The organism is Streptomyces sp. NPDC020681 (genome assembly GCF_044334895.1).
In the GTDB taxonomy this organism is placed as follows: Bacteria; Actinomycetota; Actinomycetes; order Streptomycetales; family Streptomycetaceae; genus Streptomyces.
In genome coordinates, this window is the sequence record NZ_JBIRTX010000001.1 from 626377 (window position 1) to 738051 (window position 111675).

Annotated in this window: 102 protein-coding genes, 2 pseudogenes and 1 riboswitch (2 of these 105 cut by a window edge); of the genes and pseudogenes, 57 read left to right on the forward strand and 47 right to left on the reverse strand. The window is 70.7% G+C overall.

Annotation, left to right across the window (positions count from 1 at the left end; all coding sequences use genetic code 11):
* The 7 genes from ACH4YL_RS02560 to ACH4YL_RS02590 form a co-directional block, all read right to left on the reverse strand.
* Positions 1-809: the 5' portion of a DMT family transporter gene (locus ACH4YL_RS02560; protein WP_398504029.1), read on the reverse strand. The gene continues 97 nt to the left of window position 1, outside the view; only the first 809 of its 906 coding nucleotides appear in the window; its start codon is at positions 807-809; the stop codon falls past the left edge of the window.
* A gap of 3 nt (positions 810-812) precedes the next feature.
* The gene (locus tag ACH4YL_RS02565) at positions 813-1604 is read right to left on the reverse strand and encodes a methyltransferase domain-containing protein (RefSeq protein ID WP_398504031.1); all 792 of its coding nucleotides are present in this window, start codon (positions 1602-1604) and stop codon (positions 813-815) included.
* Positions 1601-3217, reverse strand: coding sequence for a condensation protein (locus ACH4YL_RS02570; protein ID WP_398504032.1), 1617 nt, complete (start codon positions 3215-3217; stop codon positions 1601-1603). The genes ACH4YL_RS02565 and ACH4YL_RS02570 overlap by 4 nt, the downstream gene beginning before the upstream one ends.
* Positions 3214-7518 (reverse strand): alpha-(1->3)-arabinofuranosyltransferase family protein, encoded by a 4305-nt coding sequence (locus ACH4YL_RS02575; RefSeq protein ID WP_398504034.1) that lies wholly within the window; start codon positions 7516-7518, stop codon positions 3214-3216. The genes ACH4YL_RS02570 and ACH4YL_RS02575 overlap by 4 nt, the downstream gene beginning before the upstream one ends.
* 22 nt (positions 7519-7540) lie before the next feature.
* Complete coding sequence (locus tag ACH4YL_RS02580) at positions 7541-8218, reverse strand: class I SAM-dependent methyltransferase (RefSeq protein WP_398504377.1); 678 nt, start codon at positions 8216-8218, stop codon at positions 7541-7543.
* A 78-nt stretch (positions 8219-8296) separates the two neighbouring features.
* On the reverse strand, positions 8297-9505 hold the full coding sequence (locus ACH4YL_RS02585; protein ID WP_398504036.1) for a glycosyltransferase family 4 protein: 1209 nt from the start codon (positions 9503-9505) through the stop codon (positions 8297-8299).
* A gap of 302 nt (positions 9506-9807) precedes the next feature.
* A complete protein-coding gene (locus tag ACH4YL_RS02590) occupies positions 9808-10761 on the reverse strand; it encodes a DUF3068 domain-containing protein (protein WP_398504037.1) in 954 nt (317 codons plus the stop codon).
* Between the two features lie 240 nt (positions 10762-11001).
* On the opposite strand from ACH4YL_RS02590, the gene ACH4YL_RS02595 reads away from it, so the two are divergent.
* From ACH4YL_RS02595 to ACH4YL_RS02605, 3 genes are all read left to right on the forward strand, one after another.
* On the forward strand, positions 11002-11184 hold the full coding sequence (locus ACH4YL_RS02595) for a hypothetical protein (protein ID WP_398504038.1): 183 nt from the start codon (positions 11002-11004) through the stop codon (positions 11182-11184).
* 93 nt (positions 11185-11277) lie between these two features.
* Complete coding sequence (locus ACH4YL_RS02600; protein WP_398504040.1) at positions 11278-12465, forward strand: PucR family transcriptional regulator; 1188 nt, start codon at positions 11278-11280, stop codon at positions 12463-12465.
* A gap of 968 nt (positions 12466-13433) precedes the next feature.
* Positions 13434-14618 carry a type III polyketide synthase gene (locus ACH4YL_RS02605; protein ID WP_398504042.1) on the forward strand — a complete coding sequence of 395 codons (1185 nt, stop codon included), beginning with the start codon at positions 13434-13436 and terminating at the stop codon, positions 14616-14618.
* A gap of 164 nt (positions 14619-14782) precedes the next feature.
* Here the strand turns inward: ACH4YL_RS02605 and ACH4YL_RS02610 are convergent, their stop codons facing one another.
* The 3 genes from ACH4YL_RS02610 to ACH4YL_RS02620 all read right to left on the reverse strand — a co-directional run bounded on the left by ACH4YL_RS02610 (position 14783) and on the right by ACH4YL_RS02620 (position 18626).
* The gene (locus tag ACH4YL_RS02610; protein WP_398504043.1) at positions 14783-16951 is read right to left on the reverse strand and encodes a SpoIIE family protein phosphatase; all 2169 of its coding nucleotides are present in this window, start codon (positions 16949-16951) and stop codon (positions 14783-14785) included.
* A gap of 272 nt (positions 16952-17223) precedes the next feature.
* On the reverse strand, positions 17224-17646 hold the full coding sequence (locus tag ACH4YL_RS02615; protein ID WP_398504045.1) for a secondary thiamine-phosphate synthase enzyme YjbQ: 423 nt from the start codon (positions 17644-17646) through the stop codon (positions 17224-17226).
* A gap of 80 nt (positions 17647-17726) precedes the next feature.
* Positions 17727-18626 (reverse strand): LysR family transcriptional regulator, encoded by a 900-nt coding sequence (locus ACH4YL_RS02620; protein ID WP_398504046.1) that lies wholly within the window; start codon positions 18624-18626, stop codon positions 17727-17729.
* 98 nt (positions 18627-18724) lie between these two features.
* Here ACH4YL_RS02620 and ACH4YL_RS02625 point away from each other — a divergent pair, with 98 nt between their 5' ends.
* The 4 genes from ACH4YL_RS02625 to ACH4YL_RS02640 all read left to right on the forward strand — a co-directional run bounded on the left by ACH4YL_RS02625 (position 18725) and on the right by ACH4YL_RS02640 (position 24038).
* A complete protein-coding gene (locus tag ACH4YL_RS02625) occupies positions 18725-19915 on the forward strand; it encodes an NAD(P)/FAD-dependent oxidoreductase (protein WP_398504378.1) in 1191 nt (396 codons plus the stop codon).
* A 60-nt stretch (positions 19916-19975) separates the two neighbouring features.
* Entirely contained in the window at positions 19976-21316 is a 1341-nt protein-coding gene (locus ACH4YL_RS02630; protein WP_398504048.1) for a 2-oxoadipate dioxygenase/decarboxylase family protein, read from the forward strand.
* The gene (locus tag ACH4YL_RS02635; RefSeq protein ID WP_398504050.1) at positions 21313-22857 is read left to right on the forward strand and encodes an aldehyde dehydrogenase family protein; all 1545 of its coding nucleotides are present in this window, start codon (positions 21313-21315) and stop codon (positions 22855-22857) included. Before ACH4YL_RS02630 ends, ACH4YL_RS02635 begins: the two co-directional genes overlap by 4 nt.
* Before the next feature lie 98 nt (positions 22858-22955).
* Positions 22956-24038: an NAD(P)-binding domain-containing protein gene (locus ACH4YL_RS02640; protein WP_398504052.1), complete on the forward strand. Its 1083-nt coding sequence runs from the start codon at positions 22956-22958 to the stop codon at positions 24036-24038.
* A 49-nt stretch (positions 24039-24087) separates the two neighbouring features.
* On the opposite strand, the gene mltG is transcribed toward ACH4YL_RS02640, so the two are convergent.
* The 3 genes from mltG to ACH4YL_RS02655 all read right to left on the reverse strand — a co-directional run bounded on the left by mltG (position 24088) and on the right by ACH4YL_RS02655 (position 27469).
* The gene (mltG, locus tag ACH4YL_RS02645) at positions 24088-24927 is read right to left on the reverse strand and encodes an endolytic transglycosylase MltG (protein WP_398504054.1); all 840 of its coding nucleotides are present in this window, start codon (positions 24925-24927) and stop codon (positions 24088-24090) included.
* A gap of 97 nt (positions 24928-25024) precedes the next feature.
* On the reverse strand, positions 25025-25618 hold the full coding sequence (locus ACH4YL_RS02650; RefSeq protein WP_398504056.1) for a hypothetical protein: 594 nt from the start codon (positions 25616-25618) through the stop codon (positions 25025-25027).
* A 39-nt stretch (positions 25619-25657) separates the two neighbouring features.
* Positions 25658-27469 carry an ABC transporter ATP-binding protein gene (locus tag ACH4YL_RS02655; RefSeq protein WP_398504058.1) on the reverse strand — a complete coding sequence of 604 codons (1812 nt, stop codon included), beginning with the start codon at positions 27467-27469 and terminating at the stop codon, positions 25658-25660.
* Between the two features lie 95 nt (positions 27470-27564).
* Here ACH4YL_RS02655 and ACH4YL_RS02660 point away from each other — a divergent pair, with 95 nt between their 5' ends.
* Together ACH4YL_RS02660 and ACH4YL_RS02665 are read left to right on the forward strand one after the other, a co-directional pair.
* Positions 27565-28026: a MarR family winged helix-turn-helix transcriptional regulator gene (locus tag ACH4YL_RS02660; protein ID WP_398504059.1), complete on the forward strand. Its 462-nt coding sequence runs from the start codon at positions 27565-27567 to the stop codon at positions 28024-28026.
* Positions 28027-28230: 204 nt separating this feature from the next.
* Entirely contained in the window at positions 28231-29778 is a 1548-nt protein-coding gene (locus ACH4YL_RS02665) for a Gfo/Idh/MocA family protein (protein WP_398504379.1), read from the forward strand.
* Here ACH4YL_RS02665 and ACH4YL_RS02670 read toward each other — a convergent pair.
* Positions 29718-31316: a peptide-N4-asparagine amidase gene (locus ACH4YL_RS02670; protein ID WP_398504061.1), complete on the reverse strand. Its 1599-nt coding sequence runs from the start codon at positions 31314-31316 to the stop codon at positions 29718-29720. The two genes, ACH4YL_RS02665 and ACH4YL_RS02670, sit on opposite strands and share 61 nt — an antisense overlap.
* A gap of 157 nt (positions 31317-31473) precedes the next feature.
* Between ACH4YL_RS02670 and ACH4YL_RS02675 the strand changes: the two genes are divergently transcribed.
* Together ACH4YL_RS02675 and ACH4YL_RS02680 are read left to right on the forward strand one after the other, a co-directional pair.
* Positions 31474-33282, forward strand: a complete 1809-nt coding sequence (locus ACH4YL_RS02675) for an ABC transporter transmembrane domain-containing protein (RefSeq protein ID WP_398504063.1) — start codon at positions 31474-31476, stop codon at positions 33280-33282.
* On the forward strand, positions 33279-35060 hold the full coding sequence (locus tag ACH4YL_RS02680; RefSeq protein WP_398504065.1) for an ABC transporter ATP-binding protein: 1782 nt from the start codon (positions 33279-33281) through the stop codon (positions 35058-35060). The genes ACH4YL_RS02675 and ACH4YL_RS02680 overlap by 4 nt, the downstream gene beginning before the upstream one ends.
* A gap of 54 nt (positions 35061-35114) precedes the next feature.
* On the opposite strand, the gene ACH4YL_RS02685 is transcribed toward ACH4YL_RS02680, so the two are convergent.
* Positions 35115-35633, reverse strand: a complete 519-nt coding sequence (locus ACH4YL_RS02685) for a hypothetical protein (protein ID WP_398504066.1) — start codon at positions 35631-35633, stop codon at positions 35115-35117.
* Positions 35634-35713: 80 nt separating this feature from the next.
* On the opposite strand from ACH4YL_RS02685, the gene ACH4YL_RS02690 reads away from it, so the two are divergent.
* Together ACH4YL_RS02690 and ACH4YL_RS02695 are read left to right on the forward strand one after the other, a co-directional pair.
* The gene (locus tag ACH4YL_RS02690; protein WP_398504381.1) at positions 35714-36334 is read left to right on the forward strand and encodes an RNA polymerase sigma factor; all 621 of its coding nucleotides are present in this window, start codon (positions 35714-35716) and stop codon (positions 36332-36334) included.
* Positions 36327-36977 (forward strand): hypothetical protein, encoded by a 651-nt coding sequence (locus ACH4YL_RS02695; protein ID WP_398504068.1) that lies wholly within the window; start codon positions 36327-36329, stop codon positions 36975-36977. Before ACH4YL_RS02690 ends, ACH4YL_RS02695 begins: the two co-directional genes overlap by 8 nt.
* Before the next feature lie 70 nt (positions 36978-37047).
* Here ACH4YL_RS02695 and ACH4YL_RS02700 read toward each other — a convergent pair whose 3' ends face one another.
* On the reverse strand, positions 37048-37839 hold the full coding sequence (locus ACH4YL_RS02700) for a metal-dependent hydrolase (protein WP_398504070.1): 792 nt from the start codon (positions 37837-37839) through the stop codon (positions 37048-37050).
* 120 nt (positions 37840-37959) lie between these two features.
* Between ACH4YL_RS02700 and ACH4YL_RS02705 the strand changes: the two genes are divergently transcribed.
* Genes ACH4YL_RS02705 through ACH4YL_RS02715 form a run of 3 tightly spaced genes read left to right on the forward strand, consistent with a single transcriptional unit; the run spans position 37960 to position 41874 of the window.
* The gene (locus tag ACH4YL_RS02705; RefSeq protein WP_398504071.1) at positions 37960-40473 is read left to right on the forward strand and encodes a DEAD/DEAH box helicase; all 2514 of its coding nucleotides are present in this window, start codon (positions 37960-37962) and stop codon (positions 40471-40473) included.
* A 13-nt stretch (positions 40474-40486) separates the two neighbouring features.
* Positions 40487-41359, forward strand: coding sequence for an acyl-CoA thioesterase (locus ACH4YL_RS02710; protein WP_398504073.1), 873 nt, complete (start codon positions 40487-40489; stop codon positions 41357-41359).
* Positions 41360-41388: 29 nt separating this feature from the next.
* Positions 41389-41874: a glutathione peroxidase gene (locus ACH4YL_RS02715; RefSeq protein ID WP_398504074.1), complete on the forward strand. Its 486-nt coding sequence runs from the start codon at positions 41389-41391 to the stop codon at positions 41872-41874.
* A gap of 98 nt (positions 41875-41972) precedes the next feature.
* On the opposite strand, the gene ACH4YL_RS02720 is transcribed toward ACH4YL_RS02715, so the two are convergent.
* Complete coding sequence (locus ACH4YL_RS02720; RefSeq protein WP_398504075.1) at positions 41973-43199, reverse strand: acyl-CoA dehydrogenase family protein; 1227 nt, start codon at positions 43197-43199, stop codon at positions 41973-41975.
* A 169-nt stretch (positions 43200-43368) separates the two neighbouring features.
* Between ACH4YL_RS02720 and ACH4YL_RS02725 the strand changes: the two genes are divergently transcribed.
* A complete protein-coding gene (locus ACH4YL_RS02725) occupies positions 43369-44016 on the forward strand; it encodes a TetR family transcriptional regulator (protein WP_398504076.1) in 648 nt (215 codons plus the stop codon).
* A gap of 4 nt (positions 44017-44020) precedes the next feature.
* Here the strand turns inward: ACH4YL_RS02725 and def are convergent, their stop codons facing one another.
* Entirely contained in the window at positions 44021-44557 is a 537-nt protein-coding gene (def, locus tag ACH4YL_RS02730) for a peptide deformylase (RefSeq protein WP_398504077.1), read from the reverse strand.
* 113 nt (positions 44558-44670) lie between these two features.
* Between def and ACH4YL_RS02735 the strand changes: the two genes are divergently transcribed.
* The 5 genes from ACH4YL_RS02735 (at position 44671) to ACH4YL_RS02755 (ending at position 49160) form a co-directional block, all read left to right on the forward strand.
* Positions 44671-45909, forward strand: a complete 1239-nt coding sequence (locus ACH4YL_RS02735; RefSeq protein ID WP_398504078.1) for a MurT ligase domain-containing protein — start codon at positions 44671-44673, stop codon at positions 45907-45909.
* A 28-nt stretch (positions 45910-45937) separates the two neighbouring features.
* On the forward strand, positions 45938-46666 hold the full coding sequence (locus ACH4YL_RS02740) for a type 1 glutamine amidotransferase (RefSeq protein ID WP_398504080.1): 729 nt from the start codon (positions 45938-45940) through the stop codon (positions 46664-46666).
* Between the two features lie 158 nt (positions 46667-46824).
* Positions 46825-47850 carry a 6-phosphofructokinase gene (locus tag ACH4YL_RS02745; protein ID WP_398504082.1) on the forward strand — a complete coding sequence of 342 codons (1026 nt, stop codon included), beginning with the start codon at positions 46825-46827 and terminating at the stop codon, positions 47848-47850.
* 109 nt (positions 47851-47959) lie between these two features.
* Complete coding sequence (locus ACH4YL_RS02750; RefSeq protein WP_398504084.1) at positions 47960-48913, forward strand: cytochrome c oxidase assembly protein; 954 nt, start codon at positions 47960-47962, stop codon at positions 48911-48913.
* An 85-nt stretch (positions 48914-48998) separates the two neighbouring features.
* On the forward strand, positions 48999-49160 hold the full coding sequence (locus ACH4YL_RS02755; protein ID WP_398504086.1) for a hypothetical protein: 162 nt from the start codon (positions 48999-49001) through the stop codon (positions 49158-49160).
* 15 nt (positions 49161-49175) lie between these two features.
* On the opposite strand, the gene ACH4YL_RS02760 is transcribed toward ACH4YL_RS02755, so the two are convergent.
* Together ACH4YL_RS02760 and ACH4YL_RS02765 are read right to left on the reverse strand one after the other, a co-directional pair.
* Positions 49176-49568, reverse strand: coding sequence for an SSI family serine proteinase inhibitor (locus tag ACH4YL_RS02760; RefSeq protein WP_398504088.1), 393 nt, complete (start codon positions 49566-49568; stop codon positions 49176-49178).
* Between the two features lie 153 nt (positions 49569-49721).
* Positions 49722-50249: an ATP-binding protein gene (locus ACH4YL_RS02765; protein WP_398504090.1), complete on the reverse strand. Its 528-nt coding sequence runs from the start codon at positions 50247-50249 to the stop codon at positions 49722-49724.
* A gap of 270 nt (positions 50250-50519) precedes the next feature.
* On the opposite strand from ACH4YL_RS02765, the gene ACH4YL_RS02770 reads away from it, so the two are divergent.
* Positions 50520-51236, forward strand: coding sequence for a lysophospholipid acyltransferase family protein (locus ACH4YL_RS02770; RefSeq protein WP_398504092.1), 717 nt, complete (start codon positions 50520-50522; stop codon positions 51234-51236).
* Between the two features lie 21 nt (positions 51237-51257).
* On the forward strand, positions 51258-51758 hold the full coding sequence (locus ACH4YL_RS02775) for a YbaK/EbsC family protein (protein WP_398504094.1): 501 nt from the start codon (positions 51258-51260) through the stop codon (positions 51756-51758).
* 75 nt (positions 51759-51833) lie between these two features.
* Here ACH4YL_RS02775 and ACH4YL_RS02780 read toward each other — a convergent pair whose 3' ends face one another.
* From ACH4YL_RS02780 to ACH4YL_RS02815, 8 genes and pseudogenes are all read right to left on the reverse strand, one after another.
* Positions 51834-53411: an alpha/beta hydrolase gene (locus tag ACH4YL_RS02780; protein ID WP_398504096.1), complete on the reverse strand. Its 1578-nt coding sequence runs from the start codon at positions 53409-53411 to the stop codon at positions 51834-51836.
* 156 nt (positions 53412-53567) lie between these two features.
* Positions 53568-54308, reverse strand: coding sequence for an urease accessory protein UreD (locus tag ACH4YL_RS02785; RefSeq protein WP_398504098.1), 741 nt, complete (start codon positions 54306-54308; stop codon positions 53568-53570).
* Positions 54305-54982: an urease accessory protein UreG gene (gene ureG, locus ACH4YL_RS02790; protein WP_398504100.1), complete on the reverse strand. Its 678-nt coding sequence runs from the start codon at positions 54980-54982 to the stop codon at positions 54305-54307. Before ureG ends, ACH4YL_RS02785 begins: the two co-directional genes overlap by 4 nt.
* A 19-nt stretch (positions 54983-55001) precedes the next feature.
* Positions 55002-55706 (reverse strand): urease accessory protein UreF, encoded by a 705-nt coding sequence (locus ACH4YL_RS02795; protein ID WP_398504102.1) that lies wholly within the window; start codon positions 55704-55706, stop codon positions 55002-55004.
* A 2-nt stretch (positions 55707-55708) separates the two neighbouring features.
* Positions 55709-57430, reverse strand: coding sequence for an urease subunit alpha (locus ACH4YL_RS02800; protein WP_398504104.1), 1722 nt, complete (start codon positions 57428-57430; stop codon positions 55709-55711).
* 118 nt (positions 57431-57548) lie between these two features.
* A pseudogene (locus ACH4YL_RS02805) lies at positions 57549-57854 on the reverse strand (urease subunit beta); the annotation flags it as partial.
* Between the two features lie 15 nt (positions 57855-57869).
* The gene (locus tag ACH4YL_RS02810; RefSeq protein ID WP_398504106.1) at positions 57870-58172 is read right to left on the reverse strand and encodes an urease subunit gamma; all 303 of its coding nucleotides are present in this window, start codon (positions 58170-58172) and stop codon (positions 57870-57872) included.
* A gap of 134 nt (positions 58173-58306) precedes the next feature.
* The gene (locus tag ACH4YL_RS02815; protein ID WP_398504108.1) at positions 58307-58930 is read right to left on the reverse strand and encodes a TetR/AcrR family transcriptional regulator; all 624 of its coding nucleotides are present in this window, start codon (positions 58928-58930) and stop codon (positions 58307-58309) included.
* A gap of 108 nt (positions 58931-59038) precedes the next feature.
* Here ACH4YL_RS02815 and ACH4YL_RS02820 point away from each other — a divergent pair, with 108 nt between their 5' ends.
* Positions 59039-60028, forward strand: a complete 990-nt coding sequence (locus ACH4YL_RS02820; protein ID WP_398504109.1) for an ABC transporter permease — start codon at positions 59039-59041, stop codon at positions 60026-60028.
* Positions 60029-60161: 133 nt separating this feature from the next.
* Here ACH4YL_RS02820 and ACH4YL_RS02825 read toward each other — a convergent pair whose 3' ends face one another.
* Positions 60162-60443: a type II toxin-antitoxin system Phd/YefM family antitoxin gene (locus ACH4YL_RS02825; RefSeq protein ID WP_398504110.1), complete on the reverse strand. Its 282-nt coding sequence runs from the start codon at positions 60441-60443 to the stop codon at positions 60162-60164.
* A gap of 70 nt (positions 60444-60513) precedes the next feature.
* On the opposite strand from ACH4YL_RS02825, the gene ACH4YL_RS02830 reads away from it, so the two are divergent.
* The 3 genes from ACH4YL_RS02830 to ACH4YL_RS02840 all read left to right on the forward strand — a co-directional run bounded on the left by ACH4YL_RS02830 (position 60514) and on the right by ACH4YL_RS02840 (position 62445).
* Entirely contained in the window at positions 60514-61149 is a 636-nt protein-coding gene (locus tag ACH4YL_RS02830) for an ATP-dependent Clp protease proteolytic subunit (protein WP_398504111.1), read from the forward strand.
* 7 nt (positions 61150-61156) lie between these two features.
* Entirely contained in the window at positions 61157-61465 is a 309-nt protein-coding gene (locus ACH4YL_RS02835; protein WP_398504112.1) for a hypothetical protein, read from the forward strand.
* 346 nt (positions 61466-61811) lie between these two features.
* Positions 61812-61968, forward strand: a riboswitch (cyclic di-AMP (ydaO/yuaA leader).
* 3 nt (positions 61969-61971) lie between these two features.
* On the forward strand, positions 61972-62445 hold the full coding sequence (locus ACH4YL_RS02840) for a C40 family peptidase (RefSeq protein ID WP_398504113.1): 474 nt from the start codon (positions 61972-61974) through the stop codon (positions 62443-62445).
* A 74-nt stretch (positions 62446-62519) separates the two neighbouring features.
* On the opposite strand, the gene ACH4YL_RS02845 is transcribed toward ACH4YL_RS02840, so the two are convergent.
* Positions 62520-63149 (reverse strand): LysE family translocator, encoded by a 630-nt coding sequence (locus tag ACH4YL_RS02845; RefSeq protein WP_398504115.1) that lies wholly within the window; start codon positions 63147-63149, stop codon positions 62520-62522.
* Between the two features lie 82 nt (positions 63150-63231).
* Between ACH4YL_RS02845 and ACH4YL_RS02850 the strand changes: the two genes are divergently transcribed.
* Positions 63232-64158: a LysR family transcriptional regulator gene (locus tag ACH4YL_RS02850; RefSeq protein ID WP_398504116.1), complete on the forward strand. Its 927-nt coding sequence runs from the start codon at positions 63232-63234 to the stop codon at positions 64156-64158.
* On the opposite strand, the gene ACH4YL_RS02855 is transcribed toward ACH4YL_RS02850, so the two are convergent.
* The gene (locus tag ACH4YL_RS02855) at positions 64159-64590 is read right to left on the reverse strand and encodes an ATP-binding protein (protein ID WP_398504117.1); all 432 of its coding nucleotides are present in this window, start codon (positions 64588-64590) and stop codon (positions 64159-64161) included.
* A gap of 252 nt (positions 64591-64842) precedes the next feature.
* Between ACH4YL_RS02855 and ACH4YL_RS02860 the strand changes: the two genes are divergently transcribed.
* Both ACH4YL_RS02860 and ACH4YL_RS02865 read left to right on the forward strand, forming a co-directional pair.
* Positions 64843-65745, forward strand: coding sequence for a helix-turn-helix domain-containing protein (locus ACH4YL_RS02860; RefSeq protein WP_398504119.1), 903 nt, complete (start codon positions 64843-64845; stop codon positions 65743-65745).
* A 41-nt stretch (positions 65746-65786) separates the two neighbouring features.
* Positions 65787-65921, forward strand: a complete 135-nt coding sequence (locus ACH4YL_RS02865; protein WP_398504121.1) for a DUF397 domain-containing protein — start codon at positions 65787-65789, stop codon at positions 65919-65921.
* 10 nt (positions 65922-65931) lie between these two features.
* Here ACH4YL_RS02865 and ACH4YL_RS02870 read toward each other — a convergent pair whose 3' ends face one another.
* On the reverse strand, positions 65932-67077 hold the full coding sequence (locus tag ACH4YL_RS02870) for an 8-amino-7-oxononanoate synthase (RefSeq protein WP_398504123.1): 1146 nt from the start codon (positions 67075-67077) through the stop codon (positions 65932-65934).
* A gap of 145 nt (positions 67078-67222) precedes the next feature.
* On the opposite strand from ACH4YL_RS02870, the gene bioB reads away from it, so the two are divergent.
* The 4 genes from bioB (at position 67223) to ACH4YL_RS02890 (ending at position 71246) form a co-directional block, all read left to right on the forward strand.
* Complete coding sequence (bioB, locus tag ACH4YL_RS02875; protein ID WP_398504125.1) at positions 67223-68404, forward strand: biotin synthase BioB; 1182 nt, start codon at positions 67223-67225, stop codon at positions 68402-68404.
* Positions 68397-69689 (forward strand): adenosylmethionine--8-amino-7-oxononanoate transaminase, encoded by a 1293-nt coding sequence (locus ACH4YL_RS02880; RefSeq protein ID WP_398504127.1) that lies wholly within the window; start codon positions 68397-68399, stop codon positions 69687-69689. The genes bioB and ACH4YL_RS02880 overlap by 8 nt, the downstream gene beginning before the upstream one ends.
* 87 nt (positions 69690-69776) lie before the next feature.
* Positions 69777-70490, forward strand: a complete 714-nt coding sequence (bioD, locus tag ACH4YL_RS02885) for a dethiobiotin synthase (protein WP_398504129.1) — start codon at positions 69777-69779, stop codon at positions 70488-70490.
* A gap of 69 nt (positions 70491-70559) precedes the next feature.
* The gene (locus tag ACH4YL_RS02890) at positions 70560-71246 is read left to right on the forward strand and encodes a class I SAM-dependent methyltransferase (RefSeq protein WP_398504131.1); all 687 of its coding nucleotides are present in this window, start codon (positions 70560-70562) and stop codon (positions 71244-71246) included.
* A 16-nt stretch (positions 71247-71262) separates the two neighbouring features.
* Here the strand turns inward: ACH4YL_RS02890 and ACH4YL_RS02895 are convergent, their stop codons facing one another.
* Both ACH4YL_RS02895 and ACH4YL_RS02900 read right to left on the reverse strand, forming a co-directional pair.
* The gene (locus tag ACH4YL_RS02895) at positions 71263-71634 is read right to left on the reverse strand and encodes a fic family toxin-antitoxin system, toxin component (RefSeq protein WP_398504133.1); all 372 of its coding nucleotides are present in this window, start codon (positions 71632-71634) and stop codon (positions 71263-71265) included.
* Positions 71631-71924, reverse strand: coding sequence for an antitoxin (locus ACH4YL_RS02900; protein ID WP_398504135.1), 294 nt, complete (start codon positions 71922-71924; stop codon positions 71631-71633). Before ACH4YL_RS02900 ends, ACH4YL_RS02895 begins: the two co-directional genes overlap by 4 nt.
* 168 nt (positions 71925-72092) lie before the next feature.
* Between ACH4YL_RS02900 and ACH4YL_RS02905 the strand changes: the two genes are divergently transcribed.
* The 6 genes from ACH4YL_RS02905 (at position 72093) to ACH4YL_RS02930 (ending at position 79409) form a co-directional block, all read left to right on the forward strand.
* Positions 72093-72905 (forward strand): ABC transporter ATP-binding protein, encoded by an 813-nt coding sequence (locus ACH4YL_RS02905; RefSeq protein ID WP_398504383.1) that lies wholly within the window; start codon positions 72093-72095, stop codon positions 72903-72905.
* Between the two features lie 7 nt (positions 72906-72912).
* Entirely contained in the window at positions 72913-75477 is a 2565-nt protein-coding gene (locus ACH4YL_RS02910) for an ABC transporter permease (protein ID WP_398504137.1), read from the forward strand.
* 45 nt (positions 75478-75522) lie between these two features.
* Positions 75523-76401 carry an LLM class F420-dependent oxidoreductase gene (locus ACH4YL_RS02915; RefSeq protein ID WP_398504139.1) on the forward strand — a complete coding sequence of 293 codons (879 nt, stop codon included), beginning with the start codon at positions 75523-75525 and terminating at the stop codon, positions 76399-76401.
* A gap of 81 nt (positions 76402-76482) precedes the next feature.
* On the forward strand, positions 76483-76923 hold the full coding sequence (locus ACH4YL_RS02920; protein WP_398504141.1) for a GNAT family N-acetyltransferase: 441 nt from the start codon (positions 76483-76485) through the stop codon (positions 76921-76923).
* Positions 76924-77061: 138 nt separating this feature from the next.
* Positions 77062-78399 carry a hemolysin family protein gene (locus tag ACH4YL_RS02925; protein WP_398504143.1) on the forward strand — a complete coding sequence of 446 codons (1338 nt, stop codon included), beginning with the start codon at positions 77062-77064 and terminating at the stop codon, positions 78397-78399.
* Positions 78396-79409 (forward strand): hemolysin family protein, encoded by a 1014-nt coding sequence (locus ACH4YL_RS02930; RefSeq protein WP_398504145.1) that lies wholly within the window; start codon positions 78396-78398, stop codon positions 79407-79409. The genes ACH4YL_RS02925 and ACH4YL_RS02930 overlap by 4 nt, the downstream gene beginning before the upstream one ends.
* A 40-nt stretch (positions 79410-79449) precedes the next feature.
* Here the strand turns inward: ACH4YL_RS02930 and ACH4YL_RS02935 are convergent, their stop codons facing one another.
* Together ACH4YL_RS02935 and ACH4YL_RS02940 are read right to left on the reverse strand one after the other, a co-directional pair.
* A complete protein-coding gene (locus ACH4YL_RS02935; RefSeq protein WP_398504147.1) occupies positions 79450-79713 on the reverse strand; it encodes a holin in 264 nt (87 codons plus the stop codon).
* A 71-nt stretch (positions 79714-79784) separates the two neighbouring features.
* Positions 79785-80789, reverse strand: coding sequence for a maleylpyruvate isomerase family mycothiol-dependent enzyme (locus ACH4YL_RS02940; protein WP_398504149.1), 1005 nt, complete (start codon positions 80787-80789; stop codon positions 79785-79787).
* Between the two features lie 58 nt (positions 80790-80847).
* Between ACH4YL_RS02940 and ACH4YL_RS02945 the strand changes: the two genes are divergently transcribed.
* From ACH4YL_RS02945 to mug, 3 genes are all read left to right on the forward strand, one after another.
* A complete protein-coding gene (locus ACH4YL_RS02945; RefSeq protein WP_398504151.1) occupies positions 80848-81627 on the forward strand; it encodes an SGNH/GDSL hydrolase family protein in 780 nt (259 codons plus the stop codon).
* A gap of 104 nt (positions 81628-81731) precedes the next feature.
* A complete protein-coding gene (gene purB, locus ACH4YL_RS02950; RefSeq protein ID WP_398504385.1) occupies positions 81732-83165 on the forward strand; it encodes an adenylosuccinate lyase in 1434 nt (477 codons plus the stop codon).
* Complete coding sequence (gene mug / locus ACH4YL_RS02955; RefSeq protein WP_398504387.1) at positions 83162-83707, forward strand: G/U mismatch-specific DNA glycosylase; 546 nt, start codon at positions 83162-83164, stop codon at positions 83705-83707. The genes purB and mug overlap by 4 nt, the downstream gene beginning before the upstream one ends.
* Here mug and ACH4YL_RS02960 read toward each other — a convergent pair.
* The 3 genes from ACH4YL_RS02960 to ACH4YL_RS02970 are packed head-to-tail and all read right to left on the reverse strand — an operon-like array spanning position 83704 to position 85853.
* Positions 83704-84129: a hypothetical protein gene (locus ACH4YL_RS02960; RefSeq protein ID WP_398504153.1), complete on the reverse strand. Its 426-nt coding sequence runs from the start codon at positions 84127-84129 to the stop codon at positions 83704-83706. The two genes, mug and ACH4YL_RS02960, sit on opposite strands and share 4 nt — an antisense overlap.
* Positions 84130-84170: 41 nt before the next feature.
* Positions 84171-84917 (reverse strand): ABC transporter permease, encoded by a 747-nt coding sequence (locus ACH4YL_RS02965; protein WP_398504155.1) that lies wholly within the window; start codon positions 84915-84917, stop codon positions 84171-84173.
* 3 nt (positions 84918-84920) lie between these two features.
* Positions 84921-85853, reverse strand: coding sequence for an ABC transporter ATP-binding protein (locus ACH4YL_RS02970; RefSeq protein WP_398504157.1), 933 nt, complete (start codon positions 85851-85853; stop codon positions 84921-84923).
* A gap of 107 nt (positions 85854-85960) precedes the next feature.
* Here ACH4YL_RS02970 and ACH4YL_RS02975 point away from each other — a divergent pair, with 107 nt between their 5' ends.
* The 3 genes from ACH4YL_RS02975 to ACH4YL_RS02985 all read left to right on the forward strand — a co-directional run bounded on the left by ACH4YL_RS02975 (position 85961) and on the right by ACH4YL_RS02985 (position 89036).
* A complete protein-coding gene (locus tag ACH4YL_RS02975) occupies positions 85961-87136 on the forward strand; it encodes a sensor histidine kinase (RefSeq protein ID WP_398504159.1) in 1176 nt (391 codons plus the stop codon).
* 4 nt (positions 87137-87140) lie between these two features.
* On the forward strand, positions 87141-87791 hold the full coding sequence (locus tag ACH4YL_RS02980; RefSeq protein WP_398504161.1) for a response regulator: 651 nt from the start codon (positions 87141-87143) through the stop codon (positions 87789-87791).
* Between the two features lie 87 nt (positions 87792-87878).
* A complete protein-coding gene (locus tag ACH4YL_RS02985; protein ID WP_398504163.1) occupies positions 87879-89036 on the forward strand; it encodes an ROK family transcriptional regulator in 1158 nt (385 codons plus the stop codon).
* 55 nt (positions 89037-89091) lie between these two features.
* On the opposite strand, the gene ACH4YL_RS02990 is transcribed toward ACH4YL_RS02985, so the two are convergent.
* A complete protein-coding gene (locus tag ACH4YL_RS02990) occupies positions 89092-89853 on the reverse strand; it encodes a GntR family transcriptional regulator (protein ID WP_398504165.1) in 762 nt (253 codons plus the stop codon).
* Positions 89854-90101: 248 nt separating this feature from the next.
* Positions 90102-90986 carry an RNA polymerase sigma-70 factor gene (locus ACH4YL_RS02995; RefSeq protein ID WP_398504167.1) on the reverse strand — a complete coding sequence of 295 codons (885 nt, stop codon included), beginning with the start codon at positions 90984-90986 and terminating at the stop codon, positions 90102-90104.
* Between the two features lie 174 nt (positions 90987-91160).
* Here ACH4YL_RS02995 and ACH4YL_RS03000 point away from each other — a divergent pair, with 174 nt between their 5' ends.
* Positions 91161-91991: an alpha/beta fold hydrolase gene (locus tag ACH4YL_RS03000; protein ID WP_398504169.1), complete on the forward strand. Its 831-nt coding sequence runs from the start codon at positions 91161-91163 to the stop codon at positions 91989-91991.
* A 36-nt stretch (positions 91992-92027) separates the two neighbouring features.
* On the opposite strand, the pseudogene ACH4YL_RS03005 reads toward ACH4YL_RS03000, so the two are convergent.
* Positions 92028-92876, reverse strand: a pseudogene (locus ACH4YL_RS03005) (DMT family transporter); the annotation flags it as partial.
* Positions 92877-92923: 47 nt separating this feature from the next.
* Here ACH4YL_RS03005 and ACH4YL_RS03010 point away from each other — a divergent pair.
* The 5 genes from ACH4YL_RS03010 to ACH4YL_RS03030 all read left to right on the forward strand — a co-directional run bounded on the left by ACH4YL_RS03010 (position 92924) and on the right by ACH4YL_RS03030 (position 101844).
* Complete coding sequence (locus ACH4YL_RS03010) at positions 92924-94363, forward strand: PLP-dependent aminotransferase family protein (RefSeq protein ID WP_398504171.1); 1440 nt, start codon at positions 92924-92926, stop codon at positions 94361-94363.
* A 123-nt stretch (positions 94364-94486) separates the two neighbouring features.
* Positions 94487-96064 (forward strand): alkaline phosphatase D family protein, encoded by a 1578-nt coding sequence (locus ACH4YL_RS03015; protein ID WP_398504173.1) that lies wholly within the window; start codon positions 94487-94489, stop codon positions 96062-96064.
* A gap of 110 nt (positions 96065-96174) precedes the next feature.
* Complete coding sequence (locus tag ACH4YL_RS03020; protein WP_398504175.1) at positions 96175-97608, forward strand: SWIM zinc finger family protein; 1434 nt, start codon at positions 96175-96177, stop codon at positions 97606-97608.
* Positions 97605-100349, forward strand: a complete 2745-nt coding sequence (locus tag ACH4YL_RS03025) for a DUF6493 family protein (RefSeq protein ID WP_398504177.1) — start codon at positions 97605-97607, stop codon at positions 100347-100349. Before ACH4YL_RS03020 ends, ACH4YL_RS03025 begins: the two co-directional genes overlap by 4 nt.
* A gap of 118 nt (positions 100350-100467) precedes the next feature.
* Complete coding sequence (locus ACH4YL_RS03030) at positions 100468-101844, forward strand: GNAT family N-acetyltransferase (RefSeq protein WP_398504179.1); 1377 nt, start codon at positions 100468-100470, stop codon at positions 101842-101844.
* Here ACH4YL_RS03030 and ACH4YL_RS03035 read toward each other — a convergent pair.
* Positions 101780-102979 carry a trans-sulfuration enzyme family protein gene (locus ACH4YL_RS03035; protein ID WP_398504181.1) on the reverse strand — a complete coding sequence of 400 codons (1200 nt, stop codon included), beginning with the start codon at positions 102977-102979 and terminating at the stop codon, positions 101780-101782. The genes ACH4YL_RS03030 and ACH4YL_RS03035 overlap by 65 nt on opposite strands.
* A gap of 59 nt (positions 102980-103038) precedes the next feature.
* Between ACH4YL_RS03035 and ACH4YL_RS03040 the strand changes: the two genes are divergently transcribed.
* A complete protein-coding gene (locus tag ACH4YL_RS03040) occupies positions 103039-103521 on the forward strand; it encodes an Lrp/AsnC family transcriptional regulator (protein ID WP_398504183.1) in 483 nt (160 codons plus the stop codon).
* Positions 103522-103644: 123 nt separating this feature from the next.
* Positions 103645-105327 carry a DUF885 domain-containing protein gene (locus tag ACH4YL_RS03045; RefSeq protein ID WP_398504185.1) on the forward strand — a complete coding sequence of 561 codons (1683 nt, stop codon included), beginning with the start codon at positions 103645-103647 and terminating at the stop codon, positions 105325-105327.
* Between the two features lie 99 nt (positions 105328-105426).
* Here the strand turns inward: ACH4YL_RS03045 and ACH4YL_RS03050 are convergent, their stop codons facing one another.
* A complete protein-coding gene (locus ACH4YL_RS03050; RefSeq protein WP_398504187.1) occupies positions 105427-105912 on the reverse strand; it encodes a rhodanese-like domain-containing protein in 486 nt (161 codons plus the stop codon).
* A 94-nt stretch (positions 105913-106006) separates the two neighbouring features.
* On the opposite strand from ACH4YL_RS03050, the gene ACH4YL_RS03055 reads away from it, so the two are divergent.
* Positions 106007-106453 (forward strand): Lrp/AsnC family transcriptional regulator, encoded by a 447-nt coding sequence (locus ACH4YL_RS03055; RefSeq protein WP_398504189.1) that lies wholly within the window; start codon positions 106007-106009, stop codon positions 106451-106453.
* Here the strand turns inward: ACH4YL_RS03055 and ACH4YL_RS03060 are convergent.
* The 3 genes from ACH4YL_RS03060 to ACH4YL_RS03070 are packed head-to-tail and all read right to left on the reverse strand — an operon-like array spanning position 106443 to position 111307.
* On the reverse strand, positions 106443-109475 hold the full coding sequence (locus tag ACH4YL_RS03060; protein ID WP_398504191.1) for an AAA family ATPase: 3033 nt from the start codon (positions 109473-109475) through the stop codon (positions 106443-106445). The genes ACH4YL_RS03055 and ACH4YL_RS03060 overlap by 11 nt on opposite strands.
* On the reverse strand, positions 109472-110638 hold the full coding sequence (locus ACH4YL_RS03065; RefSeq protein WP_398504193.1) for an exonuclease SbcCD subunit D: 1167 nt from the start codon (positions 110636-110638) through the stop codon (positions 109472-109474). The genes ACH4YL_RS03060 and ACH4YL_RS03065 overlap by 4 nt, the downstream gene beginning before the upstream one ends.
* 42 nt (positions 110639-110680) lie before the next feature.
* Positions 110681-111307 (reverse strand): YigZ family protein, encoded by a 627-nt coding sequence (locus ACH4YL_RS03070; RefSeq protein WP_398504194.1) that lies wholly within the window; start codon positions 111305-111307, stop codon positions 110681-110683.
* 62 nt (positions 111308-111369) lie between these two features.
* Here ACH4YL_RS03070 and ACH4YL_RS03075 point away from each other — a divergent pair, with 62 nt between their 5' ends.
* On the forward strand, positions 111370-111675 hold the 5' portion of the coding sequence (locus ACH4YL_RS03075) for a CoA-binding protein (RefSeq protein WP_398504196.1). It continues 102 nt past the right edge of the window; the window shows 306 of its 408 coding nt (coding positions 1-306); its start codon is at positions 111370-111372; its stop codon lies off the right edge, out of view.

Sequence of the window (111675 nt, forward strand, 5' to 3'; positions counted from 1 at the left end):
AGCAGCCGCAGCGGGTCCTCGGGCAGTGGCTCGTCGAACGCGATCGTGCCGCTGACGATGGTGAACACGCAGGTCACCGTCGAGCAGACCGGGACGATCAGCGACGCGCGGCAGCGCTGCAGGGCGGTCTGGGACAGCACCAGTCCGCTGATCCCGGTGAACAGCAGAAGGTACGGGTAGGGAGAGGCGAGCAAGGCCGGCACGGAGCCTTGGAGGTCCGAGGTGCCCAAGTGCCCGGAGATGCCCTTGATGGCGAGCGAGCTGACCCCGTACAGCAGACCGACCGCCACCGCGTAGGCCACTCCGGTGGTCGGCTGCCGGTGACGCCGGCGGGCTCGCCGTTCCGCGGCCGCGTACAGCAGCAGTCCGGCCGCGAGTGTCGGCAAGCACAGTGCCAGCAGGAGACCCGCGGGCGCGCTGCGGCTGATCTCCTCGCTGCTCTCGTACAGCGAGGACACCACCATGACCAGTGCCAGCCCGATGACGGCCACCGCGCGCCGCTCACGGCCGGAGGGGCGCTCACCGAGCACCACCGACGAGAGCACCAGCAGGAGAACCAGCCCGGACAGGAACAGACCCTGGGCGGCGGCGATCGGCAGTGTGCGGTAGACGGCCAGTTGGGCGGCGAATCCCAGGGCGAGCGCCGCGGCGCCGCAGATCCACAAGGGCCTGCCGGCCAGCAGGAGCAGGGCCCGGCCCGGCTGTGCGGCGCTGAGCGGCGGCATGCCGGCCAGAGCCCGCTTCTCCAGGACGAAGCCGGTGCTGTACAGGACGTTCGCCGCCAGTGCGGCGGCCACTCCCCACACCACGGGCTACACCTTCCTCGCGTGCACCAGGAGGATGGAGGAGAGGGACGGCAGTCGGCAGGCCAAGCGGTCCAGCGGGCGGAGCGGGCGCGGCACTCCGTGGAACGGCGCACCGGCGACCGTCACCACCTCGAACCCGGACGCCGCCACGAACTCGCGCAGCGCGCGCGCCGTGTAGAGCCGCAGATGGCCCACCACCTGGCTGCCAGGCCTGCCGTGGATGCGGCGCAGACTCACCTCGGAGAACACCGGTTGGACTCCGGCGAGCAGCAGCCCGCGGTTGTACCAGGCGGCAAGGTTCGGCGTGGAGAGCATCAGATGCCCCCCGGGTCGCAGCACCCGGTGCAGTTCGTCGAGGGCGCTGTCGGGGTCGACGAGGTGCTCGACGACCTCGCTGAACAGCACGGCATCGGCGCTGCCGGAGGCGAACGGCAGCCCACCGCCGGTCAGCTCGCCGCGGACGACCTGGCTCAGACGCGGCGCCGCCCGGCGCAGCGCGTCCTGCGACCAGTCGACTCCGACGATGCGGTGCCCCTTCAGTACGCGGGCCGCGGTCGCGGCCGCCGAGCCGTCACCGCAGCCCACGTCGAGCACGGTCGCGGCCGGGCGGCCGGGCCCGGCGGGCCCGAGCGCATCGGCCAGCATCTGGGCCTGGCGCAGACTACGGGCCTCGCCGGAGGCGACGGGGACGGTGGGGTCCTCGTAGAAATCCCGCAGCCCGGGGACGGGCCGGGTCGGCGAATGCACCGGTGCCTCGGGCGAGTTCCCGGCGGCGGAGCCGTTGGATGAGGGGGTCATGACGCCTTCCCACGGTTCTCCCGGGCGGAGCAGGCTCCACCCGGTGTCGGGTCCGGACGCAATGCGTCGCGGTCGTACGGCCCGCCGGGTCGGCATGCCTTGTCCCGAACTCCGGGCGTCCCGGGGTCCGGAGCGGTGGCGTCCGCCTCCGGAATGTCGGCTTCCGGCCCCACACCCCAAGCGTCCGACCCGGCCCTGGTCACCTGTGACGTCGTCGAAAGCGACTGCTCGAACAAGCCCGCCAGGTGCGCGCCCGCCGCGTCACCGAGCAGCGCCCGCGACCAGCGCAGCGTCACATGCAGTCGCCCGTCGGTGGAAGCCGCCGCCACGCTCAGCCCGCGCGGCATCCGCGCCGGTGCGGAGAACCACACGGCTCTCGCCCGGCCGGCGTCACCGAAGTCCAGCGAGTACGGAACGCGCCCGATATTCGTGACCAGCGCCGTCGACGTCCAGGGCGCGGCCGCCCGCCGCGCGCCACGGGTGAGCGCGCCCCGGATTCCGACCGGCAGCAGCCGCGCGGTCAACAGGCTCGCCCCGGAACCCAGCGGCGCACCCTGGGCCGACTTCAGCGCGCGGGTGCGCCGAGCGGTGGTGCCCAGCAACCGGGCCACGGCCGCCAGGTCCGGCCGCTCACCGAGCAGCAGGTCCGTGTCGCGCGGGTCCTCGGAGGTCATGGCCACCTCGACGATCCGGGTTCCGTTCCCCATCGGCATCTCTCTGCCGCGCGGACGGTCGTCGACGGGCATGGTGATCCGCACCGGACCGGCCGGCCTGCCCTGCGAGACGTTCCAGCGGCCCACCATCAGTGACGCCGCGACCAGCAGTTGGTCATTGACGGTCCACGGCGCGGGCCCGCCGGTCCGACCCACACGCGGCGGAACGGGCAGCTCCGCCTGCAGCATGCCGTTGCCCGCAGCGCGGGCGCGCACCGGCTCGGGGCGGGAGTCCGGCGCGACTCGCACGGGCCGCGCGCAGACCGCGCGGGCCGTTCCGTCGGTCGCGGCCGGGGCCGGCCCCGAGGGGTCCGGCCGAACCGGCCCGGGGACAGGGAGAGCGGCCGAGCCGCCGTACCGTTCCGCGGTCGTGGCGAGCACCCGCAGCCCGGACCCTGCGTCGAGGGCCGTGTGATGCATCGTCAGCAGCAGCACGGTCCGGGTCGCCTCCGGCACGCCCGCCTCCGGCGGCTCACCGGCGGTCGTTCCCTCGTCCACCTCGATGACTTCCAGGCGCATCGGCGGCGACAGGGCCAGCGACGGACATTCCGTCAGGGCTCGCGCGCGGGCGCGGTCCAACGCGTCGGGTCCCGGCCGCGCGAAGCTCACCGGGTCGCTGTCCGGTTCGCCGGTCAGCTCCCACGCGAAGGACTGCCGGTGCCGGCGGCCGGGCACTTCCCGCATCAGCACCCGGGGGTGCGTCAGCAGCGCCCGCCGGAACGCGGTCCGCAACCGTGCCGGGTCCAGCCGTCCGGGCAGATGGACCTCGATGTGTACGGTCTCCGGCTCGTCGTCACTGAGGCAGTGCCGCGACACCTCATCGATGGTCGGAAAGGGAATCCGGACCCCGCCGGGAGGGGTTGAGGTCCCCCGTCCGGCGGCGGTCCGCGACGAGGTCATGACGGGCCACCGCCTCCTGGATGCCGAGGGAGCGGCTCAGTCCGGTCGTCCCCGGCGCTCGTGCTTCCCTGCCGGGCCGTGACCACCGGTCCGGCTACGGGCGCGTCGTCACCGCCGTCGCTTTCCGGCGCGTCGGCACCGCCGTCGCAGTTCCGACCGGCGGCCGCGGACGCCGGGCTTACCGCCGTCACCAAGGCGGCGGACAGGGCCACCAGTGCCAGTACCTGGGCGAAGGCGCTGAACGCGCCTTGCCCGGCGGCAGCCGGCTCCCCGGCTCCGACGGCCGCGGCGATGCCCGCTCCGGTCATCGCCACCGCGGCGGTCGGCACCAGGACGGCCGGCCTGAACCGGGCCGCCACGGCGAGTACGGGCACCACCAGAGCCAGCGGACCCGCCGCCACCGCGACGACGGCGGTCAGCGCCAGCGTCCCGAGCAGCATCCCGGGGGCCGCCGGTTCGGGCAGCTCCTCGTCGGTTTCATCAGCGCGCCTGCGGCCCACGAAGGCCAGTGCGGTCAGCGCGACGAGCGCGATCACACCGCCGATCAGGGCGGCCCGGTACGGCTTGGAGGGCTCGAACTCCAGGTTCACCGTGCCGGACGCCCCGGCCGGGACCACCCAGGCCTGCTGCCAGCCGTCGAGCCGCACCGACTCCAGCTCCGTGCCGTCCAGGGTGGCCTTCCAGCCGTCGTTGGCGTTCTCGTAGGTCTGCAGGTACGTGGCCTCGCCGGAGCCGGCCGACACCGACACGGTCCGGCTGTCGTCGGTCCACTTGGTGACGGTGGCCTCGCGGCCCGCGGCTCCCGCGATCTCCTGCGGGGTGCCCTGGGTCAGAGTGACGTCGGTGATCGCCAGCGGACCCGCGTCGCCCGCCTCCACCTCGTGCTCTCCGGCCGGAAGGTCCAGGGTGCCGTCCTTTTCCTCTCCCGCGCAGAGTTCGACGGTGACGGGACGCCGCTCGGTGAGGTCCCGGACGGATCCGGAGGCCTTCGTCTTGTGCAGGACACCGCCGATGGCAAGGTCCGGGCCCTCACCGCACGGCAGCGAGAAGCGCGCGGACGGCTTCGGAGGCGGCACCCGCAGGTCGGCCAGCGCGGGAACGTGGACCTCACTGAGCCCGACCGGCAGCTGCAACTGCGCGTCCGCCACCGGATTGTGGACGGTGAGCGGGGCGACCCTGCTGACGGTGATGTCGAGCCGGTTCGTCTCGATCTCCGGGAAGCGCACCCGCCCGTTCTCGTCCACATCAGCCGTGGCGGAGCCGTGCGGCGAGCTGATCAGCACCTGCTCGGGCCGGGTGGACACCCCGCCCGCCGGCGCGAGGATGATCTCGTCGACCTTCTCCTTCTTGGGCCAGCTCAGGTGGACGACCGGCCGGTCGCCTGCGATCCAGGCGGTCGTCAGATCACCGTCGACCAGGTTGCGGGCGCTGAGTGACATGCCGTTGCGGCTGGTGGAGTCCGCGGAGGCCGTCACCCGGTTCTTCGGTCCCGGAGCCGAACGGTCCAGCAGTTCGTCCAACGGGCCGCCGGGCACGGCGACGGCTCGCGCCGACACCTTGTACTCGCCCGCTTCCTGGGTGCTGAACTGCCGGTGCAGTCCCACCTCGGCCGATACGGGCGACAGGCCGCCCGCGTCGGTGCCGCGGTGCAGGGAGTAGACGGTCGACGCCGCGTCGGTGCGCTTCGCGTCGGCGGGCAGCGCCAGCATGCGCGTCACCTGCACATCCGGGATCGACACCTCGGAGAAGCCGGCCCCGGACAGCCCCGGCCGCGCCTGCTGCGCGGCAAGGACGGTGATCTTCATCCAGGAGGCCTCGCCGACGGGCGCCTTGACGCTCTGCGGCTGGCCATTCGTCTGCAGCGGGCTTTCGGCCGAACCGCGGTCGGTCTCGATCCGCACCCGCGTGGGCGCGGCGCGCATGCTGTCGCCCGGGAGGGGCCTCAGCTGGATGGAGGCCGGGATGTCGGTCGGCCCGGAGAAGTCCACCTTGAGCCACTGACCGGCCGGCTTGCCCGGGCTGCCCTCGGCCCACGCGGTGTCCGGGTTGCCGTCGAAGGCGTTCACCGGGTCGTACTGCGGCAGGTGGAACAGCCAGTTGCCACTGCTGGAGGCCGTCACGGACGTCGCGCCGCGCAGGTCGGCCGTCGTCTGGTGATCGGTGCCCTCCGACGGCAGGATCTGCTTGGGCTTCTCGCCCGGGTTCTGCAGGCTGCCGGAGTGATTGCGCTCGTCCGCGGTGTACGTGTACGAGGTGTTGTTGTTGACCAGGCCGAACCGGGTGTCGGCTCGGCGCAGCCCGTCCGCGACGGCCTTCACCGGTGCGGTGACGCCCTGGGGAAGACTGTCCCCGGCCAGTACGGCCGGCCGGTCGGCCATCGAGGGATCGGCCGACAGCTGGAGCAGCGACTCGGGTCCGCCACTGACCACGGCCGTGTCGGCCGCGGCCGACACACCGACCCTGTCGGGACGCCTGTCGCGGTCCTGCGGCTGATAGATCTCCACGGACTGGAGCCGCGGATACAGCCCCTGCACCTGTAGCGGGGTGTCGGCGGCGATGCGCCCGCCGGTCACGAGCGGGCCGAACCCGGCGACCTTCTTGTAGCCGGACGATTCCAGGGTCCGCTTCACCGTCTGCGGCGGGACATAACCGATCTGGTCGGGGTCGAGATCATTGCGCACGACCACTTCGTGCATGCCGGCCCGTGCCAGGTATGCCTGAAGGCCCGGAACCTCGGTGCCGGACAGCAGCGCCTGCTCGACGGCGTCCGTCGCCCGGCGTGAGCCGGGTGTACCGAAGGGCACGAAGTCACGCTGCGCCCAGGGCGTTTCGGCCAGCACGTCGAACGGCTGGTCGATGGGCGAACCCCAGGTGTAGATGCCGTGCGCCGTCGCCGGTACGACCATGGCCCGGCTGTTCGGGGCGTTGTCCTTGAGCCAGCCGGCAGCCTTCTCCCAGTGGGTGGGCAGCTTGGTGAAGGCGCCGGGCTGCAGGATCGAGCCATTGAGGTACGGCAGGGCCAGGCCGGGCAGTACCAGCACCGCCACCACCGCGGGCGCCCAGCGGCGACCGGGAAGTGCGCGAGCACTTGTGCTCACGGAGAGCACAGCCGTCAGGTGGGCCAGGCCGAGGGCGAGCGCGAGGGCCAGTCCCGGCTGGAACTTGTAGATGTTGCGGAAGGGCTTCAGCGACCCGTTCAACCACTCCTGCACGACACCGTGGAACGGACCGCCGAAGGCGCCGCCGTACCCGGCCAGCGTGATCAGGACGACGGCCAGGACGGTCAGCAGCAGCCAGCGGCGCTCCGGCAGGTCCCGGCGGGCCAGGCCCGCCAGCCCCAGTGCCGCGGCGAACGCCGAACCCAGGACGGTGATGACGGACGCCGCGACGGTCCAGCCGGCCGGCAGCCATGCCTCACCGAAGTTGAGATACGCCACCCAGTTGCCGGCGCCGCGCAGCAGCTCGGTCGCGGACATGGTGGCGGTGGTGGTGTCGGCCTGCTCGACGTACGGCATGAAGTTCTCGCCGTGGACGGCGAGCAGGAGCAGCGGCACCACCCACCACACGGTGGCCAGCACGACGCCCGGTATCCACCAGCCCAGCAGCGCGCGCCGGCGCCGGCCGGCCGGGCGGCTGAGCAGGTACAGACCCACGGGCAGCAGCGAGGCCAGCGTCGAGGCGGCGTTCACACCACCCATGAAGGGGATCAGCATGGCCGAACGTGCGGCGGCCATACGGGGGCTCAGCGCCGCGGAGGTCAGCGGCAGCAGCACCCAGGGCAGCAGGGCACCGGGCAGCGCGGCGGCGGAGGTCGAGCCGATGACGATCGTGAAGGTGGGCCACAGCGCGTACACCACCGCACCGAGCAGCCGTGTCGCGGGCGTGCCCACGCGCAGCCGTTCGGCGAGCCTGAGCGCACCCCAGAAGGCGGCGGTCACGATGATCGACAGCCAGAGCCGCTCGGCCAGCCACACCGGCACCTGCAGCAGGTCCATGAACCCGTAGTAAGGGAGCGCCGGGAAGGCGTAGCCGATGTACTGGTTGGCCATGCCGCCGAGGCCCACGTTGCCGTTCCACAGCGAACCGAGGTCGCCGAGGAAGCGCCAGGGGTCGAGGGCGACGCCGAGCTTGGTCTCGAACGTCATCTTCCCCGGTGACACCGCGAGGAAGGACACCAGCACGACGGCCCAGAAGCCGAAAAGCAGACGTCGTCCGCGCGGCGCCCCGGACGCCCCGGACGCCTCGGACGGCGTCGGGCCGGGCTGCGGCGCCCGGGTGGGCGCCTGGACCGTAGTGGTCATGACCGTTCCTCGCTTCGCTTGCTCATGGGCTTCGCCTGAGAATCAGCAGCAGATTCCAGGTGGCGATCTCGCGGAGTCCCGGCACCCGGGTGATCGTGCTCGCGAAGAACGGCCAGTAACGGGACCGCGCCGTGACGACTTGCACGTCGTCGCGGCCGCGGACGTGCCGCAGGGTGGGACCGATGTGGACGGGGAACAGGTTTTCGCCGACCGTGTGCTTCGCCTCGCGTCCGGTGCGCCGTTCGTAGCGTTTACGGGCCCGGTCGGCCCCGAGGTAGTGCCACGGCGCTGTCTCGTGACCTCCCCACGGGGAGAGCCAGTTGGTGAACGACAGGTAGATCAGTCCGCCGGGGCGGGTGACCCGCACCATCTCGCTGATGAACGTCTGCGGGTCCGACACGTGCTCCAGCACATTGGACGAGAAGCACACGTCCGCCGCGCCTTCGGCGAGCGGCAGCAGATAGCCGTCGGCGAGCACCGCGTCCTCGGTCACCGGGCCGCGTGCGCTCAGCTCCCGCAGGTCGGGCTCGAAGAGGTAGCTTCGCGCGCCGCGGCGGCGGAACTCCTCGGTGAAGTGGCCGCTGCCGCCGCCGATGTCGACGACGATCTTGCCGGGCAGGTCGATGTGACGTGCCACTTGTGCGACCGAGTCACGGGCCAGCAGGGTGTAGCACCGCTCGGGGTCGCTCTGTTCGCGCATGAACGCCCGGAAGAGGGTGGCCGATCGCCGCAACGACGGATCCTTGAACGCGCGTTCGGTGACATCGAAAATGGCCGCTCACCTCCCGCGTCCCGGCGCGGCGGCGAGCGCTGCGGCCTCGGCTGCGACCGCCTGGAACTGACGGACCGTCGATCTCCAGCGGAAGCGCTCGGCGCGACGCGCGGCGGCACGTCCCATGGCTGCGCGCCGGTGGGCACTGAGCGACAGAGCGCACCACGCGGCGGCGAACGAACTCTCACCCCGGGCCAGCACCCCGGTCTCCCCGTCCTCGATGGAGTCGCACAGGCCCGGTATGTCGAAACCGACTGCGGGAGTGGCCCGGGCGGCGGCCTCGGTGACGACCAGCCCCCAGCCCTCGACGAGGGAGGGATGCAACAGCAGCCAGGCCTCGCACATCAGCCGGTGCTTCTCGGCCTCCGACACCCGGCCGGCGAACGTCACACCGGGGCCGGCCATGGCTTCCAGCCGCTCGCGTTCGGGGCCGTCACCGACGATGACGAGCCGACCGCCGGTGACCGGACGGACCCGCTCCCACAGCCGCAGGAGCAGATCGATGCGCTTGTACTCCACCAGCCGGCCGACGGCCAGGAACAGCGGTTCCTTCGCCTCGGGCAGCAGCGCGCCGGGGTCTTCGACACCGTTGTTGACGATCCGGATGCGGTCCGCGGCCACGCCGATGCCGCGCAGCTCGGCGGCGGTCGACTCGGAAACGGCCACCATCAGGTTTGCGCGGTGGGTGCCTGCCAGCGCCCAGTGCTCCAGCCTGCGGCCGAGCCGGGCCGCCGGGCCCGGGTAACGCATCTGCCAAAGATCGGTGTGCACATGGTTGACCAGGCACAACGTCGGTCCGCGGTGCCACAGCGGCGCCAGGTACGGCATGCCGTTGCACACCTCGACCAGCAGGTCGCAGTCGCCGACCTCGCGGGCGACGGTCTTCCTGGCGCGCAGGAAGTGTCCTGCGTCACCGCCCGCAGAGACCACGCGGTACTCGCGTTCTGCGGCTGGGCCGCCACACACGAGCGTGACCTCGTGGCCGCCGGCGGTCAGACCGCCGGCTATCCGGTCGATGAGCAATTCCGAGCCGCCGGCGGCCTGGTTGCCCAGGTCACGGCGGGCGAGGAAGGTGATCCGGCGCGGCAGAGGTTCCGCGACGGGTGCGATGTGCGGGTCATCGGCGAGCGAGTTGGTGACTGCGCTGCCGGTGCGGGCTTGAGCGGGGACGGAGTCCTCCTGGCCGGAGGCCAGAGCGGACGCGTGCTGGGGCATAGTGGTGCTCCAACTCGACTGCTGCGGGGGCAGGCGGGTGAGGGATTGCCGGGCTTCCGGGGGTGAAGCGCTGGGCTGGCTCGGTGTGCGGGGTACCGGCCGGTACTGCCGGGACCGTGCCGACCGGCATGTGCGGTCGGCACCGTTGAGCATCCGGCCGGTGGCGGACTCCTGAGGGTGAGAGCCTGGCACCTACCGGAATCACTGGTTCCTACTGCGGGGTAACCCAAGTGTTCGTTCGAGTCATTCGTTCCACTACTCACGCGGGTGACAAGTTTGGGCCGGCCGGCGGCCCACTTTCATCACTCGCTTGAGTGTTCTGTCTGCCGACGGCCACGTATCAGCATCAGCACGCCGGCGGCGGCGAGCAGACCGCCCGCGATCCCGCCCGCAACGGGCACAGTCTCGCCGAGCAGCTTCAGCCGATTGCCGTCGTCCGCGGCCAGCGTCACCTGCTCGCGCCGGGTCGCCTCGGTGAACTCCAGCCGCTTGCTGGACAGCAGGGTGACCGCGTCCTTCTTCGAACCCGGGGCCCGGAGCGTCTTCGTCGGCGCGATCACCGCGTTCATGATCCGGCCCGTGCGCTGGTCCACCGTCAGCTCAATCCCCGCGTTGGAGTACCACTCCTCGGCGAGGACCTGGCCCTGCGGGCGGCCCACCAGCACGCCGGGCACCTGACGGCCGCCGGTGCGGGTGGCCGCGACGGTGCCGACGAAGACGTAGCCCCGGTGGCCGTGGATCTTGGTGGTGCCCTTGAACTCCAGCGGCACGGTGGCACCCAGGGTGCTGTCCCACCAGGTGTAAGCGCGCTTCTCGACATCGAACGGGAACTTCAGGTAGGCCTCGCCCTCGAACTTGGGCTTCTCCTCGCAGCAGCGCACCGGCAGGTTCGTGCGGCGGTCGGTGACCCAGCGTTCGGTGGTCCATTGCAGGGATTTCCGCGGGTCGGCCAGCGGCAGCGTCTTCGGGGTGTCGATCTGTGTCGACACGTCCCAGATCGCGTTTCCGCTGCGCTCGCTGCCGGCGACGTCGCCCAGCACCCGGCGGGTGATCGTTATCGTCTGGCCGTCCACCGTGGAGACGGATCCGGTGTCGAAATAACTACCCTCACCAGTGAAGACCGTCGTGGAGTTCACGTCGGTGGGCGTGCGCTTGGCACGCGGCTCCACGTACCAGGCGAGCAGCTGAGTGAGTACCAGCAGAAAAACGCCAGTACCCAGCAGAATCAGGGACAAACGCGACGTTGAACGGCGCATGCGGGTACTCCAATGCGGGCGGGATATGCGGGGCGTTTCACGGACCGTGCGGGAAGGGGTCACACGCACGGATCTCAGCCTGTCCGGGCCGAGGAGTGGCGTACCCGGGAGTAACAGCGCTGTGACCGGCGAAATTAGGCGGAGCTTGACCACCTGTCAATGCGACTCGCATACTGATCGCGCCGGACCGGGCCGGCGCGCTGGGTGACAACCTCATCGATAGAGAGGCCAATCACCCTCATGCCCAGACTGCTCGCCGCCTTCCTGACCTGCGTCGCCTCCGCCGTCCTGGCCACAGTCGCCGCCTTCGGAATCGTCGCCGCCCTCAATGTCACGCCCGAGCAGCAGAATGTGCCGCTCGTCACGTTCCCCGACCCTCCCGCCAACGGGACGTCCAGCACACCGAGCCCGAGCGCGGGCTAGGTTGTGAAGATCCAGGCCCGCTGATCGAGCGGCGTGCGGACCGGACGTCCGGGAGAAGGTGCTGCTGTGGCAGCGTCGTCAGCGTGGCACGACGTGCCACGAGAACAGATTCAGCGGTTCGCCGACCGAGCCTTGGAGCAGGTCCCCGAGCTTGCACAGGACATCCTCGCCGAGATCCGACGGGAATATCCGGGTCTGGCGTTCATCGCCGACGAGTCCGGAGAGCCGAAGGCCCTGGTGGCGATCCGGCACGCGCTGGAGCTCTTCGTGGAGCAGATGACCACGGGGTCGGACCGGCCGCGCGCCCTTCCGGAGATGTTCCAGGACTTCGGGCGCGGTGAAGTCACGCAGGGGCGCAGCCTGGACTCCTTGCAGGGCATCTACCGGCTGGGCGTACGCCTTTCCTGGCGGCGTATGGCGGAGATCGGCCAGCAGGTCGACATCCCGCCCGCAGCCATGTACGAACTCGCCGAGTCCGCGTTCGAGTACCTCGACGTCATGGTGGCGCAGTCGGTACGCGGCTACGCCGAGGCCGTCGCCCGCCAGGCCGGGGAGCGGCTGCGCCTGCAACGACAACTCGTCGAGCTCCTGCTCGCCGAGCACCGCACGGATCCGTCCGCCTTCCTCGCCGACCGCGCGGCCGGCATCGGCTGGCAACTGCCCGAAAAGGTGGCGGTGGCCGTGCTGCTCCGCCCCGCCCAAGAGGCCGTCGCCCCCGCCGTGGGCGTCGAGGTGCTGCTCGACATGGAGGGCGAGCACCCGCGCATGGTGGTGCCGGACCCGGAGGCCCCCGGGCGCGCGGAGTTGCTGCACCGGGCGATGGCCAACTGGTCCGGCGCGATCGGCCCGTCGGTTCCCCTGACGGAGGCCGCCACGTCGCTGCGCTGGGCGGAGACCGCCGTCGGGATGATCGAGCAGGGCCTGCTGCCGCAAGGGCGGCTCCTGCACTGCGGCGAGCATGTCGAAGCCCTGGTGCTGCTGCCCGCAGGGGAGTTGATCGACGAGCTGGCGCGGCGGCGGCTCACCCAGTTGGACGAGTCCGGCGGCCCGGCGCACGCCCACCGTCTCGCCGAGACCCTGCTGGCCTGGCTGGAAACGCGGGGTGGCACGCCGGAGGTGGCCGCCCGGCTCGGAGTCCACCCGCAGACCGTGCGCTACCGGCTGAGACAGCTCCGTGAGTTGTGGGGCGAGGACCTGGACGACCCGGACCGCCGCTTCGAACTGGAGCTGGTGCTTCGCGCTCGGCGGCTGCGCGGTGATCTCGTCCCACCGCCTGACTGACCCGGGGGCGACGCTGACGGACTGTCGGATGCCTCGCGCCTGACAGCCCGTCAGGGTGTTTGAAGCGGGGGTCAGTTACATCCCTGCCGGTGCCGAAGCCCGCCGTGTTGCGGCAGTGCACCCGATCTTGATCAACCCAGGAAACTCAGCGCACCTGACGCTCCACGTTGTCCTGGTTGGCATCCGCGAGACTCCGTCAGGGCAACCCTCAGCATGGACGCGCACTGGCCCGGCGAGAGAGCCACAGACCAACCGGGCGGGCGAGACACGGCCCACGGCTTCTTCAGAAATCTGGGAGAGGAGATCCTGGCCGGAGTTCTCCCAACGGTTACTCGCTGGGCCGCTCAGAGTGACGCGGCCGAGGACCTGCACGTTCGCGAATCCGGGGCCGCAACTGACCGCGACCGCCACGCAAGAGCAGCAGGCCGGGCTCGCGGTCGGTGAGCAGGCCGATCACCGCGGTCGTGCAGGTGTGTGCGGTGCAGACGGAGATGCCGAAGCCGGCCGCGATATGCGCGAGTTTGTCGTGCCGGGCAGGTACACCACCCCGACCAGAGCGCTCTGGTGCGGCAGGACAAAAAACCAACGATGCTCCTGTGCCGATGGGTTGAGACGACGCACACTTCCCTCAACGCACGGGAGCCCGTGCGTTGCGGCCCGTGCCGCCAGGGTGGCGCCCCGCTCCGCGGCTGTGGCCAGGCAGCCGTCCCGGTTGACGGTAGGTCAAGTAAGGCTTGCGGAACCGCACTGAGCGCCCCTGTTTCAGCGGTGTGTGCCGTGTCACGTATTTCAGGGCTGGCCAAGTTGTCTACATCACAGCGGAAATGTCCTTTTATCGTCCATGCTCGAGTCGGTTACCGACTCCCGAAGTGGAGTCCATCGGCAACGTCTTGGGCGCGGAATCCCAAAGTGACCCATGACACAGCACTCGTGACATTCCTGCTTGTTCTCATGGAAGGTGCACCATTATGGCCGCTTACCTCTGTCCTCCTGCCGTGATACACGGCGAGCACGACGTCAAGACCAGCCAGATCGTGGCGGAAGTGCGCGGCCGGCATCCGCACGCGGCGTGGGCGACGCGGATCGACAGCATCGCGGCCAGCACGGGCATTGAGACCCGCGGGTGGATGCTGCCGCTGGAGACCGCCGTCGCGCCTGGCAACGGCGGCAGTCTAGGGGCTGTCGGCATCGGGGCGGCCCAAGAGGCGTTGGCGCTCGACGGGTTCACCCAGCAGGACGTGGACCGCGTGATCGCCGCACTTGAGGCGATACCCGCACCACAGACCGTCCAGGAGCGCACCGCGCCGGCTTGGGAGGCCGTGCAGTCCTACGGGGAGCGTGCGGCGCGGGGGGCCCTGCAGATCGCCGGGCTGGACGCCGCAGACATCGACTGCCTGATCACCAGTCACTCCACGACCCCGGCGCTGCCGGGTCTGGACATCGCCCTGGCCAACAAGCTTGCGCTCCGCAACGACGTGATGCTACTGCCGACCACGCAGTGGGCCTGTATCGCGGGGACCCGCTCCCTGGCACTGGCGGCGGATCTCGTGGCCGCGGACCCCGACAGGGTGGTCCTGGTCGTGATCGCGGAGGCGCTGAGCACGACCTACCAGCCTGCGGACGACACTCTCGAATCCCTGATCGTCCGGTTGCTGTTTGCGGACACCGCGGTCGCCATGGTGGTCACGGGCCGCCCGAGGGGCGAGTCGGTACTGCGGCTGGACGCCGCCTGGCACCACACCCTGCCCGGCACCCAAAATCTGCACCGCCTGGATACGCGGTCGGACGGCAACCACTTCGTGATGGACCGGCGCGGGCCGCGCGCCGTTCAGGAGACGGTCACCGCGATGTGGGAGTGGCTGCGCGTCCGTTACCAGGACAACCCCGACTCCTGGCACCCCGACGTGCTGCTCGCGCACCCCGGCGGGACCCGGGTGCTGGAGTACATGGAGCAGACGATGCCCGACGCGTGGCCGTCGGGGCTGCTGGACTACAGCCGGGACAGCTACACCAGCGGCAACCGCGGAGGCGCCGCCGTGTTCGACATCATGCGGCGCGCGCACGACGCCGGGCAGAAGTCAGGCAATCGCGCCGTCCTGTACGCGGCGGCACCGGGCCTCACCGCCACCGCCCTGGAAGGCGAGTGGCTGTAGTGCGATCCCACGCCATGCACCAGCAAACGGGCGCCCGCATCACCGGTCACGACACCGGTACCGCCGAGGGCACCGCCCGTAGGGTCGGTAGGGTCGGCTGACGCACGCCGACCGTACCTTCGCCGCACTCCCATACGCCGGCCGAGCCCCGCGCCGCAGCCGCGTCACCTCTCGACTTCCGCCCAGACCACCTTGCCGGAGTCCGTCCACCGGACCCCCCACCGGGTGGTGAGCCTGTGCACGACTTGCAGGCCACGGCCGCCGTCGTCGAGGAGGCTGCCCCGGCTCAGACATGGCCTGCCGTTGCCGGTGTCACCCACCTCGCACAGCAGGCCGTGACCGGCCCTGATCAGCCGTACCGTGATGGGACCGGCGGCGAAGCGCACCGCGTTCGTGACCAGCTCGCTGACCAGCAGCAGCACGTTGTCCCGGGTGTCGTCCCTGGTGCGCCATTTTTGCAGCAGCGCGGACACCTGCGAGCGGGCACGGGCGGGGGCGTCGTCGCGGGCGGGCAGTCGCCAGGTCGCGGTGTCCCCCTTGCGGTAGCCGATCATCCGCGCGAGCAACAGGGTCACATCGTCGCGCTGGCGCGCAGGTGCCAGCTCGGAGACGACGTGCCGTGCGGCCTGCTGCAGGGAATCCCAGGGGTGCACCCTGGACACGGCGTCCGCCAGCCTGACGATGCCCTCGTCGATCGACACGGCCGGATCCTCCACCAGGCCGTCGGTGAAGAGAGCGAGCAGGGATCCCGGGGGTGCGCCGAACGTGTGCACGTCGAACGGCTCCCGCAGCGCGAACTCGGCGCCCAGGCCGGGGTGAGGGCGGACCGCGAGCAGGCGCGCGTGCCCGTCCGGGGAGACCAGGACCGGGGGAAGGTGGCCGGCGCTGGACAGCGCCAAATGGTGGCTGACCGGGTCGTAGAGGGCGATGCAGCAAGTCGACCCGAGGGCGCTGTAGCCGGCCGCCAGGCCGGACTCCGCGTCGTCCAGCAGCGTCACGGTCTTGTCCAGGTGCTCCAGTACCTCGTCGGGCGCGAGCCCCGCGGACAGCAGCGCGCGGGCCTCCATGCTCAGTTGCCCCATGGTTGCCGCAGCGCCCAGGCCGTGCCCGACGACATCACCGACCACCAGCGCGGTACGGCCGTCCGGCAGCGGAAAGCTGTTCACCCAGTCGCCGCCGACGCCCGCGCTGTCGGGCGTGGTGGGCTGGTAGACGCTGGCGATCTCAATGGTGTCGCCGCCGGTCCGGGGAAGCAGCCGCCGCTGCAACGCCAGCACCTGCGTGTGCTCGCGCTGGTGCTGACGGGCCAGGTCGACGTGATGCGCGGTCCTGGCAACCAGTTCCTGCAGGTCGAGCAGCTCGCTGTCGCGGAAGGGACGGTCCGCCCGCCGCCAGACCTCCGCAACACCCAGCACGACGGACGGCGGGCCGTCCAAGACCAGCGGTATGCACGCCACACCCGCCGACCGGTCGCCGGGCACCAGGGCACGCATCACTCGCGGACTGCCGAGTACCCGCTCGACCGCCTCCCGGTCGGGTATGACGATGGCCTGCGCGGCGTCGTCCCGCAGGACAGCCTGCGCCAGCAGGCGACTCGCATCGCTGGGGAGATCGTCGCCCGGAGTCACGTAGCCCTCGGGCCACGCCCGGTCCGGCACCAAAGCCGCCCGCCGTAGCCGGATGTGCCCCTGCCCCTGCCCCTGCCTGGTGACTCCCTCGCCCGTCCACACGGCGAAGTCGAGGTCGACGGCGGCCACGTCTCCCCAAGCCAGCAGGGACTGCGCCAGCGACTGCGCGGTCTCGCCGATGTCCAGCGAGGTGCCGATCGCGGTCTCGGCGGCGTACAGGTGCAGCCTCCTGGCCATGGCGATCAAGGAGACGGTCAGGCCCTCGTGAGGCAGCGCGGCAGGCAGGATGCTCATCGAGACCACCAGCTCCGACCCGTCGCCGCGCCGCAGGCGCTGGATCCGGGCGACGTGCGCCTCACCGGTCTCCAGGACCTGCCGCAACCGCCGTGTGACCGTCGGTACGTCCCCGGGGGGCAGGGAGTCGACGAAGGGACTCCCGGCCACGACGTCCAAACCCGCGAATACAGGGGCGTCCAGATTGCAGCGGGTGATTCTCAGATCCTTGTCCAGGTTGACCGCGCCGAGAATCTGATCCTGACGGCTGGCTGCCGGATTGTCGGGTACGCGAGGGCGGGTGGTGCGGTCGCCCTGCGCGTCGGCGGGATCGGGGGCCGCTGCCGCTCCGACGCGCGGGATGTAGCGCCCCAGGGCGCTACTGACCATGTCGAACGCCGAGGAAGACGAGGGAGAGGGTGTGGAGTCCATGCGGCTCTCTCAGCAGTCCCCGGCGCAGCGCCGGGGCCGTACTCGGACCCGTGCGACGGGGGCCCCGAGATCCCTGACCGCACACCTCATTGAATAACACCGGGGGTCGCTTCGCCCACACCAGCGGATCGCGCGGTGAATGCGGACAGTGAGGGAACGCCGATGCTGCGGCCGATGGCAGGCGGGTGGGTCGACCGGCGGCAGTGCCGGCATGCGGGCCTTGTCCTTTTCGATCCGGTCGGCCGGGCGGGCGTGCAGGGTGCGGAAGGCCTTCACGCCAGGAAACTCAGCCGCACCTGGCGCTCCACGTTGTCCTGGTTCGTATCGACGAGGCAGATGGACTGCCACGTACCGAGCTCCAGCCTGCCGCCGATCACCGGCAGCGTCGCATGCGGCGGCACGAGCGCGGGAAGCACATGATCCCTGCCATGCCCGGGGCTGCCGTGGCGGTGCTGCCAGCGGTCGTCGGCCGGGAGCAGGGTGTGCAGCGCGGCGAGCAGATCGTCGTCGCTGCCCGCGCCGGTCTCGATGACGGCGATGCCGGCCGTCGCATGTGGCACAAAGACATTGAAGAGGCCGTCCCGGCCGCCCGCATTCTGCTGGAGGAACTGTTCGCAGGCGCGGGTCAGATCGGTCACGGTCTCGTCCGCGCCGGTGGTGATGCGCAGCGTCGTGGAGCTGAAGGGTCCGGGCATGGGTCCATCTTCGTACGCGTTCCCGGGACACGCAGACGACGCGCGCGCGGCCCGCCGAGCACCGGCCCTCCCGCAGCGTGTCAGGCCGTCGCCGCCTGCCGCAGCGCCTCGATCAACACCTCGACCGACGGCCGCCCGCGTGATGCGGCGCGCACCGCCACCACCACATGACGCTCGACATGGTCGGCCAGCGGCACCGCGGCAAGCCCCTCGGAGCGCAGAGCCAGCATCAGCCCGGTCAGCGGCGCCACGCCGAGCCCCTCGCCGACCATGGCGAGCGAGGTCGCGGTGTCGGTGACCTCATGGACGACACGGGGTTCGAATCCGGCCCGGCGGCAGGCCGTGCGTATCGCGCGTCCGTAGTACGTCTGCGGCGCGGGCAGTATCCAGTCGCGGTCGGCGAGCTCGGTCAGCCGCCAGGACGTTCCGGCGGGCGGTTCGTCCGTGGCGCGTACGGCGATCGTGAACCGCTCGGAGTGGAGCCGGACCAGCTCGGACGCGTCGTCCCGGGCGAGCGGGGCGTCCGGGTAGTCGAGGCCGAGGGCCAGATCGACGCGCCCGGCCGACACCTCCGCGTGCGTCTGGTCGACGTCGACCTCCTGGCTCACCACCCGCACGCCCGGATGATGCTCGCCGAGCCAGCGCAGAGCGGGCGGCAGGAACGCGGCGGCCGCCGTACCGAACACGCCGAGCCGCAGCCGGGCCGCGATCCGGGTGTGGGTGCCTTCGATGGCCGCCGCGGCGTCGGCCTGGGCCCGCAGGATGCGTCCCGCGTGGTCGACCAGCGTGTGTCCGGCGTCGGTGAGCTCGACGCGCCGTCCGACCCCCCGGATCAGCTCCGCGCCCGCGGTCCGCTCCAGCTGGGCGATCTGCTGCGAGATCGCGCCCGGGGTGTAGCCGAGCGCCGCGGCCGCGGCGGTCATGGTGCCGCGGCGCGCCAGCTCGACCAGCGCGCGCAGATGCACTCCACCGAGTTCCATGGAGAGGATCTAAAAGATCGACTGCTGAAACTGTCAATGGACGGGAAGAGTCGAGGGCGACCACCATGGCTGTCACCGAGCAGACGGGACGGTCCTTCATGGCTCACAGCGCACCTGATCCGGACTCCGCTCCTCTCCCCTCCTCCGCCGAGGTCGTGATCGTCGGCGGCGGCGTCATCGGCGCGAGCGTCGCCTTCCACCTGGCCGAGGCCGGGGTGAGGGACGTGCTGGTGCTGGAGCGCGACGAGCCGGCGTCGGGTTCGTCCGGAAAACCGATCGGCGGGATCCGCGCCCAGTTCTCGGATCCGCTCAACATCGGTCTCGGACAGCGCAGCCTGGAGGCGTGGCGGACGTTCGCCGACCGGCCCGGGGCGGACATCGGGATCGACAGCGTCGGTTATCTCTTCCTCCTCGGCGACGAGGAGGAAGTGGAGACGTTCCGGCAGGCCGTCGTCGTGCAGAACGAGCTCGGGGTGCCGAGCAGGATCATCACGCCGCGCGAGGCGCACGAGCTGTGCCCCTATCTGGATCCGCGGTCCATTGCGGCCGCCGCCTTCTCCCCCGCCGACGGCTTCGCGCTGCCCGGGGCCGCGGTCCACGGCTATCTGCGCGCGGCACGGAGGCTCGGCGCGACGGTCCGTACGCGCTGCGCGGTCACCGGCTTCGACACCGAGGGCGGCCGGGTGCGGGCGGTGCGCACGGACTCCGGCACGGTGCGGACCGGGACGGTGGTGTGTGCGGCGGGCGCGTGGTCGGCGGCGCTCGGCGCGATGGCCGGAGTGGATCTGCCGGTCACGCCGCTGCGCCGGCAGATCGCCCTGACCGGGCCGCTGAGCCCCGCGCCGCCGCGGATCCCGTTCACCCTCGACTTCGCCTCGACCATGTACTTCCACAACGACCGCGCGGGCGGGCTCGTCCTCGGTCTCTCCGACGCACGTCAGGAGCCGGGTTTCGGACGGGAGTTCAGCCGCGAGTGGCTGGAGCCGTTCCAAGAGGCCGCGCTGCGGCGGGCGCCTGCGCTCGCCGGCCTTCCGGCCCGGAGCGGCTGGGCGGGGCTGTACGAGATGACGCCGGACCGCAATGCGCTGATCGGCCGGGCCGCGTCGGTGGAAGGCTTTCTGTATGCGACCGGCTTCTCCGGGCACGGCTTTCTGCAGGCGCCAGCGGTCGGCGAGATCATCCGCGACCTGTATCTGGACCGGACGCCGTTCATCGATGTCGGACCGCTCTCCGCGGCCCGCTTCGAAGGCAGTGGTGCGGCCGTCCGCCCCGAGGCTCACATCATCTGACCCCACCATCGCTGAGACCGCGAGTCCATGAGTCCGAACCTGAGTCAGAAGGAGGACCGCATGATCCCGACCTGGCGGCTGCGGGCCGCGTTCGCCCGCCGGCTGTCCGACATGTACGGCGCCGAAGTCCCCGCGTACACCACGCTGCTGGAGGTGTCGGCCCAGGTCAACGACGAGGTGATCGGCAAGCACGGCGACGCGGGACGGCTCGGCGGCATCGAGCGGGTCACGGCGGAGCGGCATGGCGCGATCCGCGTCGGCACCGCGCTCGAAATGCGGCAGGCCGCGCAGATCTTCGCCGCGCTCGGCATGCGGCCGGTGGGTTTCTACGATCTGCGGGAGGCGGCTGCCAGCTCCGTCCCGGTCGTCTCCACCGCCTTCAGGCCCATCGAGGCCGAGGAGTTGGAGCGCAACCCGTTCCGGGTCTTCACCTCCATGCTCACCACCGCCGACCGGCGGTTCTTCGACGCCGGTCTGCAGTCCCGGCTGGAGTCCTTCCTCGGCCGGCGCGAACTCTTCCCGCCGGACTTGCTGGAACTGGCGGCGCGCGCCGAGCGGGAGGAGGGCCTCGACGAGGAAGCGGCCGAGCGCTTTCTCACCTTGGCCGTGGCGGCGTTCGAGCTGTCGCCAGAGCCGGTGGACCGCGCCTGGTACGCCGAGTTGGAGCGGATCTCGGCCGTCGCCGCCGACATCGGCGGGGTCGCCAGCACCCATGTCAACCACCTCACGCCGCGTGTGCTGGACATCGACGAGCTCTACCGGCGCATGGGCGAGCGCGGGATCACGATGATCGACCGGATCCAGGGGCCGCCGCGCTGGGACGGTCCGGATGTGCTGCTGCGGCAGACCTCGTTCCGTGCGCTGTCCGAGCCGCGACGCTTCCGCGAGCCGGACGGCGCCGTCGGCGAAGGCGCGCTGCGGGTGCGGTTCGGCGAGGTCGAGGCGCGCGGCATCGCGCTGACGCGTTCGGGCCGCGCGCTCTACGACGAGCTGATCGGCGAGCCCGACGATGTCTGGGCCGGGCGGTTCCCTCGTACGGAACGCCAACTGGCCGTCCAGGAGCAGGCATTCTTCCGCTATGAAGCGCCGGCAGAGCGGCCGCGCGACGGTCTGCGCCCGCCCGCGGATCTCGCCGGGCTCCTCGACGGCGGATGGCTGCGCGCCGGTCCCATCGTCTACGAGGACTTCCTGCCGAAGTCCGCCGCCGGGATCTTCCAGTCGAACCTCACCGACGAAGGCACCCGGGACACGACGGCCACCGGCACGCACTACGACCAGCAGTGGCTCTCGGACGTACTCGAGCGCCCGGTCCACGACCCCTTCGACCTCTACGCCGCTCAGCAGGACAGTTCACTACGGCAGGCCCGTCAGGACCTCGGACTCCCCAAGGACACGCCTTGACCAGCACCAGCACCAGCATTCCGCTTCCCGAAAACGACTCCCTGCGCTCGCTGGCGAGCGAGAGTCTGCAGGCATGCGGCGCCCGGATGCCCGAGGGCGGCGGCGATGTCGTCGCCCGCTCGCCGCTGACCGGGGCCACCCTGTTCACCCTGCCCGTCACCACAGCCGAGCAGGCCGACGCGGCGATCGCCGCGGCCGACGAGGCGTTCCGCGTCTGGCGCACGGTGCCCGCGCCGCAGCGCGGAGCGCTGGTCAAGCGGCTCGGTGAACTGCTCGCCGAGCACAAGGAGCAACTGGCGGACCTCGTCACCATCGAGGCCGGGAAGATCCGCTCCGAGGCGCTCGGCGAAGTACAGGAAATGATCGACATCTGCGATTTCGCGGTCGGTCTGTCCCGGCAGCTGTACGGCCGGACGATGGCGTCGGAGCGGCCCGGCCACCGGCTCTCGGAGAGCTGGCACCCGCTCGGTGTCGTCGGCGTGATCTCGGCCTTCAACTTCCCGGTCGCCGTCTGGTCGTGGAACACCGCCATCGCCCTGGTCTGCGGTGACACCGTCGTCTGGAAGCCCTCCGAGCTCACTCCGCTGGCCGCGCTCGCCTGCGACGCGCTGCTCGCCCGCGCGGCCGTCGACACCGGAGCACCCGACGGAGTGCACCGGCTGGTGCTCGGCGCCCGGGAGCTCGGCGAACGGCTGGTGGACGATCCTCGCGTGGCGCTGGTCAGCGCGACCGGCTCGGTCCGGATGGGCCGCGAGGTCGCGCCGCGGGTCGCCGCCCGCTTCGGCCGCTGTCTGCTCGAACTGGGCGGCAACAACGCCGCGATCGTCGCTCCGTCCGCCGATCTCGATCTCGCCGTACGCGGAATCGTCTTCTCCGCGGCGGGCACCGCGGGCCAGCGCTGCACCACGCTGCGCAGGCTGATCGTCCACGAGGACATCGCCGACCAGCTGGTGGAGAAGATCGTCCATGCGTACGGGCAGCTGCCGATCGGCGACCCGTTCGACGCGGGCACCCTGGTCGGGCCGCTCATTTCGCCCACCGCGCACGCGGCAATGGCCGAGGCGCTGGCGACGGCGGAGGCCGACGGCGGCAAGATCCTCACGGGCGGCGACCGGCAGCCGGCGGAGGATGCTCCGGACGCGGTGTATGTGCGGCCCGCGGTCGTACGGATGCCCGCGCAGACCGCCGTCGTACGCCATGAGACTTTCGCGCCGATTCTGTACGTGCTCACGTACCGGACCCTGGACGAGGCGGTCGCGCTGCAGAACGGCGTCCCGCAGGGGCTGTCCTCCAGCATCTTCACGCGGGACCAGCGGGAGGCGGAACGCTTCCTGGCCGTCGACGGCTCCGACTGCGGCATCGCCAATGTCAACATCGGCACGTCGGGCGCGGAGATCGGCGGGGCGTTCGGCGGCGAGAAGGAGACGGGCGGCGGACGCGAGTCCGGTTCGGACGCCTGGCGCGCGTATATGCGCCGGGCCACCAACACGGTGAACTACTCGGACAGTCTGCCGCTGGCCCAGGGAGTGAACTTTCTGTAGGCCTCTTTAGGTAGGTCTCGCTGAGCCGTCACCTACAGCTGCCACCGGGAGCTGTCAGGTGCGGGAAGATCCACGGCCCCGGCACGGTTGGTAGAAGCGTGAACAACTTCGGGGCGTATGACGTGGACGTGGTCGTCATCGGCGCCGGACAGGCGGGACTGTCCGGCGCCTATCATCTGCGGCGCACCGGACTGGCGCCGGACCGCGACTTCGTGGTCCTCGACCACGCCCCGAGGCCGGGTGGCGCCTGGCAGTTCCGCTGGCCGTCACTGACGTACGGCAAGGTGCACGGCATGCATGCACTGCCGGGCATGGAGCTGACCGGCGCGGACGACGCGCGGCCCTCGTCGCAGGTGATCGGCGAGTACTTCACGGAGTACGAGGAACGCTTCGGTCTCCGCGTCCACCGGCCCGTCGACGTCCTGGCCGTGCGCGAGGGCGACGGCGGCCGGCTGCGCGTCGAGACCTCGGCTGGCGTCTGGTCGACGCGGGCGCTGATCAACGCGACCGGCACCTGGGACCGCCCGTTCTGGCCGCGCTATCGCGGCCAGGAGACCTTCCGGGGACGGCAGTTGCACACCGCCAACTACCCCGGCCCCGAGGAGTTCGCCGGGCAACGGGTGATCGTGGTGGGCGGCGGGGCCTCGGGCACCCAGCATCTGATGGAGATCGCGGAGTTCGCGGCGGACACGACCTGGGTGACGCGCCGGCCGCCCGTCTTCCGCGAGGGCCCGTTCAACGAGGAGTTCGGCCGCGAGGCGGTGGCCATGGTCGAGGAGCGCGTACGCCAGGGACTTCCGCCGCTGAGCGTCGTCTCGGTGACGGGCCTGCCGCTCAATGACGCCGTGCGGCACGCTCGCGAGACGGGCGTGCTGGAACGGCTGCCGATGTTCGACCGGATCACGCCGACCGGGGTTGCCTGGGACGACGGGCGGACGGTGGACGCGGATGTGATCCTCTGGGCCACCGGTTTCCGAGCGGCGATCGACCATCTCGCGCCGCTGAAGCTGCGCGAGCCGGGTGGCGGCATCCAGGTGGAGGGCACGCGCGCGGTGAAAGACGCCCGCATTCACCTGGTCGGGTACGGGCCTTCGGCCTCGACGATCGGCGCGAACCGGGCGGGCCGGGCAGCGGTCCGCGAGATCAGGCAACTGCTGGAGCACGAAGCGGCCGTGGCGTGATCGCGACCTCGATCGCAGCCACCATGGTCACCGCAGCCACCGCGGACGGTTAGCCCGAAGTCGCCTTTCTACGGTTGGCGTTGAAGTCGTCCACGTTGCGCTGGTGCTCCTGGTAGCTCGCCGTGAACCGGGTGTCCCCGGGCGCCACGGTGACGAAGTAGAGCCAGTTTCCGGGCGTGGGATTGATCGCGGCGTTCATCGCCTGCTCGCCGGGGTTGTCGATCGGCGTCGGCGGCAGCCCCTGCCGCTGGTAGCTGTTGTACGGGCTGTCGATCCTGGTGTCGTCGGCCGTGGTGTCCACCGTGCTGCGGTTGAGCGCGTAGTTCAGTGTCGAGTCCATCTGGAGCGGCATGCGCTGGGCCAGCCGGTTGTAGATGACGCGGGCGACCTTGCCCATGTCCTGGGGCGTATCGGCCTCGGCCTGCACGATGCTGGCGATGTTCACCGTCTGATAGACCGTCACGCCGCTGCGATGAGCGCCGCTGGTGATGCTGTCGGCGCCGAACCGCTCGTTGGCGGTGTCGACCATGTAACCGAGCAGGCTCGCCGGGGTGGTCGTGTCGTCGATCGGATACGTGGCCGGGAAGAGGTACCCCTCGGGATTGCCCTTGGCGTCGGCCGGCAGCTTCAGCCGTGCTGTGGCGGCGGCCTTGCGGGTGGTGCCGGGCGGCTCGCCCAGGGCCTTGTCGACCGCCGCGTAGACCTGGGAGGCGCGCCAGCCCTCGGGGACCAGCAGAGACCTTTCTTCCTCTTTCGTCTCCTTGAGCAGCAGCGGCACCACAATCGCGGCCGCCACCACGAGGACCGCGGTCACGATGAGGACGACCAGGCCACGACGGGTCGGACGGCGCCTGCGCCCGGCCCGCGGCAGTGAGGGCTCGTTCTTCATACGGGCACGCTAACCCGGGCCTGCCGGCGAGCCCGGCACCCGGGCCGGGGCGACCCGCCGCTCCGGGGAGCGGCGGGCGCCCGGACGCGGGCCGGGCTCAGGGAGCGAACGGCGGCAGCGCGGCGAACTCGGGCACCGCCTGCACCGACGCGGCCAGCCCATCGAGCGTGCGCCGGACGCGGGTGAGCGGGTGGTCCGGGAACTGCTCGTCCCACTTCGCGTGGTCGGCCGCGTGGAAGGGAAGTCCGCCTCGCACCTCGGGCGCGTACGGGTGGGGCCGGAAGTAGTTGTCGTGGCCGACCTGGGCCATCACCATCGCCTCGCGCATCCCCGTCATTCCGCGCTCGGGCGCCTGGATCTTCACTACGGTGCTGCAGGTCGCACGGGGCACGGTGAAGCTGCCGATGAACACCTGGCCGTTGGGCTGTCCCGGTAGCGGCAGCTTCAATATCTGCTTCAGCGCCGGCAGTTGTCCGAGCGACTTCACTGAGGCCTCGACCAGGCCGCCGCCCGCCTCGGCGGTGATGCGGGTGAGCGCGGCGCGCAGGGCCGGACCGTCGTCGAGCGACGCGGGCAGGTCCGGCGCCAGGCCGAAGAAGTGCAGGGACAGCACATCGCCTTCGTCATTGGCCCAGACGTCCTGGTCGACGGGTCTGTAGCCGGGCAGTTCCACCCCAAGGAGAGCTCTCATGGGCGGGCATCATGCCGTACGCGCGCGACCGTCGGCCCGTCAGGGCGCTACCGGAGCAGCCACCTTGGCGTCCCTGCGCACCAGCGCGGCATAGCGGCCGTCCCGGTCGAGCAGCTGATCATGGCTGCCGCGCTCGGCGATGCGGCCCGAGTCCAGGACCACGATCTCGTCGGCGTCCCGCACGGTGGAGAGGCGGTGGGCGATCGTGATGGTCGTGCGGCCCGCCGAGAGCGCGTCGATGGCCTGCTGCACGGCATGCTCGGTGCGGGTGTCCAGCGCGCTGGTGGCCTCGTCGAGGATGAGGACGGGCGGGTCCCGCAGGATGGTGCGCGCGATGGCCAGGCGCTGCTTCTCACCGCCGGAGAAGCGGTAACCACGCTCGCCGACCAGGGTGTCGTAGCCGTCGGGCAGCGACGCGATGTGGTCGTGGATCTGTGCGGCGCGTGCGGCCGCCTCGATCTCGGCGTCGGTGGCGTCCGGCTTGGCGAAGCGCAGATTCTCGGCCACGGAGGCGTGGAAGAGATAGGTCTCCTGCGAGACGACTCCCACGGCCCGCGCGAGTGTGTCGAAGTCCAGGTCGCGCACGTCGACTCCGTCGAGCGTGACCCTGCCGCCGGTGACGTCGTACAGCCTCGGCACCAGATAGCTGAGCGTGGACTTGCCGGAGCCGGTGGGGCCGACGACGGCGAGGCTGCTGCCGGCCGGCACGGTGACATCGACGGCGTCCAGGGTGGGCCGGATCTGATTCTCCTCGTAGGCGAAGTCGACGTCCTCGAACCGGACTTCGCCGCGGACCTTGTCCAGCCGGACCGGCTTCTCGGACTCGGTTATCTCCACCGGCAGATCCAGATACTCGAAGATGCGCTGGAAGAGCGCGAGGGAGGTCTGCATCTGCACGCCGGTGGAGAGCAGGCTGACGGCGGGACGGAACAGGCCCTGCTGGAGCGAGACGAAGGCGACGAGCGTGCCGATGGAGATCGCCGGTCCGCCGTTCTGCAGCGCGAGGCCGGCGGCCCAGTAGATCAGCGCGGGCATGGCGGCCATGACGATCCCTATGGTGGACATCCGCCACCGGCCGGCCATGCTGGAGCGCACTTCGAGGTCGACGAGCCGCTCGGACTCCTCCGCGAACGAGGTGGTGAGCGAGTCGGCCCGGCCCATGGTGCGGCCGAGCAGGATGCCGCTGACCGACAGCGACTCGGTGACGGTCGCGGCCATGGCCGCCATCTGCTTCTGGCGCTGCGTGGTGATCTTCTTGCGCTCGCGGCCGACCCGGCGGCTGATCCAGACGAACACCGGCAGCAGCAGCAAGGAAACGGCCGTGAGCCGCCAGTCCAGCGCGAGCATCGCGACGATCGTGGCGACCACGGCCGTGAGATTGGAGACCAGCGACGTGGCGGTGGAGGTCACGGTCGCCTGCATACCGCCGATGTCGTTGGCGATGCGCGACTGGACCTCTCCGGTGCGGGTCCTGGTGAAGAAGGCGAGCGGCATGCGCTGCAGCTGGGCGTAGACCGCGGTGCGCAGGTCGTGCATGACGCGCTGGCCGACGGTGGTGGAGATCAGCGTCTGGAGCACTCCGAAGACGCTGTTCATCACCGCGGTGAGGATCATGCCGAGCGCGAGCAGGCTGAGCAGTCCGGTGCGGCCCTGCGGGATCGCGGTGTCGAGGATCTCGCGGAGCAGGAAGGGCGAGGCGACCGAGACGAGTGACGCGGCGCCGACGAGCAGGCCGACGACGGCGAGCCGGCCGCGGTAGGGACGGAAGAGGCGGAGGATCCGCCGCACCTGGGCGGGCGGCTGGTCCGGCCCCTTGACCGGTGGTGTCCACGGGATGGGTTCGGGCTTCATGGGCTCCTTCGAGGAGTGAGAGTGGCAAAGATTTTGAGAGCATAGCTCACTGTTACCTATATTCACAATGAGCTGTGTCCTGATATTGTTCCCGCATGCAGCACTCAACTCCCGGGCCACCCGACGCCGACGGCCTGCTCGCCGAGCAGCTGCTGCGGCTGACCCGACGGCTCCACCGCAGCCAGAAGCGGCAGCTCGAGTCGGCCGACATCGCGATCACCCCTGCGCAGTCCCGTCTCCTGCGCACGCTCGCGCACTACGAGGAGCCGCCGCGCATGGCCGATCTCGCCGCCCGGCTCGAGGTGGTGCCGCGCGCCGTCACCAGTCTGGTGGACGGCCTGGAGGCCGGCGACTGCGTCCGCCGAGCGCCGGACCCGAGCAACCGCCGGGTGATCCGCATCGAGCTCACCGACACCGGCCGGGCGACACTCCGGGCGCTGCGGGACGCGCGCCGTGCTGCCGCCGAGGACATCCTCGCTCCGCTCACCGCCGAGCAGCGCGAGGTGTTCGGCGGTCTGCTGTCCACGCTCGTCGACGGCCCGCCGCCGCGCTGCTGAATCCAGCCGCGCAATCCAGCCGCTCCGGCCACCCGATCCGGCCGCTGAATCCAAGAGTCCATGGGCTCGACTCAAGAGTCCAAACCATGCCCTTGCGCATCAGGGGCACCAACTACCAAGGTCCTAGCCGAGGTTCATGCACAGGCGATGCACGTCAGCTCTCCTGGAGGCTCGGTGAACGACGCAGCACAGCAGCACCACGGCATGGTGGAACCCTCGGACGGCAACGGCGGTTCGGTGAGCCGTCGTTCCGTGCTGAAGACCACGGCAGGGGCCGCCGGAGCAGGCCTCGCACTCGGGGCGCTCGGCACGGGCACGGCGGCAGCGGCCGAGGCGACAGAAGCGGCGGAAGTGACGGAGGCGGCCGCACCTCCGCGCCAGGGCCGGACGATGGCCGGTGTGCCCTTCGAGCGGCGTACGACGGTTCGGGTCGGGATCATCGGCCTCGGCAACCGCGGCGGCAGCATGATCGACCTCTTTCTCGCGCTCCCCGGGGTCCAGGTCGTCGCCCTGTGCGACCCGGTGAAGACCAAGACTGAGAGTGCCGCCGCCAAGGTGGTGGCCGCAGGTCAGCCGGCGCCCGCCGTCTACACCAACGGCGAGGACGACTACGCCAACCTCTGCAAGCGCGGCGACATCGACTTCGTCTATGTGGCCACGCCCTGGGACGCCCACTTCGAGATGGCGAAGTCCGCCATGCTCAACGGCAAGCATGTCGGCGTGGAGTGTCCGATCGCGATGCGTCTGGACGAGCTGTGGCAGCTGGTCGACCTCTCCGAGCGCACCAGACGCCACTGCATGCAGCTGGAGAACTGCTGTTACGGCAAGAACGAGATGCGGGTGCTGCGGATGGCGCACGCCGGCAAGTTCGGCGATCTGCTGCACGGCGCGGGCGCGTACAACCACGATCTGCGTGGCCTGATGTTCGACCCGGACTACTACGAGGGCCCCTGGCGGCGGCTGTGGCACACCCGGCTGCGCGGTGACCTGTATCCGAACCACGGCTTCGGCCCGGTCTCCAACTACATGGACGTCAACCGCGGTGACCGCGTGGTGAGCATCTCCAGCTTCGGCACCCCGGCCCTGGGCCTCGCCCAGTACCGCAAGGCGCACATGCCGCCGGGCGACCCGAGCTGGAAGGAGACGTACATCGAGAGCGACCGGACGATCTCGATGGTCCAGACGGCGAAGGGACGGGTCATCCGGCTGGAGCACGATGTGTCGACGCCACACCCGTACAGCCGGATCAACAGCCTTGGCGGCACGAACGGTGTCTTCGAGGACTACCCGGCACGGATCTACCTGGAGCCCGACCACACCGACGACCAGTGGAAGGACTTCGGCCAGTACGCCGACTGGGACCACTGGCTGTGGAAGGAGCACGCCAACCCGCCCGGCGGCCACGGCGGAATGGACTACATCATGGTCTTCCGGCTGATGCAGTGCATGCAGCTGGGCCTGGTGCCGGACTTCGACGTGTACGACGCGGCGACCTGGACGGCTCCGGTTCCGCTCAGCCACGCGTCGATCAGGGCGAAGGGCGCACCGCAGCAGATCCCCGACTTCACGCGCGGTGAGTGGACCAAGTCCCGGCCGGGAGTCGACTCCGTCAAACCGGCGGTCGCCGCCCGGCGTTGGCGGTTCGCGGGGCCCGGCCCGCACGGACCGGGCCCCACTGTCGTCCGCGGCGCTCAGCAGCGCCGGCGGTCCTCCGTCAGCGTCCCCTGGACCGTCTTCAGACTCCGGTCGTAGCAGCCGCCGGAGCCGTGGACCCGGTAGCGCTCGGAGGTCGTCCCCACCGCGTGCCGCTGGTCGCGCGGCACGTTCGCGGTGTAGGTCGCATCACCGGTGTACGCGTCGTCCAGGCGCGTCCAGCTCAGCCGCCGCCCGCCGCCGAGCACGACCGTGTCCGACCGGTCCCCGAGCGTGAGCACGGTGCGCAGCCGGTCTCCCGCGCCCAGCGTCGTGACACCGTCCATCGTGTACGTCCGGTGCGTGGCGGTGACCTGACGGCCACGGGTCACCGTCTCGTCGTCGGTCCAACTGGCCTTGAGCGCGTCCGGGTTCTCGGCGTCGCCCCAGCGGTGCACGGAGGTGTTCGCCACCGCGCGGCTCACCCTCGTGGCGACCCGCCCGTGCGAGGTGTCGAGATGCCCCGAGACGGTGAGCCGGTGGCTGCCCATGGTGTCGAGCCGGTGCTCGGAACCGGGCGTGTAGGTCACCGAGTTGACCGGCTTGCTCTCCTCGTGCCGGGTCAGCGCGCCGGTGACCACCTCGCTCGCCTCGTCCTGCCAGACAAGGAGATTGGTGGGCGTGCTCCAACCGGTCTGACCGGCGGGAACTCCGGCGACGGACACCTCGATCCGGTGCGGCCTGCCATCGTTGAGGCGGGCGGCGAACGGCGTGAGGTCGTACTCGACCGGCTTGATGTCGAAGGCCCGCGGGCCCGGAATCACATACCAGAGGAAGGGGTTGGACCAGCCGCCCGTCCACACCGTCGGGAACGGCGCGGCGATCCCCGCGAGTTGTCCGTCGACCTTGATCTGCACTTCGCGGTACGGCCCGTCCGCGGCCTTGCAGGAGTACGGAGCTGCGTCCGGCACCGTCAGATACCAGTACTCCTCGCAGCCGCCGCCCGATCCGGTGGCGTACACCTCGGCGACGAGCCGCTCTGAGTTGCGGGGCGTGGTGAGCGACGTCCCGTTCAGGGCAAGCACCTTGTCGGGTGTGGTCGCGGGCCTGGCAGTGGCCTCGGCCGCGTAGAAGGTGAGCGTGACCTTGACGTCGATGACGCCGGTGTACGTCTCGTTGACGACGTTGCCGATGAGCATCTCGACCGGCTGCACGCTGCGCAGGGTTTCGCTGTAATGCGTGACGTCCTTCTCCATGGACCAGGCTATGCCGTCGGGCGAGGGCTGCGGAGTCGAGGTGCGCAGGATCTCCACGCCGCCGACGGCGAGGTGGCCGAGCCGGTCGTACTGCCGCCCCTTGACGCTGCCTTCGAGGCGCAGCACCACCTTGCTCCAGCGGTCACCGCAGCCGTCCGGCGGTGCGTAACTGCCCTTGTACGGCGTGAAGTCGCGGAACTGCGCCTCGGCGACGGTCACTTGGCAGGAGGTCGTGTCCGGGCGGGTGACGGGCGGGGTTGCGGTGACCGGGTCGTGCCAGTCGCTGCCGAACTCCGCGGGTGGATCCCCGGGTGACACCGCGGCCTGTGCGGGCCCCGTGCCGAGCACCGTTCCGGCCGCCAGCAGCAGCCCGGTGAGCATGGACATGATCTGTGATCTCATGTGTCAGGAGTGAAGCGCGCGACCGGTCCGGCGCGCCAGAGGCAGCGGCGCGATCTTGGCGGATTATGCCTCGTCAGACGCAAAAATCGTTTGCGCAACCGGGCCCCAAAAGGCGAGCCTTGCACGGTTTCCGCCACACTTTCGAGCTTGGGACATCATGCAGATTCGCGATCTTCCGTATCCCGACCCTGGTGTGGCCGACGCCAGGTCGGGGCCGCGTTTTCTGCTCTGGCTGGGGCGGAATCAGCTCGGCGGCCAGCTCAAATCCCTGTCCTGGGGCCTGCTGCACTTCTGCGGTGTCGCCGGGCTGCCGCTCGGCGTCGGCCGCGCCGTCCAGGCGGTCGTGGACCGCTCCGGCAGCGGGCTCGCGCTCTCGGGCGTACTGATCGTCCTCTGCGGTGTGGCGATCACGCTGGGCGACACGATGCTGCACCGCACCGCGGTCACCAACTGGATCACCGCCGCGGCGCGTGTCCAGCAGCTGCTGGCGCGCAAGACCGCGGAGCTCGGCTCGGCCCTGACCCGCCGTGTCGCCGCCGGAGAGGTGGTCGCGGTCTCCACGGGCGACGTCGAGAAGATCGGCTGGTTCGTCGAGGCCGTCTCCCGCTTTGCCGCGGCCGCCATCACGGTGGTCCTGGTCTGTGTCGGGCTGGTCTTCTACGAACCGGCGATCGGCGTGGTCGTCGCGGTGGGCGTGCCCGTACTGGCGCTCGCCGTGCTGCCGCTGCTGCCACGGGCCACGCGCCGCGCCGACATCCAGCGCGAGAAGGCGGGCAGGGCCACCGAGCTGGCCTCGGACACCGTCGCCGGTCTGCGGGTGCTGCGCGGCATCGGCGGCGAGGAGCTGTTCCTCGGGCGCTACCGCCAGGCCTCCCAGGAGGTCCGCAGGGCGGCGGTGCGCAGCGCCCGCATGTGGTCGCTGATCTCGGCGATCCAGGTGCTGCTGCCGGGCCTGCTGCTGATCGCGGTGGTCTGGTACGGCGCGGGTCTGGTCCGCGACGGCCGGATCGGCGTCGGCGAACTGGTCACGGCGTTCAGCGCGGTGACGCTGCTGATGTATCCGCTGCGGCACTTCGAGGAGATCGCCATGGCGTACTCCTTCTCGCGGCCCTCCGCGAAGCGGGCGGCGCGGGTGCTGTCGCTGGAGCGGACCTCGTACGAGCGCGAGCGCGGCGGCCTGGACGGCGCGGCGCTGCCGACCGGAGACCTGTACGACCCGGCCACCGGGATGCTCGCGCCGGCCGGTCTGCTCACCGCCGTCGTGTGCGGCGACCCGGACGCGGCCGGGCTGCTGGCCGAGCGGCTGGGCGGCCATGCGGCCGAGGAGGAGCAGAGTTCTTCGGTGCTCCTCGGCGGGGTGGCGCTGGACGACCTGCCGCTCGACTCCGCGCGGGCGAGCGTGCTCGTCCAGGACAAGGACCCGGTGCTGCTGTCCGGGACGCTGGAGGAGTTGCTCGACGTACCGGCCTCGGGCGAGGTCAGTGCCGACGAGGCGCTGACCGCCGCGCAGTGCCAGGACGTGCTGGACGCGCTCGCGCAGGCCTCGCCGGAAGACGAGGCCGATCCGATGCGCACCCGGATCACCGAGCGCGGCAGGTCGCTGTCCGGCGGCCAGCGCCAGCGGCTCGCGCTGGCCCGTTCGCTGGTCACCGACCCGGAGGTGCTCGTTCTGGACGAGCCGACGTCGGCCGTCGACTCGCACACGGAGGCGCGGATCGCCGAGGGCGTCAAGAAGCTGCGGGCGGGCCGTACGACCGTGGTGTTCGCCTCGTCGCCGCTGCTGCTGGACCGCGCGGACCGGGTCGTGTTCGTGCACGACGGCGAGGTGACGGCGGTCGGTGCGCACCGCGAACTGCTGCACACCGACGCCGAGTACCGCGCGGTCGTCACTCGCGAGACCGAGGACGAGCAGCTCTCCCAACTGGCGGAGCTGGAAGCACTGGAAGAGATCGAGGAGTCGGCATGATCGGCGTGGCGCCACCGGCGTACGACCCGGCGGCCCCGGAGGACGCGACCACCCTGCCCGTCGGCACACCGGCGACGGTGCGGGCGTACGTCGGCGAACTGCTGCGGCGGCACCGCAGGGCCTTTGTGCTGCTGGTCTCGGTCAACGCCGTCGCGGTCATCGCCTCGATGGTCGGCCCGTATCTGCTGGGCGGTCTTGTCCAGGACCTGGCGGAGGGTGCGCGTGACCTCCATCTGGAGCGCACCGCGGCCCTGTTCGCCCTCGCGCTGGTCGTGCAGACCGTGTTCGTACGGCTGATGCGGCTGCGCGGCGCGATGCTCGGCGAGGAGATGCTGGCCGATCTGCGCGAGGACTTTCTCGTGCGGTCGGTCGGGCTGCCGCCGGGCGTGCTGGAGCGGGCCGGTACCGGTGATCTGCTCTCCCGGATCACCACCGACATCGACCGGCTGGCCAACGCGATGCGCGAAGCCGTGCCGCAGCTGGCGATCGGCGTGGTCTGGGCGGGCCTGCTGATCGGCGCGCTCACGGTGACCGCACCGCCGCTGGCACTCGCGGTGCTCATCGCGGTTCCGGTGCTGGTGATCGGCTGCCGCTGGTACTTCAAGCGGGCGCCGTCCGCGTACCGTTCGGAGGCGGCGGGCTATGCCGCTGTCGCCGCCGTGCTCGCCGAGACCGTGGACGCCGGGCGGACCGTGGAGGCGCACCGCCTCGGCGGCCGCCGGGTGGCGCTGTCCGAGCAGCGGATCAAGGAGTGGACGGCCTGGGAGCGCTACACGCTCTATCTGCGTTCCGTGCTGTTCCCGGTCATCAACGTCACGCATGTGACGATCCTCTGCTCGGTGCTGCTGCTCGGCGGCGCGTTCGTGCTGCAGGGCTGGATCAGCGTCGGCCAGCTGACGACGGGCGCGCTGCTCGCGCAGATGCTGGTCGACCCGGTCAACCTGATCCTGCGCTGGTACGACGAGCTCCAGGTCGCCCAGGTGTCGATCGCCCGGCTCGTCGGCGTCCGCGACATCGAGCCGGACGCGGGCGACGCGGGCGTGGTGCCGGACGGCCGGAAGGTGCACGCGGACTCGGTGCACTTCGGCTACCGCGCAGGCGTCGACGTGCTGCACCAGGTGACGCTGAACGTCGAACCGGGCACCCGGCTCGCGCTGGTCGGGCCTTCGGGCGCGGGCAAGTCCACGCTCGGCCGGCTGCTCGCGGGCATCTACGCGCCGCGGGCCGGCCGGATCACGCTCGGCGGCGCCGAGCTGGCCGCGATGCCCGCCGAGCGGGTCCGCGAGCATGTGGCGCTGGTGAACCAGGAACACCATGTGTTCGTGGGTTCGCTGCGCGACAACCTGCTGCTGGCCCGCACGGGCGCGGCGGACGCGGAGCTGTGGGCGGCGCTCGGCGCGGTCGACGCGGACGTCTGGGCACGGGCGCTCGACGAGGGCCTGGACACCGAGGTCGGCTCGGGCGGGCTCGGGCTCACCCCGGCCCAGGCCCAGCAGATCGCGCTGGCCAGGCTGGTCCTGGCGGACCCGCACACTCTGGTCCTGGACGAGGCGACGTCGCTGCTCGACCCGCGTGCGGCCCGCCATCTGGAGCGCTCGCTCTCCCGCGTCCTGGACGGCCGCACGGTGGTGGCGATCGCCCACCGCCTGCACACGGCGCACGACGCCGATGTGATCGCGGTGGTGGAGGACGGCCGGATCAGCGAGCTGGGCAGCCACGACGAACTGGTGTCGGCGGGCGGCGCGTACGCGGCGCTGTGGCACTCCTGGCACGGGTGAGCCTCGGGCGGTTCCTCCGCCGACCCGGGCTCGTGCCCGCCCGTTGAAGGTCCGTCAGTAGCCGTATCCGCCGTCGTTGTTGTTCTCCTCGGCGGGTGCGGCCGCCATGGTGACCGCATTGCCCTTGGCGTCGATGACGTACCAGATCTTGTCGATGCCCTGGCCCTTCACGTCTCCGGCCGCCGTGTCGGGCGCGTAGTAGTAGAGCGGATGACCGGCGAACGTCGCCTGGGTCTTCCCGGCGAGGTCGGTGGTGTTGATCAGGCTCGCGTCGACGCCCTCGCCCGCCTTCGGCTTGCCTTCCAGCGGCGGCCACAGCTTCAGGCACGCCGCGTCGCAGTTCATCGAGTTCGTGTTCACGCCGTCCTCGGTGAACAGATAGAGCGTGCGTCCGCTGCCGTCGACCAGGATCTCGCCGAGCGAGGAGTCGGCGATCTTGACGGTGGAGGTGTCCTTGGCGGTGGCCGTGGTGGCGCTCGATCCGCTGCTGCCGCCCCCGTCGTCACCGCAGGCGGCGAGTCCGAGCGAAGCGGTGAAGACGAGCGCGACGGCCGCGACGGTGGTTCTGCGCATGGTGTGCCATCCCTTCCTTGCCCCCGGTTGTGTTCGCACGCCGGTTGTACGGACGGGAAGCCGCGACGGATTGCGCGGTGATGCAATCCCTTTGCGGCGCGGTGACGTATGTATGCAATGTGGAGCTGTTCTCGCGGGTGGACCGTGCCGACGACGCCTCTCTCCTCGCCGGGCTCGCCATAGGCGACGAGGCGGCGTCGACCGCGTTCGTACGCCGCTTCCAGTCAGCCGTGTACGGGCTCGCCCTCTCGGTGGCGCGTGAGCCGGGCCTGGCCGAGGACATCAGCCAGGAGGTGTTCGTACGGGCCTGGCGTGCCGCCGGGAGCTACGATCCGCGGCGGGCCTCGGTGCTCACCTGGCTGCTGACCATCACCCGCAACGCGGCCATCGACGCCGTGCGGGCCCGGCGGCCGACTCCCGTACTGGCCGACACCCTGGAGCGGCTGATCGGTGCGACGCTCCAGGCCGAGGGACCGGAACAGCTCGCGCTGCTCGCCGTCGAGAGCAGACGCGCCGTCGGACGGATCCGCTCGCTCCCCACCAAGCAGGGACGGGCGGTCGTGCTCGCCGTCATCGGCGGGTGCACCGCCGCCGAGGTGGCTCGCCACGAGAACATTCCGCTCGGCACCGCCAAGAGCCGTATCCGTACGGGTCTGCGTCGGCTGCGCGAGGTGCTGGAGGAGGAGGAGAGCCGTGACTGAGAGCCACCCCGCCGAGGAACAGCTGGTCGCCCTGGCGCTCGGCGATCTTCCGGACGACCAGGCGGCACTCCTTGAGCATCTGCGCGCGTGCCAGTCGTGCCGGGCCGCGTACGACGAGATCTCGGATGCCGTGGACGCCGTGCTGCCCGCCGCGCCTGTCGTCGCTCCTCCGGCGGGTTTCGACGCCAGAGTGCTCGAGCGGCTGGATGTGAAGAGCCCGGCACCGCGCCGCCGGGCGCGCCTGGTGCCCGTGCTGGTCGCGGCAGCGGCGGCGGTCGTCGGGATCGGCGTCGGCTCGGTGGTGACGGCCTCCGTGGTCGACCGTGACCCGGCCCCTGTCACGGCAAGCGAGAACGGCGCACGGCTCGTCACCCCCGAGGGTTCCACGGTCGGGACGATCGAGCCGAGCCGGGCCGGTGGCGCACAAGTCGTCGTCATGCAGATCACCGACGGCCGGCCCGGTGAGCACTACGCCTGTCGCCTGGTGCTCAATGACGGCACGGTCCGGGATGCGGGCGCCTGGTGGGTGCCCGGCTCGGGTCGCGCGACATGGATCGCGTACGGCTCGGCCGGCGACATCGACCGTGTGGAGCTGGTCGCCGACGACGGCAGCGTCTGGTCCTCGGCCGAGCTCGACGGCTGACGTCGCCGACGCGCCGGGCGGGCGGTCCGGCGCGTGAGCGCGCGCCGACCGTCCGGCGGTGCCGCGCGAGCTATATGAAGTTGAGCGCGCCCGCCGCGCCCACTCCGCCCAGGAGCATGAACACCGGCATCAGCACCTTCAGCTCCACCCAGCTACCGGCCCGGAAGCGCATCGCCTTCGGCGGACCGATCGGGTACCAGCGCTTGTTGCCCAGCGGGATCGGCCACAGGATCGGGCAGCCGGAGACCGTCAGCGCGTCGCCGATGTCATGGACCAGCGCGCCCAGCACGATCGGCAGCCCGAGCCACAGATATTCCTGGCCCGGGGCGGTGAAGAGCCAGTCCGCTCCGTTGCCCGGCTTGTCCAGGACGCCCGCCAGGATCCATGCGCTCGTCGCGCCGAGCAGCCACACCAGGACGTCGCTGGAGACCCGCGCCGCCCGCCACAGCAGGCCCTCCACCGCCAGCACCAGGTGGATGAAGAGGATCACCAGGACCGCCCAGCGCCCGCCGGTGATCGCCAGCGCCGAAGTGCCCGCGCCGATCAGGACCGCCCACAGCCAGGTGTGGGTGAGCGTGCGGTGGCCGCCTGTCCTGCGCTTGTCGCCCTGCTTCTTTGTCGCCTTGTAGACCCCGTACGACAGCTTGTCGACGACCTCGCACAGTCCGCGCGACAGCGGGCCGAAGGCCCGGGAGATCGTCGCCGCCTTGTGGTCAAGGTCGGGCGCCAGCGCCGCGCCCGCGCAGATCAGCGCTCCGACGACGAGAACGGGCCAGGGCATCGGGTGGCCGGCGGCAGCGGTCGCCGCGCCCACCCCCAGCCAGGCAGCCGCCCCGGACAGAGAGTGCGCCGGTCCCATCATGTGCGTTCCCGCCCCATTGCTCTTGTGGTGAAGCCCAGTTGACAGGGCAGCGTATCGCCCGTGATCTTGCCTCCACCCTCCGGTTCCCTGATCCGGGTGGAAGGCAGGCAAGATGGGGGCGTGACCCTTATCGATCAGCTGCCGCCGGATGCCGACCCCGATGCCCTCTTCGAAGCCTTCTCCTCATGGGCCGAGGAGCGGGGCATCACGCTCTACCCGGCTCAGGAAGAGGCGCTGATCGAGGTCGTCTCCGGGGCAAATGTGATCCTTTCCACCCCGACCGGTTCCGGAAAGAGCCTGGTCGCGGCGGGTGCGCACTTCACGGCGCTGGCGAACGACCAGGTCACCTTCTACACCGCGCCGATCAAGGCGCTGGTGTCGGAGAAGTTCTTCGATCTCTGCAAGCTCTTCGGCACCGAGAACGTCGGCATGCTGACCGGCGACGCGTCCGTCAACGCCGACGCCCCGGTGATCTGCTGCACGGCCGAGGTGCTGGCCTCGATCGCGCTGCGCGACGGCAGGAACGCCGACATCGGCCAGGTCGTGATGGACGAGTTCCACTTCTATGCCGAGCCGGACCGCGGCTGGGCCTGGCAGATCCCGCTGCTCGAGCTGCCGCAGGCGCAGTTCGTCCTCATGTCGGCGACACTCGGCGACGTCTCCATGTTCGAGAAGGACCTGACCCGTCGCACCGGACACGAGACGTCGGTCGTACGGTCCGCGACCCGGCCCGTACCGCTGTCGTACGAGTACGTCACGACGCCCATCACGGAGACCCTGACCGAGCTGCTGGAAACCAGGCAGGCACCGGTCTACATCGTGCACTTCACACAGGCCCAGGCGGTCGAGCGCGCGCAGTCGCTGATGAGCATCAACATGTGCACGCGCGAGGAGAAGGACAAGATCGCCGAGCTGATCGGCAACTTCCGCTTCACCACGAAGTTCGGGCAGAACCTGTCCCGTTATGTACGCCACGGCATCGGTGTGCACCACGCGGGCATGCTGCCCAAGTACCGCCGACTGGTCGAAAAGCTGGCGCAGGCAGGCCTGTTGAAGGTGATCTGCGGTACGGACACGCTCGGCGTCGGCGTCAACGTCCCCATCCGCACCGTGCTGTTCACCGCTCTCACCAAGTACGACGGCAACCGGGTCCGTACGCTGCGCGCCCGCGAGTTCCATCAGATCGCCGGCCGCGCCGGCCGGGCCGGATTCGACACCGCCGGTTTTGTGGTCGCCCAGGCTCCCGAGCATGTCATCGAGAACGAGAAGGCGCTGGCGAAGGCGGGCGACGACCCGAAGAAGCGCCGCAAGGTGGTCAGGAAGAAGGCCCCCGAGGGCTTTGTCGCCTGGTCGGACACCACGTTCGAGAAGCTGATCGGCTCCGAGCCGGAGCCGCTGACCTCCCGTTTCCGGGTCACCAACATCATGCTGCTGTCGGTGATCGCCCGGCCCGGGAACGCCTTCGAGGCGATGCGCCGGCTGCTCGAGGACAACCACGAGCCGCGCAAGGCGCAGCTGCGCCACATCCGCCGGGCCATCGCCATCTACCGCTCGCTGCTCGACGGCGGCGTGGTGGAGCAGTTGGAGACACCCGACGCCGAGGGCCGCACGATCCGGCTCACCGTCGACCTCCAGCAGGACTTCGCGCTGAACCAGCCGCTGTCGACGTTCGCCCTGGCCGCCTTCGATCTGCTGGACCCGGAGTCCCCGTCGTACGCCCTGGACATGGTCTCCGTCGTCGAGTCGACGCTCGACGACCCCCGCCAGATCCTCGCCGCCATGCAGAACAAGGCGCGCGGTGAAGCGGTCGGCCAGATGAAGGCGGACGGCGTCGAGTACGAGGAGCGCATGGAGCGGCTCCAGGACATCTCGTACCCGAAGCCGCTGGAAGAGCTGCTGTGGCACGGGTACAACGTCTACAAGAAGTCGCACCCGTGGGTCGGTGACCACCCGGTCTCGCCGAAGTCCGTCATCCGGGACATGTACGAACGGGCTCTCACCTTCACGGAGTTCACCTCCTGGTACGAACTCGCCCGCACCGAGGGCATCGTGCTGCGTTATCTCGCGAGCGCGTACAAGGCGCTCGACCACACCATCCCCGACGACCTCAAGACCGAGGACCTCGAAGACCTGATCGCCTGGCTCGGCGAGATGGTGCGGCAGGTCGACTCCAGCCTGCTCGACGAGTGGGAGCAGCTGGCCAACCCGGAGGTCGAGACCGCCGAGCAGGCCCAGGAGAAGGCCGACCAGGTCAAGCCGGTCACCGCGAACGCACGCGCCTTCCGGGTGCTGGTGCGCAACGCGATGTTCCGCCGGGTGGAGCTCGCCGCGCTCGACAGGGTCGGCGAACTCGGCGAGCTGGACGCCGAGTCCGGCTGGGACGAGGACGCCTGGGGCGATGCGATGGACGCGTACTGGGACGAGTACGAGGAGCTGGGCACCGGGCCCGACGCCCGCGGGCCCAAGCTGCTGCTGATCGAGGAGGACGCGCCGCACGGGCTGTGGCGCGTCCGGCAGATCTTCGCCGACCCGAACGGCGACCATGACTGGGGTATCAGCGCGGAGGTCGATCTGGCGGCCTCCGACGAGGAAGGCCGGGCCGTCGTGCGCGTCACGTCCGTCGGCCAGCTGTGAGAGGACCGTGTCGATGACCAACCCCGCCGAGCGACTGGTGGATCTGCTCGATCTGGAGCAGATCGAGGTCAATATCTTCCGCGGCCGCAGCCCCGAGGAGTCCCTGCAACGGGTCTTCGGCGGGCAGGTGGCGGGCCAGGCGCTGGTCGCGGCCGGCCGCACCACCGACGGCGAACGTCCGGTGCACTCGCTGCACGCGTACTTCCTGCGGCCCGGCATTCCCGGCGTGCCGATCGTCTACCAGGTCGAACGGGTGCGGGACGGCCGGTCGTTCACCACCCGCAGGACCACCGCGATCCAGCAGGGCAAGACCATCTTCAATCTGACGGCGTCCTTCCACCGGCCGGAGGAGGGCAGCATCGAGCACCAGCTGCCGCCGCGGCTGGAGTTCCCGGACCCCGAGACGCTCCCGACGGTCACCACGGAGATCCGCGAGCACCTGGGTGCGCTGCCCGAGGCGCTGGAGCGGATGGCCCGCCGCCAGCCGTTCGACATCCGCTATGTCGACCGGCTGCGCTGGACACCCGAGGAGATCAAGGAGAAGGAGTCGGATCCGCGCAGCGCGGTGTGGATGCGCGCGGTCGGCCCGCTGGGCGACGACCCGCTGGTGCACACCTGCGCGCTGACGTACGCCAGCGACATGACGCTGCTGGACGCGGTCCGCATCCCGGTCGAGCCGCTGTGGGGACCGCGGGGCTTCGACATGGCGTCGCTGGACCATGCGATGTGGTTCCACCGTCCGTTCCGTGCGGACGAGTGGTTCCTGTACGACCAGGAGTCCCCGATCTCGACGGGGGGCCGCGGGCTGGCCCGCGGCCGCATCTACGACCGGGAGGGCCGGCTGCTGGTGTCGGTCGTGCAGGAAGGTCTGTTCAGGCCCCTGTAGCCCAGAAGACAACTACCGAGGAGAACTTGATGACTCTGTACGACATCCCGCTGCGCACGCTCACCGGTGAGCCGACGTCCCTCGCCGACTACCAGGGCAAGGCGGTGCTGGTCGTGAACGTCGCGTCCAGGTGCGGTCTGACGCCGCAGTACGCGGGTCTCGAGCAGCTGCAGAAGCAGTACGGCGAGCGTGGCTTCACGGTGCTCGGCGTGCCGTGCAACCAGTTCGCGGGCCAGGAGCCGGGCAGCGCGGAGGAGATCCAGTCCTTCTGCTCGGCGACGTACGGCGTGACCTTCCCCATGCTGGAGAAGACGGACGTGAACGGCGAGACGCGGCACCCGCTGTACGCGGAGCTGACGCAGGTCGCGGACGCCGAGGGCGCGGCGGGAGATGTGAAGTGGAACTTCGAGAAGTTTTTGATCTCCCCGCAGGGTGAGGTCACCCGCTTCCGGCCGGGCGTGGAGCCGGAGTCGACCGAGCTGGTCACCGCGATCGAGGCGCTCGTCACGGCCTAGAGCGACCTCAACTGCCGGACGGGCCCGCCATGGATGGCGGGCCCGTCCGGCAATTTCCGGCAGAACCAGGGCCTGTCGTCTGAATCAGGCGAAAGGCCCTAGCGGATCGGCATGCCCGAGAGCGTCCTGGCGATCACCAGGCGCTGGATCTCGCTGGTGCCCTCGAAGATCGTGTAGATCGCCGCGTCCCGGTGCATCCGCTCGACCGGGTACTCGCGGGTGTAGCCGTTGCCGCCGAGGATCTGGACGGCCTGGGCCGTGACCTTCTTGGCCACCTCGCTCGCGTACAGCTTGGACATCGAGCCCTCGGCCGAGGTGAACGGCTTGCCGGTCACCGCCATCCAGGAGGCACGCCACACCAGCAGCCGGGCCGCGTCGATCTGGGTGCGCATGTCGGCGAGCTGGAACGCGATGCCCTGGTTGTCGATGATCGGGCGGCCGAACTGGCTGCGCGTCTTGGCGTAGTCCAGCGCCACCTCGTACGCGGCACGGGCGGTGCCGACCGCCATCGCGCCGACCGCCGGGCGGGACGCCTCGAAGGTGGCCATCGCGGCGTTCTTCACGCGGTCGCCGCTCTTCTTCGCGCTCTCCCGAGCCCGGGCGAGGCGTTCGTCCAGCTTCTCCTTCCCGCCGAGCAGGCAGTATCCGGGGACGCGGACGTCCTCGAGGACCACCTCGGCGGTGTGCGAAGCGCGGATGCCGTGCTTCTTGAACTTCTGGCCCTGGGAAAGGCCAGGAGTCTTCGGCGGCACGATGAAGGAGGCATGGCCCTTGGAACCGAGCTCCGGGTCGACGACGGCGACGACGACATGGACATTGGCGATGCCGCCGTTGGTCGCCCAGGTCTTGGTGCCGTTGAGCACCCATTCGTCCTTGGCCTGGTCGTACACCGCGCGCGTACGCATCGAGCCGACGTCGGATCCCGCGTCCGGCTCGGAGGAGCAGAACGCGGCGACCTTGATGTCGTCGACATCGCCGTACATCTGCGGGATCCAGGTGCCGATCTGTTCCTCGGTGCCGTTCGCCAGCACGCCGACGGCGGCGAGGCCGGTGCCGACGATGGAGAGGCCGATGCCGGCGTCGCCCCAGAACAGCTCCTCCATCGCCACCGGAATGCCGAGACCGGTCGGGTCGAAGAACTGCTGCGCATAGAAGTCGAGGGAGTAGATTCCGACCTTGGCGGCCTCCTGGATGATCGGCCAGGGAGTTTCCTCACGCTCGTCCCACTCGGCGGCGGCCGGGCGCATCACGTCCCTGGCGAAGCCGTTCAGCCAGTCACGGACCTGCTTCTGGTCGTCGTTGAGCTCGAGCGTGAACTCGGCCATGTTCCCTCCAGCGCTGCGATATTTTCCAGACGCGTGTTACTTGCGGTAACTGCAGTCTGTTACCGGTAAGTAGACCATGTCAACCGACTCCTGCCCGATCTCCTGCGCGGGCGGCCGGAGTGTTACTTTGCGCAGGCGTCACGCAATCGCAAGGGCGGGGAGAACACCTATGGAGACCACACAGCAGGCGGCCGACCAGCAGCGGTCCGCCGACCAGCGGCGCCGGGAACTGCTCGAGGCGGCGGACCGGGTGGTGCTGCGTGACGGTCCACAGGCCTCGATGAACGCCATCGCGGCCGAGGCGGGCATCACCAAGCCCATCCTGTACCGGCACTTCGGCGACAAGGGCGGTCTGTACCGCGCGCTCGCCAAGCGCCACACCGACGCGCTGCTCGCCTCACTGCGAGTGGCGGTCGACGCACCGGCCGACCGCCGCGAACGCGTCGAGGCCACGCTCGACACGTATCTCGCCGCGATCGAGGCACGGCCGCAGGTCTACCGCTTCCTGATGCATCCGGCCGAGGACGTCCAGCAGCCGGAGAGCGGTTTCGACGTCGGCCGCCACTCGGCGCCGCTGCTGCGCCGGCTCGGCGAGGAGCTGGCCAAGGTGATCTACGACCGGGTCGACCTGGGCCCGGACGGCGAGCAGCTGGCACGGGTGTGGGGCCACGGAATGGTCGGCATGATGCACGCGGCGGGCGACTGGTGGCTGGGTGAACGTCCGTGCTCGCGCGCGGAGTTGGTACGCAGCCTGGCGGATCTGCTCTGGGGCCGCCTGGCGGCGGCGGCGGACCGCGCGGGCAGCCCGGGCTTCTGACCCGTCACGCCCAACTCGCGCGCCGGGCGGCCCGGAGCGTCTTCGCCCGGCGCCAGCCGGTGAGCCGGTCCGTATACACAAGCCCTTCCACGTGATCGCACTCGTGCTGAAGGCACCGGGCGAAGAACCCCGTGCCTTCGACCCGCACCGGCGCCCCCTCCGCCGTCACGCCCTCCACCACCGCGCGGTCGTGGCGCTCCGTGCCCGCTTCCAGGCCCGGCAGCGACAGACAGCCCTCCGAGCCGCGCACGACGACTCCGTCCGCCTCCACCAGACGCGGATTGACGATGTGTCCGAGATGGCGGACGTCCTCGTCGTCCGGGCAGTCGTAGACGAACACCCGCAGCCCCACGCCCACCTGGTTCGCCGCGAGCCCCACGCCCTGCGCCGCGTACATCGTCGCGAACATGTTCTCGATGAGCCCGTGAAGCCGCGGGCCGAAGTCGGTGACGGGCTCGCAGGGGGCGTGCAGTACCGGATCTCCGAGCAGGCTCATCGGCCTCACGAGTCCGGAACTGCCGGGGATCGGCCGGTTTCGCATGGCGCCAAGCCTACGTTCAGCCGTGACCTGAGGGTTCCGGCGGTGCCGAGGTAGGGCCGTCCGCCCGGACCTGGATAGGCTGGGCCGGACCGATGCAAGGAGGATCAAGGACGATGTCAGGCAACTCGGAGCCACTGACGCCGCGCGCCAAGCTCGCAGTGACGGCAGGCAAAGCCGCCGCCGCGGTGTCGCGCGCAGCCGGACGCGGCAGCGGTTCGGTTATCGGCGGCCGGGTCGCGCTCAAGCTCGACCCCGACCTGCTGGGGCGGCTGGCGCAGCACCTGGACGTGATCCTCGTGTCGGCGACGAACGGCAAGACCACCACGACCCGGCTGATCGCCGAGGCTCTGCGGGCCAGTGGCCCCGTCGTCTCCAACGCGCTCGGCGCCAACATGCCCGCGGGCATCACCTCCGCGCTGGCCGGCGGCTCCGACGCCAAGTTCGGTGTGATCGAGGTCGACGAGAAGTACCTGGCCGGCGTCGCGCGCGATGTGACGCCGAAGGCGATCGCGCTGCTCAATCTCTCGCGCGACCAGCTGGACCGCGCCGCCGAGACGCGGATGCTGGCCGAGAAGTGGCGCGAGGGCCTGGCCGGTACGAAGGCCATGGTCATCGCCAACGCCGACGACCCCTTGATCGTCTGGGCCGCCTCCTCCTCCCCCAATGTCGTCTGGGTGGCTGCGGGCCAGGAGTGGAAGGACGACGCCTGGTCCTGCCCGTCCTGCGGCGGTGTGATGCAGCGCCCCGGCGACGACTGGTTCTGCGGCGAGTGCGGCTTCCGCCGTCCCGCTCCGAGCTGGGTGCTCAGCGGCGACCATGTGCTCGACCCGCACGGTTCCGCCTGGCCGATCCATCTCCAGCTGCCCGGCCGCGCCAACAAGGCGAACGCCGCGACCTCCGCCGCGGTCGCCGCCTGCTTCGGTGTGCCGCCGCAGGTCGCGCTGGAGCGCATGTACCAGGTGCAGGCCGTCGCCGGCCGCTACGACGTGGTCAGCTTCCTCGGCCGCGATCTTCGGCTGCTGCTGGCGAAGAACCCGGCCGGCTGGCTGGAGACGTTCTCGCTGATCGACCCGCCGCCGACCCCGGTCATCCTCTCCGTCAACGCCCGCGGCGCGGACGGCACGGACACCTCCTGGCTCTGGGACGTCGACTACACCCGGCTCGCCGGCCACCCGATCTTCGTCATCGGCGACCGCAAGCTGGACCTCGCCGTCCGCCTCGAAGTGGCCGGCCTGGACTTCCGGGTGTGCGAGTCCGCCGACGAGGCCGTCCAACTGGCTCCGCCCGGCCGGATCGAGGCGATCGCCAACTACACCGCCTTCCAGGACCTGCGCCGCCGCGTCGGCAACTGACCAGGGGACCGACGAAAAGGACATGAGCATGAGCGACAACAGCCTGCGTCTGGTCTGGGTCTACCCGGACCTGCTCTCCACCTACGGCGACCAGGGCAACGCCCTCGTCGTGGAGCGCCGGGCCCGGCAGCGCCGCCTGGACGTGCTGCGTATGGACGTGCGCAGTGACCAGCCGGTGCCGACCTCCGGCGACATCTATCTGATCGGCGGCGGCGAGGACCGGCCCCAGCGGCTGGCGGCCGAGCGGCTGCGCCGCGACGGCGGACTCTCCCGGGCCGCTTCCAACGGCGCGATCATCTTCTCGGTCTGCGCCGGGTACCAGATCCTCGGCCACGAGTTCATCAACGACCTCGGCGAGCGCGAGCAGGGCCTCGGCCTGATCGACGTGGTCTCCACGCGCGGCGAGGGCGAGCGGTGCGTGGGCGACGTACTGGCCGACATCGACCCGCAGTTGGGCCTGCCGCAGCTGACCGGCTTCGAGAACCACCAGGGCATCACGCACCTCGGCCCGAGCGCCCGGCCGTTCGCGCGCACCATCCTCGGCCGGGGCAACGGCACGGGCGACGGCACCGAAGGCGCATACAACGACACCGTCTTCGGCACCTATATGCACGGCCCGGTCATGGCGCGCAATCCGCAGATCGCGGATCTGCTGCTGAAGCTGGCCCTCGATGTGAACGCGCTGCCGCCGACGGACGACCGGTGGTACGAGGCGCTGCGCTCGGAGCGCATCGCGGCCGCGACCCAGCCCGCCTGACGGAAGCGCACCGACCGGACCTGACAGAAACCTGACACATGTCCATCAGTCGGACGCCCGGTTCGGTTCCCGCCGCCCTGCGCCGGTAGGGTGGCGGGGATTCCAACCGGACGACGTGGTCCGGGAGTCCGCCCACGTTGCAAAGGTATCTCGGGCAAATGCGCATTGGTGTGCTCACCTCCGGCGGCGACTGCCCCGGTCTGAACGCCGTCATCCGCTCGGTCGTGCACCGCGCCGTCGTCGACCACGGCGACGAGGTCATCGGCTTCCACGACGGCTGGAAAGGCCTTCTGGAGTGCGACTACCGCAAGCTCGATCTTGACGCGGTAGGCGGCATCCTGGCCCGTGGCGGCACCATCCTCGGCTCCTCCCGGGTCCGGCCCGAGCATCTGCGCGACGGCGTGGAGCGGGCCAAGGGCCATGTCGCCGACCTCGGCCTGGACGCGGTCATCCCGATCGGCGGCGAGGGCACGCTGAAGGCGGCCAACCTGCTCTCCGAGGGCGGGCTGCCGATCGTCGGCGTGCCGAAGACCATCGACAACGACATCGCGTCGACCGATGTGACCTTCGGCTTCGACACCGCCGTCGGCGTCGCGACCGAGGCGCTCGACCGTCTGAAGACCACCGCCGAGTCGCACCAGCGCGTGCTGATCGTCGAGGTCATGGGCCGGCACACCGGCTGGATCGCGCTGCACTCCGGCATGGCCGCCGGTGCGCACGCCATCGTCGTGCCGGAGCGGCCGTTCGACATCCGCGAGCTGACCGAGCGCGTCGGAGAGCGGTTCTCGGCCGGCAAGAAGTTCGCGATCGTCGTGGTCGCCGAGGGTGCCAAGCCGCGTGAGGGCTCGATGGAGTGGGACGAGGGCGGCAAGGACGTCTACGGCCACCAGCGTTTCGCGGGCGTGGCCCGGCAGCTGTCGATCGAGCTGGAGGAGCGCCTCGGCAAGGAGGCCCGTCCGGTGATCCTGGGACATGTCCAGCGCGGTGGCACACCGACCGCGTACGACCGTGTCCTCGCGACCCGCTTCGGCTGGCACGCGGTGGAGGCCGCGCACCGCGGCGAGTTCGGCATGATGACCGCGCTGCGCGGCACGGACATCACCATGGTGCCGCTGGCGAAGGCCGTGGAGACGCTGAAGACCGTCCCGGCCGAGCGGTACGCGGAAGCCGAGTGCGTACTCTGAGAATTGGTGCATAACTGAACGAACTGCCCCCGGTCGCAGCAGCGGCCGGGGGCAGTTCTAGTCTGGTCCGGACAACAAGCGCGAATCAGGACGCTCCAGGAGTACACAGATGGATCACAGCGGGCACGGCATGACGATGGATCTGCCGCCGTTCACGCTGGGACGGGGCCTGGAGCTCTCGCCGGACCCCTTCTTCCTCGTCGGCTGCCTGGTGTCGCTCGGCCTGTACGGCTGGGGTGTGGTGCGGCTGCGCAGGCGCGGCGACAGCTGGCCCGTCAGCCGGATCGTCTTCTTCACGCTCGGCGTGCTCAGCGTGGCGCTGGTGATGTGCACCAAGCTGAACGACTACGGCATGGTCATGTTCAGCGTGCACATGGTGCAGCACATGGTGATCAGCATGCTGTCGCCGATCGTGCTGCTGCTCGGCGCCCCCGTGACGCTGGCGCTGCGGGCGCTGCCGGTCGCCGCGCGGCGTGGCAGCAAGGGGCCCAGGGAGCTGCTGCTCGCGCTGCTGCACAGCCGCTACATGAAGATCGTGACGCATCCGGCCTTCACCATCCCGCTCTTCATCGCGAGCCTCTACGCGCTCTACTTCACGCCGCTCTTCGACTTCCTGATGGGGTCCAAGACCGGGCATGTGGCGATGATGGTGCACTTCCTCGCGGTGGGCCTGGTGTTCTTCTGGCCGATCATGGGCGTGGACCCGGGCCCGCACCGGCCCGGCTATGTGATGCGGATGCTGGAGCTCTTCGCGGGCATGCCGTTCCACGCCTTCTTCGGCATCGCACTGATGATGGCGACCGAGCCGATGATCAAGGCGTACGAGAATCCGCCGGCCTCGCTGGGGATCGACGCGCTGACCGACCAGACCGCGGCGGGCGGCATCGCCTGGGCGTTCAGCGAGATCCCGTCGGTGATCGTGCTGGTCGCTCTCGTCTTCCAGTGGTACCGCTCCGAGCAGCGGCAGGCGAAGCGCCTGGACCGGGCCGCGGACCGGGACGGCGACAAGGAGCTCGAGGCGTACAACGCGTATCTCGCCTCGCTCCAGGCACGCGGAAGGTAGGGGGTCGTAGACGGGCAGTAGCGCGAAGCCCTCCTCACGGGTGACCATGGCCTTGGCGGCCGCGGTCGTCCGGAGGAGGGCGCACATGTCCGGTTCCACGAAGACCATGGGAGTGCTCACCGTCTCGACCCTGGTGGTCGTGACTGCCTATACGGCGGCACTAGGCAGCAATGGCTGGCTCTGGTTCGGCTGGGTGGTGCTCGGTCTGCTGACGATCGGGGTGATCGCCTCGCGCGGCAACACCTGATCGGCCGGACAGGGCCTAGAAACGGAAGACCGCACCCGTCGCCGCGTCGAGTTCGCACGCGTTGGCGTAGGTCTTGTTCCACGCCGTCGCCCGGCCCTGGTACGAACCCGTGGCGCCGACCGTGACCGGGTCGAACCGCTTGGTGCACGGATGCGGATCGCCCTGCAGCTTGTCCGGGTCGCCCCCGGCGGCGGCGAGCGCCTCACAGGCGGCCGCCGCTTCCGGATGCGGCCCGTCCGGCTGGGGTGCGCAGTTCAGCCGCACTCCTCGCATCCAGGCGCCTTCGGCGCCGGACAGGGTCAGGAAAAGACCCTTCGCCGGGGCGGGCTCGGCGGCCACGGCGTGGGCGGGAAGAGCCGTGGCGAGGGAGATCAGGGCGGCGGCGACAAGAGGGACGCTGCGGTGCATCCGGTGCTCCAGGTACTCGGGGACCGACGCACGGTCGGCCCGTGAGAGCCCAGAGCACCGTTCCGCCGTGGCGACGGCAAGGAACCGCGCGGGCCCGGTCGCGCGGACGGGCGAGCTGGTTCGCCCGTCCGGCCCCGGGCCGTCGCTCCAGCGTCAGCCGACGGCCACCGGCTCCCGACGCGGGGTCCGCGCGATGTCGCGGTCGCTGTCCTGCGGAACGGGCCGCAAGGCGGGCAGCGGCTTGAACTCGGGCACGGGCGGCAGCGGCGACGGAGCGGCCCGCAGGAGGCGCTCGGCCTGCTTCACCCGGCGGCTGAACCAGATCACCTTGCCGGTGGCGGTGCCGCAGGTCCCCCAGCTGTCGCTGAGGACCGCGACGGTGGCGAGTCCGCCCTTGGACGGGCAGGAACTGGTCAGCCGCGGCATGCTGCGGTCGTTGTCCGACACGGACGCGATCAGGTGCCGTCCGGTCCAGCGCAGCTCCACCACACAGGTCTTGTCGCCCTCGACGTGCTGGACGACGTTGCCGACGAGTTCGTCCACGGCTCGGCAGACGGGCGTGATGTGCTGCTCAAGGCTCCAGTGGCGAAGATGTGCTGCGAGAATCCGCCGGATCTGAGGGATCCGCTCTGTGGATGCCTGCACTTCCAAGGTGTAGCGGCAGGCGGCCTGAACGTGCATGACCGTGACTCCTCACCGTGACCAGGCCCATCTTTCGCTGTGACCCCCGAGTGCGAAGAGTGAGCTGCTGTCGCTTCTGGGTCACTGACCAGAGTGGCCTCGGGCCGTCACAACCGCAACACATCGCCCGACCGGAGCAGACCGCGAGTCCCGGCGCGCACGGTTACGGATGACGATCCGGGCACATAAACTGACCGTCCCCAAGATGCCGACTGACCTGGCACAACGCAGCCCCGATCCCGATCAGGACCGAGTGAGGAGCACCCTGAAGTGTTCTATTACGTGCTCAAATACGTCATTCTGGGGCCGCTGCTGCGGTTGCTGTTCCGGCCCAGGATCGAAGGACTTGAGCACATCCCGGCGGAGGGCGCAGCGATCGTCGCCGGCAATCACCTGTCGTTCTCGGACCACTTCCTGATGCCCGCCATCATCAAGCGGCGCATCACCTTCCTGGCCAAGGCCGAGTACTTCACGGGTCCCGGCCTCAAGGGCCGGATGACGGCGGCGTTCTTCCACAGCGCGGGCCAGATCCCCGTCGACCGCTCCGGCAAGGAGGCCGGTCAGGCAGCGATCCGCGAGGGCCTCGGAGTGCTGAGCAAGGGCGAGTTGCTGGGCATCTACCCGGAAGGCACGCGGTCGCACGACGGGCGGCTCTACAAGGGCAAGGTGGGCGTCGCGGTGATGGCGCTCAAGGCGCAGGCGCCGGTGGTGCCGTGCGCGATGGTGGGGACCTTCGAGATCCAGCCGCCCGGGCAGGTGCTGCCGAAGATCAAGCGGGTCACCGTACGGTTCGGCGAGCCGATGGAGTTCTCGCGCTACGCGGGCATGGAGAACGAGAAGGCGGCGATCCGCGCGATCACCGACGAGATCATGTACGCGATCCTGGAGCTGTCCGGCCAGGAGTACGTGGACCGGTACGCCGCCGAGGTCAAGGCGGAGCTGGAAGCGCCGAAGACGCGGAAGAAGCTCCCGTGGCGCAGAGGCTGAGAGCGAGACGTGGACAGCGGGATGGGAAGCAACGTGAGCGAACAGCACGACACCTACGCCAAGTTGATCGGGCTGCTGGATGAACGCGGTGCCGGCTACCGGGTCATCGAGCACGCGGAGCAGGGCGCGACCGAGGCGGTCAGCGCGCTGCGCGGCAACACACTGGCGCAGGCGGCCAAGTGCATCGTGGTGATGGTGAAGATCGGCAAGAAGCAGAAGCGGTACGTGCTGGCGGTGGTGCCGGGAGATCGCCGGCTGGACCTCGGCGCGGTGAAGACGCTGCTGGGCGGCACTTATGCGGGATTCGCCACGGCGGAGGTCGCGGAGCGTCTGGCGCGCAGTGTGAGCGGCACGATCCTGCCGTTCTCCTTCGACGCCGAGCTCGAACTGGTCGTGGATCCGGGCCTGTTGGTCCATGAGGAGATCTTCTTCAACGCGGCGCGGCTGGACCGTTCGCTGGCGCTGCGCACGGCGGACTATGTCGCGATCGCCGAGCCCCGTACGGCGGACATCGCCGGCTGAAGGCCCGAGCGCCTGGTGCGCAACGCGAAGGAGGGGCGGCCGTGACCGGCCGCCCCTCCCCCGTACCGCTGTGCCTTACGGCTTAGGCGTGGCGTGCGGAGTGCACGTCACATCGCTGCCGTCCAGCTTGCCGCTGAGCAGGTAGGCGTCCACCCGCTCGTTGATGCACGGGTTGACCAGGCCGGTCACACCGTGCGATCCGGCGTCCTTCTCGACGATCAGACGCGAGCCCTTGAGCCGCTTGTGCAGCTCGACGGCGCCCTCGAACGGTGTGGCGGCGTCACGCGTCGCCTGCACGATGAGCACTGGCGGCAGGCCCCTGCCCGTCTTCACGTTCACCGGCGTGTGCTGCTTGGACTGCCATGTGGCGCACGGCAGGTTCAGCCAGGCGTTCGCCCATGTCATGAAGGGGTACTGCGCGTGGAGCCGGGTGTTGTCCCGGTCCCACTTCTTCCAGCTGGTGGGCCACTTGGCGTCCGCGCACTCGACGGCCGTGTAGACGGCGTTGCCGTTCTCCGAGGCGATGTTGCCCGCGGTGTCGGACGGGTCGGGCGCCGCGGCGTCGACCAGTGCCTGGGTGTCACCGGCGACGTACTTGCTCAGGATCTGGGCGACGGGCACCCAGGCGGAGTCGTAGTACGGCGCACTCTGGAAGAAGTTGACCAGCTCGGCCGGGCCGACGACCCCGCCGAGCGGGGCCTTCTTGGCGGTGGCGCGCAGTTTGAGCCACTGCTGCTCGACCTTCTCCGGCGTGTTGCCGATGTGGAAGGTCGCGTCGTTCTTGGCGACCCACTCCTTCCAGTCGTCCCAGCGCATCTGGAAGGCCACGTCCTGGTCGAGGTTGGCCTCGTACCAGATCTTCTCGCGCGACGGGTTGACCACGCTGTCGACGATCATCCGGCGCACATGGCCCGGGAAGAGGGTCGCGTAGACGGCGCCGATGTAGGTGCCGTAGGAGACGCCCAGGAAGTTGAGCTTCTTCTCGCCGAGTGCGGCCCGGATGACATCCAGGTCGCGCGCGGTGTTCGGCGTGGTCATGTGCGGCAGCATCCAGCCGCTGCGCTCGGCGCAGCCGTCGGCGTACTCCGCGGCCAGCTTGCGCTGTGCGCGCTTGTCGGCCTCGCTGTCGGGCACCGGGTCGGCCTTGGGCGCCTTGACGAACTCCTGCGGGTCGATGCAGGAGATCGGGCTGGAGTGCCCGACGCCCCGCGGGTCGAAGCCCACGAAGTCGTACGCCTTGGACGTGTTGACCCACAGCGGGTTCTTGTTGGTGACGCGGGTCGGGAAGCGCAGGCCCGAGCCGCCGGGGCCGCCCGGGTTGTAGATCAGCGCGCCCTGGCGCTCGGCCGGGGTGCCGGTGTTGCCGATCCGGTCGACGGCGAGCTTGATCTGCTTGCCGCCCGGCCTCGCGTAGTCGAGCGGAACGGTCACCCAGCCGCACTGGATGGGCTTGGCGATGCCCCAGTCCGCCGGACAGTCCGCCCAGTCGATGCCCTTCTTGGCGGCCCGCTCGGCGGCGATCTGAGCGCCGCGCGCCTCGGACCAACCGCTCTGGCGGCTTTCGGCGTTGGCCGCCGGAGCCGCAATCGCCCCCGTTATGAGGGTTCCCGCGATCAGAGCGCCGGCCGAGCCGAGCGCTGCGGTACGTCTCACGTAGAACTCCCCCTTCTGTAGTCGAGTACTCCGGGGGATCCTTTCGTCTGTGGGGCGGGCGGGGACAGGGCGTACTGGTGTTTCTTTACCGAACCAATAACCGGTGCGTGAAGTCCCGCTGAGCGGTACGCGAATGTGCCGGGCCGACGGCCGTGCTCAGACGGGCAGTTCGGCCTCGAGTACCTCGTCCAGCAGCAGCCGCAGTTGACGTGCGTCGGGGGCGACGGCGGTGAGCAGCACGGCCGGACCGGCGAGCGGAGTCAGTGCGGCGGTCTCGCCGATCAGTCTCGGTTCTGCCGGTTTGTCGGTGAACGCCGGGTCGACGATGAGGAGTTGGCCCACCGCCCGGTGCCCGCCGAGTACCGCTCCGCCGTCCCAGCCGCCGGATGCGCCGGGGCCGTAAGCGAGCTCCTGGTCGAGGAGCGGACGGCCGGCGCGGTGGACGGTGAGGCGCGTGGTCAGGGTGCCGGGCTCTTCGCCGTACCGGCCGAGGATCTGTTCCTCGCGCAGCACCAGGCGTGCCGTGGCGGCGAGTTCGACCTGTGTGCGCATCCGCAGATCGCTGCCGCGGGCGGAGATGAGCTGTTCGGGCAGCCAGCGCAGCTCGGCGTCGTCGCCGACCGCCAACCGCACGTCGTAGTGGGCCTGTTCGCGTGTCCGTCCGGGCAGCGCGATGGTGGCGGCCGCGGAGTCGACGTCGAGGCGGGCGCCATCGCGCACCTCCGCCTCGATGGCGAGCCGGTCACCGCCGAGCGGCGCGCTCATCGCCCCGACCACAGTGACGCGCTGGTACGGTCCGGCGGCCCGGGTCCGGCGCACCGCGAGCGGGCCGTCGCCGTCCAGCACCGGCAGCCCGTCCCGGGTGGCGACGATGCGCGCGGTGGCCCGGATGCTCATGCGGTCCAGGCGGCGAGCTGCGTACGCACCCAGCCGACGACGGGACCGACGCCGTCCGCGCTCTTCAGCGAGGTGAAGGCGACGGGGAGTTCACCGCGCTGCTCCTTGGCGTCGCGGGCCATCCGGCCGAGGTCCGAGCCGACATGCGGCGCGAGGTCGGTCTTGTTGATGACGAGCAGATCGGCGGCTGTGACGCCGGGTCCGCCCTTGCGCGGGATGTCGTCGCCGCCGGCGACGTCGATCACAAAGATCTGGGCGTCGACCAGGCCCTTGGAGAACGTCGCGGTGAGGTTGTCGCCACCCGACTCGACGAGGATCAGATCGAGCGGGCCGACGGTCTCCTCCAGGTCCTCGACCGCTTCGAGGTTGGCGGAGATGTCGTCGCGGATCGCGGTGTGCGGGCAGGCTCCGGTCTCGACGGCCTGGATGCGCTCGGGCGGCAGTACGGCGTTCCTGAGCAGGAACTCCGCGTCCTCGCGGGTGTAGATGTCATTGGTGACGACGGCGATGGACAGCTGGTCGCGGAGTTCTCGGCAGAGCGCGGCGACGGTCGCGGTCTTGCCGGAGCCGACCGGTCCGCCGAGGCCGATCCGCAGGGCGCGCCGGGTGCCGTCGGGCCGCACGGCGTCGGCGCTGAGGGCGGCGGGAGAGTCGTGACTGTGGTCGAGGTGCATGGTGCGGCTCCTTGATGTCCTACGAGGCGAAGAGGCGTACGGGCCAGGCCGCGTGCTGTTCGGCGGTGATGTCGAGCAGCGGCGCAGACGCGGCGGGCAGCGCGCCGATTCCCTGGTGCGCCGCCGCCGCGGCCTGCTCGGCGACACGGTCCATGTCGGGTGTGAGCCGGGCGAGGACGGCGGTGGCCTCGAAGGGGTCCAGGCTGAGCAGTCGTACGGCGGCGGTGGCCGGGCCGCTGACCGTTTCGTACGCGACGCAGTGCGCGGCGTCCTCGGGGCCCAGTCCGGCGGAGCGGGCGGCGAGCCCGAGCACGACCGGCTGATGAGCACCGCGTGGACGGGCCGCCGCGAGCGCGGCGAGCTCGGCGCTCGGCCAGGTGGCGCGGGCTGCGCGCATCATCTGCCGGCCGAGCCGGCGGGCGGCGGCCCGCAGTGCGGGCGACGGGGTGCGGGCGTCGGCGGCTTCGTCGAGACGCAGCGGGTCGATACCGGCGGCGGCTGCTGCGGCCAGGGCCGCCGAGGTCAGGCCGGTGGTGTGCAGCCGGCCGCGGGAGAAGGCCTCCAGGTCCCGGGCGTTGCGGATCCGGCCCGCCTTGACGGCCGGTTCGGCGCCGCCGGAGTGTGCGTGGCCGCCGGCGGGGAACCGGCCGTCGGCGAGAACGAGCAGCGCGGCCCGCCCTGCCGGGCCGGGGCGGCTGTCGCCGGTGACAGTGCGGGTGTCCATGGTCAGAACAGGAAGTAGCGCTGGGCCATGGGCAGTTCGGCCGCGGGAGCCGGTTCGACCGGTTCGCCGTCGATCGACACCGTGAAGGTGTCCGCGTCGACCTCCACCCGCGGCAGCGCGTCGTTCTGCCGCATGTCCGCCTTGGTGACCCGCCGCGTGCTGGTGATCGGCACGTACTTCTTGCCCAGGCCGAGGCGTTCGGGCAGATCGTCCTCGATCGCCGCCTCGGCGACGAAGTTGACCGAGTTCGCCGCCGGGGCCTTGCCGATCGCGCCGAACATCGGCCGCGGCATCACCGGCTGCGGCGTCGGGATGGACGCGTTGGCGTCGCCCATCTGCGCATAGGCGATCTGACCGCCCTTGATCACGAGCTGCGGCTTGACGCCGAAGAAGGCCGGGTCCCAGAGCACCAGATCCGCCAGCTTGCCGGTCTCGACCGAGCCGATCTCCTGGTCGAGGCCCTGCGCGACCGCCGGGTTGATGGTGTATTTGGCGACATAGCGACGAGCACGGTGGTTGTCGGCGCGGCCGTCTCCGGGCAGTGCGCCGCGGCGCTTCTTCATCACATGCGCCGTCTGCCAGGTGCGCATGATCACTTCACCGATGCGGCCCATGGCCTGCGAGTCGGAGGAGATGATCGAGATCGCGCCGAGGTCGTGCAGGATGTCCTCGGCCGCGATGGTGGAGGGCCGGATCCGGGACTCGGCGAAGGCGAGGTCCTCGGGCACGGCGGGGTTCAGGTGGTGGCAGACCATCAGCATGTCGAGGTGTTCCTCGATGGTGTTGACGGTGTGCGGCCGGGTCGGGTTGGTCGAGCTGGGCAGTATGTGCGGCTCGCCGACCACGGTGATGATGTCCGGCGCGTGCCCGCCGCCCGCACCCTCGGTGTGGTACGCGTGGATGGTGCGGCCCGCGATGGCGGCGAGGGTGTCCTGGACGAAGCCGGCCTCGTTCAGGGTGTCCGTGTGGAGGGCGAGCTGGACTCCGGTCTCGTCGCAGACGCTCAGACAGGCGTCGATGACTGCGGGTGTCGCACCCCAGTCCTCATGAATCTTGAACCCGAGCGCCCCGCCGCGGAGTTGGGAGTGCATGGCCTCGCGGGACATCGTGTTGCCCTTGCCGAGCAGGCCGATGTTGACCGGGAAGGAGTCCAGCGCCTCGAACATCCGGGCAAGGTGCCAGGGGCCCGGCGTGATGGTGGTGGCCTTGGTCCCCTCGGCGGGTCCGGTGCCGCCGCCGACGAGGGTGGTGACGCCGGTTGCGAGCGCCTGGTCGACGATGGTCGGCGAGATGAAGTGGACATGCGCGTCGATCGCGCCCGCGGTGACGATCTTTCCGTTGCCGGAGATGACTTCGGTCTCGGGGCCGATGACCAGATCGGGGTGGACGCCGTCCATGGTGTCGGGGTTGCCGGCCTTGCCGATGCCGGTGATCCGGCCGTCGCGGATCCCGATGTCGGCCTTGACGATGCCCCAGTGGTCGATGATCAGGGCGCCGGTGACGACGGTGTCCGGTGCGCCTTCGGCGCGCGTCGTACGGGACTGGCCCATCGACTCGCGGATCACCTTGCCGCCGCCGAACACGGCCTCGTCGCCCGCGAGTCCGGGCCCGCCACAACGGTCCTCCTCGATCTCGACGAGCAGATCGGTGTCGGCGAGCCGGACCCGGTCACCGGTGGTGGGGCCGAAGAGATCGGCGTACACGGCACGACGCAGCTCAGGCACCTTCTACTCCGTTCTCCCCCAGAGCTGACGCCTGGGAGGTGCCCCCATCTCCGCCCGCTCGGCGCACGTGCGGCTCGTCGGACGTCTGCGGCACGGCGGCCTCGCGTGCGTCGCTCACATCGAGCGCGCCCCCTGTCTGTCCACGGAGGCCCGCGATGACGCGCCGGCCGGTGAAGGGGACGAGTTCGACGTCCACGGGGATGCCGGGCTCGAAGCGCACGGCCGTGCCCGCAGCGATGTGCAGCCGCTTGCCGTGGGCCGCCGCGCGGTCGAAGTCCAGGCCGGGGTTGGCCTCGGCAAAGTGGTAGTGCGAGCCGACCTGGACGGGCCGGTCGGCTGCGTTGAGCACGGTCAGCCGGGTGACCTCCCGCCCCTCGTTGAGGCGGACGCGCTCATCGGCGAACAGGATCTCTCCGGGAATCATCGGCGGCCCTCCCCCTCAGACGATCGGGTCATGGACGGTGACGAGCTTGGTGCCGTCCGGGAAGGTGGCCTCGACCTGGACGTCGTGGATCATCTCCGGGATGCCGTCCATGACATCGGCGCGGTCGAGGACCTTGCGGCCGGACGCCATGAGCTCGGCGACGGTGCGTCCGTCCCTCGCGCCCTCGAGGATGTGGGAGGTGATCAGCGCTACCGCCTCGGGATGGTTCAGCCTCAGTCCGCGCGCGCGGCGCTTCTCCGCCACGTCTGCCGCCACATGGATCAGGAGTCGTTCCTGCTCGTGCGGGGAGAGTTGCAACCCGCCCACCTCACCGTTCGTTGTAACCGCTCACGGACGGAGCGCGACACTTCCGGAGATCAACATTCCGTTGACGTGGATGATCTCCGCGGCCCCCGGAGGCGTCACGTTAGTAAGAGAGTTTTTCCATTGCGTTAACGAGCCTCGGGCAACTGCATCGACATGAGCGCCCGGAGCCCGTTCTCCAGGACCTCGACGCTCACATCGCCGAAGAGCGCCTGCTGAGCGATGAAGCCCTGCACCGCCGCGATGAGCGTGCGCGCCACCTGGTCCGCCTCCACGTCGTCCGCGCCCATCAGGCCGTTGTCGCGGTAGGCGTCCACGAGCTTCGCCCAGGCCAGGCGCATCCCGCCGTAGCCCTCGTCGAGGATCGCGCGCAGTTCCTCATTGCGCAGCGTCTCGGTCCACACCTGCAGGACCAGCCGCGCGAAGGCCCTGTCGTCCCCGCCGGGCAATTGCTCCGCGAGCACCCTGCGCAGGACACGGCCGAGCAGTACGTCGGGAGTCGGCGGCGGAGTCGTCCGGGCCGCGTCGTCGAAGGCCTCGCGGATCCCGCTGAACGCCCCCTCCGCGATGGCCGACACCAGCTCTTCCTTGCTGCGGAAGTAGCGGTAGACCGCGCCGGCCGACAGGCCCGCCTCACGCAGGACGTCCTGCATCGATGTGGCGTGGAAGCCGTTGCGGGCGAAGCAGCGGGCGGCGCCGTCGAGGATCTGCCGGCGGCGTGCGTCGAGGTGTTCCTGGGATACGCGGGCCATGGAAGAAAACTAAAACGAACATTCATTCTTGACAAGGACGAGCCTCGGAGGGACAGTGACGCCAGGAGATAAAACGAACGATCCTTCTCTTTGAATCGAGGGGCCCCCATGTCCGCCACACCCACTCGCCGCACGGTCGCGGTGATGGTCCTGATCCCCGCTCTGGCGGCGCTGGCGCTGTGGGCCTTCGCCTGGCCGGCCTCCCGAACCGCGCCGCGTGAACTGCCGGTCGGCGTCGCGGGCCCGGCGGCCGCGGCCGCTCAGGTCGAACAGCGACTCGAGGAGCGCGAAGGGGCCTTCGACGTTCACCGCTACGACGACGAGACCGCCGCTCGCACCGCGATCAAGGACCGGGTCGTATACGGAGCGGTGGTCGTCACTCCGCAGGGTCCGCAGCTGCTGACCGCTTCCGCGGGCAGCCCGGTGGTGGCCCAGCTCCTCACCCAGGCCGTCACCGCACAGGCTCCGGACGGGACGGCGGTGAAGGTCAGCGATGTCGTGGCGACGCCCGCCGGGGATCCGCGCGGCAGCGCGCTGGGCTCGAGCATCCTGCCGCTGGCGCTGGCCGGGGTCGCGGCCGGATCAATCGTGACGCTGCTCGGCCTGCGCGGAGGCCGGGCGGCGGCGGCCCTGACCGGCGCCGCGATCGTGGTCGGACTGACCTCGGCCGCGCTCGCCCACAGCTGGCTCGGTGTGCTCACCGGCAACTGGTGGGCGGAGGCCGGCGTGCTGGGGCTGACCGTGCTCGCCGTCGGCGCGGGCATGGCCGGACTCGGCGCACTGCTCGGCACCCGTGGACTCGCCCTGGGCGGACTGCTGATGGTGCTGCTCGGCAACCCGTTCTCGGGCGCCGCGAGCGCGCCGGAACTGCTGCCCGAACCGGTCGGCATGATCGGCCAGTGGCTGCCGCCGGGCGCGGGCGCGACACTGCTTCGCTCGGTGGCGTACTTCGGCGGCAACGGCGCGGGTGCGGCGGTCCTCACGGTCTCGCTCTGGGCCGCGCTGGGGCTGGCGGCGGTGCTGGCGGCCGGCCGGCGCGGCGCACAGCGTGCAACTCCCGCCGAACACCGGGAAGACAGGCTCGTACCGGTGGGTTGAACCTCTCGGACCGGCCGCGTGCCCCCGCTGTAGCGGACGGGGGCGCGCGGCCTTTTGCTGTGCCCCGGCCGATGGGCCTGGGGCATGGGTGCCCGCGCCCGGCTGACGGGGCCTGGGGCCCTGGCGGCGATCGTCAGCCGCGCGAGCCCGGGCGGCGGTGCTCAGCGGTCAGACCGAAGCTGCCTCGTTCGCCGGCAGCGGACGCGGACGAGCCGAGCGCGGAGACCGAGCTGATCACCTGCTCCTCGTCCGGCTGCCGATCCTGCTCGAGTCGTTCCAGGTCAGCGGCGGACACCAGCGCCACGAGCGGCTTGCCGTGCCGGGTCACGACGACACGTTCGCCGCCGTAGACGACGCGGTTGATCAGTTCGGCGAGCTCTGCGCGGGCTTGCGTCACCGGAATCTCGTAGGCCATGCTCGCCATCTTACGGCCTGTACGTCCTGTACATTTTTTACAGAGACGCCTGCCCGAGGAGAGGTACGTCATGGACCGCCCGTCAGCCCGCTATGTCCTGCCCCAGTTCACCGAGCGCACCAGCCAGGGAACCCGCACCCTCGATCCGTACTCGAAGCTGCTCGAAGAGCGGATCGTCTTCCTCGGCACGGTCGTCGACGACACCGCCGCCAACGATGTGATCGCCCAGTTCCTGCATCTCGAATACGCCGCGCCCGACCGGGACATCTCGCTGTACATCAACTCCCCCGGCGGCTCGCTCAGCGCCATGTCCGCGATCTACGACACGATGCAGGTCGTCACCTGCGACGTGGAGACGACCTGCCTCGGCCAGGCCGCGTCCACCGCCGCGCTGCTGCTCGCCGCCGGCACTCCGGGCAAGCGGATGGCGCTGCCCGGGGCGCGGATCGTGGTCCAGCAACCCGCGTTCGACGAGCCGGTGCAGGGTCAGCCGTCCGATCTGGCCATCCAGGCAGCGGAGCTGCTGCGGCTGCGGGCCCAACTCGCCGGGATGCTGGTACGCCACACCGGCCAGAGCGCGGAGCAGATCGCGGCCGACCTGGAGCGCGACACGTTCTTCGACGCCGCCGCCGCCCAGGAGTACGGCCTGGTGGACCACGTCATCAACAACCGCAAGACCTCGCTCTCCGCCAACGGTTCGCGGTGACCGCGCCGTGCTGCCGCCCGACATCCCGCCGCTGCCCGCGCTGACCCGTGCCGAGGGCGAGCTCATCGACAGCTATCTCGAAGTCGTCGACCTGCTGGGGCGGATCAATCCGGCCCGCTCGACACACACCTACGGCGCGCTGCGCGCCGCCCAGGCTCTGGTCGGCCGGGCGACCGCGCTGAGGGACGCGCTGACGCTGATGCACCAGCGCGGCGAGAGCGAGGTGCATGCGGCGACGCTGACCCAGGCCCTGAGGGTGCTCGACGGCGAACGCCGGGCCGGCCGGGTCACCGTCCCGCCCGCTTCGACGAGTTGACGGTCCATTGCCTATCCGTCAACCGCCGAACGGGTACCGAAAAAGCTCCCCCATTCGGTGGAGTTACCGTCCCATTGGTGCCTACGCACAACTTGCGCATCATGACTACCGATTTGGCGGAATGACTCATTCCGGTGCTGGTGCGGGGCTCCTCAGGCGTCCGGCTCCGGTCCGGAAGCCAGCCCTGTCCACCCGAACAGGTGAGTGGTGTTCAACCTCACATATCGCCGTTTCGACTCGGAAATCGGGCATGGCGTGGGTCAAGATCCCTGGGACGACAAGCCCCCGTCATCTCGGCGGGGCGGTCCGGGCGGACGCCGAGTCCTGCCGCCGCCCGGATGCCTGGTCGACAGAAGTGCTTCGGCAGGAGTGGAGGACCCGAGCAACACGGGACAGCCGGAAGGTCCGGCCGTCCCTCGGGGTGAAGCCGCTCTCCGCGGCCGGGCATCTTCGTCCGCCCGAACCCGACAGGTCATCCTTCACAGGCGGCTGACGAAGGGTTGCGCATGAGTGCGCAGATTCACGTCCCGTTTCTGAAGAGCCGGGCAGGCGCCGTATCGGTCCTGACCCTCGCCGCCGTCGGCGGCACCATGCTGGCGCCCGGCGCCTCAGAGGCACACGCGGCCACCCTCCATGCGGCCAATGCGCTCAAGGTGGCCGCGTCCAAGAAGGGAGCGCCGTACAAGTACGGCGCGGCAGGTCCGTCCCGCTTCGACTGCTCGGGGCTCACGCTCTACTCGTACAAGAAGGCGGGCAAGAAGCTCCCTCGTACGGCCCAGCAGCAGTACAACAAGACCCGTCATATCTCGGCCTCTTCGCGGCAGGTCGGAGACCTCGTCTTCTTCCACTCCGGGAGCAGCGTGTACCACGTGGGGATCTACGCCGGCAGCGGGCGGGTCTGGCACTCGCCGAAGACCGGCTCCTGGGTGAAGCTGGAGAAGATCTGGACCAAGAGCGTCTGGTACGGCCGGGTGCGATGACGCCCGGCGGCTGACGAAGCACGGCTGACCGTGCGCTGATCGCCCGTCACCACCTCGGCGATCAGCGCACCGTGTCAGTGCGTCAGCGGCTGGACGAGCAGCGTGGCTCCCAGCGCCGTCAGCGCGCCGCCGGTGACGCCCTCCACCGCGCGCGTGGTGCGCGGTCGGCGCAGCCACGTACCGAGCCGGTCCACGAGCAGCGCCACCAGCGGAAACCACACCAGCGCGAGCGCGACGACGATCGTGGCCAGCAGCAGGGTGCGCGGCAGGACCGGCGCGCCGTCCGGCACGAACTGCGGCAGAAGACTGAGAAAGAGCACCGGCGCCTTCGGGTTGAGGACATTGGTGAGGAAGCCCTGCCGCAGTCCGCGGCGCATCCCGTCGGCCGTCTCGCCGTCCGCGTCCGCCACCGCGGGCTGCGGACGCAGCGCCGCCCGCACCGCCCGTACGCCGAGATACAGGACATAGGCGCCGCCGAGGATCTGGAGCGTACGGAAGAGCACCGGCACCGCGATCAGGACGGCCGCCAGACCGGCCACCGCCAGCGCCGTATGCACCAGCAGTCCCCCGGCGACTCCGATCGCGCAGGCCACGCCCGCGCGCCGGGAGGCGAGCGCATTGCGCACGACGACGGTGAAGTCCGCGCCGGGCATGGCGACCATGCCGGCGGCGACCCCGGTGAAGGCGACCAGTTGTGCGTCCATGCCTGCCATCGTGCACCGGATCAGGCCTTAGCATGTACTTATAGTTTCCTTGGTCTGCCTAAAGCGATGCTTAAGGGGTGGCATGTACGACCCGACACGGCTGGCGGCGCTGGTGGCGGTCGCCGAGGCCGGTTCGATCACCCGCGCCGCCGCCCGGCTCGGCTACACCCCGCCCGCGCTCTCCCAGCAGCTGGCCAAGCTGGAGCGCGAGGCCGGAGCCGCACTGCTGGTGCGGCACCACCGCGGAGCCCGGCTGACGGCCGCGGGCGAGCTGCTCGCGGCGCGCGCCCGCCGGGTGCTGGACGAGATGGACCAGGCGCGGCATGAACTGGCCCGGCTGGCGGGCCTGTCCGGCGGACGGCTCAGAGTCGGCACCTTCACCACCGTCGGAATCCATCTGCTGCCGCCAGTCCTGAGCGCGTTCCGCCGGGCACATCCGGATGTCGAGCTGGCCGTCGCGGAGTACGAGCCGCCGGACGGGGTCCTGGCGGTGGCCGCCGGCGAGGTGGATCTGGCGCTGACGCATGCGTACGAACCCGCCGAGCCGGCGCCGCCGCCTGCCGGTGTGGTGGTGGAGCCGCTGCTGGTGGAGGAGTTGGTGCTGGTGACCGCGCCCGGTCATGCGCTGGCGGGCGGCTCGGGGCGGCTGCCGGTGGCCGAGCTCGCGGGTCAGCCGCTGATCAGCAGCGCACCGTCGCATCCACCCCGCAAGGGTGTGGAGGGTGCGCTGGCGCGGGCCGGTGTGACGCCGGCCGTGGTGTGCGAGTCGCCGGGCTACGCGCTGGTGTGCGCGCTGGTCAGCGCGGGCATCGGAGTGGCCGTGGTGCCGGAGATGGTCTCCGCGATGTCCGTGACGCCGCTCGGCGTACGGCAGTTGGAGCCGGCGGCCTTTCGACGGACGATCTCGGTGGCCCACCGGGGCGAGGAGTCGGCTCCGGCGGCTGAGTCGCTGCGGGCTCTGCTGCGCGGCACGTTCGGCCGCGCGGCCGGCCGGACCGGCGAGCCGTGATCAGTTCTGGATCGGTGCGGTCCACGGGAGGGCGATCCAGACGGTCTTGCCGCCCTCCGGGGTCGGGGTGACCGAGAGGTGTCCGCCGCATTCGGCGGTGAGGCTGCGGATGATGACCATGCCGCGGCCGTTGTCCTGGCGGACGGCGGCGGGCAGCCGCTGCGGCCAGCGTGGATGGCTGTCGGTCACGCCGATGCGCAGTTCCTCGTCGCGCTCGAGACGGAGGTCGACGGTGAAGGTGGGCGACTGGCCGAAGGTGTGCTGGACGGCGTTGGTGGCGAGTTCCGAGACGATCAGCCGTACCGTGTCGACCGCTTCGGTCTCGACCGCCAGTCCCCACTCGGAGACGACGTGTGTGGCGTATGTGCGGGCCGCGGACACCGAGGCGGGATCGCTCGGCAGAGTGACGGAGGCTTCCTGGAGGTCTGCCATGGCGACGCTGTCCCTTTCCCACCGCGGCCGGGCACCGACTCGTAGCGGATGATGCGCTGGCGGCCACGGATTGCGCTTCGCGCCAGAGTGCCACTCATCGTGCCCGCGGCGGTGGCGATCCACCAAGATATGCATATATCTGTCGCTCGAAGCGGTGAACTCTGCTACGCGAGACCGGATTTGGACGGCCACTCACGCGTTGACCGCGGGGCGGAAGAGTGGAATGTACAGACTGCACGAAAGGACGCCCCGATGCAGCACGGTCCCGCGGTTCGCCGCCGCAAGCTGGGCGAGGAGCTTCGCAAGCTGCGCCTGGCCGCAGGTCTCACCAGCCGCAACGCCGGACTGCTGGCCGGCTGGCACCAGTCGAAGGTGAGCCGTATCGAGACCGGCACCAGCGGCGTCAGGACCGAGGACGTCAGTCTGCTGCTGGACGTGTACGGAGTGGCCGATCCGCAACTGCGCACGCTGCTCGAGACCTTGGCGGGTGCTGCGGACGGTGCCGGCAGTGGCTGGTGGCACGCCTACCGCGGGCTGCTCCCGCCCGAGTACCGCGACTTCATCAGCCTGGAGACCCAGGCCTGTGCGGTACGCACGCTGGAGACCTCGGTCGTGCCCGGTCTGCTCCAGACGCCGGACTACGCGCGGGCGGTGACGCGAGCGGCTCTCGACGACTTGCCGGCGGCGACCGTCAACTCACTGGTGGAGGTACGGATCGCCCGTCAGGAGGTACTGCGGACCGAGAACCCTCTGAAGCTGAGTGCGGTGCTGGACGAGTCGGCGCTCCGGCGGGAGGTCGGCGGTGGCGGGGTGATGCGGGAGCAGTTGCGCGCGCTGGCGGAATCGGCACAACTCCCCCATGTACGGCTCCAGGTGATGCCGTTCACGGTCGGCGGCTATGCCGGGCTCACAGGTCCTTTCGTTATCTTCTCCTTTCCGAACAGTTCTGATCTGGATGTGGTCGTTCTCGACCATTTGACGAGTAGCCTCTACCTCGAGCGGAGAGAAGACCTCGAGGTGTACAGCGCCGCCTTCGCGACGATGCAGGCGCGTGCGCTGTCACCGGCGGATTCATTGGATCTCATCGCCGGGATGATTCACGGCGCACAGGGAGGCCCCCCATGTCCGATTCCCTCGCCCACGACCACCACTTAGCGTGGCGGCGCAGCAGCCGCAGTGTCGGAATGAACAACTGCGTGGAAGCGGCCACACTGTCCGACGCCACACTCGCCATCAGGGATTCCAAGGACATCGCGCGCGATGCCCTGCACTTCTCGCACCAGGCCTGGTCCCGGTTCCTGACCGCGGTCCAGGCGGAGAGCGTCGGCTAAGACAACACCGTCAGTCGACAGGCGCGGCCCGGACGATCGTGGCGATCGCGGTGTCCAGCTGCTGATCCGTCAGATCGGCCCGGGCCGTCAGCCTGATCCGTGAGATGCCGTCCGGCACCGAAGGCGGACGGAAACACCCGACGACAAGCCCGGCGGCCCGGCAGTCGGCGGCCCACCGCACGGCGGCCTCCGGAGACGGAGCCTGCACGGAGACCACGGCCGCGTCGGGACGTGCGGCCGTCAGGCCCGCCGCCGTCAGCCGACGGTGCAGGGTCGTGGCGACCGTACGCGCCCGGCCGGCAAGCTCCGGTTCGCTCCGCAGCAGCCGCAGCGCAGCCAGCGCCGCTCCCGCCGCGGCCGGCGCGAGACCGGTGTCGAAGATGAAGGTGCGCGCGGTGTTGACCAGATGTTCCACCACCCGCGCCGGGCCGAGGATCGCGCCGCCCTGGCTGCCCAGCGACTTGGACAGGGTGACGGTGGCGACGACGCCCGCGCCGCCCGCGAGACCGGCGGCGTTCAGGGCTCCACGGCCGCCGTCGCCGAGTACGCCGAGCCCGTGCGCGTCGTCGACGAGCAGCGCCGCGCCATGGTCGCGGCAGGCGTCCGCGAGCGCGGCCAGCGGCGCCGCGTCGCCGTCCACCGAGAAGACCGAGTCGGTGACCGCGAGAGCGCGGCGTCCGGGATGTGCGTCGAGGGTCTTGCGTACGGCCTCGACATCCGCGTGCGGGACGATCGCCGTCTCCGCGCGGGAGAGCCGGCAGCCGTCCACGATCGAGGCGTGATTGCCCGCGTCCGAGAGGATCAGCGAACCCCGGGCGCTCAGCGCGGTGACGGCGGCGAGGTTGGCGGCATAGCCGGACGAAAGGACCAGAGCCGCCTCGAATCCACAGAAGTCGGCGAGCTCCCTTTCCAGTTCTGCGTGGAGCGCGGTGCTGCCCGTGACCAGCCGGGAGCCGGTGGCTCCCCCGCCCCAGCGGCGGGCCGCTTCGGCGGCCGCGCCGGTGATTTCCGGGCGGCGGGTCAGGCCCAGGTAGTCGTTCCCGGCGAGATCCAGCAGCTCGGAGTCAGCGGCGCGCGGCCGGAGCGTACGGACGAGGCCCGCGCGCTCTCGGCGGCACGACTCGTCGTCGATCCAGTCGAAAGGATCCTGGGGCATGGTGAACCGGTCCTTTTGTAGGCAGCGGACAGACCCTAACCGGGGACACTCGAGGAGCGGATGTGGCCATACACACACCTCAAAGACACTCTGTTGTGGGGATCGGCCTTGGATATGGCGTGTGCCGTACGTCAGGATCGGCGCCATGGACCTGCTGAACACGCTGGTGGACAAGGGGCTGCGGCGAGAACTGCCGAGCCGTGAAGAGGCGCTCGCCGTACTGGCGACCTCCGACGACGATCTGCTCGAGGTGGTGGCCGCGGCCGGCAAGGTGCGCCGCCAATGGTTCGGGCGCCGGGTGAAGCTCAACTATCTCGTCAATCTCAAGTCCGGTCTGTGTCCCGAGGACTGCTCCTACTGCTCCCAGCGGCTCGGGTCCAAGGCGGAGATCCTCAAGTACACCTGGCTGAAGCCGGACGAGGCCTCGCAGGCCGCGGCCGCCGGTGTGGCGGGCGGCGCGAAGCGGGTCTGTCTGGTCGCGAGCGGCCGCGGTCCCACCGACCGGGACGTCGACCGGGTCTCGAAGACGATCGAGGCGATCAAGGAGCAGAACGAGGGCGTCGAGGTGTGCGCCTGCCTCGGGCTGCTGTCCGAGGGGCAGGCTGAGCGGCTGCGGGCCGCGGGCGCCGACGCGTACAACCACAACCTCAACACGTCCGAGGCCACCTACGGCGACATCACCACCACCCACACGTACGAGGACCGGGTGGACACCGTCCAGCAGGCACAGGCGGCGGGCCTGTCCGCCTGCTCCGGGCTGATCGCCGGCATGGGCGAGAGCGACGAGGACCTGGTCGACGTCGTCTTCTCGCTGCGCGCGCTGGACCCGGACTCCGTCCCGGTGAACTTCCTGATCCCGGTCGAGGGCACGCCGCTGGCCAAGGAGTGGCACCTCACTCCGCAGCGCTGCCTGCGGATTCTCGCGATGGTGCGGTTCGTCTGCCCGGACGTGGAGGTACGGCTCGCCGGCGGCCGCGAGGTCCATCTGCGTTCGATGCAGCCGCTCGCGCTGAACCTGGTCAACTCGATCTTCCTCGGCGACTACCTGACCACCGAGGGCCAGGAGGGCAAGGCGGACCTCGACATGATCGCGGACGCAGGGTTCGAGGTGGAGGGCACGGACACGACGACCCTGCCGGAGCACCGGGCGGGCGGCGGCTGCGGGTCGCACTCCGGCGGCTCCGGCTCCGGCTGCGGTTCCGTCTGCGGGGACGAGCCGTCCGGCGCAGTGGCGGAGGAGCCGGTCGCCGAGGTGCTGTCGGCGCGGACCGACCTGGTCACCGTGCGCCGCCGCGGCGCCGGCACCGACCTCGCGCCCAATGCCTGAGCAACTGACCTCCGGCGAACTGCTGGACCTGGACCGGGCCCACGTCTGGCATCCGTACGGCCCCATGCCGGGCCGTACCGATCCGCTGGTCGTGGAGTCCGCGTCCGGGGTACGGCTGCGTCTGGCCGAAACCGTCCACGGGCAGCGCGAGTTGGTCGACGGCATGTCGTCCTGGTGGTCGGCGATCCACGGCTACAACCACCCGGTCCTCAACGAGGCGGCCCATGACCAGCTGGGCCGGATGAGCCATGTGATGTTCGGCGGACTCACCCACGAGCCCGCCGTCCGACTGGCCGCGCGCCTCGTCGAGATCACGCCCGAGCCGCTGCGGCATGTCTTCCTGTGCGACTCGGGCTCGGTCTCGGTCGAGGTCGCGGTGAAGATGTGCCTGCAGTACTGGCGTTCCGTCGGCCGGCCGGCCAAGCAGCGGCTGCTGACCTGGCGCGGCGGCTATCACGGCGACACCTGGCAGCCGATGTCGGTGTGCGATCCCCAGGGCGGCATGCACGAGCTGTGGTCGGGCGTGCTGCCGCGGCAGGTCTTCGCGGACGCGCCGCCGGCGGAGTTCGAGGAGTCGTACGCGCAGGGCCTGCGCGATCTTGTGGCGCTGCACGCGGACGAGCTGGCCGCGGTGATCGTGGAGCCGGTGGTGCAGGGTGCGGGCGGCATGCGGTTCCACGAGCCCGAGTATCTGCGGGTGCTGCGGGAGGCGTGCGACGAGCACGGCGTGCTGCTGGTCTTCGACGAGATCGCGACCGGGTTCGGGCGTACGGGCGCGCTGTTCGCCGCGGAACATGCCGGGGTCTCGCCGGATGTGATGTGCCTGGGAAAGGCGCTGACCGGCGGCTATCTGACGCTGGCGGCGACACTGTGCACCTCACGGGTGGCGGACGGGATCTCCCGCGGCGAGGTCCCGGTGCTGGCTCACGGCCCCACGTTCATGGGGAACCCGCTGGCCGCGTCGGTGGCGGCCGCCTCGATCGACCTGCTGCTGTCGCAGGACTGGCAGCGGGAGGTCAAGCGCCTGGAGGCGGGCCTGCGGGACGGTCTGGCTGAGGCGGCCGGCCTGCCGGGCGTGAAGGACGTACGGGTGCTGGGCGGGATCGGCGTCGTACAGCTGGACCACGAGGTGGACATGGCCGCGGCCACGGAGGCTGCGGTGCGGGCGGGCGTGTGGCTGCGGCCGTTCAGGGACCTCGTCTACACGATGCCGCCGTATGTGACGGGTGACGAGGACCTGGCCCGGGTGTGCGGGGCGGTCTGCGCGGCGGCCCGCGCGGGCTGAGGCGTGAGCGCCGGGATCGCGGCGCAGTCCGTGCTGCGAGGTGTCCGGCGGCAGGCCCGCACACGAGAACAGGAAGGCAGGCACACCATGGCAGTCATCGTCGTCTCCGGGACCGGGACCGAGATCGGGAAGACCGTGGTCACCGCGGCCCTGGCCGCCGTCGCGCGGGCGCAGGGGCGCAGCGTCGCCGTGCTGAAGCCGGCGCAGACCGGGGTCGGGGTCACCGAGGCCGGGGACGTCGATGAGGTCGCACGGCTGGGCGGCGGGATCACCGGTGTTGAGCTGGCCCGATATCCCGAGCCGCTGGCACCGGTGACCGCGGCTGTGCGGGCCGGGATGGCGACCGTGCGGCCGCACGATGTGGCCGAGGCCGTCGAGAAGCTCGCCATTGAGCATGATCTGGTGCTGGTGGAGGGCGCCGGCGGGCTGCTGGTGCGGTTCGACGAGGACGGCGGGACACTCGCCGATGCCGCGCGGCTCCTCGCCGCTCCCGTGCTGGTCGTCGTGCCCGCCGGTCTCGGCACGCTCAATGGAGCCGCGCTGACCGGCGAGGCGCTGCGGGCGCGCGGTCTGGAGCAGCTGGGCGTGGTCGTCGGAAGCTGGCCGGACGCGCCGGATCTCGCCGCGCGGTGCAATCTCGTCGATCTGCCGATGGACGCGGGCGCGCCGCTGCTGGGCGCCGTACCGGAAGGCGCGGGGGGTCTTGCGCCCGAGGAGTTCCGTGCGCGGGCCGGGAGTTGGCTCGCGCCGCGGCTCGGCGGCTCGTGGGACGCGCAGGCGTTCACGACCGCCGTGCGCTGAGAACGTTCTGCTTCCGCTGCCCAGGGGGAGAATGAGGGTGACCGCGCCCGTCGTCCCGAGGAGGCCGCGATGCCCCTGCGCAGCAGCACAGTGCCCCGGGACGCCGTCCACCACCCGCTCTTCGCGCGCTTCTACGCCCGGTTCAGCGTGGCCGCCGAGAAGAACCAGGGCATCGCCGGATACCGCCGGGAGCTGCTGTCCGGACTCTCGGGCCGGGTGATCGAGGTCGGTGCGGGCAACGGTCTGAACTTCGCGTACTACCCGCACGCCGTGTCCGAGGTCGTCGCGCTCGAACCGGAGCGCAGCCTGCGTCAGTTGGCGGTCCAGGCCCCGGGCCGTGTCGAGGTGCCGGTGGACGTGGTGCCGGGCGCGGCCGAGGCGCTGCCGGTCAAGAGCGAGGCCTTCGACGCGGCCGTCGCGTCACTCGTGCTGTGTTCCGTACGGGATCTGCCGCGGGCGCTCGCCGAGATCCGCCGCGTCCTGCGGCCGGGCGGCGAGCTGCGGTTCTTCGAGCACGGCCGGGCCGCGACCAAGGGGATGGCGCGGACGCAGCGGGCCTTGGACCGTACGGTGTGGCCGCTGCTGTTCGGCGGCTGTCACACCTCGCGGGACACCATCGCCGCGATCGAGACGGCCGGCTTCGAACTCGGCATGTACCGAAGGTTCCAGGTGCCCGAGCGCGGGATGCAGCTGCCGTCGTCGCCGTGTGTGCTGGGCGTGGCGCGGCGGCCCTTCACCGAGGTGCCCGGCGGCTGATCGGGCGGCCCGGCCGTCAGACGCTCCACTGACGCAGCTCGTCGGCGATGGCCCGGACGTCCGCCTTGCCCTGCTTGACCAGCCGGGCCAGGTCCCGGACCCGCTCCGGCGAGGTGACGACCTTCAGGCCGCTGGCGACGAGATAGCCGTACGCCACGGCGGAGGCGAACATCGCGTTCGAGTGCTCGAGCGCGGGCACGTGGAGCAGCAGCTGGAGCAGGGACGCGGCCCGGGCGTGCGGGTCGCTGTAGACGGGGATGCCGAAGACCTCCGCCTCATGACGGCTGACCGCGGCGACGAGCGCGCCCCAGTCCGTCACCTGCGGATCGCCGGGGGTCTTGTGCTCCGCGACCATCAGCAGCCATGCGAGGTCGATCTGAAGAGTCAACGCGTGCCTTCGTGTCCGGTGCCCGTGCTGGCCCTGCTGCTCGTGCTCGCCTTGCTGCCCGTGCCCGGGGGCGCGCCGCCGAACTCGCCGAACTCCTCGGCGAACACGGACTCGTACTGCTTCATGAAGTCCGACGCCGCCTCGACGAAGGTGCGTCCCACCTCGCCCGCGTCCTGCTTGACGAGTTCCTCGATATAGCGGTTCACGCTCATACCCCGCTGGAGCGCCCGCTGCCGGGCGGCCTCCGCGGTGGACTCGTCCACTCTCACGTTCAACTGAGTCTTCGCCACCTCCACAAGCTAGCGCGCGAGCGCTAGCATCGGCAAGTGCGCCTTCAGGTGGCCCTTACATCAACCCTGAGGACCGGGCCCTACGACGGATACAGCCGCCACCATGGACGCTCTAGGCTCGGAGATCTGTAGGGAGCCAGGCGCGTGGCCACGATCCGGGAGGCGGCCTTGTCCACACCTGCCACTGCACCCACCCACGGCCAGGCCGCGGACGTGCCGCTCGCCGCCCGTGCGCGGGCGCTGACCAAGGCGTACGGCAGCGGTGAGACGACCGTACGCGCGCTGGACGCCGTCGACGTCGACATCGCGCGCGGCCGGTTCACCGCCGTCATGGGCCCGTCCGGCTCGGGCAAATCCACGCTGATGCACTGTCTGGCCGGTCTCGACACCGTCTCCGCCGGCCAGGTGTGGCTCGGCGACACGGAGATCACCGGTCTGAAGGACCGCGAGCTGACGCGGCTGCGCCGGGACCGGATCGGCTTCATGTTCCAGGCGTTCAACCTGCTGCCGACGCTGACCGCCGCCGAGAACATCACGCTCCCGATGGACATCGCGGGCCGCAAGCCCGACCGGGAGTGGGTGGACCAGGTCATCGACACGCTCGGGCTGCGCGACCGGCTCAGCCACCGGCCCGCCCAGCTGTCGGGCGGGCAGCAGCAGCGGGTGGCCTGCGCGCGGGCCCTCGCCTCCCGTCCCGAGCTGATCTTCGCCGACGAGCCCACCGGCAATCTCGACTCCCGCGCCGGCGCCGAGGTACTGGGTTTTCTGCGCGAGGCCGTCGACCGGCTGGAGCAGACGGTGGTGATGGTGACGCACGACCCGGGCGCGGCCGCCTACTCCGATCTGGTGCTGTTCCTCGCGGACGGGCGGATCGTGGATGTCATGCCGGATCCGACGGCAGAGGCGGTGCTGGAACGCATGCGCCTCTTTTCTGGGGGGAACCCCCAGACCCCCGGTTTCGACGCCCTGCGCAAGAGCTGAGGTCACGTTGCTGAAGGCGACTCTGCGAAGCTTCTTCGCCCACAAGGGGCGGCTGCTTCTCTCGGCGCTGGCCGTACTGCTGTCGGTGGCGTTCGTCAGCGGTTCGCTGATCTTCTCGGACACCGTCTCCCGCACATTCGACCGGCTCTTCGCCTCCACCGCGGCGGATGTGACGATCTCTCCGAAGGAGGGCATCGGCGAGGCGCTGCCGACCGGCGTCGTACGCACCCTGCCCGCCGAGCTCGCCGACCGGGTGAGCTCCGTCGACGGGGTCAAGGCCGCCCGCATCGAGGCGGCCGTGCAGAACCTCACGGTCGTCGACGCCGCGAACGAGGCCGTCGGGCCGACGACCGGCGCGCCGACCATCGCCACCAACTGGCGTGTCACCGAGCGCAGTCCGGTCGAGCTGACCAGCGGGCACGCGCCACGCGGCCCGGGCGAGGCGCTGCTCGACAAGGACACCGCCGACAACAAGAACGTGGACATCGGCGACACGCTCACCGTCCTCGCGCAGCCCGGTTCCTTCAAGGTCAAGATCGTCGGCATCGCCACGTTCAAGACGACCAACCCGGGCGCGGCGCTGGTCTTTCTGGACACCCCTACCGCCCAGACCAAGCTGCTCGGCAAGCCCGGCATCGCCACCTCTGTCTTCGTGGACGCCGCGGACGGAGTCAGCGACGAGACGCTCAAGCAGCGCGTCGCCGCCGAGCTGGGAGACGCCTACGAACTCAAGACCGCCGACGAGCAGGCCAAGTCCTCTGCCGAGCAACTGGGCCCGTTCCTCGATGTGATCAAGTGGGTGATGCTCGGCTTCGCCGGGGTGGCGGTCCTGGTCGGCATCTTCCTGATCGTCAACACCTTCTCGATGCTGATCGCCCAGCGCACCCGCGAACTGGGACTGCTGCGGGCACTCGGCGCGGACCGCCGCCAGGTGCGCCGTTCGGTGCTCACCGAGGCGTTGCTGCTGGGTCTGGTCGGCTCGACGCTCGGCCTGGCGGCCGGAATCGGGCTCGCGGCCGGGCTCATCGAGCTGATGGGTCTGCTCGGTATGAACCTCAGCGCCGCCGAGATGGTGCTGAAGGTCGCGACCCCGGTGTCCGCGTACGCGGTCGGCCTGGGCGTCACCTTCGTTGCCGCGTATCTGCCCGCCCGCCGCGCCGCCAAGGTGTCGCCGATGGCCGCGCTCGCGGACGCCGAAGTCGCGGGTGTGGGAGGGCCGTTGAAGGTCCGGGCGATCGCGGGAAGCATCGTCGCGGCGGCCGGCGCCGCCGCGCTCGCGGGATGCGTGGTGAGCGAGAAGACCTCGACCGCGGCCTCGCTGCTCGGTCTCGGCGTGGTGCTGACGCTGATCGCCACGGTGGTGGCGGGGCCGCTGCTGGTGCGGCCGGTGATCCGGGTGCTGGGCGGGGCATTCCCCAAGGTGTTCGGCTCCGTGGGCCGGATGAGCCAGCGCAACGCCCTGCGCAACCCTCGGCGTACGGGCGCCACCGCGGCCGCGCTGATGGTGGGTCTGGCGCTGGTGGGCGGGCTCTCCATCGCCAGCTCCTCGATGACCAAGTCCTTCGACAACCAGATCGACAAGACGCTGGGCGCCGACTTCGTCGTGCAGAACAGCAACTTCCAGCCGTTCCCGCAGGAGATCACCGAGAAGGTGCAGGGCGTCGAGAGCGCCGGCACGGTCGTACGGCAGCGCTTCGCGCCGGTCGCGCTGACGCTGCCCGACGGCAAACGGATCGAGTCGACGGCGTCCGGCTACGACCCGAAGCTGGACGAGGCCGCCAACATCACCTACGCGAGCGGGAACACGGCGGCCGCGCTGGCGTCCGGGAGCATCGCGATGGACAAGGACTACGCGACGGACCACAAGGTGCGGATCGGGTCGGCGCTGCCCGCCGAGTTCCCGGGCGGACAGCGGACCCGGCTGACGGTCCGCGCGCTCACCGACATGGACCAGAGCGGCGGGCCCGGCATGGAGGGCGGCCTGTTCATGGGGCTCGCCACCGTGGAGAAGTACCTGCCGGGCGGGCAGGAGGCTGCGCTGTACGTGAACGCCGCGAACGGCAGCGACGCGGCCGACCTGCGCAAGGGGCTGGAGTCGGCGCTCGACCCGTATCCGCAGGTGCAGGTGCGGGACCAGGCCGACTACAAGGAGCTGATCCGGCAGCAGATCGCCGTGATGCTCTATCTGGTGTATGCGCTGCTGGGCCTTGCGATCGTCATCGCCGTGCTCGGCGTGGTCAACACCCTTGCGCTGTCGGTGGTCGAGCGGACCCGCGAGATCGGGCTGCTGCGCGCGATCGGCCTCTCCCGAGTGCAGCTGCGGCGCATGATCCGGCTGGAGTCCGTCGTGATCGCGGTGTTCGGGGCACTGCTGGGGCTGGTGCTGGGCATGGTGTGGGGTGTGGCCGTCCAGCAGGTGCTGGCGCTGGAGGGGCTGACCGCGTTCGCCGTGCCGTGGGGGACGGTCGTCGCGGTGGTGATCGGGTCGGTGGTCGTGGGCCTGGCGGCGGCGGTGCTGCCGGCGCTGCGGGCCTCGCGGATGAACGTGCTGGCCGCCATCGCCCACGAGTAGCCGCCGTACATCTCGACGCCATACATCTCAATACGAGGAGTGTTCATGGCCGGGCCGTTCCGATTCTCGGTGAACATGCTGACGCCGACCGGCGGCGAGGAGTGGCGCAAGAAGTGCCGGCGGGCCGAAGAGCTCGGCTACGACGTGATCCAGGTGCCCGACCATCTCGGGATGATGGCGCCCTTCCCCGCGCTGGTGGCGGCCGCCGCGGTGACCGAGCGGCCCCGCCTCGGCACCTTCGTGCTCAACGCCGGTTTCTGGAACCCGACTCTGCTGGCCCGCGAGATCGCCACCGCCGACGTTCTCACTGGTGGCCGACTGGAGGTCGGCATCGGCGCGGGCTATGTGAAGGAGGAGCACGACCGGGCGGGTCTGGAGTTCCTCGCGCCGGGCGGCCGCGTCGGCCATCTGCGCCGTACGGTCGAGGAGTTGAAGCGGCTGCTGGCGGACGACGGGCATCTGCCGAAGGCGGTCCAGCGGCCCGGGCCGCCGCTGCTGATCGGCGGCAACGGCGACCGGGTGCTGCGGCTGGCGGTGGAGCACGCCGACGTCGTCGCGTTCACCGGCGCCCGGGAGAGCAAGGACGGGCTCAAGGTGCTCACCGGCGAGGAGCTGGACGGGCGGATCGCCGCCTACCGGAAGGCCGCCGCGGGACGGGCCGACGAGCAGGAGCTGAATCTGCTCATCCAGTTCGTCGCGGTCACCGACGACCGGGAGGCCGCGGTGCGGGATCTGCTGCCGCTGGCCCCGCATCTGAGCGCCGAGCAGGTGCTTCAGCTGCCGCTGCTGGCGGTCGGCACGGTCGGGCAGATCGCCGACCAGCTGCGCGCCCAGCGGGAGCGGTACGGCTTCTCGTACATCTCCGTGCTCGATCCGTATCTGGAGACGTTCGGCCCGGTGATCGAGGAGCTGCGCGGCAGCTGACCGGCCGCAGCCTGGCTCAGGGACGTCTCGAACCGTGGAAGTCGGTGGCACACGCGTGCGCGGGCGTGTTTGGCTCCGGCCGTGATCGATCTGAACATACGCACCGCCAGGGCGGACGAGGCCGAGACCGTACTCGCCTTCTGGAAGGAGGCGGCAGAGGGCACCAGCATCACGGACGACGTGGACGGCGTCGACCGGCTCATCGCGCGGGACCCCGAGGCGCTGATCCTCGCCGAGTGCGACGGCACGCTGGTCGGCTCGGTGATCGCCGGTTACGACGGGTGGCGCTGCTCGCTGTACCGGCTCGCCGTCCTGCCGTCGCACCGCAGGCAGGGCATCGCGACGGCACTGCTGGACGCGGCCGAGGCACGGCTCCTGGCGGTCGGCGGACGGCGCGGGGACGCGATGGTGCTGGAGGACAATGAGCGGGCGCGGGCGGCATGGGCGGCCGCCGGGTACGAGCGGGAGGACCACTGGCGGCGCTGGGTCAAGCGCTTCGCCGCTCCCGTCCGTACCAACTGACTTTGCCGGTCCTTTACCATGGGTGGTCCATCACTCTCCGTACGAAAGGTGTGAGCGTCCGCCCATGGGCGAGCCTCCCAGTAGTAGACATCGAGCATTCCTCCAGCCCCTGCCCGATCATGGGACGGAGGTGACCCGATGACCGAAGTGCTCCTGCTCCTCGTGGCGGTGCTGCTCGCACTCGCCTGCGGTGCCTTCGTAGCGGCGGAGTTCTCGCTCACCACGGTCGAGCGCAGTGACCTCGAACGGGCCGCCGAGCGCGGCGAACGCGGAGCGGCGAGTGCGCTCAAGGCCGTGCGCAGCCTCACCTTCGAGCTCTCCGGCGCACAGCTCGGCATCACCGTCACCAATCTGGTCGTCGGCATGCTCTCCGAACCCTCGATCGCCAAGCTGATCCGCGGCCCGGTCGAGGACCTCGGGTTCTCACCCTCCGTGGCCTCCTCGCTGGCCCTCGTCATCGGCACCGCGCTGTCCACCCTCGTGCTGATGGTCGTCGGCGAGCTCGTCCCGAAGAACTGGGCCATCTCCTCACCGCTGGCCGTGGCGAAGGCGGTGGCACCCGCGCAGCGGGTCTTCACCGCTGCCTTCAAGCCTCTCATCAGCCATCTGAACAACTCGGCCAACCGCATCCTGCGCCGGATCGGCATGGAGCCGACCGAGGAGCTGGCCTCGGCCCGCAGCCCGAAGGAACTGGTCGCGCTGGCCCGCCACTCCGCCAAGGAGGGTGCTCTGGAGGCGGACACCGCCGAACTGTTCGTCCGTACGCTCAACCTCGCCGAACTGACCGCTGAGAACGTGATGACCCCGCGCGTCCAGGTCACCGCCCTCGAAGTGCACACCACCGCCGAGGACGTCGCCAACGCCACGCGCGCGACCGGCCTGTCCCGGTTCCCGGTCTACCGCGGCAGCCTCGACTCCGTGGTCGGCATCGCCCACATCAAGGACGTGCTGGCGGTACCGGCCGACCGGCGCGCCCGCCACCGCGTCTCGGAGCTGCTGCGCCAGCCGCTGCTGGTGCCGGAGACGCTGACCGTGGACCGGCTGCTCGACCGGCTCTCCGGCAGGTCCACGATGGCCGTCGTGATCGACGAGTACGGCGGCACCGCCGGCGTGGTGACGATGGAGGACATCGTCGAGGAGGTCGTCGGCGAGGTGCGGGACGAGCACGATCCGCACGAGACGCCGGATCTCGCCCCGGCCGGCGAGGACGCGGACGGCCGGACGCTGTGGTCGGCGGACGGCGCGGCCCGCACCGACCAGCTGGAGCGGGTCGGCCTCCGTGTGCCGGAGGGTCCGTACGAGACGCTCGCCGGCCTGATCGCCACCGAGCTGGGCCGTATCCCGGCCGAGGGAGACCGGATCGACCTGCAGGGCTGGCGGCTCGATGTCGTGGACGCCACCGGACGGCGGGCGGCGAGGGTGCTGATGCACGCACCGCTTGCCTCCGACGAGGAGCCCGAGGAGGCCGGACGATGATCGCGATCCAGCTTCTCATCGGCCTGCTGAGCCTGGTGGTCAACGCCTTCTTCGTCGGCGCGGAGTTCGCGCTCATTTCGGTGCGGCGTAGCCAGATCGAGCCGGAGGCGGAGGCCGGGAACCGGCGGGCGCGCAGCGTGCTCTGGGGACTTGAGCATGTGTCGGCGCTGCTGGCTGCCGCGCAGCTGGGCATCACGCTGTGCACCCTGGTCCTCGGCATCGTCGCCGAGCCTGCCATCGCTCATCTGCTGGAGCCGGTGTTCGACGCGATCGGAGTGCCGCACAGCGCGGTGCACCCGATCTCGTTCGTGATCGCGCTGGCCCTGGCGACGTATCTGCACATGCTGCTCGGCGAGATGGTGCCGAAGAACATTGCCCTGGCCGAGCCCACGCGCAGCGCGCTCCTGCTCGGCCCGCCGCTGGTCACGCTGGCCAAGGCGCTGCGTCCGGTGATCTTCACGGTCAACGCGTTGGCCAACGGTCTGCTGAAGCTGCTCCGGGTGGACACCAAGGACGCGGTGTCCGCCACCTACTCCGACGCCGATCTGGCGCAGATGGTGCGGGACGCGGGCGAAGCCGGGCTGCTCGACGACCGTTCGGCGGAACGGCTGCGTGACGCGCTGGAACTGGGCCGCCGGCCGGTGCGGGACGTGGTGATGCCGGTCGAACGCGTCGTCTACGCACGGGCCGAGACCACTCCCGAGCAACTGGAGCTGCTGTCCGCGGAGTCCGGCTTCTCGCGTTTCCCGGTCGTCGACGCCAGCCGTCAGATCCTCGGCTATCTCCATGTGAAGGACGCCCTGGACGCGACTCCGCGCGACGTGCCGTTCCCGGTCACGGCGATGCGGCCGATCGCGCGGGTGCGTGCGGCGACGCCGCTCGACGATGTGCTGACCGCGATGCGACGCAGCCGTACGCACCTGGCGGCGGTTCTCGAGGAGGACGGCACGCCGGAGGGACTGGTGACGATGGAGGACGTGCTCAGGGAGCTCGTGGGCCGGCGCGACTAGACCGGTTTCCCCGGCCGGAACCCGCGCCGAAAGACAGGGCCTAGCCCGGGCCGCCGGCCTGGGCCCCGCGCGGGACGGCCCGTTCCGTGGTCTCGGTGAGACCCGGACCGGGCCGTCCCGCTTTGGCGGCGCCGATCGCGGTCAGGACCGCGAGCAGCGTCGCCAGGCCGGCCGTGGCGAGCGCGGCCGGCCAGTCGACGTCGAAGAGATCGGTCGCACCGGCCGCAAGGACGGCGACGAGGGACTGGGCGAAGGTGCGGATGGCACGCTCCGCCGTGGCCTTCCAGAAGTCAGCAGTGAACATGTACTGGACATACTGCGGAACGCGCCGTGCCGACAGTCCTAGGGAGTGTCCGCAAACTTTACGGACACTCCCTAGAACGTGGCGGCCCTCAGCCAGCCGCCGAGCACCGCGCGGTCTCCGGAGACGACGAACCGCGCGTCGTCCGCCTTCAGACGCCCGTACACGAGCAGCAGCAGATCACCCGTCGTGCCCGTGACGCTCACATGCGCCTCCCCCGCGGTCTTCGTCCAGCGGAAGCCGCCCGGGCCGAAGACGATCGTCCAGGTCGCACCGGTCTCTTTGGCGGCCAGCCGGATCGAGCCGGCCGGCAGTGCGCCGACCGGTTCGGCGAGCCAGGAGTAGTACGGCAGGTTCTCCAGGAACTCCTCGATGCCGTCGGCCGCCGTACTCACCGCGATGCGTGGCTGCTGCCCGAGAGCGAGTTCCGCGTCGGCGAGATGGACGACGGCCTCGAAGAGCAGCCGGCGCGGAAAGAAACGCACACGCTGGTCGGCTCCGTGGGACCACATCGGAGTCTCCGGATCGACGCCGCGCATGGTTCGCAGCGTGGCCGCGGCGCTGCGGGCGAGCCAGTCGGGATACGCGGCGGTGTCGTCCGGGAGATCGAGCGGCACGTCCCGGGACCAGACGCGCTCGGACGCCCGGGTCCGTACGAGATGTTCCATCCAGCGGTGCGTGGTGCCGTGGTGCTTGACGAGGTCGGCGAAGGACCAGCCGGGACAGCTGGGCACCGGGGTCGCGGGATCCACGTCCCGTACGGTCTCGACGAACCGCCGCTCCAGATGCTCGACGGCATCGCAGTACAGCTCGTGCTGGTCGTCGTCGAGGCCGAACTCCTCGGGGATGCGCAGCAGATCGTCGCGCCACGCTCCGTCGGGCTGGCGCGCCGCGGCCCGGCGCAGCAGCCGGGACAGGGTGAGACGGTCGGCGGGTGACAGCCGGTCGAGGAGATATCCGGTCGTCTCCAGCCATTTCACCCCGGTGTCGGGGTCGAGTACATCGTCGTCACAGGTGTCGACCGAGGTCACTAGATCGGCCAGCGCCTCGGCCAGCGCGTTCATCAGCGCGTCGCTCACTTCGGCTCCCTCCGGTACGGAACCGACGGACCTTACCGCGCGGTAGGATCGCTCCGCCATGGAGATGAATGCCAGTTACACCAGTTTTGTCGCGGTCGGCGATTCCTTTACCGAGGGCATGTCCGACCTCCTGCCGGACGGTTCCTACCGCGGCTGGGCGGACCTGCTCGCGGGCCGGCTGGCCGCGCGCTCGCCGGGCTTCCGGTACGCGAATCTCGCCGTACGCGGAAAGCTCATCGGCCAGATCGTGGACGAGCAGGTCGATGTGGCGGCCGCGATGAACGCGGACGTGGTGACGCTCGTCGGCGGCCTCAACGACACGCTGCGGCCCAAGTGCGACATGGGCCGGGTGCGCGGCCTGCTGGAGGAGGCGGTCGAGAAGCTGGCGCCGTCCTGCGGGCAACTCGTGCTGATGCGCAGTCCCGGCCGCAACGGTCCCGTGATGGAACGCTTCCGCCCGCGCATGGAGGAACTCTTCGCCCATGTCGACGCGCTGGCCGCGCGGCACGGCGCACTGGTGGTGGATCTGTACGGCTCCGGGGCGCTCGGCGACCAGCGCATGTGGGACGTGGACCGGCTGCACCTGACGTCCGAGGGCCACCGGCGGGTGGCCGAGGCGGTCTGGCAGACACTCGGCCTCGACGCGGAGCACGACTGGCTGGCGCCGCTGCCGCCGGAACTCCGGGCGGGTTGGGCGGCCCGGCGGGCCGCGGACCTGCGCTTTGCGCGGACGCATCTGGGGCCGTGGATAGGCCGCCGGCTGACGGGTCGCTCCTCCGGCGACGGCCGCGCGCCCAAGCGCGCTGATCTGCTGCCGTACGAGCCACCGGTCTCGTAAACCGGGCGCTCCTGGCACGCGCTGCGGCTGTCGTAGCAACGTACAAGCACAGGCGCGGCGCTGGCCTGCACAAACCGCCAGTAGAATCTGGCTACGTGAACGCCGTGTCTGCGAAGCCTCGCATCCCCAATGTCCTGGCCGGCCGCTACGCCTCCGCGGAGCTGGCCGTCCTGTGGTCCCCCGAGCAGAAGGTGAAGCTGGAGCGTCAGCTCTGGCTCGCGGTGCTGCGCGCCCAGAAGGACCTCGGCATCGAGGTGCCCGAGGCCGCTCTCGCCGACTACGAGCGCGTGCTCGACCAGGTCGATCTCGCGTCGATCGCCGAGCGCGAGAAGATCACCCGCCACGATGTGAAGGCGCGGATCGAGGAGTTCAACGCGCTCGCGGGCCATGAGCATGTCCACAAGGGCATGACCTCCCGCGATCTGACCGAGAACGTCGAGCAGCTCCAGATCCGCCTCTCGCTGGAGCTGATGCGCGACCGCACCGTCGCCGTACTCGCCCGGCTGGGCAAGCTGTCCGGTGAGTACGCCGAGCTGGTGATGGCCGGCCGCTCGCACAATGTCGCCGCGCAGGCCACCACACTCGGCAAGCGTTTCGCGACCGCGGCCGACGAGCTGCTGGTGGCGTACGGGCGCCTTGAGGACCTGCTGGCCCGTTATCCGCTGCGCGGCATCAAGGGCCCGGTCGGCACGTCCCAGGACATGCTCGACCTCCTCGGCGGGGACGCGGCGAAGCTCGCCGAGCTGGAGCAGCGGATCGCCGGACACCTGGGCTTCAACCACGCCTTCACCTCGGTCGGCCAGGTCTACCCGCGCTCGCTCGACTACGACGTGGTCTCCGCGCTGGTCCAGCTCGCGGCCGCGCCGTCCTCCGTCGCCAAGACGATCCGGCTGATGGCCGGGCACGAACTGGTCACCGAGGGCTTCAAGCCCGGCCAGGTCGGCTCTTCGGCGATGCCGCACAAGATGAACACCCGCTCCTGCGAGCGCGTCAACGGCCTGATGGTGATCCTGCGCGGCTATGCGTCGATGACCGGCGAGCTGGCCGGTGACCAGTGGAACGAGGGCGACGTGTCCTGCTCCGTGGTCCGCCGGGTGGCACTGCCGGACGCCTTCTTCGCCTTCGACGGGCTGCTGGAGACCTTCCTCACGGTGCTCGACGAGTTCGGCGCGTTCCCCGCCGTCGTCGCCCGTGAGCTCGACAGGTACCTCCCGTTCCTTGCCACGACCAAGGTGCTGATGGGCGCGGTACGGGCCGGAGTCGGCCGCGAGGTCGCGCACGAGGCCATCAAGGAGCACGCGGTCGCCTCGGCGCTGGCGATGCGCGAGCAGGGCGCCGAGCGCAACGAGCTGCTGGACAAGCTCGCCGCGGACGAGCGCATCCCGCTGGACCGCGGGCAGTTGGACGCGCTGATGGCCGACAAGCTGTCGTTCACCGGCGCGGCCGCCGACCAGGTGGCCGCTGTCGTCTCGCGGATCGACGAGATCGTCAAGCAGCACCCGGAGGCCGCCGGCTACGCCCCGGGGTCGATCCTCTGACCCCCGACGAGCTCGAGGCCGCCCGTGACCGCGTCATCGACGATGTGGTCGCGGGCGGTCTGTCGGTGCTCTTCTGCGGCATCAACCCCGGGCTGATGTCGGCGGCGACGGGCCATCACTTCGCCCGCCCGGGCAACCGCTTCTGGCCGGTGCTGCATCTGTCCGGCTTCACGCCCCGTCAGCTGAAGCCCGCGGAACAGCGCGAGCTGCTCGTTCACGGTCTCGGCATCACCAATGTGGTGGCCCGGGCGACCGCGCGCGCCGACGAGTTGAGCGACGAGGAGTTCCACGAGGGCGGACGTCTGCTGACGGCCAAGGTGGAGCGGCTGCGGCCGCGATGGCTGGCGGTGGTCGGTGTGACCGCGTACCGCACGGCTTTCGGTGAGAAGAAGGCGAAGATCGGTCCGCAGGAACGCACGATCGGCGGGACGAGAATCTGGGCTCTGCCGAATCCGAGCGGGCTCAACGCTCACTGGACGGCGCAGACAATGGCCGAGGAGTTCGGGCGGCTGCGCACGGCGGCGCAGGAGGCTGCTTCCTAGGGAGGATCGATCTCCGTCACGACGGTCTGCAGTTGGAAGTCCGACAGTCCGACCCCTATCCACCGGTCCTCGATCTGCCACAGGTAGAGCCATTCCATCTGCTCGCTCAGCCGCCGCCAGGGGTCCGGCACCTCCTCGTCCCGCTCGACCCGCAGCAGCGTAGTGACCAGGTTGAAGACGCCAGGCTCGCCCCAGCGTCGTGTCAGATCGTCCAGCAGTGCGCCCTGCTCCACCGCACGCTGGTCGGCCGCTGCCTCAGCGTCCTCGTCCGCGCCCGCGTTGTGACCGTCGCCGACGCGCCCGTTCAGCTCCGCTATGTGAAATCCGGGGCCTTCCCGGCCGACGTCCGACGGGCCGGGCTCCTCGGGGAAGTCCCGGGAGCGCAGCAAGTCGATCGTCTCGAGGTGCTGTGCGGTCGTCATAGCTCCCAGTAAACCGGCCCGCACTGACATTTGGCTGGCCGTCAGGCATCCCGGCGGGAGAGCGCCCACCAGCCCGCCGCCACCGAGAGTGCCGTCCAGGCTGCCAGCACCGCCATGCCGGTCCACGGCCCCAGCGTCCCCGAGGGATCTTGCAGCAGGATCTGCTGGCCTGCCCGGTCCGGGAAGAACTCGGCAGCGCTGCTGTCGGCCGAGACGTCACCGATCACGAAGGGGAGTATGAGGAACAGCGGAACGAGGACGCTCAGCGCACCCGTCACACTGCGCAGCAGGGCAGCAAGCCCGGCTGCCAGCAGACTGATCAGCGCAAAGTAGAGGGCGCAGCCGACAACCGCGCGCAGCGCTCCCGGGTCGCCGATGCCTATGCCGAATCCCTCGTCGATGAGCGCCTGCCCGGACAGGAAGCAGCTCAGACTCGTGACCAGGCCGACGACGAACGCCAGCGCGCCCACCACGGCCAGCTTGGCCGCGTAGAAGAGGCCCCTGTTCGGAACTGCCGCCAGGGAGACGCGGATACCGGCGTTCTTGTACTCGGCGGCCATGGCTATGGCGCCGAAGGTGACGGCCGCCATCTGGCCGAAGTTCAGGCCGTAGTAGGAGAACAGCACCGGATCGAAGTCGGTGACGCCGGGCTCCGGACGTCCGAGCGCGGCGCAGACGAGAATGGAGAAGCCGGCTGTCGCCAGAAAGACGGACATCAGCGAACCGGTGAGGGAGCGCAGCGAGCGGATCTTGATCCACTCGGAGTGGACAACTGCGGGGAAGGACACGGCTCATGCCTCCTGGGTCACGATGGGACGAACGGACGCGTACTCCGTCTGGTCTGCGGTCAGGTTGAGATAGGCCTGCTCCAGCGTGGCCGCGTCATTGGTGAGTTCGAGGATCGGAATGCCCGCATGGGCCGCGATCCGCCCGATCTCCTCCACACGCGCGCCTTGGACCGTCCAGAGCCCGTCCTCGCCCTGGACGGGTGCGAAGCCCTTGCCGACCAGCACAGTGCGCAGCCGGCCGCCTTCCGTGGTCCGCAGCCGGACCTTCGGCTGGATGCGCACGTCGATGAAGTCCTGCAGCGAGGTGTCGGCCAGCAGTCGGCCCCGGCCGAGGACGACGAGGTGGTCGGCGAAGGTCGCGGTCTCGTTCATCAGATGGCTGGAGACCAGGACGGTACGGCCCTCTCGTGCGAGTCCACGCATCAACTGACGGATCCAGATGATGCCTTCGGGGTCGAGCCCGTTGGACGGTTCGTCGAGAATCAGCACCGCCGGATCACCGAGCAGGGCCGCTGCTATCCCGAGCCGCTGACGCATACCGAGCGAGAACGTCTTGATCCGCCGGTCCGCGACGCTCGCGATGCCCGCTTCCTCAAGGACGTCGTCCACGCGCCGCACCGGGATGCGGTTGCTCACCGCGAGGGCCGTCAGATGGTTTCGCGCGGTCCGCGAACCGTGCGCGGTCTGGGCGTCGAGCAGCGCACCGACCTGGCGCAGCGGCTCGTCCCATTCGATGTACCGCCGTCCGCCGACGGTGGCGGCGCCGGACGTCGGCCGGTCCAGACCGAGGACGATGCGCATGGTCGTGGACTTTCCGGCGCCGTTGGGGCCGAGGAATCCGGTGACCCTGCCGGGCCGCACGCTGAACGTGAGGTCGTCCACGGCGCGCGTGGTGCCGTATTCCTTGGTGAGTTCTTGGACGTCGATGCTGGTCATGTCTCAACATTCGCCGACGACCAGGTCCGGGGCCTCCCCCGCCCGTGGAGTTCGTCTCCCCCGCGCGGGGGGAGCGGTAGCGATCATGGCGCTGGCACGATGGACGAATGCTCCGTTTCCTGCGCCCGCTGGCCCGGTCTGTGACGTACACACGCTGGCTGCATCTGTGCATCCCCATGGCCTTCGTGGCCATTTGGTTGTTCATCGACATGGAGCGGTTCTACGTCGTGGCTGTGCTGGCCGTTCCGGTCGGTCTCGTTCCCGCGGTGCGGCTCGAAGAGGGGCTGCAGGCCCAGCTGCTGCTGACACCACACGAACGGGGCAAGCCGGACGCCTCCATCGCGACCGCGACGGCGGTCACTTGGCGGGACCGATGGCGGACGGTGCTGTGGCTCGAGGCGCGGCTGCTCCTGGCAGCCGTGGCCACAGTCGCGAGCGTGTGGCTGCCATTGATCGCGATCGACCTGATTTCGCGGGCGTCCGGCGGCGCACCCGGCAACACCACGGTGCTCCGCTCTTGGGAACCTCACTGGTGGTATGCGCTGCTCGCGGTGGTACCGATCGTGGCCCTGCTCGTCTGCTTCGTGGTGCTCGGCGAACTCGTGACCTATCTCGCGCGCCGGCTGCTCGGGCCGTCCCCGACCGAGCGTCTCACTGCCCTGGAGCAACGCACCGAGCAGCTGCTGGAACGCAACCGCATCGCCCGGGAGATTCACGACACCATCGGACACGCGCTGACCGTCGCCGTGGTGCAAGCAGGTGCCGCGCGTGCCGCCGGTGATCCCGAGTTCACCGAACGGGCCCTGGCAGCGATCGAGGAGACGGGCAGGGCCGCGCTCGACGATCTGGAGCGCGTGCTGCTCGTCCTCCGCGAAACCGGGCGGCCGGTGAGCCAGCGGCCGTCTCTGGAAGAGTCGGACCGGTTGCTGGAGTCTGCGCGGGCGTCCGGGGCAAAGGTCGAAGCACAGTTGACGGGCCCACTGGAGCTCGTGCCGGGTCCGATTTCCCGGGAGGGGTACCGCATCCTCCAGGAAGCACTCACCAACGTGCTGCGCCACTCCGGTCCCGTCCCGGTGCAGGTGCGGATCGCGGTCATCGGGCAGCGACTGGAGATGGACGTGACCAATCCACTCGTCGGTGCCGCGGCACCGAGGGGGCAGGGCGGCAGCGGGCTGCGCGGCATACGGGAGCGGGCGGCGTTGCTCGGCGGAGAGACCAGGACCGGACCCTGCGACGGAGAGTGGAGGGTGCGCGTGAGACTGCCGCTGGACCGCCTACGCTGACCGGATGCCGGTTACCGTTCTGCTCGTTGACGACGAACCCCTGGTCCGCGCGGGGTTGCGCGCCGTGCTGGAGGCGCAGCCCGACATCAAGGTGGTGGGCGAGGCGGCCGACGGGGCGGCCGTCGTTCCCCTGGTCCGCCAACTGCGGCCGGACGTCGTCGCGATGGATGTGCGGATGCCGCTGCTCGACGGCATCGAGGCCACCCGGATCGTGCTCCGTACGGTGCCTCAGCCGCCGAAGATCCTGGTCGTGACGACCTTCGAGAACGATGAGTACGTGTACGAGGCGCTGCGTGCCGGGGCGGACGGCTTCCTGCTCAAGCGCGCCCGGCCGGCCGAGATCGTGCACGCGGTCCGGCTGGTCGCCGAGGGCGAGTCGCTGTTGTTCCCGGCCGCGGTGCGCGCGCTGGCCGCCGAGTACGGCAACAGCGCCGCCCGCGACGCCATGGAGCGGGCCTCGCTCACCGAGCGCGAGGCTGCGGTGCTGCGGCTGATGGCCCGCGGGCTGTCCAACGCGGAGATCGCCGCCGAGCTGATCATCGGCGCGGAGACGGTGAAGTCCCATGTCAGCGCGGTGCTCGCCAAGTTGGGCGCCCGCGACCGCACACAAGCGGTCATTGCCGCGTACGAGTCCGGTTTCGTTGCCCCGGCCTGACTCCGGCTCCTTCCCGCAGACGCTCGCAGCCCTCGCGGCCAGCGAGTACGATCCGGCCAACACGCGCTCGAGCTGGAAGGACACACGGTGGGGCGGCTGACCGGCGGTGACCCGTCACTGCTGCGGCGGATCAACTCCGCGGTGGTACTCCATGCACTCCAGGGCGCCGGATCTCCCACGCTCACGGATCTGACCCGGATCACCGGGCTGTCCCGGCCGACCGTCGAGGGCGTGATCGAGGGGCTGATCGAGAGCGGTCTGGTCGTCGAGACCCATGTCGAGGAGAGCGGTGCGCGCCGCCAGGGCCGTCCGGCGCGGCGTTTCCGGTTCCGGGTCGAGGCCGGCCATCTGCTGGGCGTGGAGATCGGTCCGCACCGGATCGCCGCGCTGCTGTCCGGACTCGACGGGCGCATTATCGGCGCCGGTTCCCGGGAGGTGTCGGAGACGGCCTCCGCAGACGAACGGCTGGAGCGGGTGCGGCTGGTCGTGGCGGATGTGCTGCGACGGGCCGGAGTCGCCAGGAGCAGTCTGCGGGCGGTCGGCGTCGGCTCGCCAGGCATTGTCGAGGCCGACGGCACCGTACGGCTGGGCACCGCGCTGCCCGGCTGGACCGGTCTTGCGCTCGGTCAGCGGCTGCAGAGGTCGTTCCGCTGCCCGGTGCTGGTGGAGAACGACGCGAACGCCGCGGCGGTCGCGGAGCACTGGAAAGGCGCCGCGACCGAGTCCGACGACATCGTGTTCGTCCTCGCCGGGCTCAGCCCGGGGGCCGGTTCGCTGATCGGCGGTCGGCTGCACCGCGGTTTCGGCGGAGCCGCGGGTGAGATCGGCGCGCTGCATCTGCTGGGCCGTGAGGTCACACCGGAGAAGCTGCTGTCGACGACGGACGAGCCGCTGCATCCTCTCGACGAGCAGGCGGTGGCCGATGTCTTCGCCCTCGCGAAGCAGGGCGACGTCCGGGCGCAGGCGGCGGTCGAGCGGTTCAACCAGCGGCTGGTGCACGATGTGGCGGCCCTGGTGCTGGCGCTCGATCCGGAGCTGGTGGTGATCGGCGGCTGGGCGGCAGGGCTCGACGGTGTACTGGATCCGCTCCGCGCCGAGCTGGAACGGTACTGTCTGCGTCCGCCGCGAGTGACTCTGTCGATGCTGGGCGAGGCAGCGGTGGCGACCGGTGCGCTGCGCCTGGCGCTCGACCAGGTCGAGGAGGAACTCTTCGCGGTGGAGGGAACGGTGACGGCCCGCCGCTGAGCGCGAGCTCGATGCGACGGGCCGTAAGCCGTGCGGGTCGTGACGGTGCGGGCAATCAGGAGGCGCGGCGCTCCTGGTCGTGGCTGATCTCCACGTCGCCCGAGTCGCCGAAGGTGAGCCGGCAGGTGTCGGCGCGGTATGTGGCGACGGACACGGCAGCCGTCCGGCCCTCGGAGACATAGCGGGTGGTGACGAGCAGCACGGGTGAACCGGGCAGCCGGTCGAGCTCCTTGGCGTCGTCGGCGCGTGCCGACCCGAGCTCCACCGCGCGGTCCTGTCCGTCGAGGTCGAGGCGCTGCAACTCGCGCAGCACCGCGCGGGAACGGGCGGGCCCGGACGGCGCGTCTATGGCGGACAGCTCCGGCACGGTCGAGGCCGGCACATAGAGCAGTTCCGCCGCGACCTGCTGGCCGTGCGAGACCCGGAGCCTGCGCAGGATGTGCGTCTCTTCCTCGGCACCGGTCTCCAGCAGCCGTGCCACCGCCGCCGGCGGGACCGCCGTCGCGCAGTCGACGGACTGCCAGGCGTCCTGCGCCGATCCGGGCCAGGAGTGCTGAGTGGTGGAGACGTCCACGCCCATGCGCGGCGGTGCGACGGTCGTGCCGACTCCGCGTCGGCGCTGCAACCGGCCTTCGAGCTCGAGCTGTTCGAGCGCCTGCCGGAGCGTTGCGCGGGCGACTCCGAAGCGGGCGGCGAGATCACGCTCGTTCGGCAGGATCTCCCCCACCGCGAAATCCGAGTCGAGCGCTTCGCCGATCACGGTCTTGAGGTGCCAGTACTTCGGCTCCGGCACCGATTCGAGCTGCGTGGTCCCCACCCTGATCCTCCGCAATCGCCGTGTCAGCGGCGGCTTTTCCGCGCCCTTGTTTATTAAAGGTTCCTGCACTAACTCTGCCGACCATAGGACGGGCCACCACCTTGGTCAAGACCAATCCTGGGGCCGTCACGGAATGAAGTCGATTCGTTTCTCAGAGCGTTCACACGGCGTTCGTACCGCAGTGAACCGTGCTCGGCACAGAGACCCCTTGTGTTTTCAGACAAGGGGCCTGACGTGCTGGAACGTGACTAGGCGGACGCCAGGGAGGTGAGTTTGTCGGGGTTGCGGATGATGTACACGCACTGGATTCGCCCGTCCAGAATCTCCAACTGGATGACACTGTCCAGTTTTCCGGCGGTGAGGACGATCAGCGCCGGTGCACCGTTGACCTCGACGAAGCGGAAGTCCAGTCCCGGGACCGGCTCCTTCGCCACCGCGAACAGGAAACGGCCGACCTTGTCCGCGCTCTCCATGACCCGCAGCGGCGCCTTGGCCTTTCCGCCGCTGTCGCCGACGAGGCGGACATCGGGCGCCAGCAGAGTCAGCAGTGCGTCGAGGTCGCCGCCGGCAGCGGCGGCCAGGAAGCGTTCGGTGAGATCGCGTCGCTCGGCCGGGTCCACGTCGAAGCGGGGCTTGCGCTCCTCGACATGCCGACGCGCGCGTCCGGCGAGCTGGCGTACGGCCGCCTCCGAGCGTTCGAGCGTCGTCGCGATCTCGCCGTACGGGAAGCCGAAGGCCTCACGAAGCACGAACACCGCACGCTCCAGTGGCGACAGCGCCTCCAGGACGACGAGCACGGCGAGCGAGACCGATTCGGCGAGAACCGCCCGTTCGGCCGTGTCGGGCAGGGCGGGTCCGAAGTCCGTGGCGATGGGCTCCGGCAGCCACGGGCCGACATAGGCCTCGCGCCTGGACTGGGCCTGCCGCAGCCGGTCGATGGCCAGGCGGGTGGTGATCCGTACGAGATAGCCGCGCGGCTCCAAGACGTCGTCGCGCTCGTCGGCCGACCAGCGCAGCCAGGCGTCCTGCACCACATCCTCGGCGTCGGCGGCCCGGCCGAGCATGCGGTAGGCCACTCCGGTCAGCAGGGGCCGGTTCTCTTCGAAGACGTCGGTCAGGGTGTCGGTTGCCACACCTCCATCCCAACCGACTGAGCGCTCGGTGTCCAGGCGGCAGGAGTGCGTCGCGCGGCACACCGCGCGGCTCGCCCGGGCGCTTCCCCTTGAACTGGAAGCTACCGAGCGGTAATTGTTACTGACACGCCGTCTAAGCCGCGTGTGCACGGGCGACACCAAGGAGCAGCAGGCATGGTCGCGAACATCTCGTTCCCCGTTACCTCACCCCGGGGCGGCAGCACGCTGTCCCTCGCCTACGAACGGGCGGGCGCGGGTGAGCCGCTGCTGCTGCTCCACGGCATCGGGCACCACTGGCAGGCCTGGGAGCCGGTACTCGGCATCCTCGCCGCCGAGCGCGATGTCATCGCCGTGGACCTGCCCGGCTTCGGTGTCTCACCGGCGCTGCCGGACGGTGTGGCGTACGACCTGGCCACGGTCGGCTCGGTGCTCGGCGCGCTCTGCGAGGCTCTCGGCATCGAGCGCCCCCATGTCGCGGGCAACTCGCTCGGCGGCCTGCTGGCCCTGGAGTTGGGTCGGGAGAAGCTCGTGCGGTCCGTCACGGCGCTGTCGCCCGCCGGTTTCTGGTCGGAGCTGGAGCGGCAGTACGCCTTCGCGGCGCTGCGGGCGATGCAGGTCGGCGCGCGGTCGATGCCGCTGACGATGATCGAGCGGCTGTCCCGGTCCAGCGCCGGACGTGCGGCGCTGACCAGCACGATCTATGCGAAGCCCGGCCGGCGGTCACCCGAGGCGGTCGTCGCGGAGACCCTCGCGCTGCGTGGCGCGACCGGTTTCCACGAGACGCTCGCCGCCGGCCGGGACGTCCTGTTCACCGACGACATCCCCGATGTGCCGGTCACCATCGCCTGGGGCACCCGCGACCGGCTGCTGTTGCGCCGCCAGGGCATCCGGGCCAAGCACGCCATCCCCGGGGCACGGCTCGTGCGGCTCCCCGGCTGCGGCCATGTCCCCATGAACGACGACCCGGCGCTCGTCGCCCGCGTCATTCTGGACGGCAGCCGCTGACCGCACGCCGAACACGCCCGAGCCGAGAACCGCGCCCGCGCCGACCAGCACGCCGCCCGCCGCCTGGCCCGGACCGAAGGTCCCGGTGCCGACCAGTGGCGCGGTGAGGGCCGCGGCGACGGGGATCATTCCGGTGAAGAGCGTGGCCCGTTCGGTGCCGATGCGCTGGAGTCCCATGTACCAGGTGACAAAGCCGATGACGGTGACCACGGCCGCCTGCCACAGCAGCGCCGCTGCCTCAGCCTGATGCGGCATCCGGACGAATCCCGATCCGTCGAGGACGAGACCGACGACCGTGGACTCGACGGCGGCGATGCCGCAGATGGTGGCGGTGAGCAGTTTGGGGCCGAGTGGCCGCAGCACCGGAGCGGCCAGCACGGCGAAGCCGACCTCGCCCGCGAGGGCGGCCACCGACCAGCCGATGCCCGCCGCGTCCGTACGGCCCCATCCCTGGACGACGAACGCTCCGGCCGCGACGAGCAGCGCTCCGTACAGCACCGGACGAGTCGGCCTGCGGCTGTTCAGCAGCGGTACGAGCACGGCGACGATGACAGGAGCGCAGCCGACGAACACGCCGGGCACGGCGGGTTCGGAGGTGCGCTCCGCGGCCAGGATCGCCAGGTTGAAGCCGACCATGCCGACACCGGCGAGCACGGCGAGCCGTACCCACTGGGCGGGACCGAGGTTGCGCAGCGGGTCGAGGGCGGCCCTGCCGCCGAGCAGCGGCAGCAGAAGCAGAAAGGCGAGCGCGTACCGCACCGCCTGACCGCCCGCGTACGGATAGTCGCCGAGGACGCTGTTGGCGGTGAAGGAGGCGCCGACGAGGGAGTAGGCGAAGGAGACGAGCAGTACCCCGCGCAGCGCGTTGGCGTTCAAGTGGTTCATGAAGCCGACGCTAGGCAAGGACGCGGTCTCCTTTAAGGTCCACTTTCATGACAACATCGGGGACCAATTCGGCGGACGAGCCGTCCTGGAGCACCGCCTGGGAGCTGCTGCTGCCCGCGGTCGCCGCTTCCGCGAGGCACCGCGGGCGGGCCTTGCAGTCGGCGCTGCGCGAGGCGGTCAGATCGGGGCGGCTTGCGGCCGGGACGCGGCTGCCGTCCAGCCGCGAGCTCGCCGCGGATCTGCACGTCTCGCGCGGTCTGGTCACCGAGGCGTACGAACAGCTGACGGCCGAGGGCTATCTGCGCAGCGACCGTGGCGCGGGAACCTGGGTCGGCGACGCGGCGCGCGCCGGTGTCCGGTCGGCGCGGGATCTTGCGCCGCGCACCCCCGGCGCGGAGGTGGACTTCCGTCCCGGGACGCCCGATCTCGCGCTGTTCCCGCGCGCTGCGTGGGCCGCCACCCTGAAGTCCGTACTGGCGCGGCTGCCGCATCACACGCTCGGCTATCCCGATCCGCGCGGACTGCCCGAACTGCGCACCGCGCTGGCCTCGTTACTGACCCGGCGGCGTGGTGTCGTGGCCGATCCGGAGTGCCTGGTGGTGTGCTCGGGCGTGGCGCAGGCCATGACGCTGCTCGGCTTCGTACTGCACGGGCAAGGGCAGCGGACGATCGGCGTCGAGGATCCGGGCAGCCCGGAGCACGGACCGCTGTTCGCGGCGGCCGGGCTCGGGATGACGGACCTGCCGCTCGACGACGAGGGCATGGCCCTGGAGCCGCTGCAACGCTCGGGCGTGCGTGCGGTGGTGACCACTCCGGCGCATCAGTTTCCGACCGGAATCGCCTATGCGGCGCAGCGCAGGACCGAACTCCTGGAGTGGGCACGGTCGGTGGACGGACTGATCGTCGAGGACGACTACGACGGCGACTTCCGCTACGACCGGGCTCCCGTCGGCGCCCTGCAGGGCCTGGATCCGGAACGCGTGGCCTATAGCGGCTCCGTCAGCAAGTCCCTGGCGCCGGGGCTGCGGCTGGGCTGGCTGCTCGTACCGGAGCGGCTGGTGGACGAGGTCGTCGAGCGCAAGCGCACCATGGACCTCGGCAATCCCTCGCTCGACCAGGCGCTGCTGGCAGACTTCATCGACCGCGGCGGTTACGACCGGCAACTGCGCCGCTGCCAACGGGCCTACCGGGAGCGGCGCGACACGCTCGTGCGCGCACTGGCGGAGCACTTTCCCGGCACCGAAGTCAGTGGCATCGCAGCCGGTCTGCACATCATCGCGCGGTTGCCGGAGCGGTACGGTCCCGAGGCTCAGTTCCTTGAACGCGCGGCCAGGGCCGGTGTGGCGCTGCGGCCGCTGACCGACCACGGGACGGCGCGGTTCGCGGACACGGCGGTACGGCTGGTCATCGGGTACGCGCAGCTGGCGCCGTCCGAAATCCTGCGCGGGGTGCGGATGCTGGCCGAGGCGGGTGCGGCAGGTCGTTGACGCGGGGCGGGAAACCGGTGCCTGCGGGGACAGTTGTTCACTTCCGGTTCGCGTTCGCGCCGTGACCGCGCGCTAGGCATGGCACGTCGAACGCCCCACCCGATGCGTCCTGGAGGACCAACGATGTCGCACAGTCCACGGAGACCGTCCCCCGACCGCCGTTCCGTGCTGCGCGGCACCGTCGCCGCGTCGGCGGCCCTCGCGCTGCCCGCCGTCGGTGCCGCGCCGGCGCTGGCTCTCTCCGGCCGGCCGCGCGCCGCCTGGGGTGTGCAGACCGGCGATGTGACCACGTCGTCCGGCCTGGTGTGGGTGCGCTCCGACCGTCCCGCGCGGATGATCGTGGAGACGTCCGCGACGGATTCCTTCCGCCGCACACAGCGCCTGCACGGACCGTTGCTCGGGCCCGGCACCGACTTCACCGGGACGACCCCGCTGCGCGGTCTGCCGCCGGGCGAGCAGATCCACTACCGGGTCACGCTGGCCGACCCCGACGACCCCCGCCGTACCGGCGAACCGGTCTGCGGAACGTTCCGCACGGCTCCGGCCCGGCGCCGCCAGGACGTGCGCTTCCTCTGGTCGGGCGACATCGCGGGCCAGGGCTGGGGCATCAACCCGGACGTCGGCGGCTTCCGCGCCTACGAGGAAATGCAGCGGCTCGACCCGGACTTCTTTTTGTGCAGCGGCGACACGGTCTACGCGGACGGGCCGCTCTCGCCGAGCGTGACGCTGCCCGACGGCCGGGTGTGGCGCAATATCACCACCGAGGAGAAGTCGAAGGTCGCCGAGACCCTCGGCGAGTACCGCGGAAACTTCCGCTACAACTTGCTCGACGACAATGTCCGCCGGTTCAACGCGCAGCTGCCGACCGTGGTGCAGTGGGACGACCACGAGGTGCGCAACAACTGGTACCCGGGCCAGATTTTCGACGACGCCCGCTACACGGAGAAGAACGCGGACGTCCTGGCGTCGCGGGCGATGCAGGCATTCAGCGAGTACTTCCCGGTCTCGACCCTGCCCGCGCGCGGGCAGGACGGCCGGCTCCACCGGGTGGTGCGCTACGGGCCGCTGCTGGACGTGTTCGTCCTCGACATGCGCTCGTACCGCAACGCCAACTCCCCCGGCCGGCAGGCCGACGACGAGCAGGGCATCCTCGGCGCGGAGCAGCTGGCCTGGCTCAAGCGCGAGCTGGCGCGGTCGCGTGCGGTGTGGAAGGTGATCGCGGCGGACATGCCGCTCGGTCTTGTCGTGCCGGACGGCGCGACGAACTTCGAGGCGATCGCGCAGGGCGACCCCGGAGCGCCGCTCGGCCGTGAGCTGCAGATCGCCGAGCTGCTGCGGTTCGTCAAGCACCGCCGGATCACGGGCACGCTGTGGCTGACGGCCGATGTGCACTACACATCGGCGCAGCACTACACGCCGGAGCGGGCTGCGTTCAAGGACTTCGCGCCGTTCTGGGAGTTCGTGTCCGGGCCGCTGGCCGCGGGCGGGTTCCCGGCCAATGCGCTGGACGGGACATTTGGTCCTGAGCGGGTGTTTGTGCGCGCGCCGAACCGGGCCAATGTCTCGCCGATGGAGTCGCCGCAGTACTTCGGCGAGGTCGACATCGACGGCGGCAGCGGTGAGTTGACGGTCCGGCTGCGGGCGGAGGGCGGAACGGTGCTGTTCAGCAAGGTGCTTCAGCCGGGTCTCGTCGGCCAGTAGGGCCGGGGCGACCGGTCTCGGTGGCGAGTCCTCGCCACCGAGACCGGTGTGGCCGCCTTTGAGGCTGCCGCGAGGGCCGATTGTCAGTGGTGGGATCTACGGTCTTTTCCATGACGCGATCAGTGCAGGCACTTGCCTACGCCCGGCCGTCCGCCCTCGAATCCGTGGCGGAGGGACGGCTCCTCGGTCTGGAGACGTCGGGTGGGCTCACACCGACCGGCGCGCAGGCCCATCCCACCTTCTTCTCCGGCTTCCTGACCTCGCCTCAGGCAGCGGCGCGAGGGCTGCTGGCGGTGGCGGACGTGGCGGCGGCCCGTTTCGTGGACCGCAGTCGGCGTCGGCTGCTGGACCCGGTGGTGACGGGCAACGGCGACCGGCTGCGGTTCGAGTCGTTCTCCGGCTGCGGCGGCGTGTACGCACGGCTCGATGTGCTCAGTGCGGGCCTGGACGGCGCGGAGACCGGGCACGGCACCACCAATGTGGATGTCAACAACCCGCTGCGCGAGGCGCTTTCGCGGATGACCGGCGACGATCCGCTCCATCTGCGCGTGGGTCCCGGCGAGCTGGCGGTCACCACACTGGACGGCGCGGTGGTGGAGAAGAAGGTTCCGCTGCCGGACCGCTGGCTGCGCGGGTTCGCCGAGGCACAGGTCGCCAGCGCGGGTTTCGATCTGCGGGCCGAGCTGTCCGCTGCCGAGGCGGTGCGGTTTCTGCGCTCGCTGCCCCGGACGACCGGCACGGCCTCCCGGGGCGCGATGTGGGTCGTGCCTGCGGGACGGACACTGCGGCCGACCACCCGGCCCTTGGCCGGTGCCGTGTGTCTGCCGGGTCCGGAGCGGCTGACCGCGCTGCAACGGGTGCTGCGGGATGCGACGGCGCTGCGGGTGTACGGGCCGGTGGGCGACGGCACGGCAACGGCCGGCGCCTGGGAGGTGGTGCTGCCCGGCATGCGGCTCACACTCACCCTCTCGCCCGATGTCTCGCGCGGATTCTCCGGCGAGGGCGGGGTGCTGGAGGCGCTGGCGACGGAAGAGGCCGCGCAGGACGCCGAGTTGATCTCGGTGCTGCTCGCCTGGGAGCCGAGGATCGACGTGGCCGACCTGGCCGCGCAGTCGGGGCTGACGGCCGAGCGGGTGCGGGCCGCGCTCGTCAGGCTCGGGACGGCGGGCCGCGTGGGCTACGACATCGCGGACGCCGCGTACTTCCACCGGGAGCTGCCGTACGACGCGGATCGCGCCGAGCGGCACAATCCGCGTCTGGTCGCGGCTCGGCAGCTGGTCTCGTCCGGTGCCGTGGAACTCGCGGGCGATCTGGCGTCCGTCGCCTCCGGTGAGCGCCGGTACCAGGTCCGGGAGGCGGGCGGACATCTGCGGTGCACCTGCACCTGGTGGTCGGACCATCAAGGCGGTCGCGGGCCCTGCAAACATGCGCTGGCCGTCCGCATGGTGCGCCGCGGTGCGGCCGCGGGGGACGCGGGAGCCGCACCGGGCACAGGACCCGCCGCGGCGGACGCCGTCGTGCCGGCTTCCGGAGGTGCGCGGTGAAGGAGCTGCTCGACACCGTGCGAAGCGGTCGGTTCGGCGAGATTCCCGGCATGCTCAAGCCACTGGACGCGGCCGAACGGAAAGCGCTGCTGGCCGAGTTGAAAGCCCTCCGCGCCGAACTGCGCGGCTGGGGCTGGGACCGCTGGCAGGAGCGGGGCCGTGCGCAGGCAGCGGTGCTGGTGGCCGGCGCGGGCTGTCACTCCGGCGCGGCCGCCGCGGCCGCCTGGATCGGCGCCCGCGATCTCCGGGATGCATATCCCCTGCCTCGTGGGCCCGTTCTCGATGTGCTGGCCGACAAGGACCCCAAGTGGCTCGGCGATCTCGCCCACCGGCTGGCCGGCCGGGCATCGACCGCCGAGGAGGACTATCCGCTGATCCATGAGCTGGTCCGGCTCGCCAAGTGTCCGGTGCCGACCACGGACGGCTATGTGTACGGATGGGTCGAGGCGGTCTCCCATGCGCGCAGCGGCGGGCTCGGGCGGCTGCGCCAGGACCCGCATGTGCGGACGCTGGTGCCGAGGCTGTTCGAGACGGCCGAACTCCCGGGCCGGCTCTCCTGGTACGCCGATCCCGAGGCCCCTGACCACTGGCCTTCGGTGCTCGCCGGGCTCGGCGACGACGGTGTGGTGGAGCGGTCGGTTCTGGTGAACGGCTGTGTCTCCCGGCTGCTGCGCGGCGGCCGTCCCGGTGAGATGCGGTTCCTCCTGGTGCTGCTGCGTCGGCTGGCGCTGACTCCGCAGGAGGAGAGCGCCCGGATCGCCGACTGGATCGGCATGGCGTCCGACGGGACGTCGACGGTGGCCGCGCACGCTCAGGATGTGTTCACCCGGCTCATGGAGAGCGGCGCACTGTCCACACAGGCGCTGGCCGAGCTGTCCGGCGCGGTGCTGTTCCGTACCGAGAAGAAGCTGGTGCGGGCTCAACTGGTGCTGCTGGGCAAGGCGCTGAGGAAGGACGCGAAGGCGGCGCCCGAGTTGCTGCCGGTGGTCGCCGAGGCGTTCGGCCATGAGGACGTGACGGTCCAGGAACGGGCCCTGAAGCTGGTGGCCCGGTATCTGCCGGCGACGGACGACGGGCTGCGGGAGGAACTGGCCGGATCTGCCGCCCTGTTGAGTCCGGCGCACCGTACGGCGGCCGTCGAAATCTTCGGCGCGCTGTCGCAGGACGGTCCGGCGGATGCGTACGAGGAGTTCCTGCCGCCGGTTCCCGCGCCGAGCAGACTCGCTCCGGCACCGGAATCCATGCCCGAGCTCGTCGAGGACCTGATGGTGGTCCTGCGCGGCGGCCAAGGAGTCAGCGAGTTCGAGCGCACGCTGGACGGCCTCGTGCGGCACATCCACCGGGATCCGGAACCGGTGGCGCAGGCGCTGCGCGAGGCGCTCTCCGCTCGCTGGTGGTTCGACGATTCAGCGCACTGGGACCCCAACCTGCGCTTCTCCGGCCATCCCTATGGTGTGGAGGTGCTGGCGGCCGCTCTGCTCGGGCGGGTGTCGGTCAGAACGCTCCACGACGCCCGGGTGCGCGCGCCCGCGCCCGGGAGCTGCGCCCATGCCGGGCTCATCGGGATCACCAACGCCCGGCTGTGGGAGGCGGCGTACTTCGTGCGCACCGCGCCGCTGCCGTTCCTGCTGGCGACGCCCACCTGGCACACCGGCGCGCTGGATCCGGATGTGCTGGTCGAGCGGCTGCGGGAGTACCGGCGACTCGGCGTCCAGCCCGCGCCGGTGGACTTCGCGCAGGCGCTGCTGCGAGTACGGCGCGGGGGCCCGGGCGGCGGCGGAACCACGAGCCCGGTTGGAGCCGGGACCGCTGGCATCGCCACAACCGCGAGTGACACGAGTGCCGCACGGGCCGCCGCCGATCTCGGCACTCCGGAGGGCGACCGCCTCGCCGCCTGGCTGTCCGGCGAGGGTCCGGTCCTGCCCGCGCTCCGTCCCGGCAGCGCGCCGGAGCCCGAGCCTGACGCAGCACCCGGCCTTCTCCAGCGCCCGGCCAGGGCCACCCGGCGGCTGCTGCACGAGACTCGGGAACGGCGGGCGATACAGCGGGAGTTGCCGAAGGCCTTCCGCTGGCTGAGCCAGGAGGCGGATGTCTCCTACCGGGGCTGCCACCACTGGGCGGGCTGGCAGCCGCAGTGGCCCGCCGTGATTCCGCACGAGCGGGAGGCGCTCGCCGCCTGGATGCAGCCAGGGCTGACGGCCTGCGCCGCGGACGATCTGCGCGGCGATCCGCAGTGTCTGCCGGCGCTAGCCGAGGCCGACAGCGCGGACGCGACCGCGGGGCCCGCCATGCATCGAGCGGTGGCCGCCGGTCTCGGGGCCCGGCATGCCGAGGACCGGCTCGCCGCGGTGGACGCGCTGCTCGTGCTGGCAGCACGGGGACAATTGGACGGCGCACTGCTGGGTCGCTATCTGGCCGAACTCGTCGCGCTCGGCTCGCTCAAGCCCAACCGGCTGGCCGAGTCCGCGCGTACGGCCGCGGCCACCGGCGCGTACGCGACCACCTGGTCGTTTCTCGCCACCGCGCTGCCCGGTCTGCTGACCGCGGGGGCCGCACCCCGCGGACTCGGCGAGATACTGGCCGTGGCCGCCGAGTGCGTGGAGCGCTGTGGAGCTGCCGTCCCGGGTCTGCCGGCCGTACCGGCGGACGGGATACCGGGGCTGGCGCACCTGGCCGGGCGAGGCGGTTCCTCGCAGCTGGTCGCCCAGGCGTCACGGCTCATGAACGCCTTGCGGCGATGAGCCGAACACTCCACGCCAGAAACAGCGAAAACCAGTCGATATTCGCACAGATAGGCACTTAACCCATCAGTCACAAACCGTTCGTGATCACGCAACACGATTCCGTCACAGTAAAGCCATGACTGATGTGACTTCCGCGAAGAGTGCCCGCCGCCCACACCACTGGCGGCGGGATCTGATCGAACTGGCAGCCCTGTTCACCGCGGTGGCGGTCGCCGACGCCATCGCGAACCTGATCGGACATCGGCCGAACGGACCGTTCCTGCTCATCGCCTCCGCCGTGGCGCTCGTCGCCACGGCCGGGTTCCACACATGGTGGGCACGACGCCACAGCCATGCGCCTCCGGCCGATGTCGGCGGCAGAACAGAGGAGGGGACGCACGGCACAGACGGGACGGCGCTCGAAACAACCCTGTGGCGGATGCGCACCACCGTGCGTGACACGCCCGGCAGCCTGGCCGCGCTCTGCACCGCGCTAGCCGGACTGCGCATCGACATCCTGACCCTGCAGACACACCCGCTCGCGGACGGCACGGTCGACGAGTTCCTGCTGCGATCCCCCGCATCACTGCAGGCGCAGCAGCTGACCCAGGTCGTTGCGGCGGCGGGCGGCAGCAGCACCTGGATCGAGCGCGCCGACGCCCACGATCTCGTCGACACGCCGACGCGAGTGCTCGGCCTCGCCACGCGTACCGCACTGGACGCGGCCGAACTGCCGCTGGCACTGCGCCAGTTGCTCGGCCGGTGCACGATCCACTCCACACCCCCGGTGTCGCTCACCGGCCGCCCGACCGGCGACCTCCCGCCCGTGGAAGGCGTGCTGGACGACACCGTGATGCGGCTGCGCGACCCGAACGGCGGGGCGATCACCGTCGAGCGGCCGTATCTGCCGTTCACACCCACGGAGTTCGCCCGGGCCCGCGCGCTGGTGGAGCTCGACGCCCGGCTCGGCCCGCGCATCCCGCGCAGCCAGGACGTGCTCACCCTGCCCGAGGGCAATGAGATCACCGTCCGCCGTGCCGACCAGGGCGATGTCGAGGCCGCGGTGGCCATGCAGGAGCGCTGCTCCGACCACACGCTGAGCCTTCGCTACCACGGCCCGGTCGGCGACGCCGACCGCTATCTCAACCATCTCCTCAGCCCCCGCTTCGGCCGCACGCTCGCCGTGGAGACGGCCTCGGGACGGCTCGTCGCCCTCGGCCATCTCCTGTGGGACGGCGACGAGACCGAGGTCGCCCTGATCGTCGAGGACGCCTGGCAGCGCCGCGGCATCGGTTCGGAGCTGCTCGGCCGGCTCATCGCCCTCGCCGACGAGGCCGGCTGCCGCAGCGTGTACGCCGTGACCCAGTCGTCCAACACCGGCATGGTCGCCGCCATGCGCGGGCTCGGACTGCCCCTCGACTACCAGATCGAGGAGGGCACGCTGGTGATCACCGCGCGACTGGACGGGACTGCCGTACGCCGCCCTTCCCGATTCGAACAGGTTGAGCGCTGAGGGCCTCGGCCAGATCGCGCCAGAGATCCTCGACGTCCTCGAGCCCGACCGACAGCCTCAGCAGCCGGTCGCTGACGCCCGCCGAGCGCCGGTCTCCCTCAGCCACGATGCGGTGGCTGATGGAGGCCGGATGCTGGATCAGGCTGTCGACGCTGCCGAGGCTCACCGCGGGAGTGATCAGCCGTACGCCGGCGATCACCTGGTGCGGGTCTCCGTAGACCTCGAAGGAGACCATCGCCCCGCCGATCTTCGGATAGTGGACCCGGGCGATCCGCGGGTCGGCGGCCAGCCGGCAGGCCAGATCGGCGGCGGAGGCCGATGCGGCCCTGACCCGTACCGGGAGCGTGGAGAGCCCGCGCAGCAGCAGATATCCGGCCATCGGGTGCAGGACGCCGCCGGTCGCGAAGCGGACCTGCCGCAGCAGGCCCGCGAACTTCTCGTCGCAGGCCACCACGCCGCCCATCACATCGCCGTGGCCGCCGAGGTACTTGGTCGCGCTGTGCAGCACGATCCGCGCGCCGTGGTCCAGCGGGCGCTGGAGCACCGGAGTGGCGAAGGTGTTGTCGACCATCAGCGGCACGGATCCGCATGCATGGCGCACGGCTCGGAGATCGACTTCCGCGAGCGTCGGATTGGCCGGTGTCTCGACCATGACAAGGCCGGTGTCGGGCCGGATCGCTTCGGCGATTCCCGCCGGATCCGTCCAGGTCACCTCGGTGCCGAGCAGACCTGCGGCCAGCAGATGGTCGCTGCATCCGTAGAGCGGACGCACGGCCACCACATGGCGCAGGCCCATGCTCGCCCGTGCCAGCAGCACGGCGGTGAGGGCTGCCATCCCGCTGGCGAAGGCCACCGCGCTCTCGGCGCCTTCCAGCCGGGCGAGCGCGGTCTCGAAGCGGGCCGTCGTCGGGTTGTCGAGCCGGGCGTAGACCGGCGGGCCCTCCAGGCGTCCGCCGGTGGCGGCGAACGCGTCGATACGCTCGGCCTCCCCCGCGGCGTCGTACGACGGGTAGGTGGTCGACAGATCGATCGGTGGGGCGTGCAGGCCCAGCTCTGCGAGGTCCTCGCGTCCGGCGTGGACCGCGTCGGTGGCCAGAGCCCGGGGTGTGGCGGTGGCGAAGGCTGCGTTCTCCATGGCCGCACTGTGAACACTTTCCGGAAAGCTTGGGCCATAGCCCGTGCTACGTTCGGCGAATGGCTGAAACTGTCGCTCTTGACCCGGTGGATCTCCAGATCCTCCGCCTGCTGCAGAACGACGCCCGGACCACCTATCGCGATCTTGCGGCGGAGGTCGGGGTGGCGCCCTCCACCTGTCTGGACCGGGTCGCGAGGCTGCGTCGCGCGGGTGTGATCCTCGGGCACCGGCTGGCGCTGGATCCGGCGCGGCTCGGGCGCGGGCTGCAGGCGCTGCTGTCGGTTCAGGTGCGTCCGCACCGGCGCGAACTGATCGGTCCGTTCGTCGAGCGGATCCGCGCGCTCCCCGAATCACTGGCGCTGTTCCATCTCACCGGCCCCGAAGACTACTTGGTGCATGTGGCGGTGGCGGACACCGCCGATCTGCAGCGGCTGGTGGTGGACGAGTTCACCTCGCGGCGTGAAGTCGCCCGCGTGGAGACGAGGTTGATATTCCAGCAGTGGGAGTGCGGCCCACTGCTGCCTCCGCCGACGGAGGACTGACCGGGGCGGCCGATCAGGGTGACCGGCCGAGCCGACTGGCCAGGGTGACTGACCAGCCGAACGACAGGCCGTCCGGACCGGATGATGGTGACGCGGAGGCCCCACTCGTATGAGGATGTGCGCATGTCAGTCACCCTCAGCAGTCCGCTGCCCCGACAGGTCGCCGACGCCTATGTCGACGCACTCATTGAACTCGATCCGACCATCGGCACATATCTGGGCCACAAGGAGAGCGCAGGCCTCCTCCCCGACTACTCACCCGCAGGTCAGGAGGGATTCGCCGACCTTGCACGGGAGACGCTCGCCAGGCTCGACAAGGCCGAGAAGCGGCCGGGTGCCGAGACTGATGCGGAACGGCGCTGCGGACGGTTGCTGCGAGAGCGCCTGACGGCTGAACTCGCCGTCCACGAGGCGGAGGAGTCGCTGCGCACGGTGAGCAACATGCGCTCGCCGGTGCACGAGGTGCGTGAGGTGTTCACCGTGACGCCGACGCAGACCGATGAGGACTGGGCGGCCATCGCGCAGCGGCTTCGTGCGGTGCCGCGCGCGCTGGAGGGTTATCGCGCCTCGCTCGAACTCGGCCTGGACCGGAAGCTGTTCGGCGGACCACGGGCCACAGCAACCAATATCGGCCAAATGACGGAGTGGCTCGGCACGGAACGCAGCTGGTTCGAAGACTTCGTCGCGGACGGCCCCCTCACGCTCCGCGCCGAGCTCGACGCCGCTGCCCGTACGGCGACCGACGCACTGGCCGAGCTGCGGAACTGGATGCGCGATGTGTACGCGCCCGCCGTGGCTGACGCCCCCGACACGGTGGGCCGCGAGCGCTACGCCCGCTGGTCGCGCTACTTCAACGGCACCGACCTCGACCTCGACGAGGCCTATGCGTACGGCTGGTCCGAATACCACCGGCTGCTGGCCGAGATGAGGACGGAGGCCGACAAGATCCTTCCGGGTGCCGGGCCCTGGGAGGCTCTGGCCCATCTCGACGTGCACGGAGAGCACATCGAAGGCGTCGAGGAGGTACGGGTCTGGCTCCAGAAGCTGATGGACGAGGCAATCGAGGCGCTGGACGGCACGCACTTCGAACTCGCCGAGCGGGTACGGAAGGTGGAGTCCCGGATCGCGCCGCCCGGCGGTGCGGCCGCGCCGTACTACACCGGCCCCTCGGAGGACTTCAGCCGACCCGGCCAGACCTGGCTGCCGACGATGGGCGACACCCGCTTCCCGGTGTACGACCTGGTGTCGACCTGGTACCACGAAGGCGTGCCCGGCCATCATCTGCAGATCGCGCAGTGGGCGCATGTCGCCGACCAGCTCTCGCGCTACCAGGCCACGATCGGCGGGGTCAGCGCGAACGCCGAGGGCTGGGCGCTGTACGCGGAGCGGCTGATGGACGAGCTGGGCTTTCTGCCCGACCCGGAGCGCAGGCTCGGCTACCTGGACGCGCAGATGATGCGGGCCTGCCGGGTGATCGTGGACATCGGCATGCACCTGGAGCTGGAGATTCCGGCGGATTCGCCGTTCCACCCGGGCGAGCGCTGGACGCCGGAGCTGGCGCAGGAGTTCTTCGGCAGCCACTGCGGGCGGCCCGCGGACTTCGTGGAGAGCGAAATGATCCGGTACCTGTCGGTGCCGGCCCAGGCGATCGGCTACAAGCTGGGCGAGCGGGCCTGGCTGCTGGGCCGGGAGAACGCGCGCAAGGCGCACGGCGACGCGTTCGACGCGAAGGCGTGGCACATGGCGGCGCTGTCGCAGGGCTCGCTGGGTCTGGACGATCTGGTCGACGAACTGTCCAAGCTGTGACGCTGATTGGCTGATCCGCCGACGAGAGGTGGCCGGGACCATGCCCCTGGGCCTGGTCCCGGCCGCACGCCTCCCAGTTCGCCGCCCTGCCGAAGGGGCTCAGCAGCCGCAGTCGGCCGCGTCGACCGGGGCCGTCAGCGGGTCCGCGTCGCGCCGCGTGTCGCCCTCCCAGGTCTCGAAGGAGAACCCCTCGCGCACCCAGTACTCGAAACCGCCGAGCATCTCCTTGACCTGGTAGCCGAGCTCGGCGAGTGCGAGTGCCGCGCGCGTGGCGCCGTTGCAGCCGGGGCCCCAGCAGTACGTGACCACCGGTACCGACCTGTCCAGCAGTTGCTCCGCCTGTTCGGCGATCAGCGCGGTCGGCAGATGGACGGCGCCGGGAACATGTCCCTGGTCCCAGGACTCGGTGGACCGCGAGTCGAGGACGACAAAGCCCGGGTCGCCGCCGGCCGCCAGCGCCGCGGCGACGTCCGAGACATCGGCGTGGAAGGCCAGGCTCGCGCCGAAGTACTCGGCGGCAGCCGCGGGCGGGGCCGGCGGGACTCGGGTGACGGGGTTCGTGGTGCGTTGCGCAGTCGTCGTCATGACCCAAAATCTACGATCGGCGGCCTTCGTCCTGAAGTGACAATCCCCGGCACTTGTCTTGATCGGCCGGTGATTTCCCTGCTATCTCTCGAACATGACCGGATATTCACCGGACGCCACCGACTGGCGCATCCTCCAGGCCCTGCAGAGCCAGGGCCGGGCCAGCTTCGCCGAACTCGCCAGGGCCGTCTCCATGTCATCGAGCGCCGTCACCGAGCGGGTGCGGCGGCTGGAGGAGGCCGGGGTCATCGCGGGCTACACGGCGGTGGTCGACCAGGAGCGGCTCGGGCTGCCGATCCTCGCGTTCGTACGGCTCCGCTATCCCAACGGCAACTACAAGCCGTTCCACGATCTGCTGGAGACGACGCCCGAGATCCTCGAGGCCCACCATGTGACCGGCGACGACTGCTTCGTGCTGAAGGTCGCCACCCGCTCCATGCACCACCTCGAAGAGGTGTCCGGCAAGATCGGCACGCTCGGCTCGGTCACCACGAGCGTCGTCTACTCCTCGCCGCTGCCGCGCCGCGCGATCAGCCGCTGAGCGGCGCGCTGCGCAGCCGGACGACCGATCCGTGCCGCTCCTTGACCACTTCGAGCTGGGTCGGGATGCGGCGGCGCAGGTCGGCGACATGGCTGACGATGCCGACGCTGCGGTCCCGCTCGCGCAGCGAGTCGAGCACGTCGAGCACCTCGTCGAGCGTCTGCTCGTCCAGGCTGCCGAAGCCCTCGTCGATGAAGAGCGTTTCGAGCTGTACGCCGCCGGCCTCGTCGGTCACCACATCGGCGAGGCCCAGGGCGAGCGAAAGCGAGGCGAAGAAGGTCTCGCCGCCGGAGAGCGTGGCCGTGTCGCGCTCGCTGCCGGTCCAGGCGTCGACGACATGCAGCCCGAGCCCCGCGCGTCTGCCGCCGGACCGGGCGTCGGAGTGCACCAGCGTGTAGCGGCCGGCCGACATGCGCTGCAGCCGCACGGTGGCGGCGGCCGCGACCTGTTCCAGGCGTGCGGCGAGGACATACGACTCCAGGCGCATCTTGCGCTCGTTGTCGGCGGAGGTGCCCGCGGTGAGCCCGGCGAGGCGGGCCACCCGCTCGTACTCCTCGCGGAGCGGGCCGAGCCGGAGCACCTCGGCGGCCGCCTGGCGGGACAGCCGACCGAGCTCGCCGGACCGCTCGCGGGCGGCGGACAGCGCGGACGCGGCGTCGCGCACCGCACGGTCGGCACCGTCCTGGGCGGCGCGGGCCGCTTCCGGGTCGGCGGGCGGATGCTCCGCCGCGCTCATCGTGTCCGCCTCGGCCAACCGGTCGGCGACGGCCGCGGCTTCGGTCTGCCAGGCGTCGATCCGGTGCTGCAACTCACGGTGCCGCGCGTCGTCGAGCAGTGCGGCAGCCGCGGCCTTCGGTGTGTCGAACCCGGCGCGGAAGGCGGCGTCGGCGAGCCGGTCGTCGGCCTCCTTGAGGCGCTGGGCGGTGAGGTCGAAGACCCGGGCTGCCTCGGCGGCCTCGGCGAGCAGCCGCACCCGCCGCTCCAGCAGCGCGGCGTGCTCGGCGACACTGCTTTCACCGCCGCGCGCCTGCGCCAACTCCTCGGCCAGTGCGGCCTGTTCCCGGTCGAGCGCCTCACGCTGCGAGGTCCGCCCGGCAACCCGCCGCTCGGCCTGCTGCTGCGCGCTCCGCCGCTCCTCGTGCTCGCGCTCGGCCCGGCCGAGAGCCTCGCGGGCGGCATGCATGCCGGAGGCGACGCGGTGTGCGTGCTGGTGCTCGCGCTCCAACTGCTCGACGGCTGCGAGCAGTTCACGCGCATCGGGTTCCGTGTCGGCCTCTCCTCCGTCCCCCTGCGCGTGCTCCCTCGCCGTCGCCAATGCCTCCCGCACGACGGCGAGTTCGCGTTCCGCCGCCGACTTCGCCGTGTCCGCGCGCGTGGAGGACTCGTACGCCGACTCCTCCGCCGCGCGGTCCACATGGCCTTCGCCCGCGCGGGCCGGTGCGGGGTGCTCCGCTGAGCCGCAGACCGTGCACGGCTTCCCCGGCACGAGGGCCGCCGCCAGTTCCGCCGCGATGCCGCGCAGGCGCCGCTCCTTGAGGTCGAGCCAGCGCTCCCGGGCCGCGTTCGCCTGCTCGCGGGCCGTACGGAGCTGTTCCTCGATCCGGTCGGCGCGCTCGGCGAGTTCGTCCCGTTCGCGGGCCGCGCCAAGGCCCCGGCGGGCGGGCTCGAGTCGGCCCGCGAGGTGCTCGGCGCGGGTGGCCGCGTCCTGGGCAGCCGTGATGCGTTCCTGGTGGGTGTCGCGGAGCGCGTCCCAGCCGGACAGCCAGGCCGCCGCGTCCTGGAGGACGTCTTCGTCCGCGCGGGCCTGCCGGTCCAGGTCGGCGCGCTCGCGGGTGATCTCGGCGCTGCGTCGCTCGGCCCTGCGGGCGGCTTCGAGTGCGCCGAGGTCCTGGCGCAGCCGGCGCTCCAGGCCGGACAGTTGCTCCGCGCCGGCCTCCATGAGGTCGGGGTGGAGCTCGGCCCTGGCCCGGTCGTGTGATGTGCTCGCGCCCAGGTGCTCGCGCTCGGCGTCGTCCCTCAGCCGCAGCGCGGGACCCACCAGCTCCGCCTTGCGGGACCGTTCCAGCCGGGTCCGCAGCGCTTCGCGCTCCGGCCGCAGTTCCTCCAGCGCTGTGGCGCGGCTGCGGGCGTCGTCGTATCGCCGCTGCAGCCGGTCGAGTTCGCGCTCGGCGTCCAGCGCCAGCCGCGCGGCGGCCTGCCTGCTCTCCGCCGCGGACAGCGCGGCATCGGCGATGTCCATGCGCTCACGGGCTCCGGCGCGCGCGACGGCCGCCCAGGCGAGGACGGCCGCGGCGAGTCCCGGATCTCCGGGCTGCTGCTGGGGTAGCGGCCAGTCGTCGGCGGCCGCGCCCGCGGCCTGCTCCATGCGGTGGGCGATGGCGAGCAGCCGCTCGTCGCCGGCCCGCACTTGTGCCTCCGCTGCCCGCCGTTGGTCGGCGAGGCGGTCCTCGACGGCGGCGAAGCGCCGGGTGTCGAAGAGCCGGCCGAGCAGCTTGCCGCGTGCCTCGGCGTCGGCGCGCAGGAAGCGCGCGAAGTCGCCCTGCGGCAGCAGCACCACCTGGCAGAACTGGTCGCGGCTCATCCCGAGGAGCTGGGTGAGTTCTTCGCCGATCTCCTGGTGGGAGCGGCTGAGCGCCTTCCAGGCGCCGGTCCCGGAGTCGTACTCGCGCAGCCAGCTCTGGGCCTTCTCCGTCGTGAAGCCGCCGCCCTTCTTCTTGGGGCGGGGCTGGGCGGGGCGCCGGCGGATCTCCAGTCTCCGTCCGCCCACGGTCAGTTCGAGAGCGACCTCGGTGAATGTGCCGTGCTGCGCGTGGTCGCTGCGCAGCGACGTGCCCGGGCTCTGCCGCGCGCCCGGCACCGCTCCGTACAGCGCGAAGCACACCGCGTCGAGCACCGAGGTCTTGCCGGCGCCGGTCGGCCCGTGGAGCAGGAAGATCCCGGCGGCGGACAGCGCGTCGAAGTCGACGTCCTGGCTCGAGCCGAAGGGGCCGAAGGCGCTGACGGTCAGTTGGTGCAGTCTCACCCGGCCACCTCGCGCACGCCGTCGTCCACGCGCACGTCGTCGAACGCCCCGCGCAGCACGGTGCGTTCCCGCTCGTCGGGCCCGCTGCCGCCGCGCACATGGGCCACGAAGTCCTCGGCGATCTGCTGGTCGCTGCGTCCCCGCAGCCGCTGTGCGTACGAGGCGACGGCATCGCCTTCGGTGCGCTCGGGCTCGAAGACGAGGCTGAGGGTGTGCGGGAACCGTTCGGTGAGGCGCGCCATCGGGTCGGCCGGACGGACCGCGTCGGTGAGGGTCGCCTCGACGAAGGACTGTTCGTGCACGTCGAGCGCCGGGTCGTCGAGGAGTTCGTCCAGCGAGCCACGCAGCCGGGCGAGCGGCCGCGGCACGGGGCAGTCGACACGCTCGGCCGTGATCCCGCCGTCCGCGCCGAGGTCGACGAGCCACATGCTCTTGCGGTGGTGCGTCTCGGAGAAGGAGTAGGCGAGCGGCGATCCGGAGTAGCGCACGCGCTCGCTGATGGTCTGACAGCCGTGCAGATGGCCGAGCGCCACGTAGTCGACGCCGTGGAAGACTCCGGCGGGCACCGCGGAGACGCCTCCGACGGTGATGTCCCGTTCGCTCTCGCTCTCTTCGCCACCAGCGACGAAGGCGTGCGCGAGAACGAGCGAGCGGGTGCCGGCCGGACGGGTCGCCAGATCGGCGCGCACCCGGTCCATCGCCGCGCCGATCACGGCCTCGTGGTGTGCCTTGTCCGTCTTGAACTCGTCCTTCACCAGCGCCGGTTCGAGATACGGCAGTCCGTAGCACGCCACTTCACCGTGGGCGTCGCTCAGCAGGACCGGCGTATCGCATACGGCAGGATCGGTCCGCAGATGGATCCCGGCGCGCTCGATCAGCCCGGCTCCGACACCGAGCCGGCGCGCCGAGTCGTGGTTGCCGGAGATCATCACGGTCGGCACGCCCACGGCTGCCAGTCGATGAAGGGCCTCGTCGAACAGCTCCACGGCGCTGAGCGGCGGTACCGCCCGGTCGTACACATCTCCCGCGACCAGCACCGCGTCCACGTCGCGCTCGCGCACCGTCGTCACCAGGTGATCCAGGAACGCGGCCTGGGCGGCGAGCATGCTCACCCGATGGAACGACCGCCCCAGATGCCAGTCCGACGTATGCAGGAATCTCATGATCCCCGAGAGTATCGGTGGGGTCTGACATCACGTGCGGCTTCAGGCGTCACCGTACGCTTCACCGCCGAGCTCCAGTACCGCGGTCCCTGCCGTGGCGTCCGCCAGCCAGCCGCGGAAGGCGTCGACGTCCGCGTCCGGCAGGCCGATCTCGATGGTGACGGCCGACTCGTAGCGGACCTCGCGCACGGTGCGGCCGGTGGCCCGCAGATCGTTCTCCAGTTTGCCCGCCCGCTGGTGGTCGACGGTGACGGTGGCCAGCCGGAAGCGCTGCCGGGTGATGGTGCCGAGTGTGTCCAGCGCTTCGCCGACGGCTCCCCCGTAGGCCCGGATCAGCCCGCCCGCGCCGAGTTTCACACCGCCGTAGTAGCGGGTCACGACGGCTACGACATAACGGACTTCGCGCCGCATCAGCATCTGCAGCATCGGGACGCCCGCGGTGCCGCCGGGTTCGCCGTCGTCGCTCGCCTTCTGCACGGCGGCGTCGGCTCCGACGACGTATGCGAAGCAGTTGTGGGTGGCGGTCGGGTGCTCCTTGCGGATGCGGGCCACGAAGGCCTGCGCCTCCTGCTCGGTCGCCGCCGGTGCGAGCGCGCAGATGAAGCGCGATCGGTTGATCTCTGTCTCGTGCACACCCTCGCGGGCGACGGTCCGGTACTGCTCCTGCATCAGGCCACCCTATGCGGGACGCGGAGGGGAATGCTCCGCGAGGGCCGCCGGTTGTCGCAGGTATGTACGCAGACGCAGAGACGATCCGCAGGATCCTCACCTCGACGGGCGACACGTGGGCCGTGGTCGGTCTGTCCAACAACGAGTCACGGGCGGCGCACGGCGTCGCCGATGTCCTTCAGCGCTACGGCAAGCGCATCGTGCCGGTGCACCCGAAGGCGGAGACGGTCCACGGCGAGCAGGGATACGCGTCGCTGGCGGACATCCCCTTCCAGGTCGACGTCGTCGATGTCTTCGTCAACTCCGCGCTCGCCGGGCCGGTCGCCGACGAGGCCGCCGCGATCGGCGCGAAGGCGGTCTGGTTCCAG

Excerpts from the sequence above, each read along its gene's own strand:
- ACH4YL_RS02565 (WP_398504031.1), bottom strand. The coding sequence starts at position 1,604 with ATGACCCCCTCATCCAACGGCTCCGCCGCCGGGAACTCGCCCGAGGCA.
- ACH4YL_RS02570 (WP_398504032.1), bottom strand. The coding sequence starts at position 3,217 with ATGACCTCGTCGCGGACCGCCGCCGGACGGGGGACCTCAACCCCTCCC.
- ACH4YL_RS02575 (WP_398504034.1), bottom strand. The coding sequence starts at position 7,518 with ATGACCACTACGGTCCAGGCGCCCACCCGGGCGCCGCAGCCCGGCCCG.
- ACH4YL_RS02580 (WP_398504377.1), bottom strand. The coding sequence starts at position 8,218 with ATGCGCGAACAGAGCGACCCCGAGCGGTGCTACACCCTGCTGGCCCGT.
- ACH4YL_RS02585 (WP_398504036.1), bottom strand. The coding sequence starts at position 9,505 with ATGCCCCAGCACGCGTCCGCTCTGGCCTCCGGCCAGGAGGACTCCGTC.
- ACH4YL_RS02590 (WP_398504037.1), bottom strand. The coding sequence starts at position 10,761 with ATGCGCCGTTCAACGTCGCGTTTGTCCCTGATTCTGCTGGGTACTGGC.
- ACH4YL_RS02595 (WP_398504038.1), top strand. The coding sequence starts at position 11,002 with ATGCCCAGACTGCTCGCCGCCTTCCTGACCTGCGTCGCCTCCGCCGTC.
- ACH4YL_RS02605 (WP_398504042.1), top strand. The coding sequence starts at position 13,434 with ATGGCCGCTTACCTCTGTCCTCCTGCCGTGATACACGGCGAGCACGAC.
- ACH4YL_RS02610 (WP_398504043.1), bottom strand. The coding sequence starts at position 16,951 with ATGGACTCCACACCCTCTCCCTCGTCTTCCTCGGCGTTCGACATGGTC.
- ACH4YL_RS02615 (WP_398504045.1), bottom strand. The coding sequence starts at position 17,646 with ATGCCCGGACCCTTCAGCTCCACGACGCTGCGCATCACCACCGGCGCG.
- ACH4YL_RS02620 (WP_398504046.1), bottom strand. The coding sequence starts at position 18,626 with ATGGAACTCGGTGGAGTGCATCTGCGCGCGCTGGTCGAGCTGGCGCGC.
- ACH4YL_RS02625 (WP_398504378.1), top strand. The coding sequence starts at position 18,725 with ATGGCTCACAGCGCACCTGATCCGGACTCCGCTCCTCTCCCCTCCTCC.
- ACH4YL_RS02630 (WP_398504048.1), top strand. The coding sequence starts at position 19,976 with ATGATCCCGACCTGGCGGCTGCGGGCCGCGTTCGCCCGCCGGCTGTCC.
- mltG (WP_398504054.1), bottom strand. The coding sequence starts at position 24,927 with ATGAAGAACGAGCCCTCACTGCCGCGGGCCGGGCGCAGGCGCCGTCCG.
- ACH4YL_RS02650 (WP_398504056.1), bottom strand. The coding sequence starts at position 25,618 with ATGAGAGCTCTCCTTGGGGTGGAACTGCCCGGCTACAGACCCGTCGAC.
- ACH4YL_RS02655 (WP_398504058.1), bottom strand. The coding sequence starts at position 27,469 with ATGAAGCCCGAACCCATCCCGTGGACACCACCGGTCAAGGGGCCGGAC.
- ACH4YL_RS02660 (WP_398504059.1), top strand. The coding sequence starts at position 27,565 with ATGCAGCACTCAACTCCCGGGCCACCCGACGCCGACGGCCTGCTCGCC.
- ACH4YL_RS02665 (WP_398504379.1), top strand. The coding sequence starts at position 28,231 with ATGGTGGAACCCTCGGACGGCAACGGCGGTTCGGTGAGCCGTCGTTCC.
- ACH4YL_RS02670 (WP_398504061.1), bottom strand. The coding sequence starts at position 31,316 with ATGAGATCACAGATCATGTCCATGCTCACCGGGCTGCTGCTGGCGGCC.
- ACH4YL_RS02675 (WP_398504063.1), top strand. The coding sequence starts at position 31,474 with ATGCAGATTCGCGATCTTCCGTATCCCGACCCTGGTGTGGCCGACGCC.
- ACH4YL_RS02680 (WP_398504065.1), top strand. The coding sequence starts at position 33,279 with ATGATCGGCGTGGCGCCACCGGCGTACGACCCGGCGGCCCCGGAGGAC.
- ACH4YL_RS02685 (WP_398504066.1), bottom strand. The coding sequence starts at position 35,633 with ATGCGCAGAACCACCGTCGCGGCCGTCGCGCTCGTCTTCACCGCTTCG.
- ACH4YL_RS02690 (WP_398504381.1), top strand. The coding sequence starts at position 35,714 with ATGCAATCCCTTTGCGGCGCGGTGACGTATGTATGCAATGTGGAGCTG.
- ACH4YL_RS02700 (WP_398504070.1), bottom strand. The coding sequence starts at position 37,839 with ATGATGGGACCGGCGCACTCTCTGTCCGGGGCGGCTGCCTGGCTGGGG.
- ACH4YL_RS02710 (WP_398504073.1), top strand. The coding sequence starts at position 40,487 with ATGACCAACCCCGCCGAGCGACTGGTGGATCTGCTCGATCTGGAGCAG.
- ACH4YL_RS02715 (WP_398504074.1), top strand. The coding sequence starts at position 41,389 with ATGACTCTGTACGACATCCCGCTGCGCACGCTCACCGGTGAGCCGACG.
- ACH4YL_RS02720 (WP_398504075.1), bottom strand. The coding sequence starts at position 43,199 with ATGGCCGAGTTCACGCTCGAGCTCAACGACGACCAGAAGCAGGTCCGT.
- ACH4YL_RS02725 (WP_398504076.1), top strand. The coding sequence starts at position 43,369 with ATGGAGACCACACAGCAGGCGGCCGACCAGCAGCGGTCCGCCGACCAG.
- def (WP_398504077.1), bottom strand. The coding sequence starts at position 44,557 with ATGCGAAACCGGCCGATCCCCGGCAGTTCCGGACTCGTGAGGCCGATG.
- ACH4YL_RS02735 (WP_398504078.1), top strand. The coding sequence starts at position 44,671 with ATGTCAGGCAACTCGGAGCCACTGACGCCGCGCGCCAAGCTCGCAGTG.
- ACH4YL_RS02740 (WP_398504080.1), top strand. The coding sequence starts at position 45,938 with ATGAGCGACAACAGCCTGCGTCTGGTCTGGGTCTACCCGGACCTGCTC.
- ACH4YL_RS02745 (WP_398504082.1), top strand. The coding sequence starts at position 46,825 with ATGCGCATTGGTGTGCTCACCTCCGGCGGCGACTGCCCCGGTCTGAAC.
- ACH4YL_RS02750 (WP_398504084.1), top strand. The coding sequence starts at position 47,960 with ATGGATCACAGCGGGCACGGCATGACGATGGATCTGCCGCCGTTCACG.
- ACH4YL_RS02755 (WP_398504086.1), top strand. The coding sequence starts at position 48,999 with ATGTCCGGTTCCACGAAGACCATGGGAGTGCTCACCGTCTCGACCCTG.
- ACH4YL_RS02760 (WP_398504088.1), bottom strand. The coding sequence starts at position 49,568 with ATGCACCGCAGCGTCCCTCTTGTCGCCGCCGCCCTGATCTCCCTCGCC.
- ACH4YL_RS02765 (WP_398504090.1), bottom strand. The coding sequence starts at position 50,249 with ATGCACGTTCAGGCCGCCTGCCGCTACACCTTGGAAGTGCAGGCATCC.
- ACH4YL_RS02775 (WP_398504094.1), top strand. The coding sequence starts at position 51,258 with ATGGGAAGCAACGTGAGCGAACAGCACGACACCTACGCCAAGTTGATC.
- ACH4YL_RS02785 (WP_398504098.1), bottom strand. The coding sequence starts at position 54,308 with ATGAGCATCCGGGCCACCGCGCGCATCGTCGCCACCCGGGACGGGCTG.
- ureG (WP_398504100.1), bottom strand. The coding sequence starts at position 54,982 with ATGCACCTCGACCACAGTCACGACTCTCCCGCCGCCCTCAGCGCCGAC.
- ACH4YL_RS02795 (WP_398504102.1), bottom strand. The coding sequence starts at position 55,706 with ATGGACACCCGCACTGTCACCGGCGACAGCCGCCCCGGCCCGGCAGGG.
- ACH4YL_RS02815 (WP_398504108.1), bottom strand. The coding sequence starts at position 58,930 with ATGGCCCGCGTATCCCAGGAACACCTCGACGCACGCCGCCGGCAGATC.
- ACH4YL_RS02820 (WP_398504109.1), top strand. The coding sequence starts at position 59,039 with ATGTCCGCCACACCCACTCGCCGCACGGTCGCGGTGATGGTCCTGATC.
- ACH4YL_RS02825 (WP_398504110.1), bottom strand. The coding sequence starts at position 60,443 with ATGGCCTACGAGATTCCGGTGACGCAAGCCCGCGCAGAGCTCGCCGAA.
- ACH4YL_RS02830 (WP_398504111.1), top strand. The coding sequence starts at position 60,514 with ATGGACCGCCCGTCAGCCCGCTATGTCCTGCCCCAGTTCACCGAGCGC.
- ACH4YL_RS02840 (WP_398504113.1), top strand. The coding sequence starts at position 61,972 with ATGAGTGCGCAGATTCACGTCCCGTTTCTGAAGAGCCGGGCAGGCGCC.
- ACH4YL_RS02845 (WP_398504115.1), bottom strand. The coding sequence starts at position 63,149 with ATGGACGCACAACTGGTCGCCTTCACCGGGGTCGCCGCCGGCATGGTC.
- ACH4YL_RS02850 (WP_398504116.1), top strand. The coding sequence starts at position 63,232 with ATGTACGACCCGACACGGCTGGCGGCGCTGGTGGCGGTCGCCGAGGCC.
- ACH4YL_RS02855 (WP_398504117.1), bottom strand. The coding sequence starts at position 64,590 with ATGGCAGACCTCCAGGAAGCCTCCGTCACTCTGCCGAGCGATCCCGCC.
- ACH4YL_RS02860 (WP_398504119.1), top strand. The coding sequence starts at position 64,843 with ATGCAGCACGGTCCCGCGGTTCGCCGCCGCAAGCTGGGCGAGGAGCTT.
- ACH4YL_RS02870 (WP_398504123.1), bottom strand. The coding sequence starts at position 67,077 with ATGCCCCAGGATCCTTTCGACTGGATCGACGACGAGTCGTGCCGCCGA.
- bioB (WP_398504125.1), top strand. The coding sequence starts at position 67,223 with ATGGACCTGCTGAACACGCTGGTGGACAAGGGGCTGCGGCGAGAACTG.
- ACH4YL_RS02880 (WP_398504127.1), top strand. The coding sequence starts at position 68,397 with ATGCCTGAGCAACTGACCTCCGGCGAACTGCTGGACCTGGACCGGGCC.
- bioD (WP_398504129.1), top strand. The coding sequence starts at position 69,777 with ATGGCAGTCATCGTCGTCTCCGGGACCGGGACCGAGATCGGGAAGACC.
- ACH4YL_RS02890 (WP_398504131.1), top strand. The coding sequence starts at position 70,560 with ATGCCCCTGCGCAGCAGCACAGTGCCCCGGGACGCCGTCCACCACCCG.
- ACH4YL_RS02915 (WP_398504139.1), top strand. The coding sequence starts at position 75,523 with ATGGCCGGGCCGTTCCGATTCTCGGTGAACATGCTGACGCCGACCGGC.
- ACH4YL_RS02925 (WP_398504143.1), top strand. The coding sequence starts at position 77,062 with ATGACCGAAGTGCTCCTGCTCCTCGTGGCGGTGCTGCTCGCACTCGCC.
- ACH4YL_RS02930 (WP_398504145.1), top strand. The coding sequence starts at position 78,396 with ATGATCGCGATCCAGCTTCTCATCGGCCTGCTGAGCCTGGTGGTCAAC.
- ACH4YL_RS02935 (WP_398504147.1), bottom strand. The coding sequence starts at position 79,713 with ATGTTCACTGCTGACTTCTGGAAGGCCACGGCGGAGCGTGCCATCCGC.
- ACH4YL_RS02945 (WP_398504151.1), top strand. The coding sequence starts at position 80,848 with ATGGAGATGAATGCCAGTTACACCAGTTTTGTCGCGGTCGGCGATTCC.
- ACH4YL_RS02960 (WP_398504153.1), bottom strand. The coding sequence starts at position 84,129 with ATGACGACCGCACAGCACCTCGAGACGATCGACTTGCTGCGCTCCCGG.
- ACH4YL_RS02970 (WP_398504157.1), bottom strand. The coding sequence starts at position 85,853 with ATGACCAGCATCGACGTCCAAGAACTCACCAAGGAATACGGCACCACG.
- ACH4YL_RS02975 (WP_398504159.1), top strand. The coding sequence starts at position 85,961 with ATGCTCCGTTTCCTGCGCCCGCTGGCCCGGTCTGTGACGTACACACGC.
- ACH4YL_RS02980 (WP_398504161.1), top strand. The coding sequence starts at position 87,141 with ATGCCGGTTACCGTTCTGCTCGTTGACGACGAACCCCTGGTCCGCGCG.
- ACH4YL_RS03000 (WP_398504169.1), top strand. The coding sequence starts at position 91,161 with ATGGTCGCGAACATCTCGTTCCCCGTTACCTCACCCCGGGGCGGCAGC.
- ACH4YL_RS03010 (WP_398504171.1), top strand. The coding sequence starts at position 92,924 with ATGACAACATCGGGGACCAATTCGGCGGACGAGCCGTCCTGGAGCACC.
- ACH4YL_RS03015 (WP_398504173.1), top strand. The coding sequence starts at position 94,487 with ATGTCGCACAGTCCACGGAGACCGTCCCCCGACCGCCGTTCCGTGCTG.
- ACH4YL_RS03020 (WP_398504175.1), top strand. The coding sequence starts at position 96,175 with ATGACGCGATCAGTGCAGGCACTTGCCTACGCCCGGCCGTCCGCCCTC.
- ACH4YL_RS03030 (WP_398504179.1), top strand. The coding sequence starts at position 100,468 with ATGACTGATGTGACTTCCGCGAAGAGTGCCCGCCGCCCACACCACTGG.
- ACH4YL_RS03035 (WP_398504181.1), bottom strand. The coding sequence starts at position 102,979 with ATGGAGAACGCAGCCTTCGCCACCGCCACACCCCGGGCTCTGGCCACC.
- ACH4YL_RS03040 (WP_398504183.1), top strand. The coding sequence starts at position 103,039 with ATGGCTGAAACTGTCGCTCTTGACCCGGTGGATCTCCAGATCCTCCGC.
- ACH4YL_RS03045 (WP_398504185.1), top strand. The coding sequence starts at position 103,645 with ATGTCAGTCACCCTCAGCAGTCCGCTGCCCCGACAGGTCGCCGACGCC.
- ACH4YL_RS03050 (WP_398504187.1), bottom strand. The coding sequence starts at position 105,912 with ATGACGACGACTGCGCAACGCACCACGAACCCCGTCACCCGAGTCCCG.
- ACH4YL_RS03055 (WP_398504189.1), top strand. The coding sequence starts at position 106,007 with ATGACCGGATATTCACCGGACGCCACCGACTGGCGCATCCTCCAGGCC.
- ACH4YL_RS03065 (WP_398504193.1), bottom strand. The coding sequence starts at position 110,638 with ATGAGATTCCTGCATACGTCGGACTGGCATCTGGGGCGGTCGTTCCAT.
- ACH4YL_RS03070 (WP_398504194.1), bottom strand. The coding sequence starts at position 111,307 with ATGCAGGAGCAGTACCGGACCGTCGCCCGCGAGGGTGTGCACGAGACA.